Source organism: Paenibacillus sp. CMAA1364 (assembly GCF_054373195.1).
The window spans coordinates 288,358-373,673 of the sequence record NZ_JBITNB010000001.1; the positions used below are offsets into that span (position 1 = coordinate 288,358).

At 39.2% G+C, this 85,316-nt stretch carries 84 protein-coding genes, 1 pseudogene and 1 other annotated feature (1 of these 86 running past the window's edge); of the genes and pseudogenes, 10 read left to right on the forward strand and 75 right to left on the reverse strand.

Annotated elements, in window-relative coordinates:
• The 3 genes from ACH8E3_RS01455 to lpdA all read right to left on the reverse strand — a co-directional run.
• Positions 1-519: the 5' portion of an alpha-ketoacid dehydrogenase subunit beta gene (locus tag ACH8E3_RS01455; RefSeq protein WP_458630800.1), read on the reverse strand. Its footprint begins 468 nt before the window's first position; 519 of the gene's 987 nt are visible here — the first part of the coding sequence; the start codon lies at positions 517-519; the stop codon falls past the left edge of the window.
• Positions 510-1,544 carry a thiamine pyrophosphate-dependent dehydrogenase E1 component subunit alpha gene (locus ACH8E3_RS01460; protein WP_458630801.1) on the reverse strand — a complete coding sequence of 345 codons (1,035 nt, stop codon included), beginning with the start codon at positions 1,542-1,544 and terminating at the stop codon, positions 510-512. Before ACH8E3_RS01460 ends, ACH8E3_RS01455 begins: the two co-directional genes overlap by 10 nt.
• A gap of 127 nt (positions 1,545-1,671) precedes the next feature.
• On the reverse strand, positions 1,672-3,093 hold the full coding sequence (gene lpdA, locus ACH8E3_RS01465) for a dihydrolipoyl dehydrogenase (RefSeq protein ID WP_458630802.1): 1,422 nt from the start codon (positions 3,091-3,093) through the stop codon (positions 1,672-1,674).
• A gap of 199 nt (positions 3,094-3,292) precedes the next feature.
• Between lpdA and ACH8E3_RS01470 the strand changes: the two genes are divergently transcribed.
• The gene (locus ACH8E3_RS01470) at positions 3,293-3,604 is read left to right on the forward strand and encodes a DUF2627 domain-containing protein (protein ID WP_458630803.1); all 312 of its coding nucleotides are present in this window, start codon (positions 3,293-3,295) and stop codon (positions 3,602-3,604) included.
• Positions 3,605-3,680: 76 nt separating this feature from the next.
• Here ACH8E3_RS01470 and ACH8E3_RS01475 read toward each other — a convergent pair whose 3' ends face one another.
• On the reverse strand, positions 3,681-3,980 hold the full coding sequence (locus tag ACH8E3_RS01475) for a hypothetical protein (RefSeq protein ID WP_458630804.1): 300 nt from the start codon (positions 3,978-3,980) through the stop codon (positions 3,681-3,683).
• A gap of 112 nt (positions 3,981-4,092) precedes the next feature.
• Positions 4,093-4,305 carry a hypothetical protein gene (locus tag ACH8E3_RS01480; RefSeq protein ID WP_458630805.1) on the reverse strand — a complete coding sequence of 71 codons (213 nt, stop codon included), beginning with the start codon at positions 4,303-4,305 and terminating at the stop codon, positions 4,093-4,095.
• Positions 4,306-4,387: 82 nt separating this feature from the next.
• On the opposite strand from ACH8E3_RS01480, the pseudogene ACH8E3_RS01485 reads away from it, so the two are divergent.
• A pseudogene (locus ACH8E3_RS01485) lies at positions 4,388-4,956 on the forward strand (thymidine kinase).
• 46 nt (positions 4,957-5,002) lie between these two features.
• Here ACH8E3_RS01485 and ACH8E3_RS01490 read toward each other — a convergent pair.
• The 3 genes from ACH8E3_RS01490 to ACH8E3_RS01500 form a co-directional block, all read right to left on the reverse strand.
• A complete protein-coding gene (locus ACH8E3_RS01490; protein ID WP_458630806.1) occupies positions 5,003-5,743 on the reverse strand; it encodes a hypothetical protein in 741 nt (246 codons plus the stop codon).
• Positions 5,744-6,068: 325 nt separating this feature from the next.
• Positions 6,069-6,392, reverse strand: a complete 324-nt coding sequence (locus ACH8E3_RS01495; RefSeq protein ID WP_458630807.1) for a hypothetical protein — start codon at positions 6,390-6,392, stop codon at positions 6,069-6,071.
• Between the two features lie 184 nt (positions 6,393-6,576).
• Positions 6,577-7,185, reverse strand: a complete 609-nt coding sequence (locus ACH8E3_RS01500; protein WP_458630808.1) for a nitroreductase family protein — start codon at positions 7,183-7,185, stop codon at positions 6,577-6,579.
• A 187-nt stretch (positions 7,186-7,372) separates the two neighbouring features.
• Here ACH8E3_RS01500 and ACH8E3_RS01505 point away from each other — a divergent pair, with 187 nt between their 5' ends.
• Complete coding sequence (locus ACH8E3_RS01505) at positions 7,373-7,597, forward strand: hypothetical protein (protein WP_458630809.1); 225 nt, start codon at positions 7,373-7,375, stop codon at positions 7,595-7,597.
• Between the two features lie 131 nt (positions 7,598-7,728).
• A complete protein-coding gene (locus ACH8E3_RS01510) occupies positions 7,729-7,881 on the forward strand; it encodes a hypothetical protein (RefSeq protein ID WP_458630810.1) in 153 nt (50 codons plus the stop codon).
• 186 nt (positions 7,882-8,067) lie between these two features.
• Here the strand turns inward: ACH8E3_RS01510 and ACH8E3_RS01515 are convergent, their stop codons facing one another.
• The 3 genes from ACH8E3_RS01515 to ACH8E3_RS01525 all read right to left on the reverse strand — a co-directional run bounded on the left by ACH8E3_RS01515 (position 8,068) and on the right by ACH8E3_RS01525 (position 11,562).
• Positions 8,068-8,961: a carbohydrate ABC transporter permease gene (locus ACH8E3_RS01515; protein ID WP_458630811.1), complete on the reverse strand. Its 894-nt coding sequence runs from the start codon at positions 8,959-8,961 to the stop codon at positions 8,068-8,070.
• Positions 8,962-8,973: 12 nt separating this feature from the next.
• Entirely contained in the window at positions 8,974-9,909 is a 936-nt protein-coding gene (locus tag ACH8E3_RS01520) for an ABC transporter permease (protein WP_458630812.1), read from the reverse strand.
• Between the two features lie 63 nt (positions 9,910-9,972).
• On the reverse strand, positions 9,973-11,562 hold the full coding sequence (locus tag ACH8E3_RS01525; RefSeq protein ID WP_458630813.1) for an extracellular solute-binding protein: 1,590 nt from the start codon (positions 11,560-11,562) through the stop codon (positions 9,973-9,975).
• 372 nt (positions 11,563-11,934) lie between these two features.
• On the opposite strand from ACH8E3_RS01525, the gene ACH8E3_RS01530 reads away from it, so the two are divergent.
• Positions 11,935-13,029, forward strand: coding sequence for a GntR family transcriptional regulator (locus ACH8E3_RS01530; protein WP_458630814.1), 1,095 nt, complete (start codon positions 11,935-11,937; stop codon positions 13,027-13,029).
• Between the two features lie 38 nt (positions 13,030-13,067).
• On the forward strand, positions 13,068-15,266 hold the full coding sequence (locus tag ACH8E3_RS01535; protein WP_458630815.1) for a GH92 family glycosyl hydrolase: 2,199 nt from the start codon (positions 13,068-13,070) through the stop codon (positions 15,264-15,266).
• A gap of 167 nt (positions 15,267-15,433) precedes the next feature.
• Here ACH8E3_RS01535 and ACH8E3_RS01540 read toward each other — a convergent pair whose 3' ends face one another.
• The 34 genes from ACH8E3_RS01540 to ACH8E3_RS01705 all read right to left on the reverse strand — a co-directional run bounded on the left by ACH8E3_RS01540 (position 15,434) and on the right by ACH8E3_RS01705 (position 44,723).
• Positions 15,434-16,312 carry an AraC family transcriptional regulator gene (locus ACH8E3_RS01540; protein ID WP_458630816.1) on the reverse strand — a complete coding sequence of 293 codons (879 nt, stop codon included), beginning with the start codon at positions 16,310-16,312 and terminating at the stop codon, positions 15,434-15,436.
• A gap of 194 nt (positions 16,313-16,506) precedes the next feature.
• Positions 16,507-17,568, reverse strand: a complete 1,062-nt coding sequence (locus tag ACH8E3_RS01545) for a Gfo/Idh/MocA family protein (RefSeq protein WP_458630817.1) — start codon at positions 17,566-17,568, stop codon at positions 16,507-16,509.
• Between the two features lie 36 nt (positions 17,569-17,604).
• Positions 17,605-18,336 carry a ThuA domain-containing protein gene (locus tag ACH8E3_RS01550; RefSeq protein WP_458630818.1) on the reverse strand — a complete coding sequence of 244 codons (732 nt, stop codon included), beginning with the start codon at positions 18,334-18,336 and terminating at the stop codon, positions 17,605-17,607.
• A 245-nt stretch (positions 18,337-18,581) separates the two neighbouring features.
• Positions 18,582-19,385, reverse strand: a complete 804-nt coding sequence (gene spo0A, locus ACH8E3_RS01555) for a sporulation transcription factor Spo0A (RefSeq protein ID WP_458630819.1) — start codon at positions 19,383-19,385, stop codon at positions 18,582-18,584.
• 198 nt (positions 19,386-19,583) lie between these two features.
• Positions 19,584-20,801, reverse strand: coding sequence for a SpoIVB peptidase (spoIVB, locus tag ACH8E3_RS01560; RefSeq protein WP_458630820.1), 1,218 nt, complete (start codon positions 20,799-20,801; stop codon positions 19,584-19,586).
• 116 nt (positions 20,802-20,917) lie between these two features.
• Positions 20,918-22,642, reverse strand: a complete 1,725-nt coding sequence (gene recN / locus ACH8E3_RS01565; protein WP_458630821.1) for a DNA repair protein RecN — start codon at positions 22,640-22,642, stop codon at positions 20,918-20,920.
• Between the two features lie 38 nt (positions 22,643-22,680).
• Positions 22,681-23,130 (reverse strand): transcriptional regulator AhrC/ArgR, encoded by a 450-nt coding sequence (ahrC, locus tag ACH8E3_RS01570; RefSeq protein ID WP_458630822.1) that lies wholly within the window; start codon positions 23,128-23,130, stop codon positions 22,681-22,683.
• 24 nt (positions 23,131-23,154) lie between these two features.
• Complete coding sequence (locus tag ACH8E3_RS01575; RefSeq protein ID WP_458630823.1) at positions 23,155-23,703, reverse strand: hypothetical protein; 549 nt, start codon at positions 23,701-23,703, stop codon at positions 23,155-23,157.
• Positions 23,704-24,546 carry a TlyA family RNA methyltransferase gene (locus ACH8E3_RS01580; RefSeq protein ID WP_458630824.1) on the reverse strand — a complete coding sequence of 281 codons (843 nt, stop codon included), beginning with the start codon at positions 24,544-24,546 and terminating at the stop codon, positions 23,704-23,706.
• A gap of 28 nt (positions 24,547-24,574) precedes the next feature.
• Positions 24,575-26,482, reverse strand: coding sequence for a 1-deoxy-D-xylulose-5-phosphate synthase (dxs, locus tag ACH8E3_RS01585; protein ID WP_458630825.1), 1,908 nt, complete (start codon positions 26,480-26,482; stop codon positions 24,575-24,577).
• Positions 26,483-26,585: 103 nt separating this feature from the next.
• Positions 26,586-27,491, reverse strand: a complete 906-nt coding sequence (locus ACH8E3_RS01590) for a polyprenyl synthetase family protein (protein ID WP_458630826.1) — start codon at positions 27,489-27,491, stop codon at positions 26,586-26,588.
• A complete protein-coding gene (gene xseB / locus ACH8E3_RS01595; protein WP_458630827.1) occupies positions 27,484-27,744 on the reverse strand; it encodes an exodeoxyribonuclease VII small subunit in 261 nt (86 codons plus the stop codon). The genes ACH8E3_RS01590 and xseB overlap by 8 nt, the downstream gene beginning before the upstream one ends.
• Positions 27,728-29,095 carry an exodeoxyribonuclease VII large subunit gene (gene xseA / locus ACH8E3_RS01600; protein WP_458630828.1) on the reverse strand — a complete coding sequence of 456 codons (1,368 nt, stop codon included), beginning with the start codon at positions 29,093-29,095 and terminating at the stop codon, positions 27,728-27,730. The genes xseB and xseA overlap by 17 nt, the downstream gene beginning before the upstream one ends.
• Before the next feature lie 11 nt (positions 29,096-29,106).
• Positions 29,107-29,964 carry a bifunctional methylenetetrahydrofolate dehydrogenase/methenyltetrahydrofolate cyclohydrolase FolD gene (gene folD / locus ACH8E3_RS01605; RefSeq protein ID WP_458630902.1) on the reverse strand — a complete coding sequence of 286 codons (858 nt, stop codon included), beginning with the start codon at positions 29,962-29,964 and terminating at the stop codon, positions 29,107-29,109.
• 32 nt (positions 29,965-29,996) lie between these two features.
• Positions 29,997-30,449: a transcription antitermination factor NusB gene (gene nusB, locus ACH8E3_RS01610; protein WP_458630829.1), complete on the reverse strand. Its 453-nt coding sequence runs from the start codon at positions 30,447-30,449 to the stop codon at positions 29,997-29,999.
• A gap of 156 nt (positions 30,450-30,605) precedes the next feature.
• Positions 30,606-30,839 carry a DUF2273 domain-containing protein gene (locus tag ACH8E3_RS01615; RefSeq protein WP_458630830.1) on the reverse strand — a complete coding sequence of 78 codons (234 nt, stop codon included), beginning with the start codon at positions 30,837-30,839 and terminating at the stop codon, positions 30,606-30,608.
• 14 nt (positions 30,840-30,853) lie between these two features.
• Entirely contained in the window at positions 30,854-31,393 is a 540-nt protein-coding gene (amaP, locus tag ACH8E3_RS01620) for an alkaline shock response membrane anchor protein AmaP (protein WP_458630831.1), read from the reverse strand.
• Positions 31,394-31,469: 76 nt separating this feature from the next.
• Positions 31,470-31,880: an Asp23/Gls24 family envelope stress response protein gene (locus ACH8E3_RS01625; RefSeq protein WP_458630832.1), complete on the reverse strand. Its 411-nt coding sequence runs from the start codon at positions 31,878-31,880 to the stop codon at positions 31,470-31,472.
• A gap of 124 nt (positions 31,881-32,004) precedes the next feature.
• Positions 32,005-33,351, reverse strand: coding sequence for an acetyl-CoA carboxylase biotin carboxylase subunit (gene accC / locus ACH8E3_RS01630; protein WP_458630833.1), 1,347 nt, complete (start codon positions 33,349-33,351; stop codon positions 32,005-32,007).
• A 115-nt stretch (positions 33,352-33,466) separates the two neighbouring features.
• Complete coding sequence (gene accB, locus ACH8E3_RS01635) at positions 33,467-33,958, reverse strand: acetyl-CoA carboxylase biotin carboxyl carrier protein (RefSeq protein WP_458630834.1); 492 nt, start codon at positions 33,956-33,958, stop codon at positions 33,467-33,469.
• 155 nt (positions 33,959-34,113) lie between these two features.
• Positions 34,114-34,794 (reverse strand): SpoIIIAH-like family protein, encoded by a 681-nt coding sequence (locus tag ACH8E3_RS01640; RefSeq protein ID WP_458630835.1) that lies wholly within the window; start codon positions 34,792-34,794, stop codon positions 34,114-34,116.
• Positions 34,795-34,836: 42 nt separating this feature from the next.
• Entirely contained in the window at positions 34,837-35,472 is a 636-nt protein-coding gene (gene spoIIIAG, locus ACH8E3_RS01645; RefSeq protein ID WP_458630836.1) for a stage III sporulation protein AG, read from the reverse strand.
• 15 nt (positions 35,473-35,487) lie between these two features.
• Entirely contained in the window at positions 35,488-36,237 is a 750-nt protein-coding gene (gene spoIIIAF / locus ACH8E3_RS01650) for a stage III sporulation protein AF (RefSeq protein WP_458630837.1), read from the reverse strand.
• 15 nt (positions 36,238-36,252) lie between these two features.
• Positions 36,253-37,443 carry a stage III sporulation protein AE gene (gene spoIIIAE / locus ACH8E3_RS01655; RefSeq protein WP_458630838.1) on the reverse strand — a complete coding sequence of 397 codons (1,191 nt, stop codon included), beginning with the start codon at positions 37,441-37,443 and terminating at the stop codon, positions 36,253-36,255.
• 16 nt (positions 37,444-37,459) lie between these two features.
• Positions 37,460-37,849, reverse strand: coding sequence for a stage III sporulation protein AD (gene spoIIIAD, locus ACH8E3_RS01660; protein ID WP_458630839.1), 390 nt, complete (start codon positions 37,847-37,849; stop codon positions 37,460-37,462).
• 10 nt (positions 37,850-37,859) lie between these two features.
• On the reverse strand, positions 37,860-38,063 hold the full coding sequence (gene spoIIIAC / locus ACH8E3_RS01665; RefSeq protein ID WP_458630840.1) for a stage III sporulation protein AC: 204 nt from the start codon (positions 38,061-38,063) through the stop codon (positions 37,860-37,862).
• A 13-nt stretch (positions 38,064-38,076) separates the two neighbouring features.
• Entirely contained in the window at positions 38,077-38,595 is a 519-nt protein-coding gene (gene spoIIIAB, locus ACH8E3_RS01670; protein WP_458630841.1) for a stage III sporulation protein SpoIIIAB, read from the reverse strand.
• The gene (gene spoIIIAA / locus ACH8E3_RS01675; protein ID WP_458630903.1) at positions 38,588-39,580 is read right to left on the reverse strand and encodes a stage III sporulation protein AA; all 993 of its coding nucleotides are present in this window, start codon (positions 39,578-39,580) and stop codon (positions 38,588-38,590) included. The genes spoIIIAB and spoIIIAA overlap by 8 nt, the downstream gene beginning before the upstream one ends.
• A gap of 145 nt (positions 39,581-39,725) precedes the next feature.
• The gene (locus ACH8E3_RS01680; RefSeq protein ID WP_458630904.1) at positions 39,726-39,995 is read right to left on the reverse strand and encodes a YqhV family protein; all 270 of its coding nucleotides are present in this window, start codon (positions 39,993-39,995) and stop codon (positions 39,726-39,728) included.
• Positions 39,996-40,526: 531 nt separating this feature from the next.
• Positions 40,527-41,780 carry an aspartate kinase gene (locus tag ACH8E3_RS01685; RefSeq protein ID WP_458630842.1) on the reverse strand — a complete coding sequence of 418 codons (1,254 nt, stop codon included), beginning with the start codon at positions 41,778-41,780 and terminating at the stop codon, positions 40,527-40,529.
• Between the two features lie 70 nt (positions 41,781-41,850).
• The gene (efp, locus tag ACH8E3_RS01690) at positions 41,851-42,408 is read right to left on the reverse strand and encodes an elongation factor P (protein WP_458630843.1); all 558 of its coding nucleotides are present in this window, start codon (positions 42,406-42,408) and stop codon (positions 41,851-41,853) included.
• Positions 42,409-42,584: 176 nt separating this feature from the next.
• Positions 42,585-43,661: a M24 family metallopeptidase gene (locus tag ACH8E3_RS01695; RefSeq protein WP_458630905.1), complete on the reverse strand. Its 1,077-nt coding sequence runs from the start codon at positions 43,659-43,661 to the stop codon at positions 42,585-42,587.
• Between the two features lie 40 nt (positions 43,662-43,701).
• Entirely contained in the window at positions 43,702-44,148 is a 447-nt protein-coding gene (gene aroQ, locus ACH8E3_RS01700; RefSeq protein WP_458630844.1) for a type II 3-dehydroquinate dehydratase, read from the reverse strand.
• Between the two features lie 80 nt (positions 44,149-44,228).
• Positions 44,229-44,723 (reverse strand): YqhR family membrane protein, encoded by a 495-nt coding sequence (locus tag ACH8E3_RS01705; RefSeq protein ID WP_458630845.1) that lies wholly within the window; start codon positions 44,721-44,723, stop codon positions 44,229-44,231.
• Positions 44,724-44,987: 264 nt separating this feature from the next.
• Between ACH8E3_RS01705 and ACH8E3_RS01710 the strand changes: the two genes are divergently transcribed.
• The gene (locus ACH8E3_RS01710) at positions 44,988-45,980 is read left to right on the forward strand and encodes a DUF1385 domain-containing protein (RefSeq protein WP_458630846.1); all 993 of its coding nucleotides are present in this window, start codon (positions 44,988-44,990) and stop codon (positions 45,978-45,980) included.
• A gap of 7 nt (positions 45,981-45,987) precedes the next feature.
• Positions 45,988-46,317 (forward strand): hypothetical protein, encoded by a 330-nt coding sequence (locus tag ACH8E3_RS01715; protein ID WP_458630847.1) that lies wholly within the window; start codon positions 45,988-45,990, stop codon positions 46,315-46,317.
• Positions 46,318-46,390: 73 nt separating this feature from the next.
• Here ACH8E3_RS01715 and ACH8E3_RS01720 read toward each other — a convergent pair whose 3' ends face one another.
• The 3 genes from ACH8E3_RS01720 to mntR form a co-directional block, all read right to left on the reverse strand.
• Positions 46,391-47,311 carry a patatin-like phospholipase family protein gene (locus ACH8E3_RS01720; protein WP_458630848.1) on the reverse strand — a complete coding sequence of 307 codons (921 nt, stop codon included), beginning with the start codon at positions 47,309-47,311 and terminating at the stop codon, positions 46,391-46,393.
• A gap of 67 nt (positions 47,312-47,378) precedes the next feature.
• Entirely contained in the window at positions 47,379-48,950 is a 1,572-nt protein-coding gene (locus ACH8E3_RS01725) for a family 10 glycosylhydrolase (RefSeq protein WP_458630849.1), read from the reverse strand.
• A gap of 95 nt (positions 48,951-49,045) precedes the next feature.
• Complete coding sequence (gene mntR, locus ACH8E3_RS01730) at positions 49,046-49,480, reverse strand: transcriptional regulator MntR (RefSeq protein ID WP_458630850.1); 435 nt, start codon at positions 49,478-49,480, stop codon at positions 49,046-49,048.
• A 238-nt stretch (positions 49,481-49,718) separates the two neighbouring features.
• Between mntR and splB the strand changes: the two genes are divergently transcribed.
• A complete protein-coding gene (splB, locus tag ACH8E3_RS01735; protein ID WP_458630851.1) occupies positions 49,719-50,789 on the forward strand; it encodes a spore photoproduct lyase in 1,071 nt (356 codons plus the stop codon).
• On the opposite strand, the gene ACH8E3_RS01740 is transcribed toward splB, so the two are convergent.
• The 10 genes from ACH8E3_RS01740 to adhE all read right to left on the reverse strand — a co-directional run bounded on the left by ACH8E3_RS01740 (position 50,786) and on the right by adhE (position 65,220).
• Positions 50,786-51,499 carry a cytochrome c biogenesis CcdA family protein gene (locus tag ACH8E3_RS01740; protein WP_458630852.1) on the reverse strand — a complete coding sequence of 238 codons (714 nt, stop codon included), beginning with the start codon at positions 51,497-51,499 and terminating at the stop codon, positions 50,786-50,788. The genes splB and ACH8E3_RS01740 overlap by 4 nt on opposite strands.
• Before the next feature lie 11 nt (positions 51,500-51,510).
• Complete coding sequence (locus ACH8E3_RS01745; RefSeq protein WP_458630906.1) at positions 51,511-52,305, reverse strand: metal ABC transporter permease; 795 nt, start codon at positions 52,303-52,305, stop codon at positions 51,511-51,513.
• A 42-nt stretch (positions 52,306-52,347) separates the two neighbouring features.
• The gene (locus ACH8E3_RS01750; protein WP_458630853.1) at positions 52,348-53,106 is read right to left on the reverse strand and encodes a metal ABC transporter ATP-binding protein; all 759 of its coding nucleotides are present in this window, start codon (positions 53,104-53,106) and stop codon (positions 52,348-52,350) included.
• Positions 53,107-53,139: 33 nt separating this feature from the next.
• Complete coding sequence (locus ACH8E3_RS01755; protein WP_458630854.1) at positions 53,140-54,099, reverse strand: metal ABC transporter solute-binding protein, Zn/Mn family; 960 nt, start codon at positions 54,097-54,099, stop codon at positions 53,140-53,142.
• Positions 54,100-54,242: 143 nt separating this feature from the next.
• On the reverse strand, positions 54,243-56,210 hold the full coding sequence (metG, locus tag ACH8E3_RS01760) for a methionine--tRNA ligase (RefSeq protein WP_458630855.1): 1,968 nt from the start codon (positions 56,208-56,210) through the stop codon (positions 54,243-54,245).
• A 76-nt stretch (positions 56,211-56,286) separates the two neighbouring features.
• Positions 56,287-56,558: a binding site (T-box leader), on the reverse strand.
• Between the two features lie 78 nt (positions 56,559-56,636).
• Positions 56,637-56,873, reverse strand: a complete 237-nt coding sequence (gene yidD / locus ACH8E3_RS01765) for a membrane protein insertion efficiency factor YidD (protein ID WP_458630856.1) — start codon at positions 56,871-56,873, stop codon at positions 56,637-56,639.
• 184 nt (positions 56,874-57,057) lie between these two features.
• Positions 57,058-59,124: a copper amine oxidase N-terminal domain-containing protein gene (locus ACH8E3_RS01770; protein ID WP_458630857.1), complete on the reverse strand. Its 2,067-nt coding sequence runs from the start codon at positions 59,122-59,124 to the stop codon at positions 57,058-57,060.
• Positions 59,125-59,305: 181 nt separating this feature from the next.
• On the reverse strand, positions 59,306-60,046 hold the full coding sequence (pflA, locus tag ACH8E3_RS01775; protein WP_458630858.1) for a pyruvate formate-lyase-activating protein: 741 nt from the start codon (positions 60,044-60,046) through the stop codon (positions 59,306-59,308).
• A 61-nt stretch (positions 60,047-60,107) separates the two neighbouring features.
• Complete coding sequence (gene pflB / locus ACH8E3_RS01780) at positions 60,108-62,369, reverse strand: formate C-acetyltransferase (protein WP_458630859.1); 2,262 nt, start codon at positions 62,367-62,369, stop codon at positions 60,108-60,110.
• Between the two features lie 238 nt (positions 62,370-62,607).
• A complete protein-coding gene (adhE, locus tag ACH8E3_RS01785) occupies positions 62,608-65,220 on the reverse strand; it encodes a bifunctional acetaldehyde-CoA/alcohol dehydrogenase (RefSeq protein WP_458630860.1) in 2,613 nt (870 codons plus the stop codon).
• 400 nt (positions 65,221-65,620) lie between these two features.
• Between adhE and ACH8E3_RS01790 the strand changes: the two genes are divergently transcribed.
• The gene (locus ACH8E3_RS01790; RefSeq protein WP_458630861.1) at positions 65,621-66,337 is read left to right on the forward strand and encodes a Crp/Fnr family transcriptional regulator; all 717 of its coding nucleotides are present in this window, start codon (positions 65,621-65,623) and stop codon (positions 66,335-66,337) included.
• A 79-nt stretch (positions 66,338-66,416) separates the two neighbouring features.
• Here the strand turns inward: ACH8E3_RS01790 and ACH8E3_RS01795 are convergent, their stop codons facing one another.
• From ACH8E3_RS01795 to ACH8E3_RS01875, 17 genes are all read right to left on the reverse strand, one after another.
• Positions 66,417-67,097, reverse strand: a complete 681-nt coding sequence (locus ACH8E3_RS01795; protein WP_458630862.1) for an N-acetylmannosamine-6-phosphate 2-epimerase — start codon at positions 67,095-67,097, stop codon at positions 66,417-66,419.
• A gap of 18 nt (positions 67,098-67,115) precedes the next feature.
• The gene (locus ACH8E3_RS01800; protein ID WP_458630863.1) at positions 67,116-68,033 is read right to left on the reverse strand and encodes a dihydrodipicolinate synthase family protein; all 918 of its coding nucleotides are present in this window, start codon (positions 68,031-68,033) and stop codon (positions 67,116-67,118) included.
• A 2-nt stretch (positions 68,034-68,035) separates the two neighbouring features.
• The gene (locus ACH8E3_RS01805; protein ID WP_458630864.1) at positions 68,036-68,926 is read right to left on the reverse strand and encodes an ROK family protein; all 891 of its coding nucleotides are present in this window, start codon (positions 68,924-68,926) and stop codon (positions 68,036-68,038) included.
• Positions 68,927-68,994: 68 nt separating this feature from the next.
• Positions 68,995-69,837, reverse strand: a complete 843-nt coding sequence (locus tag ACH8E3_RS01810; protein ID WP_458630865.1) for a carbohydrate ABC transporter permease — start codon at positions 69,835-69,837, stop codon at positions 68,995-68,997.
• A gap of 10 nt (positions 69,838-69,847) precedes the next feature.
• Positions 69,848-70,723 (reverse strand): carbohydrate ABC transporter permease, encoded by an 876-nt coding sequence (locus ACH8E3_RS01815; RefSeq protein WP_458630866.1) that lies wholly within the window; start codon positions 70,721-70,723, stop codon positions 69,848-69,850.
• 82 nt (positions 70,724-70,805) lie between these two features.
• Entirely contained in the window at positions 70,806-72,212 is a 1,407-nt protein-coding gene (locus ACH8E3_RS01820; protein WP_458630867.1) for an ABC transporter substrate-binding protein, read from the reverse strand.
• Positions 72,213-72,260: 48 nt separating this feature from the next.
• Positions 72,261-72,731 carry a YhcH/YjgK/YiaL family protein gene (locus ACH8E3_RS01825; protein WP_458630868.1) on the reverse strand — a complete coding sequence of 157 codons (471 nt, stop codon included), beginning with the start codon at positions 72,729-72,731 and terminating at the stop codon, positions 72,261-72,263.
• A 240-nt stretch (positions 72,732-72,971) separates the two neighbouring features.
• Positions 72,972-74,180: a response regulator transcription factor gene (locus tag ACH8E3_RS01830; RefSeq protein ID WP_458630869.1), complete on the reverse strand. Its 1,209-nt coding sequence runs from the start codon at positions 74,178-74,180 to the stop codon at positions 72,972-72,974.
• Positions 74,155-75,957 carry a sensor histidine kinase gene (locus tag ACH8E3_RS01835; RefSeq protein WP_458630870.1) on the reverse strand — a complete coding sequence of 601 codons (1,803 nt, stop codon included), beginning with the start codon at positions 75,955-75,957 and terminating at the stop codon, positions 74,155-74,157. The genes ACH8E3_RS01830 and ACH8E3_RS01835 overlap by 26 nt, the downstream gene beginning before the upstream one ends.
• A 205-nt stretch (positions 75,958-76,162) precedes the next feature.
• A complete protein-coding gene (locus ACH8E3_RS01840; RefSeq protein WP_458630871.1) occupies positions 76,163-77,083 on the reverse strand; it encodes a dihydrodipicolinate synthase family protein in 921 nt (306 codons plus the stop codon).
• 106 nt (positions 77,084-77,189) lie between these two features.
• Positions 77,190-79,229, reverse strand: a complete 2,040-nt coding sequence (locus ACH8E3_RS01845) for a sialidase domain-containing protein (protein ID WP_458630872.1) — start codon at positions 79,227-79,229, stop codon at positions 77,190-77,192.
• 58 nt (positions 79,230-79,287) lie between these two features.
• A complete protein-coding gene (locus ACH8E3_RS01850; protein WP_458630873.1) occupies positions 79,288-79,728 on the reverse strand; it encodes a YhcH/YjgK/YiaL family protein in 441 nt (146 codons plus the stop codon).
• Positions 79,725-80,849 carry a Gfo/Idh/MocA family protein gene (locus ACH8E3_RS01855; RefSeq protein ID WP_458630874.1) on the reverse strand — a complete coding sequence of 375 codons (1,125 nt, stop codon included), beginning with the start codon at positions 80,847-80,849 and terminating at the stop codon, positions 79,725-79,727. The genes ACH8E3_RS01850 and ACH8E3_RS01855 overlap by 4 nt, the downstream gene beginning before the upstream one ends.
• Positions 80,850-80,878: 29 nt before the next feature.
• On the reverse strand, positions 80,879-81,715 hold the full coding sequence (locus ACH8E3_RS01860; protein ID WP_458630875.1) for a carbohydrate ABC transporter permease: 837 nt from the start codon (positions 81,713-81,715) through the stop codon (positions 80,879-80,881).
• Positions 81,715-82,584 (reverse strand): carbohydrate ABC transporter permease, encoded by an 870-nt coding sequence (locus tag ACH8E3_RS01865; RefSeq protein WP_458630876.1) that lies wholly within the window; start codon positions 82,582-82,584, stop codon positions 81,715-81,717. Before ACH8E3_RS01865 ends, ACH8E3_RS01860 begins: the two co-directional genes overlap by 1 nt.
• Before the next feature lie 139 nt (positions 82,585-82,723).
• On the reverse strand, positions 82,724-84,094 hold the full coding sequence (locus ACH8E3_RS01870; protein WP_458630877.1) for an ABC transporter substrate-binding protein: 1,371 nt from the start codon (positions 84,092-84,094) through the stop codon (positions 82,724-82,726).
• A gap of 272 nt (positions 84,095-84,366) precedes the next feature.
• Positions 84,367-85,206 carry a cupin domain-containing protein gene (locus ACH8E3_RS01875; RefSeq protein WP_458630878.1) on the reverse strand — a complete coding sequence of 280 codons (840 nt, stop codon included), beginning with the start codon at positions 85,204-85,206 and terminating at the stop codon, positions 84,367-84,369.
• Positions 85,207-85,316 lie beyond the last annotated feature (110 nt).

The window sequence follows — 85,316 nt, forward strand, 5'->3', positions numbered from 1 at the left end:
ATTCTCGAAAAAGAGGACAGGATCGGGATCACGAATAGCTGCCTTTAAGAGTCCCTTGGCATCATATGCCGAGTAGGGAGCTACAATCTTTAGTCCTGGCGTACCGAAGAAGATCGATTCTGGACATTGTGAATGGTACAGTCCACCGAAGATACCGCCACCAATCGGTGCGCGCACGACAATAGGACAACTCCAATCGTTATTTGAACGATAGCGAATCTTGGCTGCTTCGCTAATAATCTGATTCGTTGCCGGCAACATAAAGTCAGAGTACTGCATTTCAGCAATAGGTCTCATTCCATACATGGCAGCACCAATAGCTACGCCAGCAATTGCGGATTCAGCTAGCGGCGTATCCATGACGCGCATTTCACCGAACTGATCCATCAAGCCTTTGGTTGTTGTAAATACGCCACCTTTAACACCGACATCTTCGCCGAGAATGAACACATTCTCATCTCTTTCCATCTCTTCTTTCATAGCTAGACGGATCGCGTCAATATACTCCATTACTGGCATGACTTCTCCTCCTCCGGGCTTGCATAGACATGCAGAAGCGTATCCTCTGGTTTAGGGAACGGTGCACGATCAGCATATTCTGTAGCTTCTTTTATCTCCATATTTAGTTGCACGATTAGATCAGCATCTTTCTCTTCATCCCAAATTCCATGACCAATGAGATAAGACTTCATTCGAGCGACGCCATCTTTCTTCCAGTTCTCGTCTACTTCTTCTTGTGTACGATAGGCCAAATCATTATCTGATGTGGAGTGGGGGGATAGTCGGTACATCATCGCCTCGATTAATGTTGGACCCTCTCCACGAATCGCACGCTCTCTTGCTTCTTTCACGACTCGATATACTTCAAATGCATCGTTACCATCTACTCGGATACCTGGGAAACCGTAACCTAACGCACGATCGCTAATCTTCCCACTAATCTGCTTGTGTAATGGCACCGATATCGCATATTGATTATTCTCACACATCAGTATTACTGGCAGTTTATTTACACCAGCAAAGTTACATCCTTCGTGGAAATCCCCCTGATTACTAGACCCTTCCCCGAATGTAACGAAGGAAACAAATGATTGTTTCTTCATCTTTGCTGCCAAAGCAAATCCGACAGCATGTGGAACTTGTGTTGTGACAGGACTTGAACCTGTTACAATTCGCAACCGTTTGCTACCGAAGTGACCTGGCATTTGGCGTCCACCACTGTTAGGATCTTCTGCCTTTGCAAAAGCAGATAACATCAACTCTCGCGGTGTCATGCCTACAGCTAATACAAATCCATAATCTCTATAATATGGTAAGAAGAAGTCCTTCTCACGATCTAAGGCGAACGCTGCTGCGACCTGAGCTGTCTCTTGACCCACACCTGAGACGTGAAAGTTAATCTTTCCAGCGCGTTGTAACAATAAATTACGTTCATCAAATTTACGTGCTAACAACATATATCTGTACATGTCTAACACTTGACCATCACTTAGACCAAGTGGCTCATGCTCATTATTTACATCCATATTATCTTTATCAGTCATTAAAGGTACCTCCATGTTCATCGAGCCTAATTGGCTACTTTGATCTGATATTAAAACCAGGTACTAAGACTAGGTTATACCTATTATAATCCTTTTACATGGAAAAAGAAAAGATACTTTCATCACACTACATACCCAATGCTAATCCATCTACAGCAAGCATAGCTTCACCAAGGATTTCAGATAACGTAGGATGAGGGTGAATTGTCTGGCTTACCTCCCATGGTGTTGCATTTAATACTTGGGCCAAAGCTGCCTCACTGATTAATTCCGTCACATGTGCCCCGATCATTTGCACACCTAGAATATCATTCGTTTTCGCATCGGCGACAACTTTAACAAATCCATCTTTACTTCCCTGTACTAATGATTTCCCGTTTGCTTGAAAAGGGAACTGTCCTACCTTCACTTCAATTCCTTGCTCTACGCATTCTTTCTGCGTGTATCCCACACTTGCCACTTCTGGTCTTGTATATACACAACGTGGAATAAGATGTGATGAATAAGGTGTCACCGAGTCACCTACGATATGATTCACAGCTGCAATCCCTTCATGACTTGCTGCATGAGCGAGTTGTACGCCACCTATCACATCTCCAATCGCATAAATATGTCCTTCGCCTGTCTGCATATAAGCATTCACCGCAATACAGCCTTTATTCGTACGAATATCTGTGTTCTCAATGCCTATATTTTCAATATTTGCTTGTCGTCCAATGGATACGAGTAATTTCTCCGCCGTAAGACTTGTTACAGTTTCTCTTTGTTGTACGTCAACAGTGATCACGCCATCATTCATCTTATATGAATCCGCTATAATCGTACTGCCCGTCAGTACGGTTATTCCACGACGATCAAATATCTTTGTTAACTCCTTCGAAATATCCTCATCTTCTTGCGGTAGCAAATGATTCGCTGCTTCTACTAAGGTAACTTGAACACCGAAGTCACTCAACATCGATGCCCATTCCACACCAATGGCACCGCCACCAATAATGATCATCGATTGTGGCAATTGTTCCATCACTAATGCATCATCACTGCTTAGAATATGTACACCATCACGTTCAAGCCCTGGCAAGGTACGCGGACGCGAACCAGTGGCCATAATCAAATGACTAGAAAGGACCGTTTCCATCTCACCATCTGACAATTCTACCGCTACTGCCCCACTCTGAGGTGAGAATATGGAAGGACCGGTTACTCGTCCCTTCCCGTGGATGATTCTAATTTTATTTTTGCGCATTAAATATTGCACACCTTGATGTAGCTGTTCAACAATATCAATTTTACGTTGCTGTACTTTAGAGAAATTTAATGTAGCCCCCATGGTCTCAATACCATAGCTTTCACTGTCTAGTATATCTGCATAGACTTCCGCACTACGCAACAATGATTTACTGGGAATACATCCTCGGTGTAGACACGTCCCACCAAGCTTGTCCTCTTCTATGATGACGACATCTTTACCCAATTGAGCAGCACGTATAGCAGCTACATAACCACCCGTTCCTCCACCAAGTATTGCGATATCACATGAAATAGCCATAACCATCCTCCACCTATTTGTTTTTCACTTAATGCTTTATTCATCCTTTTGCTCAGGATGTTCCATTCGTTACTTTCCTATATTCTACTCTTTTTCAGCGTTATTACAAAGCCTATGCTAACTTCTCAAATAGACAATACGTCGTGGACACGGTATTATACATGAAGATAAACATTATATTTCAAGAAAGGTCCCTATTATGAAACTACTTATTTCTCGTTTCATCGCCATACTTATTTTAGTTATTCCAGGATTAATGGCTATGAAAGGATTTCTGTTAATAAAAGACTCACTATTTAATTATCTGTCCGTTCATGGGGATGATACCGTCTTAGTTCCAAGCTTTGAATGGCTTCATTTTGGAGGCGGAGTATTGTTATTTGCTTGTGGTATGACGTTTCTAGGCGGCTGGATTCTTACAAGAGATCGTAAACGTAATTATGTTGGGCCACGCTTCAAAGAGAAACGCAAACCTAATCCAATAACAACCCCAACTAAACATGATCATTAACTATAGTAAGACATAAGAAATAGACTCTGTTTGTACGTCGAACGGAGTCTTTTGTTTGCTACACCAATGTCTTATATCAGAACCTACCTTCATTACTAGAAATGACATCAATAGCATTCATTAGGTCGACCTCAGAGGGGTTTCTTGGCGGACCCAATATAGGCAACTCTGTTAGATTATCTGTAGTCAGTAATACCTGTAATACATTATCTCGGGTATAAATCACAGAATCTATATTAAAATAGCCCGCCAGCAGTGCTGCAATAATGGAAATCTGCTGTGGAGATAATTTTGGAGCAGGGGTTTCTTTACATTTTTTCTTGCTGGAAATCCGTATCTTTTCATTACGTTTCTTACTGTTGAAGGAAGCACCCATTTATCATTCCACCCTTCATCATAGCTCCCCATCTCCTTTTTATAACATATAGCGGGGCTTATGAATTGGTGTTATAGATAAGCACATTTTACTAACTTAAATTGTATTTAATTTATTCGTACAAGGCATCTCGAAGCTTACTCGACATTCTTGATTCTTTCGCATTTGATTTCAGCACAGCTTTTCTTAGGGAAAGATTCTGTTGCACACATTTCTCAAGGTCCTCTACAAGTCGATTCAATAGTTCAAGTATGTCCGAATGAAGCGAATCTCCACTCTCTAAGACTGCAATCTGTTCCTTATATTTCTCTATCGTTTCATTCATTCTATTCCCTCCGTTTGGGTACGCTATATGTGTATTCAACATACTAGTATAAATCAATGGCAGATTGAAAGGAAGTTGTGATGTGGCGCAGTTATTTTTCAAATATGGGGCAATGAATAGTGGCAAATCGATAGAAATACTAAAAGTGCTCATAATTATGAAGAACAACATAAACATGTATTGATATTCACACCCGCAATAGATAACAGAGACGAAGTGGGTTATGTATCATCACGAATTGGATTGCGTAAACAAGCTATCCCCATATATGAGGATACGAATCTATTTCAAATCGTACAAGAACATCAACCTAAACCATCTTGTATACTGATTGATGAATGTCAATTCATGAGCAAAAAGGGAATCCTTCAACTAGTCCAAATTGTAGACGAGTTACAAGTTCCCGTTATGGCATTCGGTCTAAAGAATGACTTCCAGAACAACCTATTTGAAGGGAGTCAATATCTTCTGATCTATGCGGATAAGATAGAAGAACTCAAAACCATTTGCTGGTTCTGTGAGCGTAAAGCAACCATGACCCTACGTATGGAGAACGGACAACCAATTTACACAGGTCAACAGATTCAGATTGGTGGCAATGAAACCTATTACCCCGTCTGTCGCAAATGTCATGCACACCCACCTCAATAAACTCAATTCATACCTGGCCAGATAACGAGAATGAACGGTTGTAAAGCTAATCTGCATTTGGCACGAATATAACCGTTCCTGCAATGTAAGTTCCATTTACATATTCATAATAAGTCACGAGCTCTCCTACGAATTCATTAGGTGCTATTTGTACGCTAGTTGATGCCTTCAAATGATTATCCTCAATCGAATAACAAAGAATCGATCCCCATTCAGATGGTGAGAAACCATTCTTATTGTTCTTAAAAACACTCGATGCATCCTCCACTGGAATATCTTCACCCGTATTCTCATCCATTAAGATAAGCTCATTGTGATATACCCCTGTACCATATCCTGTTGTCAATATAACAGCGATTTCATGATTTCCATCACGGTTTAGATCCGTAGAGATGATCTCTGGAGCATATGTTGGGTTCGTGACGTTGTAACCACTCAATATTCGACTGAATTGATTCGTAACCACATGTAATTGTTCATAACTAGCCCTATTACTTTTCTTTCCCATGATCTTGATATCATTCATTTCCGAAATAATCTCATCTTCGATATAATTTATTACCATCATATTTGCATTCGAATCTTTGGCTACTCTATGGTTAAATGTTTCTGCAACAGTCTTAAAAGAGACCATGGCTTGTCCATTCGTGATTTCATGAGGTGATACGGTGTAATAACCAACACCATTTATTGTTGATTTATTCATATTAGATGTTAGTAAAAAGATAGATGTTCCAATTAATACGCTTACAACGGTAGTTGCTACAACCCATTTCTTAGGTTTCAAGTTTACCCACCTTTCGCTAATTTGCTACATATCATTATTATATCTCTATCGTATACTCTTTTTGCCATAACTACTAGAAAAAAGATTGTAACTATTTCGCAACACATAGTCACAATCCTAATATGGTCTTATTTCATTAATCATTCACACTACATTTTAACTTAGTCTATACCCTAACTAAGGTTTTGTTGGCTGTGCGGAGAGACCATCGATATCCTCTGAACCAAAGAAAAACAAAGAAACCAATATAATGATAATTAAACCAACAGAGAAATTTTCACCATCAAAATCACTCATGATGTACCCTCATTTCTTATACGATTCTTCATGCTTCTGTACTGCCTCTAATCCCCTGCATTAATTCATCCAACGTCAAGTTTCCATTATTGTTAATGAAATCAATTAGATTATTCACTTTAGAATTATTCATCTTTTGTAACGTTTTATATTGACCCGTTAAACTGACAATCATTGTAGCTTGTCTAAACAATTGAACAGCATCAACTCTTAACTTTCCAGTTATAAGTAATGCGGCCACAACAATTTCTAGATTTTTACCATTCAATAAATCTAATGTTGTTGCATTATCTTTATTGCAATTTTTCTTTGAATTCGTTGTTTGTTTCTTTTTTTTGTTAAAGGAAGTCATATATTCTTCCTCCCACCATATTTTGTCCTTACACAAGCATTTCTTGGTGTGTGAGAGAACAGGATTTAGTAAAATTCATTCACCGATATTCCCTTATTCAACAACATATTCAATAATCATACTTACGTTACTATAAAACTCATATTTAATATCAAACCTGTCCCACAAGATCATACAATTTTTTTCATATGGAATCATTATTTTTAGCCAATGAATTAGGCTCATTTACCCAAACCGTCATATCCTTATAAGATGTGCGTTTGCCTTGTGGTGTAAAACCTTCAACTGGATATCCGAGATAAATAAATCCCAGAACTTTATGATTCGGTGCAAGTCCGAACGCTTTATTCATTTGAGCATTATACGTAGGTTCCCCAGTTCTCCAAACTGCACCAAGACCTTGCCCATGTGCTTCAAGTAACATATTCTGAATTGCCGAGAAGACAGCACCATACTCCTCCAACTCAATGACATTAGCACGAGTCTTCGGTGCCACGGCTACAGTAATAATAACTGGCGCACGTAATGGCTTCTTCATTGCCGATTCCGCTGCTACTAAAGCTTCCACTGAAGTTGGATCACTGAATGAACTCACCGCAATATCTGCTAGTGCATGACCCAACAGTTCCCTCCCTTTTCCTTGTAGAACAAAGAATCGCCATGGTTCAGTTAAACGATGGTTAGGTGCCCAAGTTCCCGCTTCAAGAATCTGTTCAATCATTGTATTTGGTACTTCTTCTTGGCTTACTCTTCCGTTACTGCGTCTGGTACGTATCGCTTCCGTTATATTCATATTTATAAATCTCCCTCTCCATTAAGAATGTTTCTCAATGATACGTTCCCATTGTACCAAAAATTCCGTGCAATAACTTATCCGCCACATTATATTACCACATCATCTAGAGGTCACTTAGCCGACACATGTAAATCTATCCGTTCATACTATGGCACAAGACACGAAAGGAGGTTGACTCACTGCTATGGAAGCCTATTATAACTGTATGCGATGCATGAATCGTAGAGTTCGGATATACACGAGAGATGGAAGAACACATGAAGGTGTTATCACCAATGTAGATCGCAATAATGTATATTTGAAAACAAATAATAACGGTCAAGTGTACACCTCTGCCTACTATAATCCATATGGAGCCCAAATCCTTACATTGAGCTTGTTCACCTTACTAGCGATTGCAATAATTTAATGAGCCGCAAGAATGCGTGAAAATGGTTCTATTCGATATGGAATAACCCCTTTTAAGTTTTTACTTTAAGGGGTTATTTTTATGATAATAAGTGATATAATGGAAGAAATTCAATAAGGGATGTGAGGTATTTGGATACATTATGGTCGATTGGAAAAATACTGCTTTTCATTGGAGGGCTAATTCTACCGCTGTATGTATACTATCTTTACATGAAATTAATGGATACTATTCCAAATCCCAAAGATAAAGATAATGGAGATGAGAAATACATTTCTTATTGAGTTAGGTAGAGAGTAATTCACAATCTTATAATCAAGTTTTCACCTTAATCTGAACTGTCACCCAAGAGTTTTCACTTATTTTCAAAGCTTCCGTCAAAGGTCACAGTTCAAAACAGGTTCAGACAGACCTTTATCCTTCCATAATACAATTACATTGAATTATACATTTTAGAATCTTAATAAGATTTAACCTTTGATAGCCCCAACCATAATACCCTTCTCAAAATACTTGGACACCATAGGATATAAGATCAATACCGGTATACTGGATACGACAACGACTGCATATTTGATCGATTGCTTAAGTGCGTTAACTTCACCTTGGTTACTGTTCATGATTGCCTGATTCGCCGCGTCTCCCATCTGATTCTGTACGAGGATTTCCCTCAAGATCAATTGGAGTGGGAACAATTCGCGATCAGACAGGTAAATCATTGCATCGAAGTATCCGTTCCATCTGCCTACACCATAGAACATCATCATTACGGCGATAATTGGCGTGGACAGTGGGAGGACAACCTTGATCAGCAATTGCATGTCGGTCGCGCCGTCAATAAATGCACTTTCCTCTAACTCCTGTGGTATGTTCTGCTGAAAGTACGTACGCATAATAATCATGTTATATACACTAACCGCACCGGGAAGAATCATAACCCACATGGTATTGATGATACCTAGTTCCTGGTTAAGCAAATACGTCGGAATCAGACCGCCTGAGAAGAACATGGTAAAGGTAAATAAAATCGTAATCACGTTCCGCCCTCTAAAATCCCTACGGGATAACGGATACGCAGCAAGTGTGGTCATAATGACATTAACAGCTGTACCAAGCCCCGTGTAGATAATGGCATTCTTAAATCCCATCCATATATCACGGTTCTCGAATACCCGCTTATAACCTTCTAAAGTAAAACCTCTAGGCCAAAGCAATAACACATTATCGAAGATCTGTCGCGGATCACTGAACGATGCAAACACAACAAATAACAATGGATACAAAATAATCAGCGTAAAGATTCCAATCACGATAATATTGAGCCAATTAAAGATTTTGTCACTTCTAGTTAGTTGTAGATGCATGGTTGTCCCTCCTTACCACAGGCTTGTCTCACTATATTTCTGAGCAAATTTATTTACTAAATACAAAATCATAAAATTGATTAAGTTGTTGAATAGACCAACAGCAGAGGAGAAGCTGTACTCCGCGTTTAGAATACCGGATTTATACATATATGTTGATAAAACCTCTGATGTAGCCAGGTTTGCATCATTCTGCATCAACAAAACTTTTTCGAATCCTACAGACATCACGGAACCTGTCGCTAGTATTGTACAAATCATAATGGTCGGCATGATTGCCGGAATAGTGATGTTAATAATGCATTGCATCCTTGATGCTCCTTCAAGATAAGCTGCTTCATATTGATCCTGTGGAATACCCGACATCGCAGCGGTATAGATCAAAGTTCCCCAACCAACCGCTTGCCAAATACCAGACCAGACAAAGACGTGTGGGAATAGCTTGGCATTTCCAATAAAGTCAATTGGCGTACCACCGAAATACTCAATCACTGCATTGATAACACCGTCGACCGGGGACGTAAAGAACGTCACCATACCAACAATGATGACTACAGAAATAAAATTAGGAATATAAGAAATCGTTTGTACAATAGACTTATATTTCTTATTGCGAAGTTCATTAAACATAAGTGCCAATATGATCGGAAGTGGAACTCCAACAAGGAGACTGTATAGACTAATTCGAAGAGTATTAATAATAACATCCCAGAAATAGAAGGCGTTAAAGAATCGCTCGAAGTGAGCAAACCCCACCCAAGGGCTACTCATAATACCAAATGCAGGAGAGTAATCCTTAAAAGAAATAACAATTCCATACATCGGTATGTAATTCCATATAATCAAAGAGGTTAGAGGCAGCAGCATCATAAAATACAGCCACTTTTGCTTCAGAATAGATTTACGTTTCGACTTGAGAAGATGCTTCTTGTGAACTGAAGATTCCATGGTATTCCCCTCTCTTTAAAATTCGGGGGAGATTCGCAAAAGGATCTCCCCCCAATAAAAGGTTTAGCTATCTTTGTATCGTTTGTATTGCGCTTGCTTTATTTCCAAGTATTTATCCGATCCCATTTTTTTCAACTGAGCAATGTAAGTATCCCATTCCTTGTCGATATCCTTAGTACCTTGAACAAACTCTACGCGCATCTGACCAACATAATTACCAACATCTGCAATAATAGAAGAGGCTTCGTTGGCTTCCTGGATCGTTGCTGGTAGGTCAGGTAACATCACACTAGGCAGGGTTTCTTCATTCAAATCAGTATATACTGGTACCTTTTGACGTCCTGCGTCTGCTCTGATCTCTGGTGAAAGTTCAATATATGGGAAATATCCGCCATACACGTTATCGACATATTGAAATGCACCCAACCCGATTCCATCTTTGTAGTTCAAAATCTCATCGATGTAAACTTTCTTACCGTCTTCCACATTGTAAGTTACGCCTTCTTTACCTATGTAACCAAATGTACTGCCCTCTTCACTATAGAAATAGTCAACCCACTTCAATATCGCGGCAGGATCCTTCGCATCTTTGGTAATGACAAGGCTCGATCCTCCCGCAACCTGAGAACTTGTTAGCGAAGCCGTATCTCCGTTAGGACCCGCAAGGACATTAATCGCTACAAAGTCACTCTTTACACTCTCTCCGATATAATCTGGAGCAGCCCAGTTCCATGCACCAACCGTATCTTTTGCAGCATCAGCGGTCCATTTGTCATAATCCACACCACTGAATGCCTGCTTGTTGATCGCACCGCTCTTGTACATGCGGTTCTCGTACTTGAATATCTCCTTGTACCCATCGGATGTAATCGTAAGTTGAATCTCATCATTGTCATCGACATAGATAAAGTCACCCACTGCCTTACGGCCACCGTTGCCAATACCGAAGGAACCCAACATCATCTGTTCGAAGGTCCAACCTATTGAACCGCTCGGCATATACCATCCCTGCTCATCATTAATACCATTACCGTTCGGGTCTTGGGTAACAAATGCAGTAAGGGCTTTTTCCAATTCGTCTGTCGTTTTTGGAACTTCCATACCGAGGTTGTCTAGCCATTTCTTATTAATATACAACCGAATCGTCCGATTTCCTTCTGGGTATGGATCTATGTAAGGGGTTGCATAAATATGACCATCAGCACTGGTCAAGCCTTTACGTACGTCCTCATTCTCATCCATATATTTTTGAAGATTTGGTGCATTCTCTTTAATCAAATCTCCCAGTGGAATAAACATTCCTTGCTGTCCGTATTTCAGAAGATCTCCGTTACTCCAGTCCACTTGATAGAAAGCATCTGGTAGTTTCTTTCTAGTCAAAATCACATTTTTCTTCTCGCCGATATCACTAAGTTCTTCCCAGTTCACCTTAATTCCGGACATTTTCTCGTATTCTTGCCACATCCATAAATCCTCTGAAGCAGGTCTTAGGTTAGTCCAACTTGGGCGTAAAAGTGAAATTTCGGTTGTATTTGCCGATTCATCAGAAGCTGTCCCTTTGGAATTCTCTGAATTCCCTCCACAAGCCGTAAGAAGAAGAGCCGACACTAGCATTAATGACACTACTGTTTTTCCTTTTTTAGAACGTAACATCCAATCAACCCCTTATATTTGATATATCATTTCCTAGTACATAACCTATCTTATGATATACCAACCATTTTGTCTAGCGCTTATATTTCTATTATTCACGAAATTTGTAAACCACCATTCCCCAAAAAACGTCCTATAATGAAGCTCATAATCTGTTAGACAACTTTTCGATTTACTAAGCGCACATAATATACAGGGCCTGATCTCTAGTGAATTTCAACTCTGTTTGTTAGTTATCTCTTTCCTATTGCCGAAAGCCTTGATCTGTCGTATATTCAACATAACAACTTTAACTTCGAGTAAGAACCTAAAATATAAATTTGACTTAACCATTACGTTAATGATATATCAAATTAAGCAAGGAGGTAGGTTATGGGACAGGTTCCTCTATACCAAAATATCGTGAATGCTTTAATGGCAAAGATTCAATCCGGGGAGTTAAAAAGTGGGGATCAACTTCCAACCGAAGCAGAAATATCAAAGCAATATAACGTAAGCCGTATCACATCAAAGCGGGCTCTGACGGAATTGGAAAATTCAAATCTGATTTATCGAGTACAGGGTAAGGGAAGTTTCGTGAATTCAATTCATATCTCGAACCGCTCTTCAGTTCATACACGCAAGGAGATTTTGTTAATTCTGCCGTTCTCCCACAATCCAGGACTCGGGGATTATGAGAAAGGTATTAACGAATATCTCAAGAATAGTGACTACACATTAAACATCCAGTCCAACACCATTGTTGAAGAAAGAAAACTATTGAAGGCTGCTCTTCAAAGCACCAACTCGGGAGTGATCTTCTACCCGGTAAGCAGTATTTGCGATCTTGGTATTCTATATCAATATCATCTATCTAATTACCCACTGGTCACGATGGATAAATGTATTGAGGGGATCCCATTCCCATCTGTTGTCTCCGATAATTTTGATGGCGGATATCTGGCTGTCACACATCTGATTGAGAATAATCACAAGAAAATTGCCTTCCTTTCCTCATTGAAGGTAGAGGATTCCTCATCTATACGGGACCGATATTTCGGGTACTTAAAGGCGCTGTATGATAACAACCTCATCGATTACGCTGTGAATGACTTAACAGATCGTTTTTTGACTCAAGAATGTAATAATGGGAAAGAATACTATATTAATTTCCTACAATCCGCTATAGAGCAAGGGGTCACCGGGATTATTGCAGAGAATGACCTCATTGCTATTGAAATTATTCAAATTTCAAAGGAGTTAGGTCTCTCGGTACCAGATGATATATCGATTATCGGCTTTGATAACATTAACCTTGCAAGCTTCGTAGAGCCCAATCTGACTACGATCTCACAGGACTTCAGCCAAATGGGATATCTGGCTGCACAAAGCCTTATTCATCTCATTGAGAGTCCTCAGGGGCATTTGCAAGAACACATGATCGTCCCTGTTCAACTCATTGAACGTCAGACCGTAAAGAAACTGTAGCCCATATCAATTCTTAATATTAAGGAGACTAACTCTATATGTTGCATTACATCGACACTCGTCAAGGCACCAATAACAAACATTCTTATTCCAACGGAAATACACTGCCGTACACCGGAGTACCTTTCGGTATGAATCATTTTGTCGTACAGACGCACGATGAGGGAAGTTGGTTCTTCAATCCGAATGACCGCATCTTTCAAGGTATTCGTCTAACACATCAGCCGAGTCCATGGATGGGTGATTTCTCCCATTTTCTCATGACACCTATCGCAGATGACAAAATCAGAGGATCTGTCTTTACTTGCCAAAGCTCCTACCGACCGGAAGAGGCAATATTTAAACCTCATTATGTTAAAGTGAAACAACAACGTTACAACATCACAAGCGAACTGGTTCCAAGCTGCTACGGTGCATCGTTACGGATCAAATATAACGGTAACCATCAAGCTGGTTTCGTACTGAACGCCAAGAAAAAGAGCGAATTCCATCTAGATGTGGCAAATCGTACACTCACAGGATATGTCAGCAACTTTTCTGGTTCTCATGACGAAGGGCTTCGAATGTACGTGGCTATGACTTTCAACAAAGACATAGATCTTGAGCAGTCTGGTTATTATAATGCTGAAGGAAACTTAATCAATGTAAGTACCCTAAGCGGTGATGATCAGCATGTGGTCATTCGTTTTACAGATTGTGAGAAAGGTACGCTGGATGTTCAACTAGCCACCTCATTTATCAGCATCGAGCAAGCAGAGATTAATTTGAAGCGAGATATGTCTACATCTTTCGATGAACAGAAAGAACAAGCTGCTCAATCTTGGAATCACTACCTGAACAAAATCCAAGTCACTCACACGAACGAAGAATATTTGCGAACTTTCTATACTTGCTTGTACCGCATGTTCCTATTCCCACAGAAATTCTATGAGTTAGATGCTAATATGAAGCCAGTTCATTATGATACGACTGCCAAATCCGTCAAAGAAGGCGTTCTTTATACCAATAACGGATTCTGGGATACATATAAAACGGTATATCCTTTATACTCCATCATTGCACCTAAGGAATATGAGGAAATGCTTGAAGGCTTTATGAATTCATATCGAGAGACAGGATTTTTGCCAAAATGGTTGTCCCCAGATGAACGTGGATTAATGCCTGGTACACTTATTGATGCCGTTATTGCGGATGCGGCATCGAAAGGAATCGCAGCTCATCTAATGCCTGAACTGCTTGAAGCGATGTTAACTGCAGCAACGACGCAAAGTGAGAAGGATTGCTATGGTCGTCAAGGAACGCTGGACTATATCAAATATGGATACGTTCCGAACAACTATCACGAGAGTGTGAATCATACGCTAGACTATGCCTACAGTGATTACTGTATCAGCCGCGTCGCCGAAGTGTTAGGCAAGCGTGATATTGCGGATCAGTATAGAATAAGCGCATTGAATTACCAGAATATTTTTGATTCCGAGACCGGATTTATGCGGTCGAAAGATCAAGAGGGATTTTTCCGTCCCAACTTCAATGATACCAGTTGGGGGCTTGATTATGCCGAAGGCAGTGCATGGCAGAGCAGCTTTGCAGTATTTCAAGATTTCGAAGGGTTAATCGAAGCTTATGGTGGCAAGGAACCATTCTTTAACAAAGTCACTGAACTGTGCAACAAAGTACCAGATTTCGATGTTTTAGGATATGGTTTTGAGATTCATGAGATGAGTGAAATGGCAGCTATCGATTTCGGTCAAGTGGCTATTTCAAACCAACCTAGCTTTCACATTCCGTATCTGTTTAATTATGTCGGACAGCCTGCATCATCTCAAGTTGTCATTAAGCAAATTATGACCAACCTGTTCAATAGCGGTTTTGACGGATTCCCTGGTGACGAAGACAATGGCAGTATGTCTGGTTGGTATGTATTCAGCTCCATGGGCTTCTACCCGGTATGCCCGGGAAGCAATGAATACGTGCTCGGAATTCCGTTGTTCGACAGTGTTTCGATTGAACTACCAAATGGCAAACATATGAATATTCATACGGAGAACAATAATCCTCAATCCAATTTCGTTGCTAATGTGATGTTAGAAGACGAGGAATATAACAAGCTGTATATTACACATGAGGATATTCTAGAAGGCAAATCATTGGATTTCCGTCTCGGACTAGCTCCAACCTACCGCTCCTATGGGCCCGACGAGCTACCATTCTCCATTTCAAAACGTAACGATTAATTCAATCATTCTGTAAGGGACAACGCTATAGACTTATAAAGGTCTATAGCGATGTCCCTTATTTTCATTTCGTTCTAGCTGGATGAACGATACTACCAAATACCCCTCAGCGATTTATAATGTATTATACAAATCGCCAAGGGGTGTTATCATGCTATGATGTTCATTCAAATCTTTCCAGCTAATGTCTTTCTGTATTTCAAAGGTGAAATGCCTGTAGCTTCTTTAAAGAGGTGATGAAAGGTTTTAACACTTCCAAAACCCGAAGCTTCGGCAACTTCTATCATGGGCTCGTCGCCAGTCAATAATAACCACTTTGCTTTGTTCAATCTGTAATCATTAAGAAAAGTGGTGAAATTTTTTCCTGTGTTCTTTTTGAACATCTTGCTGAAATAAAAAGAATCAAAGCCCATATACTCAGCAATTTCCTTCAGTGTGATAGGTTCACGGTAATGATCTTCTACATATGAAAAAATACGTTCAAGCTTCTCTAGCATATCGCGAGAGCGTATATTCCCATTAATCGAAAATTCAATATTTTTTTGTTGGCTATTTCGAGGGACATCACGATAAATCAGCGCAAGCATCTCATACAACTTCGCCTTAATCATGTATCTATAGCCTTCTTTACTCTGGACATTTTCATCGTGAATGCTCTCAATCAGTGAACGCATTCTTTCTGTCGTATATGCTGACCATTTCGAACTAGAATGCTCCATCCCCATAAAGGCTTCCCCGCTAGATCTTGTCTTATCCTGGTGCATAGATATCTCATGATACAGACTCAAATCAAATTGGATGACAATCCGCTCGCTATCGGGTGAAGCTAGGAAGTAATGAACGTCACCACCAATAATGAATTGAATCTCCCCTTTAAGCATGCGAATCGGTACATCATTAATGCCTATATCAAAACTTCCCTTGGTAACATAAATAATTTCAATCTCTTTATGCCAGTGAGGATAGCATAATGCAGTTCCCAGATCGACAAAGCTTCGGAAAGAAAGATCTTTATCCAACTCCGGAATCTCTAAATAAAAGCTCATTTTGTTCCCTCGCACTCTTCAATCTTTTTTATCATTCCTTTAACAATTGTACATTAAAAGGTTGACTATGTTAACAAGAGTTGACTAAAGCATCCTTTCATCTAAACTTTTCAAAGAGCAAAAGACCGCAATATGCTCGTTATCACGGGCACATTGCGATCCTTCTATTAAAATACAATATTATATTTGAAAATTTATAACTCTTTATGAATAACGCTATTCGTCTCTGCAGCTTCAAAAATAGTCTCGATAAGAACCAACACACGGTAAACCTCTTCGTTCTTCACAGCAGGTTCGTTTATCCCTTCGATAACAGCTACCAAATTAGAATAGAATTCCTGGCCAGAATCGCTAATTCGTTCTATTGGCAATCTCACAGTTGATTCCTCGGATGGTGGCGCCATCGTTTTGGTTAATCCTCTTCCTGCCTGAATCGGTATAGGTTCGACTTTATCCACCGCTGGATTGTTCTTAACGATCTCTCCGCTCAGATCCCAATCCAAGATTACAGCTGTACCTTCCAATCCCTTTACATACCAGCGTGGCAGCTTGATGTAATTGGTCGTTCCGACCTCAATGACAGCCGTCAATCCATCCTTGAATCGGATATAAGAAGTGAATCCATCATCAACTTCTGTACCCAATATTGTACTTAGGTTCGCTGAGACGCTTTCTATTTTGCTATCCGTAAGAAGAAGAAGTTGATCTAGTAAATGTACGCCCCAATCTAGAAGCATTCCTCCGCCGTATGCCTTCAGTTGGCGCCAATCTCCCGGGATACCATTAGCGCCTTGAACACGCGATTCCAGATGAAAGACTTCCCCAATTTTTCTTTTGTCCACAATATCTTTAATGATGAGAAAGTCCTCATCCCAACGACGATTCTGATGAACCATAAAGATACGATTCTCTTCTTCTGCCACTTTCATGATTTCCAGCAAATCCGAGCTAGTTATGGTAACAGGCTTTTCGCAAACAACATGTTTTCCTGCACGTAATGCTTGAATGGCCAGTTCCTTATGAACATCATTAGGTGTCGCAATCAACACAATGTCAACGGTTTCATCGGTCAACATACTTTGCAAGCTATCATAAGCTCTATATCCTTTAGACTCCGCCAGTTTCATACGAAGCTCAACAATATCAAAAACCCCAGTCACCGTAATTTGCTCAACTTTATCAATTAACTGTGTGTGATAATCGCCCATTCCACCGTAGCCAATAATGGCAAGATGATACTTTTGTGTATTTTCCATGAATATATTCCCCTTCCCTCTAAAAAGAAATTTCAATTATGATTTGAGTTTCGTTGTTATCGTCTCCAACGCTTCGGAATGCCCGTATACCGGATAGTCGCGGTTCACAGGCATGCACCAACGCACACCATTTACGATGACTTTCTGAATGTCAGGGTGATAGTAAGTTGGATACGATTCGTGACCCGGCTGGAAGTAGAATATTTTTCCATTTCCGCGGCGGTAAGTCGATCCGCTTGGGAACACATTCCCACCTTCAAACCAGCCAACAAAGATTAGTTCATCAGGCGCTGGAACATCAAAATGCGCACCGTACATTTCTTCTTGTTCAAGATCAATATATTCACCAATACCTTCGGCAATCGGATGACTCGGGTCCATGACCCACAAGCGTTCCTTTTCATTCGATTCGCGCCATTTCAAGTCACAGCTTGTACCCATCAGCTTTATGAAAATCTTCGACATATGCGCTGAATGAAGCACTACAAGTCCCATTCCCTTCAACACCTGGTTGTGTACACGGTTAACAATCTCATCGCTCACCTCGCCGTGAGCGACATGCCCCCACCAGATGAGAACATCTGTATGATTAAGAACCTCTTCTGTTAAGCCATGTTCTGGTTCATCCAGCGTCGCCGTCTTTGTATCTATACCAGCTTCTTCCAAGAAACTTGCCAATTGACCATGAATACCTTCCGGATATACTTCTCGGACTTCAGCGTCCGAATGTTCTTGACGATACTCATTCCAAACGGTTACTCTGATCATTATTTCCGCCCCCGCTTTTTCATGTTGTGATATCTCTATTCTACAAAAAATCCTACGTTTTTTCTTCCTACAGTTTTGTGTCTTTATTCCTGTATTTTGTCTTTTGGGATAGTGAAAAACACCGCTAGATATTGAATTTATACAATTCCAATATCTAGCGGTGTTAGATCATGTGATGAAGCTAATCCTTTAAAACAAATTCCTAATTTCCACTACCCATCACTTTAACTCGACCGTTCAAGCCCTCAGCTAACCTTATGCTCAATTCTAAGCTTATCTGCTACCATCGCAATGAATTCCGAGTTGGTCGGCTTAGACTTACTTATATTGATCGTGTAGCCAAACAGGTGGCTGATGGAGTCGATGTTGCCGCGGGTCCATGCCACTTCAATCGCATGACGGATCGCACGTTCTACTCTTGAAGGTGTAGTCTTGAATTTTTCAGCTACGGCTGGATACAGCGTCTTTGTGATGGATCCTAGAATTTCTATGTTGTTATACACCATGGTGATCGCTTCGCGCAGATATTGATATCCTTTAATATGTGCAGGAACGCCAATCTCATGAATGATGGATGTAATGTTTGCATCAAGGTTTCTCCCCTTGCCTAATGAAAGCACGTTAGATCTGTTTGATGACATTGACATATGGGATGAACTGACGGAGGATTGACCAACCAATTGGCGGACCCGATTCGCAAGCACTTCCATGTCAAATGGTTTCAATATGTAGTATGAAGCACCAAGTTGCACAGCTCTTTGGGTAATGTTCTCTTGACCGAAAGCCGTTAACATCACAACTTTGGGTTGAGGTGAAATATCCATCTCACGTAAACGTTCAAGAACTCCAAGACCATCAAGATGAGGCATAATGATATCCAAGATAAGCACATCAGGTGCTTTTCTAGATTCATTGATCATATTGAGCACTTCCTCGCCATTATAAGCGATTCCGGTAACAACCATATCTTCTTGATCCGATAAGTACTCGGCAAGCAAATTTGTAAATTCTCTGTTGTCATCCGCTAATAAGATCTCTATTTTTTGCAATTTTGGTTCCTCCTTGGTTTCCTTCGATAATATAAAACTGAGAATTTTTTCCTCTGACAACACAATTTCGACATTGAAATCCAAATCCCTTCTGTCGAAATATATTTTTCTTTATTTTTTTATCAGCATCATTTATAATAGAATATTTTTATACAAGTTATGATTTAATTCATCTAATTATGACAAAAAACCTTAAAGCTAACTCGCTTTAAGGTTTTTGGATTGATCAGAGGTCTTGGGCATAACTCCTGAATCTTGTAGCATCCATTCAATGAAACATCCATATCCAGATTTCGGATCATTTACAAACACATGTGTCACAGCACCTATCAATTTACCATTTTGGATAATGGGACTACCACTCATCCCTTGCACAATACCACCCGTTTTGCTAATTAATTTAGGATCGGTGACCTTGATAACTAATCCTTTTGTTGAGGGTGTATCCTGTTTCGCCACATGTACGATCTCAATATTATACTTTTCAACTTGTTGTCCATCTACGACAGTTAAAATTTCCGCAGGACCTACTTTGACTTCATCTGCAAGTGCAACTGGGATTGGTTCTTGATATAAACTATGCTCCGGATTCTTAGTCATCTCACCAAAGATCCCAAAATGAGTATTACTAACAATATTACCCAAGATATTCGATTCCTTCAAAAAATGAGCTCGTTTCTCACCAGGTTCTCCATCTTGACTTTTTGAAATAGAGGTGACGTTCGATTCAACAATCTGACCACTTCCAACAACAATTGGCGTTTGAGTATTCATATCTGTTATAACATGCCCTAACGCTCCATATACGCCCTGATCAGGTGCATAGAAAGTTAGTGTGCCTACCCCAGCTGCTGAATCACGAATATACAGCCCAAGCCTCCAAGCCTTATCCTCTTCATCATACGCTGGTGTCAACTTTGTTGATAAGATCTTGTCCCCTCTTTTGAAGGTGACTTCAAGTTTGCTTTTACTTAATCCTGCTTGATCGACAATCTTTCCAACTTTAGTGATGTCCGTCAGTGGGACGCCATCCATATGTGTCATCAAATCACCTAATTGAATTCCAGCATCCTCACCGGGTGATATTCGATGATTGTCAATGACATTCACTAAATGATGTCCAACAACTAAGATCCCATCCGATTTCACCTTAACACCAATGGTCTGTCCTCCTGGATACACCTTTAATCCAGGTATGACTTGAATCCCCATTGTCTCCATGGGCATAGTACTGATGGATTTCGAGGAAAGTTGATCCTTGCCACTATGACTGGAGCTGATTTGCAGTGGCTGACCAGACGACATTTGCATAGTAGGTAACGCAGCGTAACTCTGTACAGACTCACTTGTACCGATTAAACACAGAATAGAGACAGATAATAGGCCAAAAAATTTCTTCCTGAGGTTGGAGCTCAATGGCTGTCACACTCCCTTTTACTTCTTTCGCTTGACGAAAGGTGGTCGCCAAATGCGTACCTTTAAGATAACCCCGCCCTCAGGCTTTTATTACTGTCAATCATTACTCCAATGCCTTACCTGCCAGCTTTTCTCGCTTCAGCCAACTTCAGCATTTCTTTAGCATGATGACGTGTCTTCGTCGTAATCTCAACGCCACCAAGCATACGAGCAAGTTCCTCAACACGCAGAACTTCCGTAAGATGATTTACGCTTGTCATCGTTCGACCATCATGGATATTCTTCTCGATTAAATAATGATGATCGGCCATGCAAGCTACTTGTGGTAAATGCGTTATAGAGAATACTTGACACTCCTCCGATAAATTAAATAATTTCTCAGCAATGGATTGTGCCGCTCGACCGCTAACACCAGTATCTACTTCATCAAATATTAGAACCGGAATTCGATCATGACGAGCAAATATCGTCTTCATAGCAAGCATAATTCTTGAAAGCTCCCCGCCTGAAGCTATTTTACCTAAAGGTCTTAAAGGCTCGCCGGGATTTGGAGAAATCATAAATTCTATATTATCAATACCTTGCTTCGTTAAACGAACTTTATGACCTTCAATCTCATATCCCCGTGGATCCTCCAATAAATCATGTTTAACTTTAAGTGAAGTACGTTCCATTTGAAGATCCTTAAGCTCACCCTCAATTTGGACACCTAAATCGTTGGCACATTGTTTCCTAGCTTGACTTAATTCGAACGCCATTTGGAGTAAATCCACAAAAAGATCATCCCTGCGTTTACGAAGTTGTTCCACATGTTCATCTTTATGTTCCATTAAGTCAACTTCCTTCTTGATGGACTCATAATAGTTCATGATTTGTTCAATACTATCTCCGTACTTTCTTCGCAAGGTAATAATTTTATCTATTCGTTGTTCTATTTCTTCTAATCGCTCTGGATTAAATTCAATTTGTTCACGATAATCTCTTAATTGAAATGTGACATCTTCTAATTGGAAATAGGCGGATTGAAGCTGTTCGAGTAATGGCTTTAGCGCTTGCTCATCATACTGAACAATATCTTTTAGAAAGGTAACTGCAGAACTCATCGAACTTATGCCATGTTGTCCGTATAGAATATCATAGGCACCCGTCACAGAATCCATCATTTTCTCACTATGAGATAGCTTGACCCTTTCTTCAACTAACCATTCATCTTCACCTATTTTTAAATCTGCAGTCGCAATTTCCTCTAATTGGAACTGATATAAATCTAACATTTGGAATGCCTTTTGGCTGTTCTCTTGTAACTCTCGAAGTTCTTTTTCCACTTTAATAAATATAGAGTATTGTTGTTGATACTTATCCTTCAATGGAGCAATCGTTCGTTCACCATATGTATCCAGCATAAATAAATGACTTTCAGGTCGCAATAAGCTTTGATGCTCATGTTGTCCATGAATATTGATCAGATGATCGCCAACTTCACGTAGCATCGTTAGATTTACAAGTTGTCCATTAATTCTAGAAATACTCTTACCTTGAGATGTAATTTCACGTCGAATAACTAAATGTTCTTCATAATTCCCTTCAATACCAAGCTTAGCAAGGGTTGCCCATATCGGATGTCCTTCTTGAAGTTCAAATAACGCCTCAATTTCCGCTTTATCGCAGCCATAACGGATAAGATCTGCAGAACCTCGGCCACCCGCTAAGAGACCCAGAGCATCAATGATGATTGATTTACCCGCTCCTGTCTCTCCTGTTAATACGTGAAATCCTCGATAAAAATGTGCATCAATCGCTTCAATAACAGCTAAATTCCGAATGGATAATGTTGTTAACATGAATCAATCCCACCTCTGCTCTTACTGACTTTACTATTTCAAGAAATAAAACTCATAATTTGATCGATAACGAACAGACTATCCTCTTCAACTCGACAGATCATTAGAATCGTATCATCGCCACAAATGGTTCCCATGATCTGATTCCATTCCATATTGTCTAACAATACAGCTATTGAGTTCGCTGTACCCGGAAGACACTTCAGAACGACAAGATTACCTGTATGATCAATATGCACGAAATTATCTACAAGCGCCCTCTTCAATTTAATGACTGGATTGTAACGCTGATCCGTAGGCATTGAGTACTTATAATTACCTTGATCTGTTGGTACTTTGATAAGTACAAGTTCTTTAATATCCCTCGATACTGTAGCTTGTGTCACTTGAAATCCTGATTCTCGTAAAGAGTCCACTAATTCGTCTTGTGTTTCAATATCACGATTTGTAATGATTTCACGAATCTTAATATGTCGCTGTCCCTTCATAGTTGCCTCCTGCTTGTTTTTATTTTAGGCATTATCGCCTATAAGTTCTTCCTCATCCCAATCGAAATGAATCCGCCTGATTCTTTCTTCGTAAACATCTACGTAGAGCACTCCTGCAGCATCTGGATATAATAGAAACAACGTTAATAAATGGTCCCTTAATGAACTACCTGTCCACTCTAAAGGTAACCGTTTACGTGCTATTTTAACCATATATACCGCACCTTCTTCATTTAATGCTACATAATCAATAAATACTCTGCTGAAGAATTCCTCCTGGTCCACTTCGAAATATAGGGGAATTTTGATTCTACCACCAACGACATCATATCCGTTGTTTCGCATGACATCCAGAGCAGGATGTTCAGGTATGTAATCATTAAAAGGTATCTTCAGTCTGTCGTCCAGTGTCGTGTTTGATAACCAGTTCTTTACTAGAATAACAACCCCCACGATGAGGACAATACTAACGATAGCCATCACTAACGCATCTGTTGTCTCTACCACAAGAATCACCCCGTTAGAAGTATTCGAGAACTTCAGAAAAAAACCTTTTTCAGCAAGAAAACTCATCTATTTAGATGAGTTCCCCTTAAATGTATGTGTAGCTTCTTGTATGACTTGATTGATGAGCGTCATCAAACGTTCATTATTCATCGGGGATACTTCTAATGTATCTTCATTCAACTTCCAATAGGCTAGAAATTCGATATTCCCTTCCCCACCTGTAATAGGTGAGAATGTGAGTCCCTGCAATCGGTAACCCATTTCTTCTGCTAACGTAAGAACCGTTGTTAACACTTCACGGTGAACAGCGGAATCTCGGATAACACCAGACTTACCCACCTTTTCCCGTCCTGCTTCGAATTGCGGCTTAATCAAAGCAACAATACGTGAGGATGGGTTCAATAATGCCATTAACGGTGGCAAAATGATTCGAAGTGAAATAAAAGAAACATCAATGCTTGCAAAATTAGGAGAAGGTCCAACCAAATCGCTAGGTGTCATGTAGCGGAAATTTGTTTTCTCCATTACACAGACACGATCATCACTACGAAGTGACCAATCTAATTGGTTCGTGCCTACATCAATAGCATAGACATGTTGAGCTCCATGCTTAAGAGCGCAATCGGTAAATCCACCTGTCGAAGACCCGATATCAAGCATGATGGAATCTTGCAAATTAATTTCGAATGTATCAATCGCCTTTTTAAGCTTTAATCCACCACGACTCACGTAAGGATGAACAGCACCTTTTACCCTAATCACAGCATCTCTTGGGATCTTCATGCCTGGCTTCTCAATACGTTCTTCAGCTGCAAATACTAATCCCGCCATTATTGCTGCCTTTGCTTTTTCACGGCTATCATATAATCCTTGTTCAACCAGAAGAACATCAATTCGTTCTTTTACCATCTATTCACCTTATTTCCGTCTTTACGCCTTAGGACGAAAAGTTACTCTTTCCATATTCATAAGGATGTAACGCAACCAGTCTACGTACTTCCTCGCATACGCCATCAACAGTCAGACCTGTTTCCTCACGCTGCTCTTTAATGCTACCATGCTCAATAAATCGATCCGGAATTCCCATAATAGATACGGTTGTATTAAATATATGTTCGTTTGCGTAGAACTCGAGAACAGCACTGCCCAGACTACCTGCCTCACATGCTTCCTCTAGAACGATCATGTTCGTATTCCTCTGAGCAAGTGATCTTAACATCACTTCATCTACAGGCTTTAGAAAGCGTGCATTCACAACCTGTAATTGAATTCCATCACGTTTCAACTGTTCTGCAGCTTCTAATGCGATTTGCACCATAGGACCCACAGCAAGTACGGCATAGCCCTCACCTTCACGAACCGTTTCCCATAAACCAATTGGAATAGAAACCAACTGTTCATCCAGCGCAACACCGAGTCCATTAATACGTGGGTAACGATAAGCAATCGGGCCATCATTATATTCTAGTGCCGTGAACATCATATGACGTAGCTCATTCTCATCTTTAGGCATCATGAGAACCATATTCGGTATATGCCGCATAAAAGCAATATCATAAACACCTTGATGTGTTTCTCCGTCTGCCCCAACATATCCTGCACGATCTATAGCGAACATGACATTTGCATTATGTCTGCATATATCATGTACAATCTGATCATAAGAGCGTTGCATAAATGTGGAATACACAGCAAATACAGGCTTCATACCTTCCATTGCCATTGCAGCACACATTGTAGCAGCATGCTGTTCAGCTATACCAACATCAATCATACGCTCAGGGAACCGCTTGCTGAATGGGAATAGTCCAGAACCTCCAGGCATTGCAGGGGTTACAGCTACTATTCTTGAATCTCGTTCTCCAAGTTCAATTAATGTCTGGGCGAACACATCTGTATACATTGGGTTACCAACCGATTTCACTACTTGACCGGATTCTATCTTGTATGGTGTAATTCCATGCCATTTATAGGAATCTGCTTCGGCAGGTGTGTAACCTTTACCCTTGGTTGTAAGCACATGAACAAATACAGGACCATCCACATTATCTGCTTGACGAAAAGCTTCAATTAATTTCGACATATCATGTCCATCGACAGGTCCAAGATAGGTTAAACCTAGTTCCTCGAACAAAATACCTGGAACGACCATATATTTCAGACTATCTTTTAACTTCTCGACCGTCTTCGCTAATTTACCGCCAATCGCCGGAATTTTCTTTAACAAGACTTCCACTTCATCTTTTGCACGTAAATAATGACGATCTGATCTGATTTTACTTAGATAATTGTGCATTGCTCCTACATTCGGTGCAATAGACATCTCATTGTCATTAAGAATCACCATAAGCTTCTTCTGCTCATGACCAATATGATTCAGAGCTTCAAATGCCATACCACCAGTAAGTGCACCGTCTCCAATAACAGCAACTACTTTGTTATCTTCGCCTTTTAAATCTCTCGCAAGAGCCATTCCCATAGCAGCAGAAAGAGATGTGCTACTATGTCCGGCTTCCCAAACATCATGTTCACTTTCTGATCTCTTCACGAATCCACATAGCCCGTTATATTTACGCAATGAATCGAAGCGATCCATGCGTCCAGTAAGTATTTTGTGGACATATGCTTGATGACCAACATCGAATATGAATTTATCTTTTGGACTACTGTAACAATAATGAAGGGCAATCGTAAGTTCTACCACACCTAAATTTGATGCAAGATGTCCACCCGTAACAGATAATTTCTCGATCAGGAATTGACGAATCTCACTCGCTAAAGAATTCAATTCATCCACGGAAAGAGACTTTAACTGTTCTGGATTATTTAATTGTGGAAGCTGCACTATAATCTCCCCACTTTTCTTCAATAGGATTTATTAATGTTTCGAATAGAAACTTTTCGCTCATTATATCATAGACGACACCTATTATTATAATTTGACAGTTTTAGTGATCTCTACTGACCAAATAATCTGCTATATCAAGAAGTAACGCTGGATTGGGAATGGGTGCTTCTAATACAATTCTTTTCGCTTCTTGCGTAAGTCTTGCGACTTCCAATTGCGAATTCTCAAGGCCGATGAAGTAAGGGTACGTCACTTTGTCTTGTTTGATATCACTTTGCGTCTTTTTGCCTAACTTCTTCTCATCACCAATGAGGTCAAGCACATCATCTTGTATCTGAAAGGCAAGACCCAGATGATGCCCATAAGAACGTAGCGCCTCAATACAAACCTTATCCGCTCCAGCAATACGTCCACCTGCAACAAGAGAGAATATGATCAAATCAGCTGTTTTATGAAGATGAATATACTCTAATTGCGTTAGATTCGTTAATCCTTGTTCACCTTCCATATCAGCCACTTGACCTCCAACCATACCTCTTGGTCCAGCCATTTCTGATAGATCAGATATGATGTCAACGACTTGCTCTGCAGGAATGCCGTGCGTTCGCGATATTTGGGCTAAATGGTAGAATGCATGTGTAAGCAACCCATCCCCCGCAAGAATAGCCATTGCTTCGCCAAATACTTTATGATTCGTAAGCTTACCTCGACGATAATCATCATTATCCATTGCAGGTAGATCATCATGAATCAAAGAGTACGTATGTATCATTTCAACAGAACATGCCGCTTCTATAGCCGCTTCACGATCCCCACCCATCGCTTCACATGCCGCGATAACCAATAAAGGTCGCAATCGTTTCCCTCCAGCGAGGAGAGAATATGTCATGGATTCCTTCAGATTAACCGGCACATCCCAAGTCACAGGAATAATATTTAGCAAGGACGTTGTCATTTTATCCGTTACATCATCTATATACTCATGAAGTGGTGGAGGGTTAATCATTTGATTCCCCGCTTTCTGACTCTAGAGAAGCAACTAATGGTTTTCTTTTTAATTCGCCGTCTTCTTGAACAATCATTTCAATTTTCTGTTCAACTAGCTCAAGTTTTTGGTTACATAATTGTGATAGTCCCATCCCTTTTTGGAATAATTCAATTGCTTTTTCCAATGGAACATCTCCATGCTCTAACTCATCAACAATAGCCTCTAACTGACTCATTGCTTGTTCAAATTTCAATTCAGTCGCCTTTGCCATGATCTAAGTCCTCCTCCATTGCCCATACGCGAGCGTCAAATTGACCATCACTCAATCTAACCTTCACCAAATCTCCTACCTTTACATCTTCAAGCGATTTAACCAAATGAGAATCCTGCTCATCATAGACCAGACTATATCCACGAGACATGACCTTCAACGGACTAAGCGCATCCAATTGTTTGATTGCAGTACCTAATTGATTCTTATTCGTTTTAAGGATGGCTGTCATAGCCATTTGAAGTTGATGATCATTCTTCTCTTTGTGTTTTCTAACCGCAGCAACTTGATTCTTAGGATTGAATCGCAACAGACTCTGATGCATTCGTGAATTCCGTTCTTTGTTTAACTTCATTTCGGAACGAATTGACCGGGTCAGTTGCTGTTGCAGCTTGTCCAAGCGCTCCGTGTGTTGATGTAACGTTCTCTTGGGGTTAACCAATACAGGCGAACGCTGTAGCGCTAATAAACGTTCACGATGATAGGATACACGCTGTCTCAACGACTGACGAAGCTGTCTTTGCATATTCGCTAAGGAAGCCTTAACATCCGCCATATTAGGTACGGCAAGTTCTGCTGCTGCTGTAGGTGTTGCTGCTCTAAGGTCAGCCACAAAATCAGCAATTGTGAAATCTGTCTCATGACCAACGGCTGATATGATAGGGATCGCAGATTTATATATAGCTCTAGCAACGGTTTCCTCATTAAAAGCCCACAATTCCTCCAGTGAACCGCCACCTCGACCGACAATGATAACATCAACCTCAGCCATGGTGTTCAGCATTTCAATCGCCTTCACAATAGAAGGTGCAGCATCTTTACCTTGGACAAGTACAGGGTATAACGTGATGTGTACTTGTGGATAACGACGTTGTAAGGTAATCATAATATCTTTTACCGCTGCACCTGTAGGTGAAGTAATCACACCAATGGCTCTCGGGTATACAGGTATCGGCTGTTTATGAGTCGTTGCAAATAGACCTTCTAATTCCAATCTTTTTTTCAACTGTTCAAAAGCAAGGTAAAGACTTCCAATGCCATCAGGTTGCATATGTGTCGCATAGAACTGATATTGCCCATCTCGTTCGTAGACAGTTACATTTCCATGGGCAATAACCCGTGCACCTTCCTTAGGCAGAAAAGGTAACTTCTGATTATATGATCCGAACATGATCGCTTTTATACGACTGCTCTCGTCTTTCAAAGTGAAATACATATGCCCACTAGAGTGATGAGTAAAATTAGATATTTCTCCACGAATCCACACATCAGACAACAATGAATCTGAATCCATCTTCATGCGAATATAACGACTTAGATCCTTAATAGATAATACCTTTTGATCTTCCATAGCAGAACCCTTTATGATAACCCGTGATGCCGTTTAGCAGCAACGAGTGTATTCTTCATAAGCATAGTAATCGTCATTGGACCAACACCACCTGGTACAGGTGTGATTGCACCACATACTTCTTTAACACTTTCGAAATCAACATCGCCAGCAAGCTTACCATTATCCAATCGATTCATACCCACATCAATAACGACTGCTCCAGGTTTAACATAGCTTGCATCAATATAATTCGCACGGCCAATTGCAACGACTAGGATGTCAGCTTGGCGAGCAATTTCAGCCATATTTGCAGTTCGTGAGTGACACATAGTGACCGTAGCATTCTCACGTTGAAGCAATAATGAGACAGGCTTACCTACGATATTACTACGACCAATAACAACAGCATGCTTACCAGACAATTCAATACCCGTACGCTCAATCAATTCGATGACACCTGCTGGTGTACAAGGAAGTAGACTTTCATTGCCAATGACTAAGTTCCCTACATTGATTGGATGAAATCCGTCTACATCTTTCTCAACAGCTATCGCATTGATGATGGATTTCTCTTCGATATGTGCAGGTAATGGAAGTTGGACAAGTATCCCATTAATATTCTCTTGCTTGTTAAGCTTATGGACTAGAGCCAATAATTCATCTTGTGTCGTTTGAGCAGATAGACGATGTACCTCAGAATAATAGCCTAAATCTTGACAAGCTTTCTCTTTGTTACGGACATAGACTTGTGAACCAGCGTCCTCACCAACCAATATTACTGCAAGACCAGGGATTACTCCTGCATTTGCAAGCTCCTTGACTTCTTCTGTCAATGCAACACGAATTTCATTGGATACTTCCTTACCACTGATTATCTTTGATGTCATCATTATCTCTCCTATCTATTCATTATGATTTATTATTGGTTTCTTTCTTTTAACTCAACTAAGTCACCGATCATCTTACCTAGAACACCATTTACGAATTTACCCGAATCTTCAGTACCGAAATGCTTAGCAAGATCGATCGCCTCATTCACGACTACTTTTGCAGGAACATCTTCTTGATATACCATTTCATACGTAGCTAGACGCAATACCTGACGATCCACACGGGATAATCGACTGATCTGCCATCCAACCAAATAATGAATTAACAATTCATCAATGGCGACTTTATTATTCCATGTGCCATTCACCAATTCGATCACATATTGCTTCAACTTTGTCTCGTCTTTGATGATTCGGTCTGTCTCATTCTCTTCAGAAGCTTCCATTAACAGAATGGATACCGCCTCTTCACTATCTACCAAATTCATTTCCATCTGATACAAGCTTTGTACTACGATTTCTCTAGCTACTCGTCTTTTCATTATTATATCTTTCCTCCTGAACTTCACTTAAGCTCTATATGATTGTTGTCCACCAGTATTTCTAATTATTCGCAAAAAAAACCTAAGATATCTTCCTCCAAAAATAGGCATCATGAAACTGCAGCTCTTTTTTCCGGAGAAAGCATATCTTAGGGTTCATTTGAAAAGACGCCATTTCTCCGATAACCACTGCGTAGTTTCCCTCCACTGAAATGGAGATTCCTGACGCAGATCCTTTCTTTTACCGAAGATATATCCTATGAACACAACTAATGCAAAGAACAACATATCCCAAAAACCAGATATTAGATAAACAATACCTAAAGCGATTCCGCCTGCTAATCCACCAATTCTTCCTCCGTGACTCTCCCATACTTCTTTCCAATACATGGGGAAATTCACCTCTATTCCACTCTACTCTTGAAACTTGGGGACAATGCCACATTCGCAATATACACAGCTACATTAGCTACGGGTATACCCGTCGTTTCCTGCAAATAATCATGAACCTGTTTCTGTATGTCCGAAGACAATGTAGGTATTGAATATTCACCATCTACAACAGCACGAATCTTGATATCAATACCTGCTTGATCCATTCTAATTCTAGCCTTTAAGTCTCTTATTCCACGCACTTTTGAAGCTGCTTTTAGACATAGATTCTCAATGGTTTCTACCGATATCTGGATATCTCCATACTCTGTGTGCTGATCAATGGATGTCGTCTTATTATGATCTCTTCGAATAGAAATATAGAAGAAACGAATACTAAGTAGGAACAGAATAACCAGACCTATGATGACTGTAATAAACACTCCGTAATTGGATTGATCCACCCATTTGAATGGTAACGCACCGTTTAGTTGAAGGATTGCAGCTACAGAAAGAATAGCGATACTCAAGCTATAAAGAAACAGCAAAAGTCTATCAAGTATTTTAGCCACGAAACAATCCAACCTCCTAAAATTATAGTAAACCCGCGACACCTACGTCGGGGGTTTAATGAACTATCAGACTCCGTTATTTAACACGCTGAGTGAAATCAACATCATCGTTAGTTTTCTCAATTTGCTTAAAAATAACGTCATGAATATGAACATTTACTTCAATGACTGTCAATCCTGTCATGTTCTCAATGGATCGCTTCACGTTATGCTGAATTTGAGCTGCTACTTCTGGTAAGCGATAGCCATATTCTATAATGACGGACACATCAATCGCGGCTTCCTTTTGTCCTACTTCTACTTTTACGCCTTTGGATTGATTCTTACGACCTAAAAGTTCAGCAATACCTCCAGCAAATCCGCCACTCATTCCTGCTACACCGTGAATTTCCACTGTAGCTAATCCAGCAATCACTTCGATCACTTCAGGAGCGATTTGAATCTCACCGATATCCGTACGTTCAAACTCAGTCGGTAATGTACTCATAATAAATTCGTCACACCCTCCAAGTAAATTTCTTTCATTCTATAATATCAAATAACGTAATCCAAGCCTATTAAATAAGTTATTCATACTATAGCATTTTGATCTCTTTAAGACAAACAAAGTGTTAAATAATTTCGTTATCTTCAAGGAACTTAATATCGAAATCGCCATCGATAAATGTAGGGTGATTCAACAACTTTTGATGGAAGGAAATAGTTGTATGTATTCCTCCAACCGTGAACTCCGCTAGAGCACGTTTCATTTTGGCAATAGCTTCATTTCTTGTTGGTGCCCAGACAATTAGTTTAGCAATCATGGAATCATAATAAGGCGGAATGTGATAGCCTTGATAAGCAGCGCTATCGATTCGAACACCAGGGCCCCCTGGCGGAAGGTAGAATGTAATCTCACCAGGACATGGCATGAAGTTACGTTCAGGATCTTCGGCATTGATACGACATTCGATAGACCATCCATTGATAACAATATCATCTTGTGTAAAAGATAGTGCTTTACCTTCGGCCACACATATCATTTCCTTAATGATATCAACACCTGTTACCATTTCAGTTACTGGATGTTCAACCTGAATACGTGTATTCATCTCCATGAAATAGAATTGTCCATCTTGACCTAAGAGAAATTCAAGTGTTCCAGCTCCTGAGTATTGAACAGACTTGGCAGCTCGAATAGCTGCTTCACCCATTTGCTCACGAATTTCTGGTGATAGTACAGGACATGGAGCTTCTTCAAGCAATTTCTGTCTACGACGTTGTATGGAACAATCACGTTCACCAAGGTGCACAACATGACCGTAATTATCTGCAATGATCTGGATCTCTACATGCTTCATTCCAGTCAAGTATTTCTCTAAATATACTCCTGCATTACCAAATGCCTTCTGTGCTTCTTGTTGTGCAGCTGTGATCTGCTTAATTAAAGATTCCTCATCATCTGCAATTCGGATTCCCTTGCCACCACCACCAGCAGTTGCCTTGATAATTAAAGGGTAACCAATCTCACGTGCAATCACGATCGCTTCGACTAAATTGTCTACAATCCCATCAGAGCCAGGTATAACCGGTACACCCGCTTCTTTCATCGTCAATTTAGCAACAGACTTATCTCCCATTCGTGCTATCGATTCTGCAGATGGACCTATAAATGTGATGTTACATGATTCACAAATCTCAGCAAAATCAGCATTCTCAGCTAAGAATCCATACCCAGGATGAATGGCATCACATTCCGTTAATGTCGCTACACTCATAATATTAGTAACATTAAGGTAACTATCCTTAGATAAGTATGGACCTATACAATAAGCTTCATCTGCTAAACGAACATGTAACGAGTCTTTATCTGCTTCAGAATAGACTGCCACGGTAGAAATATTAAGTTCACGACAAGCTCGGATAATACGAACCGCTATCTCTCCACGGTTCGCAATGAGCACTTTATGAAATTTCATTGCTAGTACCATCCTCCTAAAAGTTTTCCGAAGGAAAACTCACTTCGAAAGCATTCGCTTAGTTTTCCGAAGGAAAACTCACTTCGAAAGCATTTATATCTTAACTTGATTTTTCTTACTCCGCTTTTACAAGGAATAAAGGTTGACCGAACTCCACGAGCTGTCCATTATCAACCAACACCTCAACGATCTCACCTTTTACTTCTGCTTCCAATTCATTCATAAGCTTCATAGCTTCTATAATACATACTGTGGATTTAGCATGCACCTTATCACCACAGCCCACGAGTGGCGCTCCATCCGGAGATGCGGCTCTGTAGAACGTTCCCACCATAGGGGACACAATTTTATGTAATGTTGATTGCGTATCTGCTATTGGCTGTTGGTCACTACCAGTTACACCTGGTTCAGATACTTGATTCGTTGTCTGGATTTGTAATGGTGCCATTGAATACGATTGCGGTAAAGATGACTGAACACTCATAACCTCAATTGGTGCTGGTTTACGAATGGATAACCGACTACCTTCCACTTCAATTTCCAATTCTTGAACAGAAGATTCATCTAACATTTTAATTAATTCTTTTATCTCATTTAACTTATACATGTTTAATTCACTCCTTCAACTATCGAAAACCCCATACAAACTTATATAGATATGTATTATATCATAATCACACGAAATGAAAAGAGTCCAGAATGAACTGGACTCTTTCATTATTTTCTCCGCAACTGTCTAATTATAGCGAACATCATCTGATTTTAAGGCGCTACTTTTCGAATGCTTATTTTATTCTGAGACACATTTAATTCTTTCATGACGAGTTCAACGATATTTGCAGCTTGTTTAGTATCTAATTTCTCAGCGAGAACAAGCACTTCGTACTGGTTATTCTCTTCTTTGAGAACAACTTCTCCAAATTGCTGATGAAGCTCCTCTTCAATACCAGTAATGATGGATTCTTTTTCTTCTAGACTCTTTAGTTCATTATTCGCTTTTGCTAAATCTTCAGGTGTACTCTGTTGATTGTCTAATTTTACATATAAATCACTTTCTTTTTTAATATTACTTTCTTTACGTTCCCATTGCATTGAATCTAATACATTTCGACCTGACACCGTCTGCGATGCAACTTCGTCCAATACCTCATCATCCGTCTTCTTATCCTCTGTCTTTACAGTCTCTTGTGACTCCGTAATATTCTCGTTTTTGTTTTCTGGCGTCTTCGTTGTCGCAGTCAGTTGACCATCCTTATTTTCTACCACAACTTCCGTAATCACTACTTCTTCATCCACTACCGGCTTTTGACCTACAACTTGTTGACTATCTGCCACAGGGATTTTGGATGTTCCTGAATCTTCAGTAAAGAGATAATAAGCGGATAATACCACCATCAAGCTAAGCATCGATACTAACCATATTGTTTGTCTTTTATTATTCATTCAAATTTCCTCCTTCGTCTTTTCACAAGAATGGATGAATCCTTAATATTGTTTACGTGGTACAACTGATATTCGATAGCTAGGTACATTTAGTCCTTTTGCAACGGCATCTATAACAAGATTGCGTACCACTTGGTTCTCTGCCCCTTTGGCTACGATTAACACACCTCTAATCTGTGGCTTGACTCTCTTCGTAATAATAGGTGTCTGATTGCCTTGTGCCTCATAAGTGACGATCTCACCATCTCGTGTATATTGTGTAGTATTCCTCTTGCCACCGTTAGAATCGTTCTCCTCTGATGTCTGCTGTGAATCTCTCACATTTCGTTGAACAACAATTTCTTCAGTTGAATCGACCGTGACTAAGACATCCACCGTTCCAACACCTACTATTTTTTCTAAAATATCTTTAATGCTATTCTCGAATACATTCTCAATGCTTCCAAAAGAATCAATGTCTGAGCCTGTATCTTGAAACGTCTCCTGTGTCAGTGTTGGGGTCGGTGGCTCCCGACCTATATTCTCGTTCTCAACCTTCTTTACATTGACAAAAGAACTGAATAATACAATGCCTACGCCAACTAGGCCAAGAATGATAAGCCATCGAAAGGCAGATATTCTTTTTGTTCCACCAGAACGACCTACCCATTGCTCAATTCTCTTATACCAACTTCGCAATTCCAATCACCCCCTTTATACTTTGACATCGTTGTCTTTCGTTAACACGCGGATTTGTTCTGCTTTTAAATTCCATTCATTACTGAGTAGTTTCTGTATGTCTTCCGCACCTTGAATCTGTTGAATTGTCGCTTCTTCAGGTGGATTGTTCTGTGGACCATTCTGATCTAATGGAACCGTTCCTATATCTACAGTTCCCACATCAATCTCCACTTTAATTGGATCAATGGGGGTAACGGACATCGAATTAGGAGCATCTTGCACGGATGATCCTTCACTACGTTCTGTGGGTTGCTGCATGACAACGTCAACGGAACTAATCCATGGCGACACTGCCCTCTCCTCTTTCTCTAATGGGGTCAGAGACATGAACACCATGACTTCTTGTACCTGTTTACCTGTTTTCTGTTCGATTTGTTGTTTCATCTGTCTTGCGATCTCTTCTCCAGTCCATTGAAGACTTTGTGTTTGTTGTTGCGATTTTATTTTCTCTGCCTCGGACATTATCTGTTGTAATGTCGTCTCTTTACCGTTCGTAAAATGTGTTGCGCTCATCTCTTGATTCACAAAAGCAGCACTTAATTTCGCTTCAGGCGAATCTGTTAACAATCTGATGATCGGTTGCATCAACGTCAGTAGGATCAGTAGACTCAGAACGAGCTTGACGTAGCGTTCCATAGATCGACTGGGTAGAATAAGATCAACAAATGTAGCGAGTAATACAATCATGATGACTTCCCTCATCCATTCGTTTAACCACGTCATACCAACCCTCCCTTATCACCTCATCATGACGGTTATATTGCCAGCCATCAGAAGAATCGTAATCGCTAGAAAGAACATCAACCCCACAACCGCCATGGCTGCGAAAGCATAAATCATACTTTTACCAATGGTCTGTAAGCAGGTAACTATCGGCGTATCTCCTAGTGGCTGCAGTACAGCTGCTGACATTTGATAAATAAGGGCAAGTGTCAGAATTTTGATCGCGGGAAAGGCACAAAGGAAAAGAAGGATAATGACACCCGCTAGCCCAATAGAGTTCTTCACCAGTAACGAAGCAGATATGACCGTGTCCGTTGCATCTGCAAACATCTTTCCTACGACAGGGATGAAATTTCCAGATACAAATTTCGCTGTCCGAATCGTTACACCATCTGTGACTGAGCTTGTAATACCCTGCACAGAAATGACCCCGAGAAAAATAGTTAGCAATATACCTAGTAAACCTACACTTACCTTTTGCAATAGATTAGCCATTTGAGTCAACTTATACTTATCAGACAGAGAGCTTACAATATGAAGCAATGCTGAGAAGAATAGGAGTGGAAATATGGTCGTATGGACAACCGCTCCTACGGTGTGAATCATAAATACGATCAATGGGTGTGTGACGGATACTGTGATGACATTCCCCATAGATGCTAATAAAGAGAATAGGAGCGGTATCATTGCCATCATGAATTCAATCATGTTATTAATAGCATCCTTGGCATAACCAATGGCAACAGAGAAACTATTAATGGCGATCACCATAATGACCATATAACACAAAGAATAAGCGACCTTGCTAACGTTATTTCGTTCAAACGCGGTCTGTAACGTTTCTAAAATAAGACTCATAATACTTAGCATTACAATTGAAACTAAGAGCTTCCCGTTATAGAGCACTTCATGCCAGAAAAAAGAAGTTAGACCTGCCATAACATTTTTGATGCCAAATCCTTCACCGCCTGGCAGTAACATATCCATAAAGGAAGGTGTCTTCTGATCAGGAAAGAATCCACCGTAATCTTTCATCAGTTCATTCCAATAGTTCTCAACTTGATCCTTAGGTAATTGGTTCGCTTGTTGTTGTATAAGTTGATTACTTGGAGTATCTGCATAGACATTGCCAGCACATAACAACATCATGACGAATACCATCATCAATATATATTTAACGTCTAAAGAACGTTGTTTTCCTAACATCGTTAAATCCCACTTTCTAGTGAGGCAGTAACTTCATAACGGTCTCAATAATAATTCCGATGATGGGTATAGCTAGTACCATAATGAGAACCTTCCCAGCCAGTTCAATCTTAGAAGCAATACTTTCTTGACCAGCATCTCTTACGATCTGTGACCCGAATTCTGCAATATAGGCAATTCCGATGATCTTGAGAATGGTCTTCAAGTAAATCATCTGGACACCTGCGGATTCTGCCATTCGTTCTAGTTCTCTGATAACAGAATCAATTTTACCGATCAGAAACAGAAAGATAAGAACACTTGTAGCAACAGTTAGCAGGAATGCAAACATCGGCTTATGCTCTTTAATAATTAGAATGAGAATCGTTGATATTATTCCTAACCCAACGACTTGTATGATTTCCATAATGGCTCTCCTACTGGAACAAAAAGATGGATTTGATCTCTTGTAGCAGGTCATCAAGCATTCGAATAACCATGAATAGCACCACGATAAAACCAATTACCGTCACCCAATGTGCCATATCCTCTTTCCCCATCTGTTTGAGTACCGTATGAATCATGGCGATGATGATACCGATTCCTGCAATCTGAAAAATGGCGTTCACGTCAACATTCATATTCTGCACCTCACTAAAAGATCAAAATAACGATCAATATTCCAACTAGAAGCCCTAGATTTCTGCTTAATTTCCCGTATTTGTCTAGTTCCTCCCTTGCTGACGTCTCTTCATGTTTCAATTGCTGAGCAGCTAGCGCAAGATGTTTCATTTGATCTTGGCGATCACTTGTCCCTAATGTGAAACTTAGTTGATGAAGCACGTCTCTCTCACTATTCTTCATAGATGTCTGTCTCCAATGGCTCGATAATGCCTGCTGTATGCTCTCTTGTGCGGTCATGTTGTGAGGGACATTCATTCCCATAGCCGCTTTGTGAAAAAAAGACTTTAACGGCTCCTTCATCTGTGTGGACATCTTGTCTAATGCCTCTGGTAACGGTGTGTATCCATATGATATTTCCGTCTCAAGTCGTTGCATTCCTAGAATGAGTTCACGAATCTGTTTGGGTCTGTTTTCAAACTGTCTAGCTTTATTGATGCCTGCTAATGCACCGGCGAGCACAATGATCAACATTCCAATCAGTTTAACCATGAACATCAATCCCTTGTTGTATCGGCAAAGATTGTTGAATTGCTCGTTGTTGACTATCCAGAACACGAAAGTTCAATTGTCCTTCTGTTCGATTGAGAATGACGTACTTCTCAAACATCTGATTCTGGATCAGCGATGCCAATGCCGGTCGCTGTGAAAGTTCGTCTACTGATGAACCATGCGCTGTTGCAATGACTGATATTCCAGCGTGCAGCGCTTCTGTGATCGCCTCTGCATCTTCAAAGCGTCCAATCTCATCTACGAGCAAGACTTCAGGTGACATCGAACGAATCATCATCATCATGCCTTCAGCTTTGGGACAGCCGTCCATAACGTCTGTTCGAGGTCCAACGTCGAAGCTTGGTACACCCCTAATACTTCCAGCAATTTCGGATCGTTCATCAATGATACCTACCTTCATACCTGACCATTTCATTGCGGAGTTACCATAACTGCCTTGACTAATCTGTCTAGCCAAATCTCTTATTAGCGTTGTCTTCCCATGTTGTGGAGGCGAGAGAATAAGCGTATGACAGATTCTCTTCGCCTTGTGATCTAACAAGTACGGGAGTATGACATTCGAAGCCCCATGAATTTCTTTGGCGATCCTAACGTTAAACGCACTAATATCCCTTAGATGCTCCACCTTACCTCCGCTTAGTACGGTTCTACCTGCTAATCCAATGCGATGCCCACCCGGTATTGTAATAAATCCTTTTCGCAATTCTTCTTCCATTGTGTATAAGGAATGGTTACTGATTCTATCCAACAATCGATGACTGTCCTCCCTTACTGGCTTGTACGAATCCTCGACACGATATGTCAATTTACCGCCTGCTGTTACGAAATGATGATCACCCGATGCGTTAATCTCAAGTGGTCTTCCTTCTCTGATTCGAACCTCTTCCAACCGCTCTAGCATAGAGGATGGTAATTGTTCAAGTAGCGACTTGATCGGTTCAGGAAATAACTCCAACCAATGCATTTTCACGAATCAACCCTCCTACAATTTTTGTGGAACAAAAATACTTCGGAAGCATATACTCATTCGCACATTATCAATAGAGTCACGCGTTGTTTTCATACATCATATGTATGCCTGTACTCCATATTTATGACCATGAAGTCTATCATTTTTTTAGAATACCTATTAAAAGACAAGTCACACCTAACAGAATCCAGATCATCTTTGCCCAAGATAATTTATCAGCCATCCCTATTAATCCAATGCTGGTCGTCAATATGAGTACAGTGGGCCCCACAAAGGCCAACATCGTGTTGATCGTTAGCGCCTTATCCACTTGTCCTACCTTTAACATCCATAACGCTGCTGCAATTTCAAGACTTCCTGAGATTATTCGCAAAGAAGACATACTCACTACGAACTTGTCCACATTGATCCACCACCTATATTTGAAATCTATTTACTTAAGATATGCACGAATCTCTTTTTTAGTTGCATCATTTCTTAGATTCTTTCATTTACTTAAAAGGAAACTCAAAAAGGACACCCTTAGGCATCCTTCGTGTGATAGTTCAATTGGTGCTGACTAACATCGTTTTTATTCGTTATCATCAAAGATAGTTGCAAATTTGTCCTCTACACCCACCATTATTGTGTCTCCATTCACTTTAGTTGCTCAAACAACATTTAATTTTTCCAAAAAAGTCCGTTACCTCCATTATCATAATTTTAAATGTCATCTGGGCACTTAATGTTACTTTGTTAGACAAATGTACTCATTTAAGTCTTGTTTAAGCACTTACTGTACCGCTGTAGCTGGCTGTAGATGCTTAAGCATCGTTCACATGGAATATATCTAAAGATCTGCACAATAACGTGTACTTGTGAGTCATGAGAAAAAGACCTATCAGATAACGATCTGATAGGTCTTACGTATAAGTTGAATCATGCCCATTTATAATCGATATTAGCGGCGGTCTTCAGGACCCCCAATAGATACTTGACTATCATTATCTAAATTATAAGCAGTATGAAGAGCTTTAATCACTTCATTCAAGTTATCCCCATTGATTACACACGATGTTTTGATCTCAGATGTGCTAACCATCTTGATACTAACACCTTGCTTAGAGATAACGTCGAACATTTTAGCCGCAACACCTGGATGGCTTATCATTCCTGCTCCAACAATTGATACTTTGACTAACTTGTCTTCAAATGTCACTTCTTGGTACGGAACGTGACTTCTTAGACTTTCGATAACGGACAATGCATTGGTGCACTCAGAACCTGATACTGTAAATGAGAAGTCAGCTTCACCGTCTTGTACGCCACTTTGCACGATGATATCGACGTTAATCTCAGCTTTAGCTAATGCACCGAATACCTCTGCAAGAACACCTGGAGTATCAGATACGCCCAATATACTTATACGAACCACATTCTTATCGTATGCGATCCCGCTAACTACGACTCCTTGCTCCATGCTTGCTTCCTCCTTAACAACAGTACCTTCATTATTATTAAAACTGGATCGTACAACTAAGCGAACTTGATTGTGCTTAGCATACTCTACTGCACGTGGATGCAACACAGCAGCACCCAGACTAGCCAATTCCAACATTTCATCATAAGATATTTCCTTAAGCTTGGTTGCACATTTCACAATACGAGGGTCTGTTGAATAAATACCGTCTACGTCTGTGTATATCTCACATACGTCTGCCTTAATTGCAGCCGCTAGTGAGACAGCAGTCGTATCTGAACCACCACGACCAAACGTCGTAATCTCGCCATCTTCCGTCATCCCTTGGAATCCTGCAACAACGACTATTTTCCCAAGTTCTAATGCAGCTTGAACACGCTCTGGAAGAATATCCACAATTCTTGCCTTACCATGTACTGGTTCCGTGCGGAATCCAGCTTGCCATCCCGTAAGTGAAATAGCTTCGCGTCCTAATTGATGAATAGCCATCGATAGCATCGCCATCGATATTTGCTCGCCTGTTGTCATTAACATATCCATTTCCCGAGCAGGTGGCGTCGGATTCAATAACATCGCTTGATCAATCAAATCATCTGTCGTATCGCCCATTGCTGAGACAACAACGACACATTGATGACCCTCATCTTGCTTCTCGACTATACGCTTCGCAACACGTTGCATACGTTCTGTATTACCAACAGAACTTCCTCCGAACTTCATGACGTACAGTGACAACTTGAACTCACTCCCCACTTTAAATAAACATGATGTCTAAATAACACTATTTATGAAGAAAAAACTATTATTACGCACGAGAAATGTATTTACCATCACGTGTATCAATTAACAATACATCATCTTCGTTAATGAAAAGAGGTACATGAACCGTATGACCCGTTTCTAATTTAGCACTCTTCGTAGCACCTTGAGCCGTATTTCCTTTTACACCTGGCTCTGTTTCTGTTACCTTCAACTCGACACTATGTGGCAAGTTAATTCCTAGAATCTCGCCTTGATAACTAACAATGTTCACAACCATATTTTCTCTAATGAAGTTAAGTTCCCATTTCAGCTGATCGCTAGTTAGAGAAAATTGATCATACGTTTCGTTATCCATGAAGGCATGTTCTTGGCCACTTGCATATAGATACTGTACAGGACGGTTCTCAATGACTGCGCGTCCAATGGTCTCTCCTGCACGAAAAGTCTTCTCAACTGTATTTCCGTTACGTAAGTTTTTTAATTTAGAACGAACAAATGCTGCACCTTTACCTGGTTTAACGTGCTGAAATTCAATTACCGTGTAAATATCACCATCTACTTCTACTGTTAATCCTGTCTTAAAATCGTTTACTGAAATCATAAATATAACCTCCTAAAAGTTTTTTATAGCGTTACTACTTGTAATATACTTCGAGAAAAACTAACTTCGTAAGCGTTACTTAAGTTTTTTATAGCGTTACTACCTGAATATACTTCGAGAAAAACTCACTTCGTAAGCGTTACTTAAGTTTTTTATAGCGTTACTACTCTTATCTATTAGTTAAGCACGGTGTAATCTTTACTGCAATGCGTTAATATCACGATCCCATTCTCCGTAATAAGGATATCATCCTCAATACGTACTCCACCGATACCCGGTAAATAAATACCTGGTTCAACCGTAACAACCATACCTGGTTGTAGAATATCATCACTTAACTTAGATAGTCGAGGAGATTCATGAACTTCCATACCTAATCCATGACCAGTGCTATGACCGAACTGATCGCCATATCCGTATTTGGTAATGATATCACGGGCTAATGCATCAGCTTCACGCCCCGTCATGCCTGACTTGATATGTGCCAGTGTATGTAATTGGGCTTCTAATACAATATCATATATTTCTTTCAATTTCGCGTTCGGTTTTCCTAATGCAATAGTTCTTGTTAAGTCAGAACAATACCCATCAAGCAAAGCACCGAAATCAAAGGTAATGAACTCATCACCTTGGATGATTCGTTCACTTGCAACACCATGTGGCAATGCTGATCGTTCACCCGAAGCTACAATCGTATCGAATGAAGAAGCGGTTGCTCCTTCTTTACGCATATAGAATTCCATGGCAAGATCCACTTCGCGCTCTGTCATCCCTGGCTTTACAACACCCAATGTATAATTAAATGTATCATCTGCAAGCTTGGCTGCGCGTTGCATGATTCTTATTTCGTCTTCATCCTTAAATATACGTAGTTGTTCTACAATTCCCTTTATAGGTAGCAGCTTAATCTCAGGATCTAACTGTTCCTTATAGGACATGTATATACTATAGGATACATCATCTTGTTCGAAGCCAAGTTGACTAATGTTGTTACTTGTAAGTAACTCTTTAACATCCATCATTACTTGCGTTCCATGTTCGATAACCGTAAATCCTTGTGCTTGTTGCGGAGCTTGAGTCATGTAACGAAAATCAGTTAATAAATAAGCATCAGATAACGTGATTAGAACATATCCAGCTGATCCCGTAAAACCAGTTACGTAACGACGGTTAATCGGGCTTGTGATGAATAAAGCTTCCACATTCTTAATTCGCATAGCTTCTTGCAACTTCAATAATCTTGAATTTCCCAACATGCTATCACCCTTTCTAACCACTTACAAAAAAGCGGAGTTATCTTTTCTGTTCTTCCAAATGACGTACTAGTGCTATCAATCCCAGTTCATAACTCATCTCACCAAAACCAGCGATCTGCCCAATAGCAACCGGTGCAATCACAGAATTGTGACGGAAGGGTTCCCTTGCGTGTATATTAGACAAATGCACTTCCACTGTTGGGATACGTACAGAACTAATTGCGTCGCGTATCGCATAGCTATAATGGGTAAGCGCTCCAGGATTAATGATAATTCCGTCCGCTATATCCATTGCTTTATGAATCCAATCGATCATAACTCCTTCATGATTTGATTGATAGAAGGAAATATCTACGCCTAAGTTACTGGCTTGTTTTAGAATATTGTCTTCAATAGTTTGTAAGTTTACTGATCCATAAATGCCGGGTTCTCGTACTCCCAACAGATTCAGATTCGGTCCATTGATGACCCATATCGTTGTCATAATGATATTACCACCTTTTTATCAAATAACCATCTGCTATTTTACCATAGTTGATGCGTTCTTGAGAAGTTATTTTGCGCTCAGCCCTTTACTTTCTTTGGTTCTCTCATTCTCTCATCCGTGAATTCCATAGCAATGGTGTATCCAATAAATAATCCCCACAAGAGATATAAACAAAATTCACTAATTATAGTTGTCATAGAAAGCTTGGTAAGAGGCTTAACCATCTCAAATGATGGTCCAATCACGACATAAATAATCGTCCACCAGAATATGCCATAGGCTATCCCCGGCCATGGCCCTTTCAATTTTCGAAACAAGAATACATAGATCAAAGAGACTCCTATTGAAAAGGCAATAAACACAAGCAATCCTACCAAATGTCCTGCCCCACTCTTCAGGAATGAATGTTTAAAGAACGGTTCTGCTAAATAGCCTGGAATGACTTTTGTAAACTTGAAGACGTAAAAGATCCAATGAATCGAGCCCCAGATCAGACCTGCGAAGAATCCTAGTTCCAAAGCGAACGCCATTTTATTCGTATATTCACCTTGCCGTTGTTGATGTTTATTCATATCTTAATCCTCCTACTAAAATTACGATGACTGCTTTTCTTTTCTCTTAGTATGTTCAATTCAACTATGGAACAATCATGATCAGGACAATATCATTCCCTAAGACTATAAATAAATCAATTTCTTTGAAACTAGATATTGAAGCAAAAATTCGATACAATAGAATATGTATCTATACGAACAAATGGTTGTCAACACTTGCAAGACTAGTCATGGCAGTCCATGGTTCACACAAAATAATCAAGCTTAGGGAAGGTGAAGTGTTTGCCTCAAGATTCTAAATCTGTTAGCTACGGTGGACAAGCCGTCATTGAAGGCGTAATGTTCGGCGGGAAAAATATCAATGTCACTGCAGTTAGACGGAAGAACAATGAAATCACATTTCTAGAAGTACCTCGAAAAGATAAGTCGTGGGTAACTAAACTACGTCGAATCCCATTTATTCGTGGTATTGTCGGCATTATTGATTCCAGTGCAAAGGGATCCAAACATTTAAATTACTCAGCAGATGCCTATGCAGATGATGAGATAGAACCTGAGGAACGTAAGATACAGAAGGAAAAGGAAGACTCCGGATTTAGCCTTTCGATGATGATTGGAGTTGCCGCAGTTGGAGTACTTTCTTTCATTATAGGTAAACTCATTTTTACATTTGTACCCGTATTTCTTGAAGATTTCATATTTAGCGGGTTGTTTGATAACTACGTTCTGCATAACTTATTAGAAGGTGTCATCAAACTTGCACTACTTCTGATTTATTTATGGGCCATCACCTTAACACCTGTTGTCAAACGATTGTTTCAATATCATGGTGCTGAACACAAAGTTATCTCGACCTACGAAGCAGGAGAAGAACTTACAGTAGCCAATGTTCAGAAACATAGTCGCCTTCATTATCGTTGCGGGAGTAGCTTTATGATGCTAACCATTCTATTAGGGGTAATCATTTACTCTGTCGTACCTTGGGACAATTTATGGGAACGTGTCTTGCAACGACTTATTTTATTACCAGTCGTTATTGCCGTCTCTTTCGAATTTCTTAAGCTGACTAATAACCTGAGAGAAACACCTGTGTTACGCTATTTAGGTTATCCGGGATTATGGTTACAGTTATTAACAACGAAAGAACCTTTAGATGAGCAAGTAGAGGTCTCTATCGCTTCTTTCAATCGAATGAGGGAGTTAGACGCACAACTAGAAATAGCGAAAGTGAATTCGTCTGATGTGAGCGGAGTATTAGAAACAGCGAAAGGGTGAATTTGAGATGAATCGTCAATCGATTTCTACATGGACAGTGGTCGTGTTGGCAGGGATAGGATTGTTAACCGATATCTTATTCAACCAGTTCACTTTACTGAAGAACCTTCTAATCCCAGTCATTGTTTTCGTTGTTATCTTTCTATTATTCAGATATTCTCAACCTGGACGATTCAACAAACGGCCTAAAATTAAACCTTCTAACAAGACGATGAATAAAGTCACACTTGCTAAAAAGACTGTCTCACATTCATCAACTCGTAAGAATAAGAAGTATCCATTTCAAGTCATCGATGGTCAAAAAGACAAACGAGAAGATCCTCCCAAATATCATTAGATTTTCTCGACAAAAAAAGTAAGGCTTATAATCCACTGGATTGTAGGCCTTACTTTTTTATATCCGGTTTACTTCAACCTTTCCATTGTCCAAAGAACTTGTTGCCAGACTCAAATCCTGATTGAAACAATGACATACTCTGTTCTTTTGTAATATGAAAATTTGTATTGCTAATACCTAGCGTTGGTATTTTTATCGTGCGAAATGTATCTTCTTTCTCAATATATCTCTCATCATGCGCAGATAACATCGTTTCAACCATCGCTTGCAGCATACTGAAAGGTCCACGAATGGTATGAGGTATGCTCTTCTTATGCCCAACCATTCGAAACCCAATTGTCGGTATAGGTAACCCTAACGTGGTCTTATCTTGCCCATCAAATAACCAAAGTGGGAAATTACTTAACATTCCGCCATCTACGATATAAATAAATTGATCTGGAAAAGATTTCCCTCTTGCCGCTGTCCCTTTCATTCGAAGCATAACAGGGTCGAAAAAATAAGGAATACTGGTACTCATTCTAACGGATTTAGCCACTTCAAATGTATCTGGATTGAATCCATATTCTCTAACACCATCTGGAATAACAAGTATTCTTCCATTGGTAATATCCGAAGCAATGATTTGTAATTTACCAGGCGGTAGATCTGAGAATGTAGAAATCCCCTTTTTCAATAATATTTGTCTTATCCAATGTTCCAGAGCCTCACCTGAATATAACCCTTTCTTGATAAGTACGCGTAAGGGTGGTCCAATCATTTTCGTGTTAAAGATGGGTGACCTCGTCAAAAAAGAAGCAAATGGCATCTGCTTAATGATTTCACTCATCTCGTCAGACGTATACCCTGCAGCCAACAACGTCGCAACGATGGAACCTGATGATGTCCCCGCCAGCCTATTAAAACCTACACCTGCCTCCTCAGCAGATTTAACAGCGCCTGCAAGAGATATTCCTCTTACACCGCCTCCTTCAAAAACGGCATTGATTAACATATAACAGTCCCCCGTTCTCATATTGTTATCTATGAGAACGAGGGACTGTTCATGACACTAGAAATGATTATTTATTATAAAAATTTATAAGTTCAGGGATCAAACCAAGTGGATTATTTAGAATATGTCTAGAACTAAAAAAGATACTTCCTTGCACTTGTGGTTCAGCTTCATTATATTTCAATTGGTTTATGATCTCTTGGGAACTCTGCCATCCTACTTCGCTTGTGCCCAGCTTATAAGGTGCATGACCTACATAGAGCTCCACATTGGTATTCTTAATTTCATTTACCCACCATTGCACTAATGTATCGTATTGTACGTTCTTATTAGCAAAGCTCCAGTAAAGTTGCGGTGCAACATAATCAATCCAATCATTCTTGATCCATGTACGAACATCAGCATAGTAATCATCGTATGAGGTTATACCAGCTTTTGTACTGGAACCAGTAGCATCGACGGATTTGTTACGCCATACACCAAATGGACTTACACCAAAGGCTATCTGTGGTTTTACGGTTTGAATGGATGTATTTAACTTCTGGATAAATTGATTGACATTATTACGACGCCAGTCAGCTTTCGATATAATCTTTTGAGCGTTAAATACTTTAAATGTGTAATCATCATTAAAGGCAACGCCAGTGGGATAGAAATAGTCATCTAAATGTACCCCGTCAATATTATAATTACGAACAACTTCCATAATTACATCGATGACATGATCCCGAGCATCTGGTATTCCAGGATTAATGATAAGTTGATTCTTGGTAGCCACAATCCACTCTGGATGCTGAATACGTACATGATTACTTGCTAGATTCGCTGTACTTGTATCCGTATTGGCACGAAACGGATTGAACCATGCATGGAACTCCATCCCTCTAGCATGCGTCTCATCAATCATAAATTGCAGCGGATCATATCCAGGATAAACACCTTGCTTACCCGTTAATGTCTTCGACCACGGAACCAAATCCGACGTATAGAAAGCGTCCCCGGACGGGCGAATCTGGACAAACACTGAATTGAACCCTATAGCTTGAAGTTGATCTACAAGTTGGATGTATTCTTTCTTCTGCTTCTCCACATTACTAGAGGATGATAAGGATGGCCAATCTAAATTATATACAGTCGATACCCAAACACCTCGAAGTGACGTATGCGTCACCACTTCATCTTTATCCGGCACTCCAACTTGGCTTATCAAGTTCACACTACGCTCTATCTGATTCCAATTGACTTGTAATCCTAAGGCCTCACCTACGAACCGTAAAGGGACCATTATACGATTATTGATATTGTCAACAGAAGCATCAAGTGGGATCGTAGAACCGTTAATTAATGCTATCTTTTTACCATTAGTAAGCTGAATGATCGTAGGTCCCTTAGTTATCGTTACTGTTCTAGTCGATTGTGACCATTGTACATTTGCACCTAACCCCTCACTAATGATTCGAAGTGGAACCATGGTCACATTTAATTTCGGATTAATATATGGCGCAACATCACTCTTCAAGTTCATACCATCTAATATAATACTTATCTCCTTTGCACTCTTCGCTTGCGTTGTATGATTAGTTCCAGGCAATAGGATAATCATAATAAGTATCAACGACGTCCACTTTCTTAATTTCATCACGATTCACCTCCATAACTAACTGTATTTAGGAATCTCCATTTGAACTCATGTTAAAAAGCATCTGTCTCTGTGTGAGGGGACAGATGCTTTCATTACGAATCTCTAACTAATTCCTTTAATTCCTTGTGTACCTCACGTAATTGTTGTAAGCGCTGTTCATCACGTCTGAAATATTCTACTAACAACTCAATTTGTGTAATTGAATCCCAACTCAAATGATGCTCTATACCCTCAACATCACCATAAATATTTTCCTCTTGAACACCGATAACCGTAAGAAACTCTTCAAGCAATTGGTGTCGATCCACAAGACGTTTTCCAATCTTCTTTCCTTTAGAAGTTAATATAAGCCCACGATATTTCTCATAAATGAGATATTCATCTTTATCTAATTTCTGAATCATCTTCGTAACCGACGAAGGATGAACTTCTAAACCTTCGGCAATATCTGATACACGCGCATAACCTTTCTCATCAATCAGTTGGTAGATGCGTTCTAAGTAATCTTCCATACTCGGCGTTGGCATCTTCTTCCCTCTTTTCTGTTGACAGACTATCCATCTCGATGTTACAGATCTGATTAATCTATCTTTTATAAACACCAAATTAAACCCGAATACCCGCTTATGTAATGATACATGTTCTACAAGACAATTGGCAAGTCTAGACGATATAGTGTAGCCTATTTACCTATATTTTACACGTCTATTACGAACCCTAATGAAACAAACTACTCAGTATTAACAAGGAGAGGCAGGCATACACATGACTAATGAAATTCAGAAACGTCCCTCCAAGGGAGTAAGAACAACAAAGCCCTTTATACCTGATCTTGTATATTTCGAACCAGAATCACTTCATTATCCAAAGGGTGAGTCTATCATGAAATGGGTGAAGGACAATGATATTCCTTACCGAATGACAACGTCACATAATCGAATCATGAATCTACCTGGTGATACCGACGCAGAGAAATATCGAAATGCTAAACGTACATTGGTTGTAGGCCTTCGTAAAACACTTCAATTCGAACAATCCAAGCCTTCTGCTGAATTTGCAATACCTATATCTACGGGTTGTATGGGACACTGCCATTATTGTTACCTACAAACAACGCTTGGTGCCAAACCCTATATTCGTGTGTATGTTAATACAGATGATATACTCAAATCTGCCAAAAACTATATTGAAGAGCGCAGTCCTGAAATCACTCGATTCGAAGCGGCATGTACATCTGATCCTGTTGGGATAGAACATATCACTGGTTCTCTGGCTGAATTAATTACATTTATGGCCAAAGAAGAATTGGGTAGATTACGATTCGTGACCAAATTCCATCATGTAGACCCTCTTCTCCATCTAGATCACAACGGACATACACGAATTCGATTCAGTATCAATGCAGACTATGTTATCCGTCAATTCGAACCTGCAACGTCTAACTTTGATGAACGAATCGAAGCTGCCACCAAAATAGCACACGCTGGTTACCCTCTTGGTTTCATTATCGCGCCGATCATATGGTACGAGGGATGGCAGGAAGGATATGCAGATTTATTACAACGACTTGGAGAAGCACTTCCAAAAGATGCAACACAAGATCTTACCTTTGAGATGATACAGCACCGTTTCACAAAAACAGCCAAAACAATCATTGAACAACGATATCCCAAATCTAAGCTTGAAATGGATATGGCCAAACGTAAAACCAAATGGGGTAAATGGGGACAATATAAATATGTCTACCCCGATGATCAACAACAAGCTCTAAGAGAGTTTATTACCGAACATATTTTTGAGAATTTCCCTAATGCAAATATAGAGTATTTCACTTAGAATTTAAGCCATTCAGGTGTTATTTGTTGTAACCATATTGTAATTCTAAACATTTGATCTGTGAACAATAAGATTCCCATGACCAACATGAGTGCACCACCGATCTTCATCATCATGTTAGAATATTTCAGAATCCATTTCGTAGAACCAATGAAAAAAGCTAGGATGAAGAATGGAATTGCAAATCCGACCGTATATGCCGTAATTAAAGATAACCATGCACCGGGGTCGCTTACAGCCATAGCTATAATAGCAGCAAGAATAGGTCCTATACATGGTGACCAACCTGCCGAGAAACCTATGCCGAATATAAATGACCCCAGATAACCTGCTGGCTTAAATTTCATATCTATCTTACGTTCTTTCATCAAGAATTTCGGTTGGAATATTCCTAATAAAAACAGGCCCATCAACACAATTAATATGGCTGATAATTGTCTGATCAGATCCCTATTATTAGAGAAGAACTGACCGAAATAACCTGCTCCTAATCCAAGCGTATAGAAAACAACAGAAAACCCAAGTATAAACGCTAACGTATGAGTAAGTGTTCTGAATCGTACTTCTCGCTTGTTCTGACCTGTCTTAAGCTCTTGCACAGTCATCCCTGTAATGTATGAGAGATAAGAGGGATACAAAGGTAAGCAACATGGGGAAATAAATGAAGCAAGCCCTGCAATAAAGGCGAGCGAAATACTGATATCAGACATATGTATACCTCCTAGATAGATAGTCCCTTCTTCCCGATCATTGTAACAATGAGCATCGTGATTAGCAACAATACGATCGTTGCACCAGGTGCTAAATTCCAGACTCCTGCTACAATTAATCCAATAACAACAGCTATCTCAGAAATGATAACAGACCATATAACGGATGATTTGAAACTTTTTGCAATCAATAGACTTATCGCAACAGGTATCGTCAACAATGCAGATACCAGCAATGCACCGACGATCTTGATCGCCGTACTTACAACTAAAGCTGTCAGAATTGTTATCATCATATTAAGCATCTTAACGGGTAATCCACTAACACTCGCTGCGTCCTCCTCGAAGCTTAAAAGAAAGAGTTCCTTGAAGAACATACTGACAACCAATACGACAATGACAGTAACTCCGCCTACAACGTATAGGTCTATTGTGTCTAGGGTGTAAATACTACCAAACAAATAACTCATCACATCTGTGTTATATCCCATGCCTAAAGTAAAAAAGAGCGAGGCCAAGGCCACGCCACCGGACATAATAATCGCAATGGAAAGCTCTGCATAACTTTTATAAGCTTTACGTAATTTCTCAATAGCGAAAGATGCCAGAATGGCAAAGACTAATCCTACTCCCAAAGGATACACTTCAATTAGAAATCCAAGAGCTACACCGGCAATGGTCACATGAGCAATGGTATCCCCAATCATGGATAATCGTCTTAGCACAAGAAATATACCTATAAGGGGAGCTGTAAGTCCTATCAAGATTCCACCAGCAAGAGCTCTTTGAAAAAAATCACTAAACATAATTTCAAGTGGCACGAACAACGACTCCTTAAACTGATTACATTAATTAGTAGTTACTGAATGTTCTAAATCATGTTCATCACAATTCTGAAGATCATGTGAATGTCTTACAAATAGACTGATATTTCCGTTTTTTTGCTTAGGGGACTTGCCTAAATAACCTTCAATCATATCCAAATCATGGGATACCATCAAAAAGGTCATATGATGGTGTGCATGCATATGGGTGATTAACTCAAAAAAACTTGCCTGTGTCGCAGCATCAATCCCTACCGTTGGCTCATCTAGCACAAGCAAGTCGGGATGGTTAATGAGTGCACGAGCTAGAAACACGCGTTGCTGTTGGCCACCTGATAGCTCCCCAACACGCTTGTTAGCAATATCCTGTATACGCATCACTTCCAGAGCGTCATCACACTGTTGATGCATTGCAGGACTTACACGGCGGAACATCGATTTATTATTATACATCCCTGAGAGTACAACTTCTCGAACCGTTGCTGGAAATAGAGGGTTGAAATTATTCTTCTGCGGAACGTAGCCAATACGCTCCCAATCTTTAAATGATTGAATTGGTGTACCGAATAATTTGATGCTGCCTTTATCCATAGGTAGAAGACCGACGATCAATTTCATCAAGGTGGTCTTACCCGCGCCATTCGAACCAATGATACCTACAAAATCCCGCTCTTTTACGGCAAAATTCACATCAGATAATACGCTCTGATTTCTATATGAGAAAGATACGTTATCAAGTTCAATAATATGCTGATGACAATCTTGGGCCGTCACTGACTTCATGAGTACTCCGCCCTTCTAATTAAGTTCTAACCTTTATTTTAAGGCTATTAATAAATTTTGCAAATTTTTCTCCATTAATGTGAAATAATCCTCACCGTTCTTTTCTTGTTCTTTGGTTAAACCTTCAACGGGATTAAGCACCATCGTCTCTACGTTGGCTTCACCAGCTAATGTCTTGGCAAGACGATCAGATACCAACTCTTCAAAGAAAATATATCGGATACCCTTCTCTTCCACTAATTGAGCCAAATTCAATATATCTTGAGCACGAGGTTCTGCATCAGGAGAAAGCCCCATAATAGCATGCTGTGTTAATCCATAATCACGTGTCAAATATCCAAAAGCCTGATGAGAAACAACCATTTCCTTTTGGGTTAGTTTGCCTAACTCTAATTCGAATTTACGATCTAGTTCTACTAATTTATCATTTAATTGTTGGTATCTTTGTTCATACTGAACTTGATGATCTGGATCTATTTCAACAAAGCTATTCTTAATGTTCTCTGCCATCACAATTGCTGATTTTGGGCTTACCCATGTGTGTGGGTCAATATGATGCCCGTCTACATCCGTCGCTTCACCGTGATTGTGGTCATCATCGTCAGATTCTATCGCTTCAATTAGCTTGATTCCTTTACTTACTTCTACTGCTTTGACAAGACTATCCTTATTAAGACTCTTCAAAAAGTTAGGAACCCATCCTTCTAATCCAGCACCGTTGTACATAAATAATTGTGCTTTCGATGTACTTAATATTTCTTTACTCCGGGGTGTCCAATCATGAGGTTCCACTCCTACAGGAATTAAATGAGTCACATTAGTATTCTCTCCACCAATAGCTGTTGCAAACATATAAATAGGATAGAATGTTGTAACAACATTCACCTTGCCTTGTTCCTGCATCATACTTGTTGTATTCCCACAAGCTGCTGTGATTAGAACAAGTAGCATACCCATTATGTATACAGCAACCCTATGATTGATCTTCTTCATATTAGAAAGCATCTCCTTTATTGTTAATCGTAAAGATTACTATTTGATTATAGAGTACGATCATTTCTATTGTCAATAAGATAGATATAAAGAACGGTACCCCAATGAAAGGATACCGTTCTTTACGATAGCATTTAATTCTTTTATTTCACAATTGCTCCATTTGGCATACCCTCTGGAACCGCGGCTAAAGTTAATTGATCTCCATGTGATGCCGCTAGAATCATTCCTTGTGACAATTCGCCTCTTAACTTAACAGGCTTCAGATTAACAACACAGATCACCTTACACCCTACTAATTGCTCCGGTGTATAGAATTTAGCTATGCCAGATACAACTTGACGTTGCTCAAATCCAAGATCAAGTTGTAATTTCAAGAGTTTATCTGCTTTTTTTACAGGTTCTGCAGAGATAACTTGAGCTACACGAAGCTCCACCTTAGCAAAGTCCTCAATACCAATTTCCTCATTATGTTCCACTGGCTCTTGCCGTTGTGATTGCTCCACATTCTTTGTTGCAGCCTCTACTCCGCCTGCCATAGCTTCAGCAATATAAGATACTTCTTGCTCTACATCAAGACGTGGAAATATTGGATCTCCTTTGACTAACTTTGTACCCGCTGGGAATAGTCCAAATGTCTTACCACTATCCCAAGTCGTAAATTCTCCTTGTTGCAATCCAAGTTGTGTCCATATTTTATGTGGCGCTTGGGTTAAGAATGGTTGTAACAAGATCGAAGCAATTCTTAGACTTTCAACTAGATGTGTCATGACAGATGCAAGTTCATTTATTCTTGATTCATCCCTAGCAAGAACCCATGGTTGCGTCTCATCAATATACTTATTACTACGACTTACGAACAAACCAATGGCCGTTAATGCAACTGAGAATTCCATATTTTCCATAGATTCTTCAACTTTGTTGTATGTGGCTACGGCGGCTTCTTCTATAGCTCCATCAAATTCAGTTACACCTGATTGATAGGCTGGCACCATACCATCAAAGTACTTATCAACCATCGCAACGGTTCGATTCAACAAATTCCCTAAATCATTAGCTAAATCTGAATTTACACGTTCAACAAAACTTTCCGGTGTAAATGTTCCATCCGATCCAAACGGCACTTCACGTAATAAATAATAACGTAAAGAATCTAAACCATACCGACTGATCAGCGTCACAGGGTCAACGACATTACCCTTTGATTTGGACATTTTACCATCCTTCATCAGTAACCAACCATGTGCAAATACCTTCTTAGGCAACGGAAGATCCAATGCCATCAGAATGATTGGCCAATAGATCGTATGGAAACGAACTATTTCTTTACTCATCAAATGAACATCAGCAGGCCAATATTTATCGAACAATTCTGTATTATCCGTTCCATAACCTAATGCAGTGATATAGTTCAGCAGCGCATCAATCCATACATAGATCACATGTTTAGGATCACTCTTTACTTTGATTCCCCATTGATATGTTGTACGTGAGACAGCCAAATCTTCCAATCCTGGCTTAATAAAGTTATTGATCATTTCATTCTTCCGAGATACAGGCTGTATGAAGTCAGGATGATCTTCATAATATTTCAAGAGACGATCTACATACTTGCTCATTTTAAAGAAATAACTTTCTTCCTTCACACGTTCAACAGGTCTACCACAATCAGGACAGTTCCCATTAACTAATTGACGCTCAAGGAAAAAGGATTCATCCGGCGTACAATACCAACCTTCATATTCCCCTTTATAGATATCCCCCTGTTTCAAAAGACGTTCAAATACATCTTGTACAACCTTGGTATGTCTATCTTCTGTTGTACGAATGAAATCATCATTGGAGATGTCTAATGTTTCCCACAGATCTTTGATACCAGCTACAATATCATCTACAAATTGTTGAGGTGTTTTCCCTGCTTCTGCTGCCTTACGTTCAATCTTTTGACCATGTTCATCTGTGCCTGTTAGATATCGAACATCATATCCACGAAGTTTCTTATAGCGAACCAATGCATCCCCCGCTACAGTTGTATAGGCATGCCCAATATGAAGCTTATCACTTGGATAATAAATCGGTGTCGTTAAATAAAATGTTTTCTTATTAGTCATTTATAATCATTCCTTCCACATTCATTGTTATTATATTTGGTCCGTAGACCATAAAATCACAAAAAACCCCCATCCCATATGGGACGAGAGTTATCTCACGTGTTACCACCCAAATTCCCTCTATCTTTACAGATCAGAGGCTCTTTCAGTCCTATTGACATATCAATGAGAACTGTCCATTAACGCTGGCACACGTCATCCCCTTACGCAGAATACTCAAGAGTACCCTAATCGCTCGAAAACAATTCCTCCCGGACCATATTCCAAGATTCACTTAGACCGGTTCGCAGCATGCCCGGCTCTCTGTACTAGGTGTAATTCTTGTACTTATCCGTTCCTTGGAAATCAACATATATTGATTAATATACTTAAGTCAATTGATACTTGTCAAGTATCTGAAATTTGTTTAGTTAGAAGTCACCTTTTTCACGCTTCATCTCTCCGTGGGGGGACTAAATCTACACCTCCAGGATAGAAAGGGTGACATTTAGCTATTCTTCTCATTGCAAGCCATGCACCTTTCAAAGGGCCGTGCACATCGATAGCTTCAAGGGCATAAGCAGAACATGTTGGATAGAACCGACATGTTGGTGGTTTTAAAGGTGAGATCACTTTGCGATATACGATGATAGGTCCCTTCATGACTTTACGGGCTAGTGTCATTCCAATACATCTCCATTCCTACCTGTAATAACGTTGATAGCCTGTCCTTCATGGTATCATCATTATCATATTCTCATCATGCAACATTATAACGTCAGCGTCAATTTACAAGCGCATCATCACGCACAAAAAAGAAAATCTCATATTTCTATGAGATTTTCTGCGGGTAATAAGATTAATTCAGTTACTTTCTTGGTGGTAGTGGTGTAAACACTAGGTTTACCGGCAAATTACTGCCTGGAGAAGCAGTGAACCATATTTCTACACGCTGCTCTCTTGGACCTGTGCGGTAGACAACACTATTATCGTGAGGTGTTAACAGTGAACCACCTTGCCCATTCCCTTCAGGAACAGATACAATATTCCCGTTAACCAAGATCATCCCTGAGTATTCTCCACCACGCGGATTAAACGTGATCAACGTATTAGCTGCTACTCGATTCATATTAATTTTGTACATTACTCCAAAGTTACCACGGTTTGACTCTATGTTTCCTGTCATCGGGTCAACACCAACAAGATTCGGATCTCCATTATTATCACCTAACGAGATACGTGCAGGTGTTGTGCCCACAACATCATCATATTCAATTAGACGAGTTGAATCAGGATATGTCCCCCGATTGTGTACGTCTCTGCCAAGATCCATTAAATACGGAAGGCTGACTAATGGATCCTTATTCGCTTCAATCATAATCACGTTATACTCAATAGGAGAATCACTCTCCAAATCAGCTAATAAAGAAATTACTTGCGTCGGCGTCATTTTAGATTGATTTAAGTCTTTGAGAATGATTTTACTTTCTCCTGGAGCAATTGAAATTGACTCTTTCACTAAAGGATTTTGCATTGACTGGAAGTAACGTTGTACCGACAATTTTCCGACAAAAGCTGGGAAAATGTTAGGACCCGCGAATCCAGAATCTAATATATCAATCTTAGCTTGCGATTCATTCTTATTTGTAGCAATGACATACATTTTCACATCTACCGCCAAAGCATTCACATGATGAATCATAAAGCGAGCTTTCCCTTGAGCTGTTTCGCGATAAACAACACCTTCGGAATAGACTGTTTCAGGACTGTTACTACGCAACAACGTTACAGGTTCTGAGGATACTCTATACGGAACTTGTTTCATTGAAGGTATGCTATTCCCATCAAATCTGTATTGACCTCCAATAGGAGTGAACAGTTGATTGAAATCTGGCTCCGTATATAATATTTCATTTGTTATTTGAATTGTCTTTTCATATTGGCCCTGTGCACCGTTCCCATCCGTTACTGCCAATTGTATCTTAACCGGTCCTGGTTTGAAGAAAGCGATCTGTTTATTGATCCAATCTCTCTTTACGATATTATTACGATCATCTGTACTTTCATCTTGAAACGTAATAAGTTCACCCATCTTGTATTCCTCTTTATCTGTGGTGAACTTCGCCACTGGGGGTAAGTTCGGCGCCTTCACTTCGATATTTAATGAATAAGGAACACTCCACTCACCATTACTATCAAGGACTGAATACGTAACTCGATGTGTCCCTACTACTTGAAAGATCTCTTCTCTACCTTCCCAGCGCTCTTCCACAATAGGGAGTCCATTAGGAGAAGATACTTCGGTTATATAATTCACCGTTGTTTCTCCAGCAATAACCTCTTTTTGTTGGATCTTAAATGAAGCCACTGGACTAGATGACAGTTTCATGATCACTCTCTTGTTGACGGAATCATACGTATAAGGAATATGAAGTGCTTGTGTTATAGAAGTTAATGGAACCATAAATATATTATTTTTTTGATATGCGGTGCCCTTCATCTGCTGAGAAACACCATTCACTGTATATCTATTGCTGTCTGTCTTGAATCTTAATTCATTACCACCACTTATTATAATCGTTTCCTTCGTCTTTTGGTTATAGGATAGCTTCAGTCCAACTCGATCTACCATGGAACGAATTGCGACATATGAGACACCATTCTTAACCATCATAGGTTGACTGGCTTTATACAACTTACCATCTTGATACATATCAGCGCTATTTAACATCATGATCAATTCGCCAGGATTCGTTGAGAATTCATTCTCAACTATTTCTTCAATGACTGGGAGATTTGTCTCCGTACCATACACACTTTCGGTTACAGTAGAATTCTCTTGAGCCGGTGTCAGACTGTCTGCACTAACTGGATTATGTAGAGACATCTGTGTTACTGCAAAGATCGCTAAAAATGTTATTCTCTTAAAATTCATTCGTATGCTCCTCTATTCCTATTTCTGTCTATTGGTTGTTCTTACCTTACATAAGTAATAGACGCAACTTATCATAAAAGGTTGCTACTAAGCAACTTAAAATATATACAAATGCCATTTTAATACACAAAAAAAAGAATGTCCCTAACCATATTATAAGGTTTGAGGACACTCTATTGAATTATTGCACTACATATGGTTGCTTACGTCCTTCTTCAATTATACGATAAGCACGCTGTACTTCTTCGTCTGTAGGTGAAGGAACACCTTGCAATGGATATTCTTTACCCATCGCTTCCCATTTATAAATACCCATTTGATGATATGGCAAAATTTCGAACTTCTCTACCCCATCTAACGAACCTATAAACTGACCTAAGTGAAGAAGATCTTGTTCTTCGTTGTGAATGCCTGGAACATACACATGTCGGATCCACATTTTATGACCATTCTTAGATAACCATTGTGCGGTATTTAGTGTTCGTTCATTACTTTTGGATGTTAATTTGATATGTTTCTCATCATCCATGTGTTTGATATCTAGAAGTACCAAATCAGTAACATCCAATAGTTCTTTAATTTTATCGGGATCATTAAATCCATTACTATCTAATGCCGTATGAAGATTCCAACGACTTTTCGCTTCTTTAAATACTTCAGCGACGAAACGAGACTGTAAGCTAGGTTCCCCACCCGAAACGGTAAGACCACCACCAGAAGAACGATAGTAATTGATATACGGCTCAATCTCAGATAAAACTTCTTCAACAGTCATCTCTTTGCCCTCATTAAGTCCCCATGTATCGGGGTTATGACAGTATTGACATTTCATGAGACAACCCTGCATAAATAGGACAAAGCGGATACCTGGTCCGTCAACTGTTCCGAAGGTCTCCAGTGAGTGTATATGTCCTTTGATCAAATGAAGTCACCCTTCCTATATCCGCTGTCTAGATAGATTAGTTAATCCTTATATATTGAAATTACATGGAACCATGGAATGTACGATTAATAACATCCAATTGTTGTTCACGAGTTAATTTAATGAAGTTAACCGCATACCCAGAGACACGAATCGTAAGCTGTGGATATTCTTCTGGATGTTCCATTGCATCCATTAGCTGCTCACGATTAAATACGTTAACGTTCAAATGGTGACCCTTGCTTCCAAAGTATCCATCCATCATCGCAACTAGATTAGATTTACGTCCATCTTCTTCTTTACCTAATGCCTTTGGTACGATAGAGAAAGTGTTCGAAATACCATCCAAGCTATCTTCATATGGAAGTTTAGCTACGGAGTTCAGTGAAGCTAAAGCACCTTTCTTATCACGGCCGTGCATAGGGTTAGCACCTGGTGCGAATGGTTCTCCAGCTTTACGTCCATCTGGTGTAGTTCCTGTCTTCTTACCGTACACTACGTTAGAAGTAATAGTCAATACAGATTGTGTTGGCAATGCATCACGGTAAGCTTTGTTCTGACGAATCATGCCCATAAAGGTTTCGACCAATTCAATAGCAATGTTATCTACTTTATCATCATTATTTCCGAAGCAAGGGTATTCCCCTTCAATTACAAAGTCAACTGCAATTCCTTGCTCGTTACGTATCGGTTTAACTTTTGCATATTTGATCGCACTAAGTGAATCTGCTGTAACAGACAATCCAGCAATACCACATGCCATGGTACGAAGAATATCGCGGTCATGTAGAGCCATTTCAATTCTCTCATAAGCATATTTATCATGCATGTAGTGAATCACATTAAGTGAGTTCATATAAAGCTTAGCTAACCATTTCATCATAGGTTTGAAATGTTTCATCACTTCATCATACGTTAGGTATTCAGACGTAATTGGAGCGAATTCCGGTCCAACTTGTGCTCCTGATTTCTCATCAATACCACCGTTGATTGCATACAGTAAACATTTAGCAAGGTTAGCACGAGCACCGAAGAATTGCATCTGTTTACCAATACGCATTGCGGATACACAACAAGCGATACCGTAATCATCGCCATAGATCGGACGCATTAGGTCGTCATTCTCATATTGAATTGCGCTAGTCTCAATAGATACTTTTGCACAATACTTCTTAAATGCTTCTGGAAGTTGCTCTGACCATAATACCGTTAAGTTAGGTTCAGGTGCAGCTCCTAAGTTATATAATGTATGAAGGAAACGGAAACTACTCTTCGTTACACGAGTCTGTCCATTAACGGACATCCCCCCAATGGATTCTGTTACCCAAGTTGGGTCCCCACTGAACAATTCATTGTAATCTGGCGTACGAAGAAATTTAACGATACGTAACTTCATAACGAAATGATCGACCATTTCTTGTGCTTGTTCTTCTGTTAAAGTACCTTCTGCCAAATCACGTTGGATATATATATCAAGGAATGAAGATACGCGACCAAGTGACATCGCCGCACCATTCTGTTCTTTAATCGCTGCTAAGTAGCCGAAATATAACCACTGGAATGCTTCCTTTGCTGTTGTTGCTGGTTCAGAAATATCAAACCCATGCATTTCAGCCATTTTCTTCAGTTCTGCTAAGGCACGAATCTGTTCAGATAGTTCTTCACGTTGACGAATAGTTGGTTCATCAATCACATCTAGTTCTAGTTCATTCAGTTCGCGCTTCTTGTCTTTCACTAAGTAATTGATACCATACAATGCCACACGACGATAGTCACCAATAATTCTACCTCGACCGTAAGCATCTGGAAGTCCAGTAATAATACCCGCTTTACGCGCTGCCCTCATATCGGAAGTATAAGCATCAAATACACCTTGGTTGTGCGTTTTACGAATATCTGAGAATGTTTTAATGATGTCATCAGAAAGTGTAAATCCATAAGCTTCGCACGCATCAATCATCATGCGAATTCCACCTTGTGGTTGAATAGAGCGTTTGAATGGAGCATCTGTCTGCACACCAACAATTTGTTCTTTATCTTTGTCTAAATAACCTGGTGCATGCGAGACAATCGTAGCAGCTGTATTAACATCAACATCCAATACACCGCCATTATCTCTTTCTTGTTTCGTTAAGTCTGAGACAATTTTCCATAGATCTGTCGTATTTTGTGTTGGTCCAACTAAGAACGCTTCGTCACCAGTAAAAGGAGTAATGTTCTTGAATATGAAATCATTCACATCTACTTTTCTACTCCAAGTACCTGTTTTGTAACTTCTCCAACCTGTTTGCACATTCTTTAATTCTTTTTCAATAACCGACATATTAATCCCTCCATCTATATAGTTATATTTCTTTTGAGATCAAGAGTTTGAAGGTATCTCAGATCTCATGGACCCTAGAATGTAATTTTTTTCACAATACACTGTCTAATAACATTCTGGAACCTTTATCTACTTTTAGTTTACTTCAAATACGATGAAACAACTGTGACAAACATCACTTTTGAGGTGATATTTGTCACGTTTATTTGAAAAATATTCAATTATACTAGTTTATTGTTTATTCGAATCTGCCGTAGAATGCATCTCTGTATACATCTGCAAGTTCAGTAACTAATGGCATCTTAGGATTAGCCGTTGTACATTGGTCCTCAAATGCACGATCTGCAAGATATTCAACGCCAGATTCAAATTCCTTCGCATCAAATCCGATTTGTTGGAATGACTCTTCAATGCCTAACGTTTGGTTCATCTTACGGATAGCGTTGATCAAGCTTGTAACGCCTTCTTCTGTTGTACGTGCTGGCAATCCAAGTATACGAGCAATTTCAGCATAACGCTCATCCGCTATGAAATGAGAATATTTAGGGAATGACGCGAATTTCGTAGGTTTCTTAGCGTTATAACGAATAACGTGTGGCAGTAGAATTGCATTCGTACGACCATGGGCTGTGTGATATTTACCGCCCCATTTATGCGCTAAACTATGGTTAATACCTAAGAATGCATTGGCAAATGCCATACCCGCGATAGTCGAAGCATTATGCATTTTCTCACGAGCCAACTTATCGCCTTCTAATGCAGATTTCTCTAGGTATTGGAATACCAATTGAATTGCTTTTATAGCAAGACCATCTGTGAAGTCATTCGCCATAACAGATACATAAGCTTCGATCGCATGTGTTAGTACGTCCATACCTGTATCTGCTACAGCTAGACGAGGTAATGAGTACACAAACTCAGGATCAACAATCGCTACGTCTGGTGTCAATTCATAATCCGCCAATGGATATTTCGTATTCCCATGATTCTTATCTGTGATTACAGCGAACGAAGTCACTTCAGAACCTGTACCTGATGTTGTAGGAATGGCTACGAATTTCGCCTTTGATCCTAGACGTGGATACTTGTAGATACGTTTACGGATATCCATGAATTTTTGTTTCAGACCTTCGAAGTCGGTGTCTGGATATTCATAGAACAACCACATTGCTTTCGCAGCATCCATTGGAGATCCACCACCAAGTGCGATAATACAGTCTGGCTTAAATCTATTCATCATCGCAGTACCACGATCTACCGTATCTGTTGATGGATCTGGTTCCACTTCGGAGAACACTTCAATTGCAACTGGCATCTGACGTTGACGTAGGTAATGTTCCACTTTTTCTACATATCCTAATTTCACCATCATTGGATCTGTGATAATCGCTACGCGTGTAATATCAGGCATTTTAGCTAGATATTGTGTTGCACCTTTTTCGAAATAAATCTTGTTAGGTACTTTAAACCATTGCATATTCACAGTACGGCGTGCCACCCTTTTTATATTAACCAAGTTGACTGCTCCTACGTTAGTAGAAACGGAGTTGCGTCCATAAGAACCACAACCAAGAGTCAATGAAGGTAAATTTGTATTATAGATATCACCAATTGCTCCATGTGTTGAAGGTGAGTTCACAATGACACGGCCCGTTTTGAGGCGATCAGAGAACTTCATAATCACTTCTTCATTGTTCGAGTGAATAACAGAAGAGTGACCCATACCACCAAATTCAACAATTTCTGCAGCTCTAGCGATCCCTAAGTCAGCATTCTTCACTTTATAACAAGCTAACACTGGGCTTAACTTCTCTGCAGACAATGGATATTTCGTACCCACGCCTTCTAGTTCAGCTACTAATATTTTAGTTCCTGCAGGAACTTGGATACCTGACATTTCAGCAATCTTAATGGCAGATTGACCAACGATAACAGGGTTAACTGCGCACTTATCAACATTCATAGCACCAGCAGTCAATTTACCCACTTCTTCTTTATTCAAGAAATAACAACCATTGTTGATCATCTTCTTTTTGACTTGATCGAAGATAGGTTCTTCTATAATAACAGCTTGCTCAGAAGCACAAATCATACCATTGTCAAACGATTTAGATAGTATCAAATCCGTTACTGCCTGATCGATATCGGCACTTTTCTCAATGAAACAAGGAACGTTACCAGGGCCTACACCAAGTGCTGGCTTACCACAACTATATGCTGCCTTAACCATTGCAGATCCACCTGTTGCTAAAATAAGTGCGATCCCAGGATCATTCATTAGAAGATTTGTTTTCTCCATCGTTGGTTCTTCGATCCATTGGATACAATCTGCAGGTGCACCATGTTTCACAGCTGCTTCTAATAGAATTCTTGCTGCTTCACTACTACATTTTTGTGCTGATGGGTGAAAACCGAAAATGATTGGGTTACGAGTCTTAATAGAAATGAGTGCTTTGAACATGGTTGTCGATGTTGGGTTCGTTACCGGAGTGATTCCCATAATGGTACCAACTGGCTCAGCAATTTTTTGGAAATTATCATATTCATTATCTTCAATTACACCTACAGTTTTGTCGTATTTAATACTGTGGTAAATATATTCTGTCGAGAACATATTCTTAGTAATCTTATCTTCATAAATACCTCTTCCTGTTTCTTCCACAGCTAATTTTGCCAGATACATATGTTGGTTCAAACCAGCAAGAGCCATAGCTTTAACGATACTATCGATTTGCTCTTGATCCATTTGCATGAACGCTTCTTGTGCTTTATCCGCCTTAGCAATCAAGGATTGAATATACCCCTCTGCTCCTTGTTTCTTCTCATGGACAACTTCATTTTTAACAGCCATTTCACTCATCCTCCCAGCAAATTTATGGTTATCTTTTTCTTGATTTCATCATAACACAAGCATTATGAAATTGGTAGTGAAATCTTTCACAAAGTTTCTATTTTATTTTCATAGCGCTTTCATTTCTATTATATCCTGTATTATCCATTAATACTAACGGTAATACACATCTCATGTATTTATATGCCTGTATTGTTCTTTACATTATCGTCTTCATCTATTCATGAATATTATATCCTTTATCGAAATTTCTCCTTATTCAATCTAGATAAAAGTGAAATTTATCACAAAGTTTTTAAATTTGCCACTATTAGGGGTGTTTATCTCCCCACAAGTGTGATTTTTAAGGGTATAATTAGTTTAAATTTAACCGAAAATTAAAGATAAGGGGATAACCAATATGACTACACATGTGAATGTTATCGAGGCCCGTGGAAATACTAGTTGCTTTTCAGAATCTAACTTTAATCGTTTATTAGTTACTATGAAAGATCGCATCATTCCTGAAGGATCGCATCTATTCTGGGAAGGTGACCTATCAGATAAACTCTTTTACATTAAACGGGGTCGGATTAAACTAACTAAATCTACAGATGAAGGCAAAGAACTTATATTGTATATGTATCAGACCGGGGATATGGTAGGTCAAGCGGATATATTCTTTAGCACCAAACACAGCTTTAATGCTGAAGTATTGGAAGAAAGTGAAATTGGTGTAATTGAGCATAAAGATTTAGAGATGTTGATCTGTCAACATTCAGAGTTCTCTATTGACTTCATGAAATGGATGGGTATACACCACCGCCTAACACAGACTAAATTTCGAGATTTAATGTTGTATGGCAAACCAGGCGCCCTATGTTCTACTCTCATTAGACTCGGTAACACTTATGGGGAGAAACAAGGTGACAATATTCTTATTAATAAAAAAGTCACTCATACTGATCTATCCAATATGATTGGTGCTACACGCGAAAGTGTTAATCGTATGTTAAGTGATCTACGCAAAAAGGATGCTGTAGAGTATGATGGCGGACTAATTGTCATTAAGAATCTAAAAATGCTACAAGAAATCTGTCATTGCGAACTATGTCCAAATGAAATTTGCCGAATTTAGTTCAGAACTATTGCAAATAAGGTGGTGTCCCAGAAGTCACGCAAATGACTAGGGGCACCACCTTAAGTATGTAACTTAGTTATTTATTTAATGATTCCAAGAACCTCACAGTAATTTCTTTGGGTCTTGTAATAGCACCGCCTACAACGACTGAAGATGCGCCAATCTCCAAGCACCGCTTGAACATTTCGGGTGTCAGCACATTCCCCTCAGCAACGACTGGAATTTCAACAGCTCCTAGAACTTCCTTCAAAAATTCAAAGTCATGATCAAATAATTTAGTTGTAGATGTATATGGTGTATAGCCATGAAGTGTAGTGGATACGCAATCAAATCCCAATTGCTCTGCCAACTTAGCCTCTTCCACTGTTGAGATATCTGCCATTAATGATATATCAGGATTCTTCTCACGACAATAATTTACTAAACCTTCCAAGGTCTCACCTTGCGGGCGAACGCGTATCGTAGCATCCATCGCAATCATCTCGCAACCACTTTCAAGTAGCTCATCAATTTCAGTCTTCGTTGCCGTAATGAATACTTCACTATCTGCGTAATCTCTTTTTACAATGCCGACCACAGGCAAAGAAACTTCATTCTTAATCGCCATGATATCTACTTTGGAGTTCGCTCGAATCCCAACTGCTCCACCTTCTTGTGCAGCTAAAGCCAATTTGGACATAATATAAGAACTATGTAGTGGTTCATGATCAAGTGCTTGACATGACACTACCAATCCACCTTGAATCTGCTGAAGCATTTCCACTCATCCCCTCTTTTAATTCGTGTAATATGCGATTGCTTCTAGAATCTCAGTATTTAGCGCTTCTAACGATTCATGATCTTCTGCTCTTACTGGAAGTAGTGGTAATCTTGGTTGTCCCGTTTCTATTCCTCTGATACTTAAGATATGTTTACAAGCGCCATACAACGAAGGGTAACCTAACAATTTAAGTATAAATTGATTGATTTTATTTTGCAGTACCTGTGCTTCGTTCAGGTTGTTCTCCACATAAAATTCATTTAGTTTACAGAACAATTCTGGCATAACGCCATAGGTTCCACCAATTCCACCATCTGCCCCCATAATTCTACCTGCTAAGAATTGTTCATCCGGACCATTAAACACGAGGAAATCTTCTCCACCATTCTCTTTAAACTGTTGAAGCTCAAATGTACTCTCTCCAGACATTTTAACACCAATCACCTTTTCTTGCTTCGCCATTCTTTTGAAAAGATTCATCGATAGATTAAATCCAGTTGTCTGTGGAATATTATAAATAATGAAAGGCAATGATGTGCTGTCTATCATTTGCTGCCAGTGGTTCTCTACTGCTGCTTCCGATAGACGATAATAGATTGCAGGAACAGCAGAGATAACGTCTGCTCCACATAGTTCAGCATGCTTGGATAACTCCACGCTCTCTCTAGTAGAATTAGCGCCTACATGAACAATGATGATTAATTCCCCTTTAACTTCTTCCATCACAGCTTCTAACACTTGTTTACGTTCTTCTACTGTCTGGAGAATGCCTTCACCTGAACTTCCACCTACATATAGGCCTTTAATACCTGTCGTTACGTAATATCTTGCTAGTTTCCTTACGCGATCTTGATCGACATTTCCTGCTTCATCATATACCGAATACATGGCGACATAAATACCTTCATATGTTGAGATTAATGTTGTCTTCATTGTCATTTCCACTCCGTCTCTTCATTATAATAAGAAAACACCGCACCAAATAATGCAGCTTTATTACCTAATTCCGCTGTTTTCAATTCTGTATTCGAGAAATTCATAGGTAAATAAGAATTCATATGAACCTTTATTTTGTCCAATAGAAATTCTCCTTGTTCAGAAACGCCACCACCAATAAGGATCATAGCAGGATCGATCAATAGAACAACTTCAGCTAATCCTCTCGCAATTTCTTCTGTCCAACCATCTATGATGTGATTGCATTTCTTATCACCTTTTCTTGCTTGCGTAAACAATTCTTGTCCATTTCCTACAAATCCTTGTTGAGATGCCATATTCATTAACGCTGACATGGAAGCTCTTTGTTCATAGGTAGTTCGAGTGTACTTATCATACAAAGAATGTCCGATCTCCCCAGCCCTGAACTGGTTACCCAACACTAACTCTCCATTACAGAATAGTGCTCCACCAATCCCCGTACCTAAGGTGATACAGAAAAAATGATCACTATGCTGTGCAGCACCTTTCCACTTCTCGCCACATGCTGCTGCATTCACATCATTGGCAACAATTGTGCAAAATCCAAAATTATCTTCAATCACTTGTTTCAGATTGGTCCCTTTATACTCAGGAATTGTACCCCCTGCATAAATAATTTCACCACTTAATGTGTCCACTACACCTGCAGTACTAATACCTACGCCTTGAATGCCATCGAAAGCATCTACTAGTCTAGTGATGATTCTTACAATCTCTTCAGGTATCCTAAGGTTTGCTTGTCCTTTAGGTGTTGGTACAGAATCATGCAAGACTATTTCTGCTGCATCATTGAATACGGCATATTTAATGTCTGTACCACCAACATCAATTCCTATGATATGCTTCATATGTCATCTCCATTATTCTTTCAACCTCCCCTTTATGTTCACAACATAAAGGGGGATATCTCTAAAGGTTACTCCTTTACTGCGCCAATGGATAGTCCACGAGTGAAATATTGTTGGAACATTATAAATATGACTAACATTGGAATAGCTGCAACTGTTGCTCCGGCCATCTTATAGGCAAAGTTAGGATTAAGATCCTGCATTAATGTTGCTACACCGACCATCAATGTTTTCATTTCCTTATTCTGACCAATCACCAATTGCCACAAGTAATCATTCCACACTTGAACGAAATTCAAGATGAATAATGCACCAATACCAGGCTTAACGATTGGAAGTAATATTTGTGCAAATGTTCTAACTTCACCAGCTCCATCTATTCTAGCTGCTTCTCTTAGAGCATCCGGAACGGTATCAAAAAATCCTTTTAATAGAAACACGCCAAATGCTGTTGCTACGTTAGGCCAAATCATGCCGTAGAGACTATTCACGAGACCTAAATCTTGAACGATTCTAAACAAAGGGACAATCATCACTTCTTTGGGGATCATTAGACTAGATATAAATATTACAAAGATGACGTTCTTTCCTACAAATTGAAGCTTAGAAAAGGCATATGCAGCCATTGAACTTGCGATTACAACCATGATAGTCGTTAAACCAGCTACAAATATACTGTTAAAGGCCCAACGTAATGCAGGCTGACTATTAAATATATCTGCATAGTTCGAGAATGTAATCGTTTTTGGCCACCAATCGGGGGGCATTTTAAGCACATCTGAACTATTCTTCAATGAACTTGTGAATAACCAATATAATGGGAATAGATTTAAAATGGCGAAGAAAATAATAATGACGTTCGCCGTGATATCGTACTTATCTCTCTTTTTCTTCACTATGGTTGAGCTCATAATTTATCCCTCACTTATCCTTGAACATCGCTCTGAGTTGAGGCACGGAGAATAATAATGTGATAAAGAACATAATGACCCCTACCGCGGAAGCGACGCCGAGCTGATTGTACTTGAATGCATTGTTGTAGAGATAATACATCATCGTTACAGAACCATTATTTGGACCTCCGCCTGTTAATAGCTGAATGACAACGAATATCTTAAGAACGGCGATAATGTTAATAATAGTTATATATATTGTTGTCGGCTTAACCAGTGGAATCAAAATATGAAAAATCACATTTAATCTGCTTGCCCCATCCATTTCAGCTGCTTCAAACAAATCTTTTGGCACACCAATCATAGAAGCGATATATAGAATAATAGCTTGCCCTACGTTGGTCGCAAAGGTTACAAAGATGATCACTGGTAAAACCGTTTTCTTATTACCTAATAGATTGATCGTACTCAAATCCATTTCTCTTGCCATATAAGAAATAAGTCCGTTAGCTGGATTAAGCAAGAAACCCCATACCATACTCATAACAACCATAGATACCATAACAGGAATATAGTAACTACCTCGAATAAATGATACGTATTTCGCATTTTTGTCAAATACTGCTGATGCCACAAACAAAGAGAATCCAACAGTCAATATGACAATAAAGAACACAAAGATTACCGTATTATAAATAGATTTAAAGAACACAGGATCATTGAACAATGTGATGTAATTATCTAGACCTACAAATGTCTCCGTCTGGTATTGCACCTTGTATAAACTTAACCGCATGCCTTCCATAATGGGATACACAATAAATATCAAGAACATTAGTAATTGCGGCATAATAAAAAGATAACCGGTCACGTTTTCTTTCAAGCGGTGATTTCGTAATTTCATGAGTATCCGTAACCTTTCTAAATTTGAAGCCTTGGTTTCTATGCAAACACAAGGCTTCAGATTGTTATTTCAAATAAAGAGATTACTTGTAAAGTGTTGAGCCTTCTTTGGCTTTTTGAATAACCACATTGCCTTTTTCTTGATAGTCTTTAATCGCTTGTGCAGGTGTCTTTTCACCAATATAGATCGCTTGCAATTCTGGATATAGTACTTGTCTAAGCTCACTGTATCCTGGAACGTTACCTGTGAATGCAAATGTATATTTAGCATTTGCATCATAAGCCATAAAGAAAGGATATTGATCCTTGTATTGAGACACAACGGATGTTCTTACTGGAATACTGTTCTTTGATGCCTTCACAAGTTCTGGATCAGTAGAGAAGAACTTAACGAAGTCTTTAGATACTTCTGTCTTCACATCGTCACCTGATTTGAATACACTTGCCCCAACAACATATGTGAAAGTAAGAGGATCTCCACTTACAGATGGGATATTCGCAAGACGAACATCAAATTTAGGTGCTTTTCCTGATTCCATATCTGCCTTGGCATTGTTAAACAATACGGCATTCGTAAAGCTGATCCCAAGCTGTTGATTCTGGAACATGGCATTCGCATCATTTGAAGATACCGATTCAGCCCCTGGATTGGTATAACCAGCTGTATTGATTTTCTTCAACCATTCTGCTGCCTTTACGCCATTCTCATCATCAACCACTATATTACCTTGATCATCAAAGAACTTATTTCCAAACATTCTTAGATAAGCTAGATTCCAAGTATCACCTTGATTGTTCAATCCATAAAGTGCCATAGGATAGGCATTAGGATATTTATCCTTTGGTGTGTTTGACTTTAACTTCTCAAGAATTTGCTCATATTCTTCTAAAGTCCACGTCTTGATCTCTAATTCCCCACCGAGCATATCTTCAAGACCCGCAGCTTTGAACATATCTGCGTTATACGCTAATGTACCTGGGTTATGTGCGAACGGATAGAAATAGATATCTTCTTCGAACGTTACGTTGTCCCAATAACCACTTGCAATATCACTTCTTGCACTGTCGTCTACAATATCATTTAGTGGTTCTAACGCTCCACGATGAGCATAGTCACCCATTGCGAATACGCTTTCATAAAACACGTTCGGAGGTGTTCCACCATTTAAGTTAACGTTTAGCAGTTCATCTCTCTGATCGCCAGCTACGACTTGAACATTTACTTTGACATCGTACTTATCATATTGCTTTGCAAACTTCTCTGCTGCTTCTTTAAAGAAACTATCGTAATCCGCATTATTCTCTGTCGCATCATAGACACCCTTCCATTGCGGTGTAAGCCATACTGCAATTTCCACCTTTTCTTTCTCTTTGACAGCGCTGTCATTGTTTGGTGCGGCAGTATCTGCTTCTTTACCAGAACACCCTGCAAGTAGAGACATCACCAAGATTAATGAAGTAAATAAAGTAAATGAACGTTTTTTAAACATAAGTAAACTCCTTTCAATATTCCATATTATTTTTCTCTTCAGCATCTCTTAAAATAAACTCTGATCAATCTTGATAACAACCTTCCTCACATTAGAGGGTATTGTCTCAGTAACACCCGGTCGATGAATATCACCAGGGAATAACACCATGAACATACCTGGAGTCAACTTGATCATCGTCTCATTCTTCAATTCAGTAAACAGTACGAAGTCATCCTCTGAATTATAGGTTTGGGATGGTTCTATATTCCCATCTTGCCATTGCCAGCCGATCGTTTCTTCTCCTTGAATCAAAAAGTGAATATCCAGAAACCGTTCATGTTTCTCTGCGTTTTGCTCCACCTTGGATTTCGTTGTGATCCCCATCAGCAGTGCAAACATCTTATCGCCCGAAATCGGGTATCTCCCTTCTTCAAGTGTGCTGAAATCAGTCTGTACCAGAAAGTCAATCGCTTGTTGCAACACCGGGTGTGCAAATTGTCTTTCTTCTGTCCACCCCTTAGTCGAACCTACAATCATGCTCAATCCCCCCCTTTTGTTTGCTCTTATGTCTGTCCTTTTAGTAGGATATCTTGCATATTTATTGTAACTTTAGAACTCTCTCTATAACAGGAACGTATCTTTCGACAAATGATTCACAATATTTAGATCGAAGAAATTGTTCATTTTTTTTAGATCATTCCCTTTAAATCTTTCAATATCTTCCGACTTTTTTTGTTAGAAGTTGATCCAAGCGAATATTATAGATATATCAGTGTGTTAAACGCTTTCACTTTGGTGAATAGAACGGTACTTTTGTGGGCTGACACCTTTTATTTTTTTGAAAATACGGCCAAAATAATTAATGTTCTGATAACCTACTTGTTCCGCAATAATATAGCTAGGCAGATTAGTTTCTAGCAGATCTTTCGCAGCTTGATCAATTCGAAGTAAGTTTATCCAATCTATAAATCCTGTTCCCGTTTCTTTTTTAAAAATAGTGCTTAGATAGCTTTCACTCATATTAATCATCTCCGATGCGTATCTCAGGGAAATGTCTTGTGTAAAATTCTTTGTGATATATTCAATTAACGTTGTAATATCATCCCGGGACGATTCACGGATGATACGATTACCCATGTTCTCTTTCACTTTGGCATACATGTTACGTATTTCTTCCCAGTTGTTGACCGCACCATATGATTCTGACCGAAGTGTAATACCTAGTAATTGATTCGAAACATGGATCAAGTTCTCTACAATCTTTGTCAACTTAGCGTCATCATCATCTTCTATTTCGAGTAGAACAACCATTTCTCGATAATCAATCGCTACCGGTTCGCTAGCAAGATAATCCTCTAGTTCAGATAAAATGAGATGTTTCAATAATTGGGTTGTCGTTAATTCAGACACCCCTTCACGATGATGTCGCGTTCTCATGACAAAAAGATAGCTATGAGGTGGTACCTCTATCGTTTCTTCAGAATGCATGAGATAATTACCTTCCTTCACATCCTGAAGATTGATTTGTAATTGTTGCGTAATAGCATCCTGTCTTGTTTCGTGTAACTCTAATCGATCAGGTTGAGACATTCCGTGCGACTGACCTTTGGTAATCTTACCTGCGACTTCAATCATGAGTTCTAACAATTCAGCAGGTTTTAGTGACGTCTTCAACATATAATCTTCTACCCCAAGCTTCATCGCCTTTCGAACATATTCGAATTCATTATGACTGCTAAGCACAATGATAAGTGTATTGGGATAGCGCTGTCTTACAACTTCAATCAATTCAAGTCCATTCATACGAGGCATCATAATGTCAGTTAATAATATGTCAGGAACCTTTTGTTCCATTAGTTCAAGCGCCTTTTCTCCATCGGGTGCATCACCAATAAATTCAAAATTATGTTTCTCCCAATCGATTAACGATTTAACGCCTAAGCGCACTAGCAACTCGTCATCAACCAGCATCACTTTTAACATCATCGTCAATTCCTTTCTGTACTCTCTTTATGGGTAACTTATACTCCACTGATGTTCCCTGTAGTGGATCACTTGTGATATGAATTCCGAATGCTTCCCCGTATTGCAGTCTTATTCGCTCATGTACATTCTTAACTCCCAATCGTTCAGGTGGTGGCTCGCCAGGGCCAGCCGCTAATAATCGATGAATTTCATCTAATCTACCATCTGTAATTCCTACACCATTATCCCAAACAACTAATTTGAAATTCTCTTCTTGTTGGAAGGCACGAATGACGATACGTCCCGTACCATTCATGGGTTCTATGCCATGAAGTAAACAATTCTCAATAATAGGCTGCAACATCATTTGAATCACTTCTTGATCCATCAGATCATCCGCAATCTGCATGTCGAACATTACCTTTTCATGATATTTCATCTTCATTAAGTGGATATAGTTATCTATATAACCCAGTTCCTCTCGTAAAGGGATAAGACTGCCGCCTCTGCCAATGCTTCCTTCTAAAATACCACCTAGGTTAGAGAGCATATCTCCAACTTCACCGTCATTGCGAATATATGCCATCCATTTAATATTGTTTAATGTATTTAATATAAAGTGCGGATTAATCTGTGCTTGCAAGGCACGAAATCGCATATCTTCCTTCTGTTGGTATTCATCCTTTACATTGATTAGTAGCCCACGTATTTCCGTAACCATTTTGTTGTACGTTTCAATAAGCGAGGATATTTCTTCAGGTCCAGTAATTGAAATAGCAGAATAAAAATTTTTATCTTCTAATTCCTGCATCCTTTTTTTCAATAATTTAAGAGGTTGTGAGATCCCGTAAGATATAGATAACGTAATAATGGAAAAAACGATAAAGATCACAGTGAAAATAACGATATTCGTTTGACGAATTTCGAATATTTCCTTAAATACAGTATCGTATCGAACCAATTGTACGATTTTCCATCCATTGATCTTCACTGTATCGTAATTGACAATCCACTTTTCTCCATCCTTCTCGATAATCTCCTGGCCTTTTGTAACCTGCCATATCTTAGGTATGTGAAGTTCTTCTTTTAGATTTCTTCCTATCATTTTCTTATCTGGACTCGAAATAATTTTATCCTTTTTGTCGATGAGATATATACTTCCTTCAAGCCCCGATAAATACTTTCTTATATCTTCCTCTGTCACACTAAATACAACCACACCTATATTTTTACTCGTTTGAATATCTGTTATTGTTTTTACTAGAGTTATAATTGATTTCCGATCCGTATACAATAAGTTCTTATCGTTGAACATCCATTTGAACTGATAGGGTTTCTTCATCATTTCCTTATACCAATCAGATTCAATATATTCCTTAAGAAGACTTTCTGGCATATAACTTGTACTCAGCCAATTGCCATATCGATCGAATAAGGTCAAGTATGTATTTGTGAAATAGGAGCTGAAGCGACGATTTAGAATATTGTCATTCAAACGCAACTTCTCATATTCACTAAATGCTCCAGGATCTGAGAGAAGTTTAGTTACACTAGGGTTTACCGTGATATTGACTGAAGACTGTAGCATATCCTGTAGAAATAATTCTAAGTTAAAATTAACTAGAAACAACGCATCTTGTGCTGATTTTCCTATTTTACGTTCAATGACCCTTTCTAGTGGCTTATCCATAATATAGAATGTTAGTAGAAAAGGAATAATTAAGAACAGTAGAATGGAGAAAAATATCTTGTTACGAATCGTATTTCTTCGTCTCAGAAATTCTCGAATACTTTTCACGTTATGAACACCTCTCTCATGTTGTTGTGAAATCAATATATTGTATGATCGTTAGTCAGTATAAGACATCATATTATATTGTACAATATAATGATGTAAGCGGTATTACAAAGAACTATATACTACTATTGTTATATTCTTACGTAAATAGGCAATCGTACATTATATACGATTGCCTATCCAATCTAGCTATATGCTTGCTACTTCAAGATTTCATATAAAAGGTAATTGTCTCTAGAATCTCAGTATTTAGCGCTACTAACGATTCATGATCTTCTGCTCTTACTGGAAGTAGTGGTAATCTTGGTTGTCCCGTTTCTATTCCTCTGATACTTAAGATATATTTGCATGCGCCATACAACGAAGGGTAACCTAACAATTTAAGTATAAATTGATTGATTTTATTTTGCAGTATCTGTGCTCCGTTCAGGTTGTTCTCCACATAAAATTCATTTAGTTTACAGAACAATTCTGGCATAACGCCATAAGTTCCACCAATTCCACCATCTGCCCCCATAATTCTACCTGCTAAGAACTGTTCATCCGGACCATTAAACACGAGGAAATCTTCTCCACCATTCTGTTTAAACTGTTGAAGTTCGAACGTACTCTCCCCAGACATTTTAACACCAATCACCTTTTCCTGCTTCGCCATTCTTTTGAAAAGATTCATCGATAGATTAAATCCAGTTGTCTGTGGGATATTATATATAATGAAAGGTAAAGTAGTACTGTCTATCATTTGTTGCCAATGGTTCTCCACCGCTGCTTCTGATAGTCGATAGTAAATAGATGGTACAGCAGAGATCACATCTGCTCCACATTTCTCAGCATGCTGAGATAATTCCACACTCTCTCTAGTAGAATTAGCACCTACATGGACGATGATAACTAACTCGCCTTTCACTTCTGCCATCACGGCTTCTAACACTTGCTTACGTTCTTCTAACGTCTGTAGAATACCTTCACCAGAACTTCCACCAACATAGAGCCCCTTAATACCGGTCGTTACGTAATATCTTGCTAGCTTCATTACACGATTCTGATCGACATTTCCCGCTTCATCATATACCGAATACATCGCGACATAAATACCTTCATATGTTGAGATTAATGTTGTGTCCATTGTCATTTTCACTCCATTTTCAAGTTGAATTTAGATTAGAATTTAGAACTATAGTTGAATATAATCTCCTACCTTATTATTAGACATAAGGTAGGAGGGACGAGCACTAATTCAGAAGTGATTGTATTGTGTATTCTTCATAGACTAAGTGATCTAAAGTGAATTTTGTATTATTCTCTTCGAACAAAATTCCAATGTTACCGTTAGGCAATTCTGTCAAACTGGAATATGCAAATTCACCAGAACGAATGATCTTTTTAGAAATCCAATCAAATGAATATATAATTCTATTATTTTTATTAGGATCAGCACTAATATACGTACCATTTTCCTTAAGTAGTCCTACACGAATAGCACCATTGGATCTAGTTGTTGCAGCAGGGTTAGCAAATATGACCGCCTGTCTTCCTTGAATCAATTGACTATAGTTAATGATAGACAATTGACAACCCGAAGAACTACTCATAATCAATTCATTGGATAATTCGACTTGATCATCCCAAGTCAATCCACCATCAAAACTTGTTGCAATGGCTGTCTTACCATTCGTTCGAACAAACATTTTGATTTGTCCGTCAGGCATTTCGATAACCTGTGATTCATGTAGCTTCTGTGCGCCTCCAATTCTTCCGTTGTTTGGAGATTCACCTAATATCCATGTTAACCCGTTATCATCACTATACATAACAGCACTATACTCTGTGCTATTTAAACTTGATGTATAGTACATTGGCACAAGTAAACGCCCAACATGGCTTCCATTCTTTAGTTGAATACCCACACCAGGTGCTGTCCCTAAAAACTTCATGTCATTACTTTTAATCTGATTATTAATAATTTGGGGTTTGGACCAGGATGCTCCTTGATCGTCTGAAAAGGACATTATGATAAATGCTGTTGCCTCTACACTTAATGGAGAATTCTTGTAAAATATATTTCCAGCTGGGCTACCATTATTCAGCAGTTCAAAATCATCGTTTACTGAATATGTTGTAAATGCTTGCGTCGTTGAATCGACTACTCTTTTATCAGCTGCTACGTAAAACTTTTTCCCTGTTGAATTTACCAAGGTTAAATACTTTATTCCGTTTATATCGGTGTAGCCGCTAGAGTTAATGGAATTTGCTTGCCCCACGCCACCTTTGAACGCATCTACAAAGTGAAAAATACGATTATTGTTTCCCTCAACTACAACACTATCAATATAAGATGCACTGTTGTTTAATTGGCTAGTTGGAACGTTCGGATAGTCTAGGAAATTGAGTAATAATGCGGGATTTGTCCAAGTTGCTCCACCATCCAGACTCCGTCGAATTCCAATATCGATATTATTCGGTGAGTCATTACTGTCTCCATATCGGATGTCTGCAATTGCTAGAATGTTGTTACTTTTTGTTGTCAGTAACGATGGAATACGGAAGGCTGGTGAATTCCATTCATCCTTATCGAATAGAAAGGTAGATCTAACCGGATTATAGATAGACGGCTTAGTGAATAGAATGGCATCCACATTAGAAATCACATCTATGAACAATTGAAAACTGGTTACTCCGCCGATGAATGGATATTTGTTAGCATTCGAACCATTTCGATCGGTTAATCCTATCTTGGCAGAATTAGCACCAGGTATTACATTAAAGAATCCATATCCTCGCGTAGTAACGAAATCATTTAATCCATCAACGAATACCTTTTGACCATCCAAAAATATAGTGTATCCAACAACTGGATCGGCAGTTAAAACAATAGAATGCTCTCGATTACTAAGCAATGGAACTCTAACACTTCTCTTCTCATAATCCCCGCCAGTTTGATTACGAATTTCAAATCCTACCGTATTAGACTTCACATAAATGTGAAAATGAGAATTAGGTGTTGCTGTGCTTTTATTGCTAACACTGAATAAAGATTGCACGCTAGATGAATTTGAAGTTGTAAATCGTATAGCGATAGATCCTTTATCGAGATTCCACAGGTTATTTCCTGTGAAGGATGGTGATAAATCGTAACCTGAATGATTGGCAGCAAAAGTTATATTATTGGTACTAATGACTGGAGTATATATTTGAGCATTCACATTCGATGATGTTAACACAGTTGAAAACAACAGGACCATCGCAACAAAACTCAATTTTAAACTTGTCATATTTCTCCTCCAATATTATGAAATTTTATGCCTTTCCACACATATTTATACAATCTACTTATATAGTTACTTTATAAACCACCTTATTTACAACTTGTTCATCAAGTTCATGCGCACCCACTAAATGGGTATCTTCAGGGAAACAGATTAGAAAATATCCAGGTTCTAAATACCCTTTGAACTTGAGGTCCGATGTCACATCACCAAAATAAATATCATTCTCTTCTATATAAACAGTAAGATTAGAAAGACATGCTACGTTGCTGACTTCCACATATTCGCGTCCCTGTGTGACGATGTGAATATCAATATAATGTTTATGAGCTTCGTAACGACATTCGGCTTTAGGCTTCGTTGTAAAAGATACTAGGTTTTTTTTGAAATCTATCGTTTCCATAGACTCTGTGAATTGACCTTTAACCATATCGTCCAATGCATTCTTTAACCTAGCATTTGTAAAGCTATACTGTCCTGCATTTGTAATCTTGTCATAAATCATATCATCACACCCGTAACACCCGTAATCTCTTTCACGCTTACTTTTCTATCTTCTTCTTTAGATAACGTAAGCGCATCTGCTGTAGCAATCGAAGCCCTAGCTGCCGTACCATCGAGCAACGGTTTGAATTCTTCTTCTACTACCCCACCTTGCATGATGGAATGGAAATAGTTCATTTCTTGATTCATAATGCCATGTAACCATAATGGAGGTGTATGGTTTGGTTTGCCATACATAATGGCGCCATCCATTTCTAATCCTTTATAAATTCGCGTCCGGTCATCATCGACCTCTTGACTTTCGTGGAGAAGAAATTTTTCTTCTCCTTCCGGTGTTTTCAGAACGACTTTCACATCCTGCAAATCGATAAGAATGGCTCCTTTGGAACCTTGTATTTTGACATAATGTTCTCCCCATCTAAATGCCGATCCATATTGAAGTGTTGCAAAACGATTGTTGGCAAATTCTAACGAAATGAATAGCATGTCGTCCTCATCACCATACTGTTCACCCACATGGGCAACGTTACCACCCATCATGCATACTCGTTCAGCTGGGCCCATTAGAAATTGAATGAAATCGAGCTCATGTATATGATGGTAAAGGTGTCCACCCGAGACTTCCCTTTTCTTCTTCCAACTAATCTCATCTTGAACTTCTTCCCAACCATTGCGTTCAGCATGACAGAATAGAATATCACCGATTCTTCCTTCGTTAATCAATCGTTTAGCAGTTCGAACGCCGTTCATGAAGTTCATGACATGACCAGCCATAAAGATCACACCATTTTGTTTCGTTTTTTCAATCATCTCATTGCAGTCTTGATACGATAAAGCGATAGGCTTTTCGCAAAATACATGTTTCTTATTCTCTGCTGCACATTGTACGGGATGCTTATGAAATCCATTGGGAGAAGCTACAATCACAGCATGAACATCCGGTCTACTACATAAAGACTCGATACTATCTTCCACATCACATTGTAATTCTACGGCCACTTCCTGCGCATTAGCAGGATCATATACAGCTACAACTTTAGCTCCATCCAAAGCTCCAATTAATCTCCCTAGTCCAGCTCCAAAGTAACCCGTACCGATAATCCCATAATTTATGATGTCCACAATGAAAATCTCCCTTTATCATATTATTATTATTTAACTGAACCATCCGACAGTCCACCTGCAATTTTCTTCTGAATTAACATAAAGAAGACAATGGAAGGTAGAATTACGATAACAGAAGCCGCCATCATTTCTCCCCAATCGAGGATTTCAGATCCATTTAGTGAATATAACGCAACGGAAATTGGCATTTTCGCTGAAGAATTAATCAATAGTAAAGCGAATAAGAATTCATTCCAGGAATTGATAAATGTATAGATCGCTGTCGCTACAATACCTGGAGATACGATGGGCAAGACCACTTGAATGAATACTCTCATCTTCCCTGCTCCATCTACTCTAGCTGCTTCTTCAATTTCAAGCGGAACGGTTTGGAAGAAGCCTGTCAGCATCCAAATAGCATAAGGAATAGAGAATGATAAATACGTGATCACGAGTCCGGTCCATGTATTCACGAGTCCTAATTTTACGATGATAATAGAATATGGAACTGCAAGTAAGATTGGTGGAAACATATACGTCGTAATGAGAAGTTTGGTCATTTTTCTTCCTGTATTCGGGAAGAATCGAACAATTCCATATGCACATAGAGCGGACACGACGATGGAGATCAATGTAGCTGCTAGAGAGATCAACAAACTGTTCTTAATATTTCTGAAAAAATGCAAATTATTTAATACTCTATCGTAATACACCCATGTAAAGTTCTTCGGCAAGAATGATAATGGGTGACTAGACATCTCGCCAGGTGACTTAAATGATGATAAGATGATCCAGATTAAAGGAAAGACAGCAACAATAGCAGCGATAGAAAGAAATACATATAAAAGAGCAATAACCGTGCGACTTCTACCTACAGTTCTCATTAGCGATCCTCCCTCTCCCATTTATTCAGTAGTTTGAAATATAGTAAACAAATGGTTAGTAAGAATAGTAACAGAATTACAGTAATTGCTGAGGCTACACCAAGTTGCTTCATACCCCATCCTGCTCGATATGCGAAAATAGGTAAAGTCATCGTCAAGTTGGATGGTCCACCACCTGTAATTAAATACAGAAGATCAAAGTTATTAAATATCCATATCGTACGAAGTACGAGCAGTAACCCAATGACACCACGGATGTGTCGTATGGTAATTGACCAGAACGATTGCCATGCACTAGCTCCATCCATGAAAGCCGCTTCGTATTGTTCGGAAGGTATGGTTTTGAGTGCCGATAAAATATTCACCATGAACAGTGGAGAGCCGAACCAAATATTAATGAATACAACAGCACCAAAGACAAAGTTAGGATCGGCAAAGAAATTAATATTACTATCTGTCATACCCATAGCTGTCAATAGATTCGGCATGAATCCATATACATCGTTAAAGATCCATTTCCATGTAAAGGCAATAACGATCGCTGGAAATGCCCATGGGATAATGAGTAACGTCCGAAAGAAACCAGAGTATTTCGGTATTTTATTCAATGCCAATGCGGTCGCGAATCCTAACAATAGTTGTCCTAAGATAGAATACACTGTCCATTTAATCGAATTATAAAAAGCAATATAGAAATCCGGATTAGTTAACACAAACTTAAAGTTGTCTAACCAGACCCATTCCACACGCGTTTTGATTAAATGCTTAGAAGTGAAACTGAAATATAGACTTGAAAAGATTGGATATATCAATAATAAGACTACAATCAATATGGCTGGAAGGATAAATAACAAGCCCGTTTTGTTCATATTCCTAAACTTCTCACTGATGACCCTCATCGGATGCACCCCACTTTTCGAAGATGATGTTAGAATATATACTCCTTTCCCCTAAACAATGCACCCTTAGCCATAGAGAAGGGAGGAAGATCATTCCTCCCTTCTTAAGTTATTGTGCTAATTGAAATAAATCGTTTAGCTTTTTCTCTGCCGCAGCTGCAGCAGCGTCTACAGATTCATTTTTCAGAACGATATTTTGGAACATTTCTTCGATCACACTTTGGCTTGTAATAATTCCTGCTTCAATACTTGGTTTATATTCCATACCGATAGCAGTCCCTTTATCCACAGCATTACTAATCACTTTCACTGCTTCACTAAACTTTGTGATCGTTGGATTACTTAAGAAAGCTGGCTCTTCGGAAATATCCTTTAATGCAGGTAACATACCCGCAGGTACGGAATGTAAGAACTTGATATATTCTTCTTTTTCATACAAACTTTCTACAAAGGCTTTAGCAATCTCAGGATGCTTACTCTTCTTCCATACCACCATTGGAATGTTTGAAGTTTCTATACCACGTGTTTCATCACTTGCACTAATCTTTGGCATGGGTGCAGCACCGATATGATCTAATAATGCTGGAGAGTTCGTCTCGATACCTCCGATATGAAACCCACTGTTAAAGTCGAATGCCGTTTTACCTTGATAAAATAGTGTCGACTGATCCAACGTTTTAAAGTTCAATGAACCTGTTGGAGATACTTCTTTATACATCTTCACCCAATAATTAATCCCATCAATGGCAGCTTTACTTGTAAGATTGGCCTTTCCGTCTTCAGTTATAAGCGTCTCACCTGCCGAACGAACATAGAAGTTCAAGAAACGAGTGGCAAGCAAATCACCTAATCCCATTGGAACAGATAGTCCATATACATCCTCGGGATGGTTAATTTTTTTAGCTGCTTCAAAAAGCTCATCCCATGTTGTAGGTACTTCTAATCCAGCTTTCTCTAGCAAGTCTTTGCGGTACCACATCACTTGGGCATGAGAATACAATGGAATGGAATAATTATTACCATCTACAGTTCCTTCTTTCAAAGGAGATTCATAGAAGCGGTCACGACCAATATTATCAATCACATCATTAATTGGAATGATCGCCTCAGCATCTAACATCTCAACGACATGATTCGGTAAAGCGGTACTAACATCAGGTACTTGACCTGACTGTAATCCTGTCGTCCATTTTGTATAAAATTCAGACCAAGAGAATGTTTCAATTGTAACTTTCGCCTTTGGATGCGCTTTCATAAATGAATCTGCTGCTTCCTTCATGAATTCATTTCTTGGCCCCTGTGTAAATGAGTGCCATACTACGATCTCTCCATTTAATTCTTCTTCTTTTGGAGTGTTGTCGGTTGTGGTGGTAGGTTCTTTCGTTGCATTATTTGCGGAATTCGTCTCTGCTCCTTGACTGCACGCACTCACGAATAACATCATCAACACAATTAGAATCACAGGCAATTTTCTTTTCATATACCATGACCTCTTTCTTGTTTATTAGTATAAATCGAACATACATAAACAAATAATGCTACCCCTAAGCTATCGTCTGTTTGAAACAATTCCTAACAATAACCTCCCATCAACATCCCCTTTCTTGTATAAAGTATGATAAACCATCGATCTCATAGCGAATATTGATCTTCTTCTCTACTGTACTCATTAACTTTAACTAAATTACTCAAAATTTTGAACATAGTAAACCACTTATTAGTAGCACAAATCGAACATAAAGTTAAATTATTTTATAATCCACGCACTCGCTGACGATACGTATAAGGTGTAACTCCAAAATGTTTCTTGAACGTTCGAGAAAAGTAGTTGGGATCTTCAATACCTACCATATAAGCGATATCAGAAATGCGTTCATCTGTTTCTAATATTTTTTTCGCCGCCTCTGTCATTTTTAATTGGATCAAGAACTCACTTGGTGATTTCCCCGTATCCTGTTTAAATAATCTTCGAAGCGTAGTTGAACTGATATTGACCATTTCACTTAACTCTTCAACACTAATATTTCGTTTGTAGTTATTCAGCATATAATCAAGTGTTATTTGAACTCTATTGTCATTTTTATTATTTAATTTAATCGTCCTCGGTTTATCCACTCGATTGAATATTGCTTCTGAGGAATTAATTAAATAACCTACAATGAGTTCCAAATAGCCTCTAAGTGTAAAGTATCTTCCCTTAAGAGATGAATCTTTCTCCTGAATAATAGAACCGAAATAATATTTAATCAGATCGTCATGGCACTTGACCAACGTATCGAACCCCATGATTTCAGACCATACTTCAATATCACCTAAAGCAATAGTAGCTGTAAACCGAATACTTATAAAAGTGAAATCATCTGAAAAAGCCTCGCAATGCAGTTGGCTCCCTTGTGGAATATACACGATATCATTTTCTACCAATTCATAAGACGTATCATCAATAATAAATCGAGCTTTACCTTTTTCAATGAATCGAATCATAGAATATGGAATGACGGACTCATAATACGTCCATTGATTGGGAAATGAATATTTCTCAGCATAAAGAAAATTCAATCTAAATGCTTGCAAGAGGTTGTTAGATTCCATATGTATATACCCGCCTTTCTTATGATGTGATGTTGATCTGCACTTGATAATAAACAATCGAGTAGGAGGGGGCGACTAGCCCCCGACCTCTCACACCACCGTACGTACCG

Excerpts from the sequence above, each read along its gene's own strand:
- ACH8E3_RS01460 (WP_458630801.1), bottom strand. The coding sequence starts at position 1,544 with ATGACTGATAAAGATAATATGGATGTAAATAATGAGCATGAGCCACTT.
- lpdA (WP_458630802.1), bottom strand. The coding sequence starts at position 3,093 with ATGGCTATTTCATGTGATATCGCAATACTTGGTGGAGGAACGGGTGGT.
- ACH8E3_RS01470 (WP_458630803.1), top strand. The coding sequence starts at position 3,293 with ATGAAACTACTTATTTCTCGTTTCATCGCCATACTTATTTTAGTTATT.
- ACH8E3_RS01475 (WP_458630804.1), bottom strand. The coding sequence starts at position 3,980 with ATGGGTGCTTCCTTCAACAGTAAGAAACGTAATGAAAAGATACGGATT.
- ACH8E3_RS01480 (WP_458630805.1), bottom strand. The coding sequence starts at position 4,305 with ATGAATGAAACGATAGAGAAATATAAGGAACAGATTGCAGTCTTAGAG.
- ACH8E3_RS01495 (WP_458630807.1), bottom strand. The coding sequence starts at position 6,392 with ATGACTTCCTTTAACAAAAAAAAGAAACAAACAACGAATTCAAAGAAA.
- ACH8E3_RS01500 (WP_458630808.1), bottom strand. The coding sequence starts at position 7,185 with ATGAATATAACGGAAGCGATACGTACCAGACGCAGTAACGGAAGAGTA.
- ACH8E3_RS01505 (WP_458630809.1), top strand. The coding sequence starts at position 7,373 with ATGGAAGCCTATTATAACTGTATGCGATGCATGAATCGTAGAGTTCGG.
- ACH8E3_RS01515 (WP_458630811.1), bottom strand. The coding sequence starts at position 8,961 with ATGCATCTACAACTAACTAGAAGTGACAAAATCTTTAATTGGCTCAAT.
- ACH8E3_RS01520 (WP_458630812.1), bottom strand. The coding sequence starts at position 9,909 with ATGGAATCTTCAGTTCACAAGAAGCATCTTCTCAAGTCGAAACGTAAA.
- ACH8E3_RS01525 (WP_458630813.1), bottom strand. The coding sequence starts at position 11,562 with ATGTTACGTTCTAAAAAAGGAAAAACAGTAGTGTCATTAATGCTAGTG.
- ACH8E3_RS01530 (WP_458630814.1), top strand. The coding sequence starts at position 11,935 with ATGGGACAGGTTCCTCTATACCAAAATATCGTGAATGCTTTAATGGCA.
- ACH8E3_RS01535 (WP_458630815.1), top strand. The coding sequence starts at position 13,068 with ATGTTGCATTACATCGACACTCGTCAAGGCACCAATAACAAACATTCT.
- ACH8E3_RS01540 (WP_458630816.1), bottom strand. The coding sequence starts at position 16,312 with ATGAGCTTTTATTTAGAGATTCCGGAGTTGGATAAAGATCTTTCTTTC.
- ACH8E3_RS01545 (WP_458630817.1), bottom strand. The coding sequence starts at position 17,568 with ATGGAAAATACACAAAAGTATCATCTTGCCATTATTGGCTACGGTGGA.
- ACH8E3_RS01550 (WP_458630818.1), bottom strand. The coding sequence starts at position 18,336 with ATGATCAGAGTAACCGTTTGGAATGAGTATCGTCAAGAACATTCGGAC.
- recN (WP_458630821.1), bottom strand. The coding sequence starts at position 22,642 with ATGTTAACAACATTATCCATTCGGAATTTAGCTGTTATTGAAGCGATT.
- ahrC (WP_458630822.1), bottom strand. The coding sequence starts at position 23,130 with ATGAAGGGACAGCGACATATTAAGATTCGTGAAATCATTACAAATCGT.
- ACH8E3_RS01575 (WP_458630823.1), bottom strand. The coding sequence starts at position 23,703 with ATGAGTTTTCTTGCTGAAAAAGGTTTTTTTCTGAAGTTCTCGAATACT.
- ACH8E3_RS01580 (WP_458630824.1), bottom strand. The coding sequence starts at position 24,546 with ATGGTAAAAGAACGAATTGATGTTCTTCTGGTTGAACAAGGATTATAT.
- ACH8E3_RS01590 (WP_458630826.1), bottom strand. The coding sequence starts at position 27,491 with ATGATTAACCCTCCACCACTTCATGAGTATATAGATGATGTAACGGAT.
- xseB (WP_458630827.1), bottom strand. The coding sequence starts at position 27,744 with ATGGCAAAGGCGACTGAATTGAAATTTGAACAAGCAATGAGTCAGTTA.
- xseA (WP_458630828.1), bottom strand. The coding sequence starts at position 29,095 with ATGGAAGATCAAAAGGTATTATCTATTAAGGATCTAAGTCGTTATATT.
- folD (WP_458630902.1), bottom strand. The coding sequence starts at position 29,964 with ATGACATCAAAGATAATCAGTGGTAAGGAAGTATCCAATGAAATTCGT.
- nusB (WP_458630829.1), bottom strand. The coding sequence starts at position 30,449 with ATGAAAAGACGAGTAGCTAGAGAAATCGTAGTACAAAGCTTGTATCAG.
- ACH8E3_RS01615 (WP_458630830.1), bottom strand. The coding sequence starts at position 30,839 with ATGTATTGGAAAGAAGTATGGGAGAGTCACGGAGGAAGAATTGGTGGA.
- ACH8E3_RS01625 (WP_458630832.1), bottom strand. The coding sequence starts at position 31,880 with ATGAGTACATTACCGACTGAGTTTGAACGTACGGATATCGGTGAGATT.
- accC (WP_458630833.1), bottom strand. The coding sequence starts at position 33,351 with ATGAAATTTCATAAAGTGCTCATTGCGAACCGTGGAGAGATAGCGGTT.
- accB (WP_458630834.1), bottom strand. The coding sequence starts at position 33,958 with ATGTATAAGTTAAATGAGATAAAAGAATTAATTAAAATGTTAGATGAA.
- ACH8E3_RS01640 (WP_458630835.1), bottom strand. The coding sequence starts at position 34,794 with ATGAATAATAAAAGACAAACAATATGGTTAGTATCGATGCTTAGCTTG.
- spoIIIAF (WP_458630837.1), bottom strand. The coding sequence starts at position 36,237 with ATGACGTGGTTAAACGAATGGATGAGGGAAGTCATCATGATTGTATTA.
- spoIIIAE (WP_458630838.1), bottom strand. The coding sequence starts at position 37,443 with ATGTTAGGAAAACAACGTTCTTTAGACGTTAAATATATATTGATGATG.
- spoIIIAD (WP_458630839.1), bottom strand. The coding sequence starts at position 37,849 with ATGGAAATCATACAAGTCGTTGGGTTAGGAATAATATCAACGATTCTC.
- spoIIIAC (WP_458630840.1), bottom strand. The coding sequence starts at position 38,063 with ATGAATGTTGACGTGAACGCCATTTTTCAGATTGCAGGAATCGGTATC.
- spoIIIAB (WP_458630841.1), bottom strand. The coding sequence starts at position 38,595 with ATGGTTAAACTGATTGGAATGTTGATCATTGTGCTCGCCGGTGCATTA.
- spoIIIAA (WP_458630903.1), bottom strand. The coding sequence starts at position 39,580 with ATGCATTGGTTGGAGTTATTTCCTGAACCGATCAAGTCGCTACTTGAA.
- efp (WP_458630843.1), bottom strand. The coding sequence starts at position 42,408 with ATGATTTCAGTAAACGATTTTAAGACAGGATTAACAGTAGAAGTAGAT.
- aroQ (WP_458630844.1), bottom strand. The coding sequence starts at position 44,148 with ATGACAACGATATGGGTCATCAATGGACCGAATCTGAATCTGTTGGGA.
- ACH8E3_RS01705 (WP_458630845.1), bottom strand. The coding sequence starts at position 44,723 with ATGAATAAACATCAACAACGGCAAGGTGAATATACGAATAAAATGGCG.
- ACH8E3_RS01715 (WP_458630847.1), top strand. The coding sequence starts at position 45,988 with ATGAATCGTCAATCGATTTCTACATGGACAGTGGTCGTGTTGGCAGGG.
- ACH8E3_RS01720 (WP_458630848.1), bottom strand. The coding sequence starts at position 47,311 with ATGTTAATCAATGCCGTTTTTGAAGGAGGCGGTGTAAGAGGAATATCT.
- ACH8E3_RS01725 (WP_458630849.1), bottom strand. The coding sequence starts at position 48,950 with ATGAAATTAAGAAAGTGGACGTCGTTGATACTTATTATGATTATCCTA.
- mntR (WP_458630850.1), bottom strand. The coding sequence starts at position 49,480 with ATGCCAACGCCGAGTATGGAAGATTACTTAGAACGCATCTACCAACTG.
- splB (WP_458630851.1), top strand. The coding sequence starts at position 49,719 with ATGACTAATGAAATTCAGAAACGTCCCTCCAAGGGAGTAAGAACAACA.
- ACH8E3_RS01740 (WP_458630852.1), bottom strand. The coding sequence starts at position 51,499 with ATGTCTGATATCAGTATTTCGCTCGCCTTTATTGCAGGGCTTGCTTCA.
- ACH8E3_RS01745 (WP_458630906.1), bottom strand. The coding sequence starts at position 52,305 with ATGTTTAGTGATTTTTTTCAAAGAGCTCTTGCTGGTGGAATCTTGATA.
- ACH8E3_RS01750 (WP_458630853.1), bottom strand. The coding sequence starts at position 53,106 with ATGAAGTCAGTGACGGCCCAAGATTGTCATCAGCATATTATTGAACTT.
- ACH8E3_RS01755 (WP_458630854.1), bottom strand. The coding sequence starts at position 54,099 with ATGAAGAAGATCAATCATAGGGTTGCTGTATACATAATGGGTATGCTA.
- metG (WP_458630855.1), bottom strand. The coding sequence starts at position 56,210 with ATGACTAATAAGAAAACATTTTATTTAACGACACCGATTTATTATCCA.
- yidD (WP_458630856.1), bottom strand. The coding sequence starts at position 56,873 with ATGACACTAGCCCGTAAAGTCATGAAGGGACCTATCATCGTATATCGC.
- ACH8E3_RS01770 (WP_458630857.1), bottom strand. The coding sequence starts at position 59,124 with ATGAATTTTAAGAGAATAACATTTTTAGCGATCTTTGCAGTAACACAG.
- pflB (WP_458630859.1), bottom strand. The coding sequence starts at position 62,369 with ATGTCGGTTATTGAAAAAGAATTAAAGAATGTGCAAACAGGTTGGAGA.
- adhE (WP_458630860.1), bottom strand. The coding sequence starts at position 65,220 with ATGGCTGTTAAAAATGAAGTTGTCCATGAGAAGAAACAAGGAGCAGAG.
- ACH8E3_RS01790 (WP_458630861.1), top strand. The coding sequence starts at position 65,621 with ATGACTACACATGTGAATGTTATCGAGGCCCGTGGAAATACTAGTTGC.
- ACH8E3_RS01795 (WP_458630862.1), bottom strand. The coding sequence starts at position 67,097 with ATGCTTCAGCAGATTCAAGGTGGATTGGTAGTGTCATGTCAAGCACTT.
- ACH8E3_RS01800 (WP_458630863.1), bottom strand. The coding sequence starts at position 68,033 with ATGAAGACAACATTAATCTCAACATATGAAGGTATTTATGTCGCCATG.
- ACH8E3_RS01805 (WP_458630864.1), bottom strand. The coding sequence starts at position 68,926 with ATGAAGCATATCATAGGAATTGATGTTGGTGGTACAGACATTAAATAT.
- ACH8E3_RS01810 (WP_458630865.1), bottom strand. The coding sequence starts at position 69,837 with ATGAGCTCAACCATAGTGAAGAAAAAGAGAGATAAGTACGATATCACG.
- ACH8E3_RS01815 (WP_458630866.1), bottom strand. The coding sequence starts at position 70,723 with ATGAAATTACGAAATCACCGCTTGAAAGAAAACGTGACCGGTTATCTT.
- ACH8E3_RS01820 (WP_458630867.1), bottom strand. The coding sequence starts at position 72,212 with ATGTTTAAAAAACGTTCATTTACTTTATTTACTTCATTAATCTTGGTG.
- ACH8E3_RS01825 (WP_458630868.1), bottom strand. The coding sequence starts at position 72,731 with ATGATTGTAGGTTCGACTAAGGGGTGGACAGAAGAAAGACAATTTGCA.
- ACH8E3_RS01830 (WP_458630869.1), bottom strand. The coding sequence starts at position 74,180 with ATGATGTTAAAAGTGATGCTGGTTGATGACGAGTTGCTAGTGCGCTTA.
- ACH8E3_RS01840 (WP_458630871.1), bottom strand. The coding sequence starts at position 77,083 with ATGGACACAACATTAATCTCAACATATGAAGGTATTTATGTCGCGATG.
- ACH8E3_RS01845 (WP_458630872.1), bottom strand. The coding sequence starts at position 79,229 with ATGACAAGTTTAAAATTGAGTTTTGTTGCGATGGTCCTGTTGTTTTCA.
- ACH8E3_RS01850 (WP_458630873.1), bottom strand. The coding sequence starts at position 79,728 with ATGATTTATGACAAGATTACAAATGCAGGACAGTATAGCTTTACAAAT.
- ACH8E3_RS01860 (WP_458630875.1), bottom strand. The coding sequence starts at position 81,715 with ATGAGAACTGTAGGTAGAAGTCGCACGGTTATTGCTCTTTTATATGTA.
- ACH8E3_RS01865 (WP_458630876.1), bottom strand. The coding sequence starts at position 82,584 with ATGAACAAAACGGGCTTGTTATTTATCCTTCCAGCCATATTGATTGTA.
- ACH8E3_RS01870 (WP_458630877.1), bottom strand. The coding sequence starts at position 84,094 with ATGAAAAGAAAATTGCCTGTGATTCTAATTGTGTTGATGATGTTATTC.
- ACH8E3_RS01875 (WP_458630878.1), bottom strand. The coding sequence starts at position 85,206 with ATGGAATCTAACAACCTCTTGCAAGCATTTAGATTGAATTTTCTTTAT.